General features: G+C 60.2%; 107 protein-coding genes and 1 riboswitch (1 of these 108 cut by a window edge). Of the genes, 59 read left to right on the forward strand and 48 right to left on the reverse strand.

Annotation, left to right across the window (positions count from 1 at the left end):
* From FHT85_RS09410 to FHT85_RS09425, 4 genes are all read left to right on the forward strand, one after another.
* A protein-coding gene (locus FHT85_RS09410) for a DUF2207 domain-containing protein (protein ID WP_183774065.1) crosses the window boundary here: on the forward strand, nucleotides 1-1,579 show its 3' portion. 359 nt of this gene lie to the left of the window's left edge; only the last 1,579 of its 1,938 coding nucleotides appear in the window; the start codon falls outside the window, past its left edge; its stop codon occupies nucleotides 1,577-1,579.
* Between the two features lie 80 nt (nucleotides 1,580-1,659).
* Entirely contained in the window at nucleotides 1,660-2,208 is a 549-nt protein-coding gene (locus tag FHT85_RS09415; protein ID WP_246779937.1) for an endonuclease domain-containing protein, read from the forward strand.
* A 1-nt stretch (nucleotide 2,209) separates the two neighbouring features.
* Nucleotides 2,210-4,324 carry a glycine--tRNA ligase subunit beta gene (gene glyS / locus FHT85_RS09420; RefSeq protein ID WP_112412471.1) on the forward strand — a complete coding sequence of 705 codons (2,115 nt, stop codon included), beginning with the start codon at nucleotides 2,210-2,212 and terminating at the stop codon, nucleotides 4,322-4,324.
* A gap of 14 nt (nucleotides 4,325-4,338) precedes the next feature.
* Nucleotides 4,339-4,851 (forward strand): DUF523 domain-containing protein, encoded by a 513-nt coding sequence (locus FHT85_RS09425; protein ID WP_112412470.1) that lies wholly within the window; start codon nucleotides 4,339-4,341, stop codon nucleotides 4,849-4,851.
* A 51-nt stretch (nucleotides 4,852-4,902) separates the two neighbouring features.
* On the opposite strand, the gene FHT85_RS09430 is transcribed toward FHT85_RS09425, so the two are convergent.
* The 3 genes from FHT85_RS09430 to purD all read right to left on the reverse strand — a co-directional run bounded on the left by FHT85_RS09430 (nucleotide 4,903) and on the right by purD (nucleotide 8,894).
* Nucleotides 4,903-6,720, reverse strand: a complete 1,818-nt coding sequence (locus FHT85_RS09430; RefSeq protein ID WP_112335450.1) for a methyl-accepting chemotaxis protein — start codon at nucleotides 6,718-6,720, stop codon at nucleotides 4,903-4,905.
* Nucleotides 6,721-7,084: 364 nt separating this feature from the next.
* Complete coding sequence (locus tag FHT85_RS09435) at nucleotides 7,085-7,513, reverse strand: plant virulence effector HPE1-like domain-containing protein (RefSeq protein ID WP_112412469.1); 429 nt, start codon at nucleotides 7,511-7,513, stop codon at nucleotides 7,085-7,087.
* Between the two features lie 112 nt (nucleotides 7,514-7,625).
* Nucleotides 7,626-8,894: a phosphoribosylamine--glycine ligase gene (gene purD / locus FHT85_RS09440; protein ID WP_112412468.1), complete on the reverse strand. Its 1,269-nt coding sequence runs from the start codon at nucleotides 8,892-8,894 to the stop codon at nucleotides 7,626-7,628.
* A gap of 244 nt (nucleotides 8,895-9,138) precedes the next feature.
* On the opposite strand from purD, the gene FHT85_RS09445 reads away from it, so the two are divergent.
* Nucleotides 9,139-11,448 (forward strand): Tex family protein, encoded by a 2,310-nt coding sequence (locus FHT85_RS09445; RefSeq protein ID WP_112412467.1) that lies wholly within the window; start codon nucleotides 9,139-9,141, stop codon nucleotides 11,446-11,448.
* A gap of 144 nt (nucleotides 11,449-11,592) precedes the next feature.
* Nucleotides 11,593-12,852, forward strand: a complete 1,260-nt coding sequence (locus FHT85_RS09450) for an SAM-dependent methyltransferase (protein WP_112412466.1) — start codon at nucleotides 11,593-11,595, stop codon at nucleotides 12,850-12,852.
* Between the two features lie 89 nt (nucleotides 12,853-12,941).
* Here FHT85_RS09450 and FHT85_RS09455 read toward each other — a convergent pair whose 3' ends face one another.
* Nucleotides 12,942-13,376: a hypothetical protein gene (locus FHT85_RS09455; protein ID WP_112412465.1), complete on the reverse strand. Its 435-nt coding sequence runs from the start codon at nucleotides 13,374-13,376 to the stop codon at nucleotides 12,942-12,944.
* A gap of 295 nt (nucleotides 13,377-13,671) precedes the next feature.
* Here FHT85_RS09455 and FHT85_RS09460 point away from each other — a divergent pair, with 295 nt between their 5' ends.
* On the forward strand, nucleotides 13,672-14,457 hold the full coding sequence (locus FHT85_RS09460) for a MipA/OmpV family protein (protein WP_310229886.1): 786 nt from the start codon (nucleotides 13,672-13,674) through the stop codon (nucleotides 14,455-14,457).
* A 74-nt stretch (nucleotides 14,458-14,531) separates the two neighbouring features.
* Nucleotides 14,532-15,494: a 4-hydroxybenzoate octaprenyltransferase gene (gene ubiA, locus FHT85_RS09465; protein ID WP_112335457.1), complete on the forward strand. Its 963-nt coding sequence runs from the start codon at nucleotides 14,532-14,534 to the stop codon at nucleotides 15,492-15,494.
* Between the two features lie 78 nt (nucleotides 15,495-15,572).
* Here ubiA and FHT85_RS09470 read toward each other — a convergent pair whose 3' ends face one another.
* On the reverse strand, nucleotides 15,573-16,139 hold the full coding sequence (locus tag FHT85_RS09470) for a DUF6101 family protein (protein WP_015339003.1): 567 nt from the start codon (nucleotides 16,137-16,139) through the stop codon (nucleotides 15,573-15,575).
* A gap of 318 nt (nucleotides 16,140-16,457) precedes the next feature.
* Between FHT85_RS09470 and FHT85_RS09475 the strand changes: the two genes are divergently transcribed.
* Nucleotides 16,458-18,974, forward strand: a complete 2,517-nt coding sequence (locus FHT85_RS09475; RefSeq protein WP_112412464.1) for a DUF1217 domain-containing protein — start codon at nucleotides 16,458-16,460, stop codon at nucleotides 18,972-18,974.
* Between the two features lie 218 nt (nucleotides 18,975-19,192).
* Nucleotides 19,193-22,150, forward strand: a complete 2,958-nt coding sequence (locus tag FHT85_RS09480; RefSeq protein ID WP_112412463.1) for a DNA translocase FtsK — start codon at nucleotides 19,193-19,195, stop codon at nucleotides 22,148-22,150.
* 78 nt (nucleotides 22,151-22,228) lie between these two features.
* Here FHT85_RS09480 and FHT85_RS09485 read toward each other — a convergent pair whose 3' ends face one another.
* Nucleotides 22,229-22,780 (reverse strand): MOSC domain-containing protein, encoded by a 552-nt coding sequence (locus FHT85_RS09485; RefSeq protein ID WP_112412462.1) that lies wholly within the window; start codon nucleotides 22,778-22,780, stop codon nucleotides 22,229-22,231.
* A 72-nt stretch (nucleotides 22,781-22,852) separates the two neighbouring features.
* On the opposite strand from FHT85_RS09485, the gene phnF reads away from it, so the two are divergent.
* A complete protein-coding gene (gene phnF, locus FHT85_RS09490) occupies nucleotides 22,853-23,587 on the forward strand; it encodes a phosphonate metabolism transcriptional regulator PhnF (RefSeq protein WP_112412461.1) in 735 nt (244 codons plus the stop codon).
* Nucleotides 23,588-23,590: 3 nt separating this feature from the next.
* Here phnF and FHT85_RS09495 read toward each other — a convergent pair whose 3' ends face one another.
* From FHT85_RS09495 to FHT85_RS09505, 3 genes are read right to left on the reverse strand one after another with little or no spacing between them, the layout of a single operon-like run.
* Entirely contained in the window at nucleotides 23,591-25,021 is a 1,431-nt protein-coding gene (locus FHT85_RS09495; protein ID WP_112412460.1) for an FAD-binding oxidoreductase, read from the reverse strand.
* Nucleotides 25,022-25,054: 33 nt separating this feature from the next.
* Entirely contained in the window at nucleotides 25,055-26,029 is a 975-nt protein-coding gene (locus tag FHT85_RS09500; protein WP_112412459.1) for an L-threonylcarbamoyladenylate synthase, read from the reverse strand.
* 59 nt (nucleotides 26,030-26,088) lie between these two features.
* Nucleotides 26,089-26,706 (reverse strand): DUF6656 family protein, encoded by a 618-nt coding sequence (locus tag FHT85_RS09505; protein ID WP_112412458.1) that lies wholly within the window; start codon nucleotides 26,704-26,706, stop codon nucleotides 26,089-26,091.
* Between the two features lie 349 nt (nucleotides 26,707-27,055).
* Nucleotides 27,056-27,260: riboswitch (cobalamin riboswitch) on the forward strand.
* Between the two features lie 96 nt (nucleotides 27,261-27,356).
* Between FHT85_RS09505 and FHT85_RS09510 the strand changes: the two genes are divergently transcribed.
* Together FHT85_RS09510 and FHT85_RS09515 are read left to right on the forward strand one after the other, a co-directional pair.
* Nucleotides 27,357-28,601 carry an aromatic ring-hydroxylating oxygenase subunit alpha gene (locus FHT85_RS09510; RefSeq protein WP_112335465.1) on the forward strand — a complete coding sequence of 415 codons (1,245 nt, stop codon included), beginning with the start codon at nucleotides 27,357-27,359 and terminating at the stop codon, nucleotides 28,599-28,601.
* 2 nt (nucleotides 28,602-28,603) lie between these two features.
* Nucleotides 28,604-29,692: a hybrid-cluster NAD(P)-dependent oxidoreductase gene (locus tag FHT85_RS09515; protein WP_112606009.1), complete on the forward strand. Its 1,089-nt coding sequence runs from the start codon at nucleotides 28,604-28,606 to the stop codon at nucleotides 29,690-29,692.
* Between the two features lie 109 nt (nucleotides 29,693-29,801).
* Here the strand turns inward: FHT85_RS09515 and FHT85_RS09520 are convergent, their stop codons facing one another.
* A complete protein-coding gene (locus FHT85_RS09520; protein ID WP_112412456.1) occupies nucleotides 29,802-30,812 on the reverse strand; it encodes a GH25 family lysozyme in 1,011 nt (336 codons plus the stop codon).
* Nucleotides 30,813-31,059: 247 nt separating this feature from the next.
* Between FHT85_RS09520 and FHT85_RS09525 the strand changes: the two genes are divergently transcribed.
* Nucleotides 31,060-31,530, forward strand: a complete 471-nt coding sequence (locus FHT85_RS09525; protein WP_112412455.1) for a BA14K family protein — start codon at nucleotides 31,060-31,062, stop codon at nucleotides 31,528-31,530.
* A gap of 69 nt (nucleotides 31,531-31,599) precedes the next feature.
* On the opposite strand, the gene FHT85_RS09530 is transcribed toward FHT85_RS09525, so the two are convergent.
* On the reverse strand, nucleotides 31,600-32,601 hold the full coding sequence (locus tag FHT85_RS09530; protein ID WP_112412454.1) for a transporter: 1,002 nt from the start codon (nucleotides 32,599-32,601) through the stop codon (nucleotides 31,600-31,602).
* 286 nt (nucleotides 32,602-32,887) lie between these two features.
* On the opposite strand from FHT85_RS09530, the gene FHT85_RS09535 reads away from it, so the two are divergent.
* Nucleotides 32,888-34,699, forward strand: a complete 1,812-nt coding sequence (locus FHT85_RS09535) for an acyl-CoA dehydrogenase (RefSeq protein ID WP_112412453.1) — start codon at nucleotides 32,888-32,890, stop codon at nucleotides 34,697-34,699.
* Nucleotides 34,700-34,788: 89 nt separating this feature from the next.
* Nucleotides 34,789-35,541, forward strand: coding sequence for a crotonase/enoyl-CoA hydratase family protein (locus FHT85_RS09540; RefSeq protein WP_112335470.1), 753 nt, complete (start codon nucleotides 34,789-34,791; stop codon nucleotides 35,539-35,541).
* Nucleotides 35,542-35,545: 4 nt separating this feature from the next.
* Here the strand turns inward: FHT85_RS09540 and FHT85_RS09545 are convergent, their stop codons facing one another.
* On the reverse strand, nucleotides 35,546-36,796 hold the full coding sequence (locus tag FHT85_RS09545; protein ID WP_112412452.1) for a class I SAM-dependent RNA methyltransferase: 1,251 nt from the start codon (nucleotides 36,794-36,796) through the stop codon (nucleotides 35,546-35,548).
* Nucleotides 36,793-37,533, reverse strand: a complete 741-nt coding sequence (locus tag FHT85_RS09550) for a TlyA family RNA methyltransferase (protein WP_112412451.1) — start codon at nucleotides 37,531-37,533, stop codon at nucleotides 36,793-36,795. Before FHT85_RS09550 ends, FHT85_RS09545 begins: the two co-directional genes overlap by 4 nt.
* Before the next feature lie 111 nt (nucleotides 37,534-37,644).
* Here FHT85_RS09550 and FHT85_RS09555 point away from each other — a divergent pair, with 111 nt between their 5' ends.
* The 3 genes from FHT85_RS09555 (at nucleotide 37,645) to FHT85_RS09565 (ending at nucleotide 42,183) form a co-directional block, all read left to right on the forward strand.
* Entirely contained in the window at nucleotides 37,645-38,652 is a 1,008-nt protein-coding gene (locus tag FHT85_RS09555; RefSeq protein ID WP_112412450.1) for a DUF4424 domain-containing protein, read from the forward strand.
* Nucleotides 38,653-38,876: 224 nt separating this feature from the next.
* The gene (locus tag FHT85_RS09560) at nucleotides 38,877-40,820 is read left to right on the forward strand and encodes a methyl-accepting chemotaxis protein (RefSeq protein ID WP_112412449.1); all 1,944 of its coding nucleotides are present in this window, start codon (nucleotides 38,877-38,879) and stop codon (nucleotides 40,818-40,820) included.
* A gap of 325 nt (nucleotides 40,821-41,145) precedes the next feature.
* Nucleotides 41,146-42,183, forward strand: coding sequence for a sensor domain-containing diguanylate cyclase (locus tag FHT85_RS09565; RefSeq protein WP_112397997.1), 1,038 nt, complete (start codon nucleotides 41,146-41,148; stop codon nucleotides 42,181-42,183).
* Nucleotides 42,184-42,238: 55 nt separating this feature from the next.
* Here the strand turns inward: FHT85_RS09565 and dxs are convergent, their stop codons facing one another.
* The 4 genes from dxs to FHT85_RS09585 form a co-directional block, all read right to left on the reverse strand.
* Nucleotides 42,239-44,155, reverse strand: a complete 1,917-nt coding sequence (dxs, locus tag FHT85_RS09570) for a 1-deoxy-D-xylulose-5-phosphate synthase (RefSeq protein WP_112412448.1) — start codon at nucleotides 44,153-44,155, stop codon at nucleotides 42,239-42,241.
* Nucleotides 44,156-44,280: 125 nt separating this feature from the next.
* Nucleotides 44,281-45,204, reverse strand: a complete 924-nt coding sequence (locus FHT85_RS09575; RefSeq protein WP_112335477.1) for a pirin family protein — start codon at nucleotides 45,202-45,204, stop codon at nucleotides 44,281-44,283.
* 84 nt (nucleotides 45,205-45,288) lie between these two features.
* Nucleotides 45,289-45,540 carry an exodeoxyribonuclease VII small subunit gene (locus tag FHT85_RS09580; protein ID WP_015339025.1) on the reverse strand — a complete coding sequence of 84 codons (252 nt, stop codon included), beginning with the start codon at nucleotides 45,538-45,540 and terminating at the stop codon, nucleotides 45,289-45,291.
* A gap of 2 nt (nucleotides 45,541-45,542) precedes the next feature.
* Nucleotides 45,543-46,484, reverse strand: a complete 942-nt coding sequence (locus FHT85_RS09585) for a histone deacetylase family protein (protein WP_112412447.1) — start codon at nucleotides 46,482-46,484, stop codon at nucleotides 45,543-45,545.
* A 168-nt stretch (nucleotides 46,485-46,652) separates the two neighbouring features.
* Here FHT85_RS09585 and FHT85_RS09590 point away from each other — a divergent pair, with 168 nt between their 5' ends.
* A complete protein-coding gene (locus FHT85_RS09590) occupies nucleotides 46,653-47,054 on the forward strand; it encodes an acyl-CoA thioesterase (RefSeq protein ID WP_112397994.1) in 402 nt (133 codons plus the stop codon).
* Nucleotides 47,055-47,062: 8 nt separating this feature from the next.
* On the opposite strand, the gene FHT85_RS09595 is transcribed toward FHT85_RS09590, so the two are convergent.
* The 3 genes from FHT85_RS09595 to FHT85_RS09605 are packed head-to-tail and all read right to left on the reverse strand — an operon-like array spanning nucleotide 47,063 to nucleotide 48,928.
* Nucleotides 47,063-47,620, reverse strand: a complete 558-nt coding sequence (locus FHT85_RS09595) for a biotin transporter BioY (protein WP_112412446.1) — start codon at nucleotides 47,618-47,620, stop codon at nucleotides 47,063-47,065.
* A 28-nt stretch (nucleotides 47,621-47,648) separates the two neighbouring features.
* Nucleotides 47,649-48,251, reverse strand: coding sequence for an energy-coupling factor transporter transmembrane component T family protein (locus FHT85_RS09600; RefSeq protein ID WP_112412445.1), 603 nt, complete (start codon nucleotides 48,249-48,251; stop codon nucleotides 47,649-47,651).
* Nucleotides 48,251-48,928 (reverse strand): energy-coupling factor ABC transporter ATP-binding protein, encoded by a 678-nt coding sequence (locus FHT85_RS09605; protein ID WP_112412444.1) that lies wholly within the window; start codon nucleotides 48,926-48,928, stop codon nucleotides 48,251-48,253. Before FHT85_RS09605 ends, FHT85_RS09600 begins: the two co-directional genes overlap by 1 nt.
* Before the next feature lie 208 nt (nucleotides 48,929-49,136).
* On the opposite strand from FHT85_RS09605, the gene FHT85_RS09610 reads away from it, so the two are divergent.
* The 3 genes from FHT85_RS09610 (at nucleotide 49,137) to FHT85_RS09620 (ending at nucleotide 52,082) form a co-directional block, all read left to right on the forward strand.
* The gene (locus FHT85_RS09610; RefSeq protein ID WP_112412487.1) at nucleotides 49,137-50,327 is read left to right on the forward strand and encodes a winged helix-turn-helix domain-containing protein; all 1,191 of its coding nucleotides are present in this window, start codon (nucleotides 49,137-49,139) and stop codon (nucleotides 50,325-50,327) included.
* A gap of 73 nt (nucleotides 50,328-50,400) precedes the next feature.
* Nucleotides 50,401-51,459, forward strand: a complete 1,059-nt coding sequence (locus FHT85_RS09615; RefSeq protein ID WP_112412443.1) for a dipeptidase — start codon at nucleotides 50,401-50,403, stop codon at nucleotides 51,457-51,459.
* A gap of 77 nt (nucleotides 51,460-51,536) precedes the next feature.
* The gene (locus tag FHT85_RS09620; RefSeq protein ID WP_112412442.1) at nucleotides 51,537-52,082 is read left to right on the forward strand and encodes a GNAT family N-acetyltransferase; all 546 of its coding nucleotides are present in this window, start codon (nucleotides 51,537-51,539) and stop codon (nucleotides 52,080-52,082) included.
* A 109-nt stretch (nucleotides 52,083-52,191) separates the two neighbouring features.
* On the opposite strand, the gene ribB is transcribed toward FHT85_RS09620, so the two are convergent.
* Together ribB and aroC are read right to left on the reverse strand one after the other, a co-directional pair.
* Nucleotides 52,192-53,295, reverse strand: a complete 1,104-nt coding sequence (gene ribB / locus FHT85_RS09625) for a 3,4-dihydroxy-2-butanone-4-phosphate synthase (protein ID WP_112412441.1) — start codon at nucleotides 53,293-53,295, stop codon at nucleotides 52,192-52,194.
* Between the two features lie 10 nt (nucleotides 53,296-53,305).
* Nucleotides 53,306-54,403 carry a chorismate synthase gene (gene aroC / locus FHT85_RS09630; RefSeq protein WP_112412440.1) on the reverse strand — a complete coding sequence of 366 codons (1,098 nt, stop codon included), beginning with the start codon at nucleotides 54,401-54,403 and terminating at the stop codon, nucleotides 53,306-53,308.
* Nucleotides 54,404-54,710: 307 nt separating this feature from the next.
* Between aroC and FHT85_RS09635 the strand changes: the two genes are divergently transcribed.
* Complete coding sequence (locus tag FHT85_RS09635; protein ID WP_015339036.1) at nucleotides 54,711-54,971, forward strand: DUF1344 domain-containing protein; 261 nt, start codon at nucleotides 54,711-54,713, stop codon at nucleotides 54,969-54,971.
* A 110-nt stretch (nucleotides 54,972-55,081) separates the two neighbouring features.
* On the opposite strand, the gene FHT85_RS09640 is transcribed toward FHT85_RS09635, so the two are convergent.
* The 4 genes from FHT85_RS09640 to FHT85_RS09655 form a co-directional block, all read right to left on the reverse strand.
* Entirely contained in the window at nucleotides 55,082-55,678 is a 597-nt protein-coding gene (locus tag FHT85_RS09640; protein WP_112412439.1) for a histidine phosphatase family protein, read from the reverse strand.
* A gap of 17 nt (nucleotides 55,679-55,695) precedes the next feature.
* Nucleotides 55,696-56,514, reverse strand: coding sequence for an enoyl-ACP reductase FabI (gene fabI, locus FHT85_RS09645; RefSeq protein WP_015339039.1), 819 nt, complete (start codon nucleotides 56,512-56,514; stop codon nucleotides 55,696-55,698).
* A 121-nt stretch (nucleotides 56,515-56,635) separates the two neighbouring features.
* The gene (locus FHT85_RS09650) at nucleotides 56,636-57,799 is read right to left on the reverse strand and encodes a DnaJ domain-containing protein (RefSeq protein WP_112412486.1); all 1,164 of its coding nucleotides are present in this window, start codon (nucleotides 57,797-57,799) and stop codon (nucleotides 56,636-56,638) included.
* A 313-nt stretch (nucleotides 57,800-58,112) separates the two neighbouring features.
* Nucleotides 58,113-58,571 (reverse strand): RT0821/Lpp0805 family surface protein, encoded by a 459-nt coding sequence (locus tag FHT85_RS09655; protein WP_015339041.1) that lies wholly within the window; start codon nucleotides 58,569-58,571, stop codon nucleotides 58,113-58,115.
* Nucleotides 58,572-58,635: 64 nt separating this feature from the next.
* Between FHT85_RS09655 and pdxH the strand changes: the two genes are divergently transcribed.
* Nucleotides 58,636-59,256 (forward strand): pyridoxamine 5'-phosphate oxidase, encoded by a 621-nt coding sequence (gene pdxH / locus FHT85_RS09660; RefSeq protein WP_015339042.1) that lies wholly within the window; start codon nucleotides 58,636-58,638, stop codon nucleotides 59,254-59,256.
* Between the two features lie 2 nt (nucleotides 59,257-59,258).
* Here pdxH and FHT85_RS09665 read toward each other — a convergent pair whose 3' ends face one another.
* Entirely contained in the window at nucleotides 59,259-60,317 is a 1,059-nt protein-coding gene (locus FHT85_RS09665; protein ID WP_112412438.1) for a polysaccharide deacetylase family protein, read from the reverse strand.
* Nucleotides 60,318-60,544: 227 nt separating this feature from the next.
* Between FHT85_RS09665 and FHT85_RS09670 the strand changes: the two genes are divergently transcribed.
* Together FHT85_RS09670 and FHT85_RS09675 are read left to right on the forward strand one after the other, a co-directional pair.
* Nucleotides 60,545-61,864 carry a D-alanyl-D-alanine carboxypeptidase family protein gene (locus FHT85_RS09670; RefSeq protein WP_112412437.1) on the forward strand — a complete coding sequence of 440 codons (1,320 nt, stop codon included), beginning with the start codon at nucleotides 60,545-60,547 and terminating at the stop codon, nucleotides 61,862-61,864.
* A 108-nt stretch (nucleotides 61,865-61,972) separates the two neighbouring features.
* Nucleotides 61,973-62,281: a pyrophosphatase gene (locus FHT85_RS09675; RefSeq protein WP_112412436.1), complete on the forward strand. Its 309-nt coding sequence runs from the start codon at nucleotides 61,973-61,975 to the stop codon at nucleotides 62,279-62,281.
* A gap of 15 nt (nucleotides 62,282-62,296) precedes the next feature.
* Here the strand turns inward: FHT85_RS09675 and tldD are convergent, their stop codons facing one another.
* A complete protein-coding gene (gene tldD, locus FHT85_RS09680) occupies nucleotides 62,297-63,712 on the reverse strand; it encodes a metalloprotease TldD (RefSeq protein ID WP_112335493.1) in 1,416 nt (471 codons plus the stop codon).
* Nucleotides 63,713-63,775: 63 nt separating this feature from the next.
* Nucleotides 63,776-64,399 (reverse strand): invasion associated locus B family protein, encoded by a 624-nt coding sequence (locus tag FHT85_RS09685; RefSeq protein WP_112412485.1) that lies wholly within the window; start codon nucleotides 64,397-64,399, stop codon nucleotides 63,776-63,778.
* 337 nt (nucleotides 64,400-64,736) lie between these two features.
* On the opposite strand from FHT85_RS09685, the gene coxB reads away from it, so the two are divergent.
* The 6 genes from coxB (at nucleotide 64,737) to FHT85_RS09715 (ending at nucleotide 70,053) form a co-directional block, all read left to right on the forward strand.
* A complete protein-coding gene (gene coxB / locus FHT85_RS09690) occupies nucleotides 64,737-65,627 on the forward strand; it encodes a cytochrome c oxidase subunit II (protein WP_112397980.1) in 891 nt (296 codons plus the stop codon).
* A 13-nt stretch (nucleotides 65,628-65,640) separates the two neighbouring features.
* Nucleotides 65,641-67,335 carry a cytochrome c oxidase subunit I gene (gene ctaD / locus FHT85_RS09695; RefSeq protein ID WP_112397979.1) on the forward strand — a complete coding sequence of 565 codons (1,695 nt, stop codon included), beginning with the start codon at nucleotides 65,641-65,643 and terminating at the stop codon, nucleotides 67,333-67,335.
* Between the two features lie 58 nt (nucleotides 67,336-67,393).
* On the forward strand, nucleotides 67,394-68,353 hold the full coding sequence (locus FHT85_RS09700) for a heme o synthase (protein WP_112412435.1): 960 nt from the start codon (nucleotides 67,394-67,396) through the stop codon (nucleotides 68,351-68,353).
* Entirely contained in the window at nucleotides 68,350-68,490 is a 141-nt protein-coding gene (locus tag FHT85_RS09705; protein WP_015339051.1) for a hypothetical protein, read from the forward strand. The genes FHT85_RS09700 and FHT85_RS09705 overlap by 4 nt, the downstream gene beginning before the upstream one ends.
* Nucleotides 68,491-68,499: 9 nt before the next feature.
* On the forward strand, nucleotides 68,500-69,111 hold the full coding sequence (locus FHT85_RS09710; RefSeq protein WP_112335497.1) for a cytochrome c oxidase assembly protein: 612 nt from the start codon (nucleotides 68,500-68,502) through the stop codon (nucleotides 69,109-69,111).
* 63 nt (nucleotides 69,112-69,174) lie between these two features.
* Nucleotides 69,175-70,053, forward strand: a complete 879-nt coding sequence (locus FHT85_RS09715) for a cytochrome c oxidase subunit 3 (RefSeq protein WP_112335712.1) — start codon at nucleotides 69,175-69,177, stop codon at nucleotides 70,051-70,053.
* A gap of 62 nt (nucleotides 70,054-70,115) precedes the next feature.
* Here the strand turns inward: FHT85_RS09715 and FHT85_RS09720 are convergent, their stop codons facing one another.
* Nucleotides 70,116-70,766 carry a chloramphenicol phosphotransferase CPT family protein gene (locus tag FHT85_RS09720; RefSeq protein ID WP_112412434.1) on the reverse strand — a complete coding sequence of 217 codons (651 nt, stop codon included), beginning with the start codon at nucleotides 70,764-70,766 and terminating at the stop codon, nucleotides 70,116-70,118.
* 173 nt (nucleotides 70,767-70,939) lie between these two features.
* On the opposite strand from FHT85_RS09720, the gene FHT85_RS09725 reads away from it, so the two are divergent.
* The 6 genes from FHT85_RS09725 to FHT85_RS09750 all read left to right on the forward strand — a co-directional run bounded on the left by FHT85_RS09725 (nucleotide 70,940) and on the right by FHT85_RS09750 (nucleotide 75,287).
* Nucleotides 70,940-71,338: a DUF983 domain-containing protein gene (locus FHT85_RS09725; RefSeq protein ID WP_112412433.1), complete on the forward strand. Its 399-nt coding sequence runs from the start codon at nucleotides 70,940-70,942 to the stop codon at nucleotides 71,336-71,338.
* 7 nt (nucleotides 71,339-71,345) lie between these two features.
* Nucleotides 71,346-72,092 (forward strand): SURF1 family protein, encoded by a 747-nt coding sequence (locus FHT85_RS09730; protein WP_112412484.1) that lies wholly within the window; start codon nucleotides 71,346-71,348, stop codon nucleotides 72,090-72,092.
* Nucleotides 72,093-72,254: 162 nt separating this feature from the next.
* Nucleotides 72,255-73,262: a 4-hydroxy-3-methylbut-2-enyl diphosphate reductase gene (gene ispH, locus FHT85_RS09735; RefSeq protein WP_112412432.1), complete on the forward strand. Its 1,008-nt coding sequence runs from the start codon at nucleotides 72,255-72,257 to the stop codon at nucleotides 73,260-73,262.
* A gap of 33 nt (nucleotides 73,263-73,295) precedes the next feature.
* Complete coding sequence (locus FHT85_RS09740) at nucleotides 73,296-74,261, forward strand: homoserine kinase (RefSeq protein ID WP_112412431.1); 966 nt, start codon at nucleotides 73,296-73,298, stop codon at nucleotides 74,259-74,261.
* A complete protein-coding gene (gene rnhA / locus FHT85_RS09745; RefSeq protein WP_112412430.1) occupies nucleotides 74,258-74,698 on the forward strand; it encodes a ribonuclease HI in 441 nt (146 codons plus the stop codon). Before FHT85_RS09740 ends, rnhA begins: the two co-directional genes overlap by 4 nt.
* Nucleotides 74,699-74,786: 88 nt before the next feature.
* On the forward strand, nucleotides 74,787-75,287 hold the full coding sequence (locus FHT85_RS09750) for a GNAT family N-acetyltransferase (RefSeq protein WP_183774068.1): 501 nt from the start codon (nucleotides 74,787-74,789) through the stop codon (nucleotides 75,285-75,287).
* Between the two features lie 49 nt (nucleotides 75,288-75,336).
* Here the strand turns inward: FHT85_RS09750 and FHT85_RS09755 are convergent, their stop codons facing one another.
* From FHT85_RS09755 to FHT85_RS09765, 3 genes are all read right to left on the reverse strand, one after another.
* Nucleotides 75,337-76,002 (reverse strand): YiiX/YebB-like N1pC/P60 family cysteine hydrolase, encoded by a 666-nt coding sequence (locus FHT85_RS09755; RefSeq protein ID WP_112397971.1) that lies wholly within the window; start codon nucleotides 76,000-76,002, stop codon nucleotides 75,337-75,339.
* Between the two features lie 195 nt (nucleotides 76,003-76,197).
* Nucleotides 76,198-77,088: a dihydrodipicolinate synthase family protein gene (locus tag FHT85_RS09760; protein WP_112412428.1), complete on the reverse strand. Its 891-nt coding sequence runs from the start codon at nucleotides 77,086-77,088 to the stop codon at nucleotides 76,198-76,200.
* A 110-nt stretch (nucleotides 77,089-77,198) separates the two neighbouring features.
* Nucleotides 77,199-77,807, reverse strand: coding sequence for a LysE/ArgO family amino acid transporter (locus FHT85_RS09765; protein ID WP_112412427.1), 609 nt, complete (start codon nucleotides 77,805-77,807; stop codon nucleotides 77,199-77,201).
* Nucleotides 77,808-77,972: 165 nt separating this feature from the next.
* Here FHT85_RS09765 and FHT85_RS09770 point away from each other — a divergent pair, with 165 nt between their 5' ends.
* Both FHT85_RS09770 and FHT85_RS09775 read left to right on the forward strand, forming a co-directional pair.
* Complete coding sequence (locus FHT85_RS09770; protein WP_112412426.1) at nucleotides 77,973-78,872, forward strand: LysR family transcriptional regulator ArgP; 900 nt, start codon at nucleotides 77,973-77,975, stop codon at nucleotides 78,870-78,872.
* Nucleotides 78,873-78,996: 124 nt separating this feature from the next.
* Entirely contained in the window at nucleotides 78,997-79,305 is a 309-nt protein-coding gene (locus tag FHT85_RS09775) for a Dabb family protein (RefSeq protein WP_112412425.1), read from the forward strand.
* A 48-nt stretch (nucleotides 79,306-79,353) separates the two neighbouring features.
* On the opposite strand, the gene FHT85_RS09780 is transcribed toward FHT85_RS09775, so the two are convergent.
* From FHT85_RS09780 to FHT85_RS30810, 4 genes are read right to left on the reverse strand one after another with little or no spacing between them, the layout of a single operon-like run.
* Entirely contained in the window at nucleotides 79,354-80,256 is a 903-nt protein-coding gene (locus FHT85_RS09780) for a metal ABC transporter solute-binding protein, Zn/Mn family (protein WP_112335506.1), read from the reverse strand.
* 19 nt (nucleotides 80,257-80,275) lie between these two features.
* Nucleotides 80,276-81,148 carry a metal ABC transporter permease gene (locus FHT85_RS09785; protein ID WP_112335507.1) on the reverse strand — a complete coding sequence of 291 codons (873 nt, stop codon included), beginning with the start codon at nucleotides 81,146-81,148 and terminating at the stop codon, nucleotides 80,276-80,278.
* Nucleotides 81,145-81,927 (reverse strand): metal ABC transporter ATP-binding protein, encoded by a 783-nt coding sequence (locus FHT85_RS09790; protein WP_112412424.1) that lies wholly within the window; start codon nucleotides 81,925-81,927, stop codon nucleotides 81,145-81,147. Before FHT85_RS09790 ends, FHT85_RS09785 begins: the two co-directional genes overlap by 4 nt.
* Nucleotides 81,924-82,052 carry a hypothetical protein gene (locus FHT85_RS30810; protein WP_280949796.1) on the reverse strand — a complete coding sequence of 43 codons (129 nt, stop codon included), beginning with the start codon at nucleotides 82,050-82,052 and terminating at the stop codon, nucleotides 81,924-81,926. The genes FHT85_RS09790 and FHT85_RS30810 overlap by 4 nt, the downstream gene beginning before the upstream one ends.
* Nucleotides 82,053-82,150: 98 nt before the next feature.
* On the opposite strand from FHT85_RS30810, the gene FHT85_RS09795 reads away from it, so the two are divergent.
* The gene (locus tag FHT85_RS09795; RefSeq protein WP_112412423.1) at nucleotides 82,151-82,354 is read left to right on the forward strand and encodes a type II toxin-antitoxin system RelE/ParE family toxin; all 204 of its coding nucleotides are present in this window, start codon (nucleotides 82,151-82,153) and stop codon (nucleotides 82,352-82,354) included.
* Between the two features lie 47 nt (nucleotides 82,355-82,401).
* On the opposite strand, the gene FHT85_RS09800 is transcribed toward FHT85_RS09795, so the two are convergent.
* Together FHT85_RS09800 and FHT85_RS09805 are read right to left on the reverse strand one after the other, a co-directional pair.
* Nucleotides 82,402-82,887 carry a peroxiredoxin gene (locus FHT85_RS09800; RefSeq protein ID WP_112335510.1) on the reverse strand — a complete coding sequence of 162 codons (486 nt, stop codon included), beginning with the start codon at nucleotides 82,885-82,887 and terminating at the stop codon, nucleotides 82,402-82,404.
* Between the two features lie 81 nt (nucleotides 82,888-82,968).
* Nucleotides 82,969-83,796 carry a protein-disulfide reductase DsbD domain-containing protein gene (locus tag FHT85_RS09805; RefSeq protein ID WP_112412483.1) on the reverse strand — a complete coding sequence of 276 codons (828 nt, stop codon included), beginning with the start codon at nucleotides 83,794-83,796 and terminating at the stop codon, nucleotides 82,969-82,971.
* Nucleotides 83,797-83,936: 140 nt separating this feature from the next.
* Here FHT85_RS09805 and FHT85_RS09810 point away from each other — a divergent pair, with 140 nt between their 5' ends.
* The 3 genes from FHT85_RS09810 to FHT85_RS09820 all read left to right on the forward strand — a co-directional run bounded on the left by FHT85_RS09810 (nucleotide 83,937) and on the right by FHT85_RS09820 (nucleotide 86,018).
* Nucleotides 83,937-84,542 carry a YqgE/AlgH family protein gene (locus FHT85_RS09810; protein WP_112335511.1) on the forward strand — a complete coding sequence of 202 codons (606 nt, stop codon included), beginning with the start codon at nucleotides 83,937-83,939 and terminating at the stop codon, nucleotides 84,540-84,542.
* Between the two features lie 95 nt (nucleotides 84,543-84,637).
* Nucleotides 84,638-84,829, forward strand: coding sequence for a CsbD family protein (locus tag FHT85_RS09815; RefSeq protein WP_112397964.1), 192 nt, complete (start codon nucleotides 84,638-84,640; stop codon nucleotides 84,827-84,829).
* 133 nt (nucleotides 84,830-84,962) lie between these two features.
* The gene (locus FHT85_RS09820; RefSeq protein ID WP_112335513.1) at nucleotides 84,963-86,018 is read left to right on the forward strand and encodes a putative zinc-binding metallopeptidase; all 1,056 of its coding nucleotides are present in this window, start codon (nucleotides 84,963-84,965) and stop codon (nucleotides 86,016-86,018) included.
* 8 nt (nucleotides 86,019-86,026) lie between these two features.
* Here FHT85_RS09820 and FHT85_RS09825 read toward each other — a convergent pair whose 3' ends face one another.
* Genes FHT85_RS09825 through thrC form a run of 4 tightly spaced genes read right to left on the reverse strand, consistent with a single transcriptional unit; the run spans nucleotide 86,027 to nucleotide 92,317 of the window.
* Nucleotides 86,027-88,939 (reverse strand): EAL domain-containing protein, encoded by a 2,913-nt coding sequence (locus FHT85_RS09825; RefSeq protein WP_405047958.1) that lies wholly within the window; start codon nucleotides 88,937-88,939, stop codon nucleotides 86,027-86,029.
* Nucleotides 88,936-89,550, reverse strand: a complete 615-nt coding sequence (locus FHT85_RS09830; RefSeq protein ID WP_015339080.1) for a GNAT family N-acetyltransferase — start codon at nucleotides 89,548-89,550, stop codon at nucleotides 88,936-88,938. Before FHT85_RS09830 ends, FHT85_RS09825 begins: the two co-directional genes overlap by 4 nt.
* Before the next feature lie 50 nt (nucleotides 89,551-89,600).
* Nucleotides 89,601-90,899 (reverse strand): M16 family metallopeptidase, encoded by a 1,299-nt coding sequence (locus FHT85_RS09835; RefSeq protein WP_112412422.1) that lies wholly within the window; start codon nucleotides 90,897-90,899, stop codon nucleotides 89,601-89,603.
* 20 nt (nucleotides 90,900-90,919) lie between these two features.
* A complete protein-coding gene (gene thrC, locus FHT85_RS09840; RefSeq protein ID WP_112412421.1) occupies nucleotides 90,920-92,317 on the reverse strand; it encodes a threonine synthase in 1,398 nt (465 codons plus the stop codon).
* 313 nt (nucleotides 92,318-92,630) lie between these two features.
* Between thrC and FHT85_RS09845 the strand changes: the two genes are divergently transcribed.
* On the forward strand, nucleotides 92,631-93,251 hold the full coding sequence (locus FHT85_RS09845) for a hypothetical protein (RefSeq protein WP_112335515.1): 621 nt from the start codon (nucleotides 92,631-92,633) through the stop codon (nucleotides 93,249-93,251).
* A gap of 109 nt (nucleotides 93,252-93,360) precedes the next feature.
* Here FHT85_RS09845 and FHT85_RS09850 read toward each other — a convergent pair whose 3' ends face one another.
* Nucleotides 93,361-94,053 (reverse strand): HAD family hydrolase, encoded by a 693-nt coding sequence (locus tag FHT85_RS09850; protein ID WP_112335516.1) that lies wholly within the window; start codon nucleotides 94,051-94,053, stop codon nucleotides 93,361-93,363.
* Nucleotides 94,054-94,296: 243 nt separating this feature from the next.
* On the opposite strand from FHT85_RS09850, the gene FHT85_RS09855 reads away from it, so the two are divergent.
* From FHT85_RS09855 to FHT85_RS09865, 3 genes are all read left to right on the forward strand, one after another.
* Complete coding sequence (locus FHT85_RS09855; protein WP_112335517.1) at nucleotides 94,297-94,965, forward strand: GntR family transcriptional regulator; 669 nt, start codon at nucleotides 94,297-94,299, stop codon at nucleotides 94,963-94,965.
* Nucleotides 94,966-95,229: 264 nt separating this feature from the next.
* Nucleotides 95,230-95,820, forward strand: a complete 591-nt coding sequence (locus FHT85_RS09860; RefSeq protein WP_112397962.1) for a biotin transporter BioY — start codon at nucleotides 95,230-95,232, stop codon at nucleotides 95,818-95,820.
* Nucleotides 95,817-96,242, forward strand: coding sequence for a DUF1284 domain-containing protein (locus FHT85_RS09865; RefSeq protein WP_112335519.1), 426 nt, complete (start codon nucleotides 95,817-95,819; stop codon nucleotides 96,240-96,242). The genes FHT85_RS09860 and FHT85_RS09865 overlap by 4 nt, the downstream gene beginning before the upstream one ends.
* Here the strand turns inward: FHT85_RS09865 and FHT85_RS09870 are convergent.
* The gene (locus FHT85_RS09870; RefSeq protein WP_112412420.1) at nucleotides 96,239-96,964 is read right to left on the reverse strand and encodes an ArsR/SmtB family transcription factor; all 726 of its coding nucleotides are present in this window, start codon (nucleotides 96,962-96,964) and stop codon (nucleotides 96,239-96,241) included. The genes FHT85_RS09865 and FHT85_RS09870 overlap by 4 nt on opposite strands.
* Before the next feature lie 72 nt (nucleotides 96,965-97,036).
* On the opposite strand from FHT85_RS09870, the gene FHT85_RS09875 reads away from it, so the two are divergent.
* From FHT85_RS09875 to FHT85_RS09885, 3 genes are all read left to right on the forward strand, one after another.
* On the forward strand, nucleotides 97,037-97,366 hold the full coding sequence (locus FHT85_RS09875; protein WP_112412419.1) for an NIPSNAP family protein: 330 nt from the start codon (nucleotides 97,037-97,039) through the stop codon (nucleotides 97,364-97,366).
* Entirely contained in the window at nucleotides 97,363-97,710 is a 348-nt protein-coding gene (locus FHT85_RS09880) for an antibiotic biosynthesis monooxygenase family protein (RefSeq protein WP_112412418.1), read from the forward strand. Before FHT85_RS09875 ends, FHT85_RS09880 begins: the two co-directional genes overlap by 4 nt.
* A gap of 157 nt (nucleotides 97,711-97,867) precedes the next feature.
* Nucleotides 97,868-98,998: a site-specific DNA-methyltransferase gene (locus FHT85_RS09885; protein WP_112412417.1), complete on the forward strand. Its 1,131-nt coding sequence runs from the start codon at nucleotides 97,868-97,870 to the stop codon at nucleotides 98,996-98,998.
* Between the two features lie 174 nt (nucleotides 98,999-99,172).
* Here the strand turns inward: FHT85_RS09885 and FHT85_RS09890 are convergent, their stop codons facing one another.
* Genes FHT85_RS09890 through mutY form a run of 3 tightly spaced genes read right to left on the reverse strand, consistent with a single transcriptional unit; the run spans nucleotide 99,173 to nucleotide 101,266 of the window.
* A complete protein-coding gene (locus FHT85_RS09890; RefSeq protein WP_112335524.1) occupies nucleotides 99,173-99,538 on the reverse strand; it encodes a nuclear transport factor 2 family protein in 366 nt (121 codons plus the stop codon).
* Nucleotides 99,539-99,542: 4 nt separating this feature from the next.
* Nucleotides 99,543-100,157 (reverse strand): HAD family hydrolase, encoded by a 615-nt coding sequence (locus tag FHT85_RS09895; RefSeq protein ID WP_112335525.1) that lies wholly within the window; start codon nucleotides 100,155-100,157, stop codon nucleotides 99,543-99,545.
* Between the two features lie 17 nt (nucleotides 100,158-100,174).
* Complete coding sequence (mutY, locus tag FHT85_RS09900; protein WP_112412416.1) at nucleotides 100,175-101,266, reverse strand: A/G-specific adenine glycosylase; 1,092 nt, start codon at nucleotides 101,264-101,266, stop codon at nucleotides 100,175-100,177.
* Nucleotides 101,267-101,364: 98 nt separating this feature from the next.
* Between mutY and FHT85_RS09905 the strand changes: the two genes are divergently transcribed.
* The 7 genes from FHT85_RS09905 (at nucleotide 101,365) to ppdK (ending at nucleotide 111,299) form a co-directional block, all read left to right on the forward strand.
* Nucleotides 101,365-101,865, forward strand: a complete 501-nt coding sequence (locus tag FHT85_RS09905) for a DUF721 domain-containing protein (RefSeq protein WP_112412482.1) — start codon at nucleotides 101,365-101,367, stop codon at nucleotides 101,863-101,865.
* Nucleotides 101,866-101,929: 64 nt separating this feature from the next.
* Nucleotides 101,930-102,205, forward strand: coding sequence for a type II toxin-antitoxin system ParD family antitoxin (locus FHT85_RS09910; protein ID WP_041677268.1), 276 nt, complete (start codon nucleotides 101,930-101,932; stop codon nucleotides 102,203-102,205).
* The gene (locus tag FHT85_RS09915; RefSeq protein ID WP_112397957.1) at nucleotides 102,195-102,500 is read left to right on the forward strand and encodes a type II toxin-antitoxin system RelE/ParE family toxin; all 306 of its coding nucleotides are present in this window, start codon (nucleotides 102,195-102,197) and stop codon (nucleotides 102,498-102,500) included. The genes FHT85_RS09910 and FHT85_RS09915 overlap by 11 nt, the downstream gene beginning before the upstream one ends.
* 161 nt (nucleotides 102,501-102,661) lie before the next feature.
* The gene (locus FHT85_RS09920) at nucleotides 102,662-103,351 is read left to right on the forward strand and encodes a DsbA family protein (RefSeq protein WP_112397956.1); all 690 of its coding nucleotides are present in this window, start codon (nucleotides 102,662-102,664) and stop codon (nucleotides 103,349-103,351) included.
* Nucleotides 103,352-103,537: 186 nt separating this feature from the next.
* Nucleotides 103,538-106,999 (forward strand): chromosome segregation protein SMC, encoded by a 3,462-nt coding sequence (gene smc, locus FHT85_RS09925; protein ID WP_112412415.1) that lies wholly within the window; start codon nucleotides 103,538-103,540, stop codon nucleotides 106,997-106,999.
* 139 nt (nucleotides 107,000-107,138) lie between these two features.
* The gene (locus FHT85_RS09930; protein WP_112335528.1) at nucleotides 107,139-108,464 is read left to right on the forward strand and encodes a hemolysin family protein; all 1,326 of its coding nucleotides are present in this window, start codon (nucleotides 107,139-107,141) and stop codon (nucleotides 108,462-108,464) included.
* Between the two features lie 168 nt (nucleotides 108,465-108,632).
* Complete coding sequence (ppdK, locus tag FHT85_RS09935) at nucleotides 108,633-111,299, forward strand: pyruvate, phosphate dikinase (protein ID WP_112397953.1); 2,667 nt, start codon at nucleotides 108,633-108,635, stop codon at nucleotides 111,297-111,299.
* Nucleotides 111,300-111,312 lie beyond the last annotated feature (13 nt).

Consider the following 111,312-nt stretch of genomic DNA (forward strand, 5'->3'; position numbering starts at 1 on the left):
ATTCCGCCTCACCTACGACACCAATCGTCAAATGCGCTATTTCGGCGATCATGACGAACTTTATTGGAACGTGACGGGCAACGGCTGGCTGTTCCCAATCATCAATGCTAAGGCGGCCGTCACCCTGCCGGAGGGCGTACAGCCGCAGCAGCTTGCCTTCTTTACGGGGCCGCTCGGCGCTACCGGCAAGAACGCAAGCGCAAGCCAACAGGGCAATATCGTTACTTTTGCGACGACAAGGCCGCTCGCAGCCGGCGAAGGTCTGACGGTTGCCATCAAGCTCGCGAAGGGCGCAATTACACCGCCGAGCGACAGCCAGCAATGGGGCTGGTTCCTTCGGGATCATCTCGATACGATCATTGCCGTCGGCGGGTTGATCCTGTTGTTCGCATATTACCTGCGAAGCTGGATCGCCGTCGGCCGCGATCCTCCGCCGGGTGTCATGGTTCCGCGCTGGGACCCACCCGAAGGCATCTCTCCCGCGCTCGTCAATTATATCGACAATAGGGGCTTTGCCAGCTCCGGCTGGACGGCATTCTCAGCGACGGCGATCGATCTCGCCGTGCGCGGATATGTCATCTTGGACGACCTGAAGGAAAAGGTCGTCATGCGCCCCTCGGGCAAGGCAGGCAGCGATCTCGGTGGCGGCGACAAGGTGATCATGCAAGCCGTCGGGCCATTTTCTCCACTTGTCATCGACAAGGAAAATGGCGAGGCGGTGCAGCGACTCGGTGCGAAATTCCGCAGCGCGATCGAGCGCAATCATCGCGACGAATATTACAAGGCCAATGCGCTCTATGTTATTGCTGGTATCGCACTGTCGATCCTCATCCTGGCTTCCATTGTCATCTTCGGCCGCCTGCATGAAAATGCCCTGCCGCTCATTATCGTGCCGGGCTTCCTGTCGATTTTCGTAACGCTTTTCGCCAGCTCGATCGGCCGCAGGTTTCGCAGGCATAGTGCCAGCCTCGCCCAGCGCATCATTTCGGTGCTGATTTTCGCCTTCTTCGGCTTCGTCTTCGTCTCGATTGCCGTTAGCGGCTTTGCCGCCGCGGTCGTGCCGTTGTGGGAAGCGGGCCTGTTGCCGCTGGTCGCCGCTATCGTCGGCATTTTCGCGCTCAACGTTGTCTTCTATTTTCTGATGGGTGCGCCGACGCCGCTCGGGCGCAAGATGATGGATGGCATCGCCGGCCTCAGGCAATATCTGACGCTCGCCGAGCGCGACCGAATGAACATGCAGGGCGCGCCGCAGATGTCGCCGCAGCATTTCGAAAAGCTGCTGCCCTATGCAGTCGCACTCGGTGTCGAAAAGCCGTGGTCCAGCGCCTTTGAAACCTGGCTCGCCACCGCTGCGGGTGGCGCGGCGGCCGCCTACGCACCGCTCTGGTATTCCGGCAATTTCAACCCCGGCAATATCGGCGGAACGATCGGCGACTTCTCGTCCTCCATGGCGTCCACCATCGCTTCAACCATCCCCGCACCCGTCTCCAGCTCGTCCTCCGCTTTCGGCGGTGGGGGAGGCGGCGGTGGCGGCTTCTCCGGTGGGGGTGGAGGCGGTGGAGGCGGCGGCGGATGGTAGTTAACCACCTCCCCCTTGAGGGGGGAGGTCGCCGCGCAGCGGCGGGTGGAGGTGATAATTGTTTGGCTGCGGAGTTTGCCATGATCACCCCACCCCGGCACTTTGTGCCGACCCTCCCCCTCAAGGGAGGGTGTGAACAGCGACTTTGCAAACCCAAGAGATATGGATCTTTAGTGCCCCAAAAGCCCTCCAAGCTCGACCGCTTCAAAATCGCCAACAGCCGGCGTCTGCGCGCGGATGCGACCGATGCGGAAACCAAGCTCTGGAAACACTTGTGGCGCATCCCGATCGAAGGCACGCATTTTCGCCGCCAGGTTCCGATCGGGCGCTATTTCGCTGATTTCGCCTGTCATCAGATCGGTCTGATTATCGAGCTTAATGGCAGCCAGCATGCGGAGGGTGCGGCAAGGCGCTACGATGCCGAGCGGACGGCCTTTCTTGAAGGCCAAGGCTACCATGTCGTCCGATTCTGGAATGCCGAGGTCATAGATGAGGTCGAGGCTGTCCTGGATATGATATTTGCCATTGTGCAGCAGCGGCAAATTTTGCTAGCAGAGGCCGACCGTTTTCACCCCACTCCGGCACGCCGTGCCGACCCTCTCTCTCAAGGGGAGGGTGAGGAACCTTGACATGCCCGATCTCCTTCTCGAACTCCGCTCCGAGGAAATTCCCGCCCGTATGCAGCGCAAGGCTGCCGGCGACCTGAAGAAGCTGGTGACCGATGCCTTGGTCGAAGCGGGTCTTTCCTATGAGGGGGCCAGGGAATATTGGACGCCGCGTCGCCTCACGCTCGATATTCGCGGTCTGACGGCGCGCTCGGCTGACGTGCGTGAAGAGCGCAAGGGTCCGCGTACCGATGCCAACGAGAAGGCGATCGAAGGTTTTCTGCGCGGCGCCGGTCTTTCCTCCATTGCCGAAGCCCAGGTGCAGAGCGACCCGAAGAAGGGCGATTTCTACGTTGCGATCATTTCCAAGCCCGGCCGTGCCGCGGAGGAAATCGTCGCTGCGGTGATGCCCGATATTATCCGGAACTTTCCCTGGCCGAAATCCATGCGCTGGGGCAAGGCCTCGGTGAGGCCCGGCTCGCTGCGCTGGGTGCGTCCGCTGCAGTCGATCGTCTGCACCTTCGGCACCGAGCATGAAGAGACTGTCGTCATCCCCTTCGAGATCGACGGGATTGTCGCCTCGAACGTGACCTATGGTCATCGCTTCCACGCGCCCGGCCCGATCACGGTCAAGCGTTTCGAGGATTATGCCTCGAGCCTGGAAAAGGCCTATGTCGTTCTCGATGCCGAACGCCGCAAGGACATCATCCTGCATGATGCCCGCGATGTCGCTTTCGCCAATGGCCTCGAGCTAGTCGAAGATGATGGTCTGCTGGAGGAAGTCTCCGGCCTTGTCGAGTGGCCGCAGGTACTGATGGGCTCCTTCGAGGAGGATTATCTCTCGATCCCGTCGGAGATCATTCGCCTGACCATCAAGACCAACCAGAAGTGTTTCGTCACGCGGCCATCGGCCGGTGAGACGCTGTCCAACCGCTTCATTCTCGTTGCCAATATCCAGGCGACGGATGGCGGCAAGGAAATCATCCACGGCAACGGCAAGGTCGTGCGTGCCCGTCTGTCCGACGCGCTGCACTTCTGGAAGCGTGACCAGGGCGATCTGCCCGATCTCGAAACGCTGGAAGCCTCCGCTAAAAAGTTCGGCCTCGATCTGAAGAAGCCGCTCGATCAGCGCATGGCGAAGCTCGACGCTCTGAACGTCACCTTCCATGCAAAACTCGGCAGCCAGGGCGAGCGCGTCGCCCGCATCCGCGCGCTGGCCGCTGACCTCGCCAAGATCACCGGCGCCGATGCCGCCCTGGTCGACCGTGCCGTCGTGCTTGCCAAGGCCGACCTGCGCACCGAAGCCGTCGGCGAATTCCCCGAGCTGCAGGGCGTCATGGGCCGCAAATACGCATCGCTGCAGGGCGAGAACGTCTCGGTCGCGACGGCGATCGAAGATCACTACAAGCCGCAAGGCCCGTCCGACCGCGTCCCCGAGGACAAGGTTGCGATCACCGTCGCGCTTGCCGACAAGCTGGATACGCTCGTCGGCTTCTGGGCGATCGACGAGAAGCCCACAGGCTCGAAGGACCCTTACGCGCTGCGCCGTGCCGCCCTCGGTGTCGTCCGCATCCTCCTAGAGCGCGGCGTACGCCTGCCGTTGCTTGCGACCACCAAGGATGCCGATCTGCTCGCCTTCTTCCATGACCGCCTCAAGGTCTATCTGCGCGATCTCGGCGCCCGCCATGACCTGATCGACGCGGTGCTGACGCCGGAGGCTGACGATCTGCTGATGGTCGCCCGCCGTGTCGAGGCGCTGACCGCCTTCATCACCTCCGAAGATGGCAAGAACCTGCTGGCAGGCACCAAGCGCGCCACACAGCTCCTGGCCGCCGAGGAGAAGAAGGGCACCGTCGTTGCCGATAGCGTTTCGGAAGCCCTGCTGAAGCTCGATGCGGAAAAGGATCTCTTCGCTGCCGTCAAGGCTGCCTCGGCTGAGGCTTCCGATGCGATCGCCAAGGAAGACTTCCGCTCGGCCATGTCAGCCCTTTCCAAGCTGCGCGCCCCCGTCGACCGCTTCTTCGAGGACGTGCTCGTCAATGACGAAGACGCCGCTATCCGCGCCAATCGTCTGGCGCTGCTGCGCCTGATCCGCGAAGCAACAGGCACAGTCGCCGACTTCTCGAAGATTGCGGGATAACACATGGGGGCGCGATGACCGGAAAGATCCTCGTCAGCGCCTGCCTCATGGGCCATGCCGTCCGCTATGACGGCCGCTCCAAGCCACTCGTGCATTCGGCGATCGATCGCTGGCGCGAGGAGGGGCTGTTGGTGACGATCTGCCCGGAAATGTCCGCCGGCATGGCGGTTCCAAGACCGCCGGCCGAGATTGCTGGCGGCGCCACCGGCGAGGACGTGCTTGCCGGCACCGCAAGGGTGATGGAGATCACCGGCGGTGATGTCACGGCGGAATTTCGTCAGGCGGCGGAAAACGCGCTGGCGCTCGCAACGGAAACCGGCTGCCGCTATGCCCTCCTGATCGACGGCAGCCCGTCCTGCGGCTCCGGCCTCATCTATGACGGCACGTTTTCCGGTGGTCGGCAGAGTGGCCGGGGCGTCACGGCGGCGCTGCTGCAGCAGGCCGGTATCGAGGTCTATTCCGATCGCGAGATCGACAGGTTGGTCGAACGGCTGGCGGCGACTGACACAACCATCATAGCCAAATAAAAAACCGCCGGACGCATACCCGGCGGTTTTGTGTTTTCTGCCTTATGTGGCTCAGGCGGCCCGGCGACGATGATCCGCAGCCGGGTGGCCGTCGTTGACACGGAAGCCGCGGATGAGGGCGAGGAGATCTTCCGTGTCGGCCGCGAGCGTCTCGGCCGATGCCGTCGTCTCTTCGGCCATGGCGGCGTTCTGCTGCGTGGCGGCATCGAGCTGGTTCATCGAAGAGGAGATCGAGCGCAACGTCGTATCCTGCTCGGAGGCGCTGTGAGCGATCTTCGAGACGATTTCGTTGGCAGCCTTGATCTGACCGGAAATGCGCTTCAGCGCTTCGCCGGCCTCACCGACGAGGCGGACGCCCTGGTCGACTTGACCGGAGGAGCGGGCGATCTGGTCCTTGATCTCCTTAGCGGCTGCGGCGGAGCGCTGGGCGAGTTCACGCACTTCCTGGGCGACGACGGCAAAACCCTTGCCGGATTCGCCTGCTCGCGCTGCTTCGACGCCGGCATTGAGCGCCAGAAGGTTGGTCTGGAAGGCGATCTCGTCGATGACGCCGATAATCTTGCTGATCTCCGCCGAGGACTTCTCGATGCCGCTCATGGCTTCGATCGCCTGGGCAACCACGGCATCGCTGCGCGATGCTTCGGCGCTGACGGCATGAACGCGCTTGCTGGCCTCGCCGGCGCCTTCCGCAGTCTGGCGGACAGCGACGGTAAGTTCATCGAGCGCTGCCGAGGTTTCTTCCAGGCTGGCGGCCTGGCGCTCGGTGCGCTGCGACAGTTCGTTGGAGGCGCGACGGATCTCCTCCTTGCTGAGTCCGATGTCATTGCCCTTGGCGTTGACGCGGCCCATCGCGGCTTCGAGGTGCGACAGCGCCTCGTTGAAGTTGTTGCGAAGGCCGGCATAGCTGGCGCCGAGATCGCCGCACCGTATCGTCAGGTTCCCCTGGGCGAGGTCTTCAAGCGCCCGGCCGATGACCGAGACGACGCGCGCCTGTTCGTGGGCCTCGTCCTGCTGCTGGCGCAGGTTCTGTTCGCGCTCATTGCTGATTTCGAGTTCCTGTGCAGCCTGGCGGTCGGCCAGCACGTGGCGCTCGCGGATCTTTTCCTGCAGGGCCTGGGTCGCTTTCGCCATCAGGCCGATTTCGTTGCGCATCTCGGCATGCGGAATGGCCATCTTCACATCTTCGTCGGCCACGGCCTTCAGGGCTGCATGGACGTCGGTCAGCGGCTTCGTGATGCCGCGGATGAAGTAGAAGGCGGCGCCAATGCCGATCAGGAAGACGATGCCGCAGATCATAAGCGCACGCCACATGGTGGCGTTGATCTGCGCCTCGAGGTCATCCATGTAGACGCCGCACCCCAGGACGATCTGCCAAGGTGCGAAGGCGGCCGAATAGCTGCCCTTGAGGAAGAACTCGCTTTCGGAGCGACCCGGCTTGTTCCAGTAATAGATGGTGCGTCCGCCGCCCTTGATGCCTTTCTCGACCATTTCCTTGCTGAAATGGGTGCCGTTCTTGTCGACCTGCGAAGACATGTCCTTGCCGATATTGACCGGGCTCGGATGAATGCGCTGGATCACATTATAATCGAAACCGAAGAGATAGCCTGCCGGCGCGAAGCTCACATGCGACAGGACCTTGAAAGCTTCGGCCTGGGCTGCCTCATGGGTCATCTCCCCGGATTTTTCGCGCTGATAATACTGGTTCAGAACCGAGATGCCGGATTCGACCTGCGTGCGAAGCATGTCGAAACGGTCGCTATAGATAGAATCGGCCTGCGACCGGATCTGGAAATAGGTTGCCACGGCGAAGGCGGCCATCAGGACGCCAAGCAGGGCAAATAATTGATGCGCAATCTTGAGATTCTTCATAACGTCTCCCACAGGTAGCTGAATACCGGTGCGGTATCCTACCGCCTGTGCGATCGCCTGAGAGATACTCAATACGTTTGCCGCCGCTTAAATGACATGCTGCTGTCCGGTGGCAGTAAAATCGCTGTTTATGTCTAAGAAAGCTTTAATTGTAGGGATTTGGTTGTATTTAATTTGGAATTAAACCGGAGATGTGTGCGGGAATTGTAAGTAATACGAAATTTTACTTGGTTATGCCGTCGAGGAGACTTCGAGATTTCCGGCAATTATTTAGATTTATCGAATATTATGAGGATATATTCATAAGTTTGAATATAGTCGGCATTCCGCAAGCGGCCAAGCGTTACCAAGACGGCGGCGGGGCTTATTGGCGAAGCTGGAAGCCGGAGGTATCGAGCGGCGCAGGTTCGCGAGCTGCGGCGGAATTGGGCAAGGCTGCCGTCTGAGCCGTGATGTCGATGCCGTCGACGGGCTCACCGGCGGCGGCAAGCGCTTCGGGCGTGGGCTTGCTGACGAAGTTAACGGGGGAGCCACCCATCCACGCTTCGGTGCGGACGACCTTTTTCTGTCCGTCGATATTGCGCACGACGACGGATTGCGTGCCGGGCTCCAGCGTCGGCACGGTGTATTCTCTTTCTGTGGCGGGAGGCTTCAGCGGAGGGCATTCGGCGCAGCTTTTGTTGATAATGCTGCCCCTGCCGCCGATCATCGTGCCGTCGATCGGCTGGATCGACGAGGCCATGGCGGAACCGCCGGCCAGTACGCACGCCAAGGTCACAAAGATGGAACGCATAACCAAGAACTCCGCCTATAGTGACGAAGACATTAGTGCGGCTTTATTTCCATCCCGTCAGGAGATTAGGTAAAAATTTAATGGACTTGCGATTGCAGAGCCGAAGTGATGTTTACTTTTCGCGCTCCACTGCACGCCAGCCGATATCATTGCGATAGAAGCCGTTGTCCCATTTCACTTCGCCGGCAAGGGCATAGGCCCGTTCTTTTGCTTCGCCTACAGTCTTGCCTGTTGCAGTGATGTTGAGGACTCGCCCACCCGTCGCAACGAGTGCGCCGTCCTTCAAGGCTGTGCCGGCATGAAACACTTTCTCGCCTTCGTCGTCGGCGGGCAGCGCCGCGATTGGTGTGTTCTTGGCGTAGGAGCCGGGATAGCCCTTCGAGGCCATGACGACGGTTAGCGCCGGATCCTCACTCCATTCGGCCGTCACCTGATCCAGCGTGCCGTTGGCGCAGGCATGGAGCATTGGCAGCAGGTCGCTCTTCAGCCGCATCATCAGCACCTGGCATTCCGGATCGCCGAAGCGGACATTGTATTCGATGAGTTCGGGACCCTTGGCGGTGATCATCAGCCCAGCGAAGAAGACGCCGCTGAAAGGATGTCCGCTTTCGGCCATGCCGCGCATCGTCGGCTCGATGATTTCCTTCATGGTGCGCTCGACCAATTCGGGCGTCATCACGGGGGCAGGGGAATAGGCGCCCATGCCGCCGGTGTTCGGGCCGGTATCGCCGTCGCCGACGCGTTTGTGGTCCTGTGCGGTCGCAAGTGCCAGCGCATGCTTACCGTCGCAAAGGCAGAAGAAGCTTGCCTCTTCGCCATCGAGATAGGCTTCGATTACCACTTCCGCGCCGGCCTCGCCGAATGCACCCTCGAAGCAATCGTCGATCGCGGCCAGCGCTTCGTCGATCGTCATCGCGACGGTGACGCCCTTACCCGCCGCAAGGCCGTCCGCCTTGACGACGATCGGCGCGCCTTGAGCGCGGACATAGGCTTTCGCCTTCGGTGCATTGTTGAAGCGCTGATAGGCGCCTGTGGGAATATTGTAACGGGCGCAGATATCCTTGGTGAAACCCTTGGACCCTTCGAGCTGGGCGGCGGCTGCAGAAGGGCCAAAAACAGCAATATCGGCGGCGCGTAGCGCATCGGCAATGCCGGCGACCAAGGGCGCTTCCGGGCCGACGACGACGAAGTCGATGGCCTTGTCCTTGCAGAAGGCGACAACAGCGTCATGGTTGTCGATATCGATCGGCGCAAGCGTCGCATGCTCAGCAATGCCGGGATTGCCGGGTGCGGCGTAGAATTCCGTCATGAGAGGCGATTGCGCCAGTTTCCAGGCCAGTGCGTGCTCGCGTCCGCCCGATCCGATCAACAGAACTCTCATGGCTTGCCCTTTCGTTGCGTCCTTTTGCGCGGTTAAGCGGGGATGAGCCAAAGGTCAAGCGGCAAATCCTGTGGAGCCCGGGCCGCTAACATTGCCATGCCTTTTTATCCCGTTAAAGCGGAGGCGGCTTCTGCCTCACGCCATCTCCCCGCCCGGATTGGCGTGTTCCGTGCCGAAACCGCTTCTTATGTCCGCGGGATCATGCTTATGGTCCCCTTTACGATTGTCCAGTTCAGAGAGACACATGTCCGCCGATATCCGTTCCCTTGCTGCTACCATCGCCGCCGAGATCAATGCCCGCCCGGATCAGGCCAAGGCCGCCATCGAGCTCTTGGACGAAGGTGCAACGGTGCCCTTCATCGCCCGCTACCGCAAGGAAGTGACCGGCGGCCTCGACGATACGCAGCTTCGTACTCTGTCGGAACGTCTGGTCTATCTGCGTGAGCTGGAAGCGCGCCGCGCCGCTATCATCGAATCCATCACCAGCCAGGGCAAGATGACCGACGAGCTGATGAGCAAGGTTGCAACCGTCGGCACCAAGGCTGAGCTGGAAGACCTTTATCTGCCCTACAAGCCGAAGCGCCGCACGCGCGCCGAAATTGCGAGGGAACGCGGCCTCGGCCCATTGGCCGACACGATCCTTGCGGATCGCTCCAAAGAGCCCGCGGTTCTCGCCGAAGGCTTTATCACGGCCGATGTGCCCGACGTGAAAACGGCACTGGAGGGCGCGCGCGATATCATCGCCGAAGGCATTGCCGAAAATGCCGACCTGCTCGGCAAGCTGCGCAATTACATGAAGACCAACGCGACACTGAAGGCCGCCGTCGTCGACGGCAAGCAGGAGGCAGGCGCCAAATTCTCTGATTATTTCGCCCATCAGGAGCGCTGGGCGACGGCTCCCGGTCATCGCGCGCTTGCCATGCTGCGCGGCTGGAACGAGGAAGTCCTGACACTGAATATCGAAATCGATACCGACGCCGTCTCACCCAACAAGCCGGTCGAACGCATGATCACCGCGGCCTATGATATCGGCACCAGCCGACCCGGCGACCGCTGGCTGACGGAGGTCGCAAGCTGGACCTGGCGTGTGAAGCTTTCGATGTCGCTGTCGCTCGACTTGATGCGGGAACTGCGCGAACGTGCCGAAGAAGAAGCGATCCATGTTTTCGCCCGCAATCTGAAGGATCTGCTGCTGGCAGCGCCTGCGGGTTCGCGCGCCACCATGGGCCTCGATCCGGGCATCCGCACTGGCGTCAAGGTCGCGGTGGTGGACGGCACGGGCAAGCTGCTGGAAACGACGACCGTCTATCCCTTTCCGCCGAAGAACGATGTGCGTGGCACGCAGGCGACGCTGGCCGCACTTATCCGCAAGCACAAGGTCGAACTGATCGCGATCGGCAACGGCACAGGCAGCCGCGAAACCGAAAAGCTGGTGGCCGACATGCTAGCCGAACTGCCGGCGCCGAAGCCGACCAAGGTCATTGTTTCCGAAGCCGGCGCATCGGTCTATTCCGCCTCGGAAACGGCGGCGCTGGAATTCCCCGGGCTCGACGTCTCGTTGCGCGGCGCCGTCTCCATCGCCCGCCGCCTGCAGGATCCGCTGGCCGAATTGGTGAAAATCGAGCCGAAGTCAATCGGCGTCGGCCAGTACCAGCACGATGTCGACCAGCAGAAGCTGTCGCGCTCGCTGGATGCCGTGGTCGAAGACGCGGTGAACGCCGTTGGCGTCGATCTGAACACGGCGTCTGTGCCGCTGCTTGCCCGCGTCTCCGGTCTCGGGCCTTCTATTGCTGAGGCGATCGTTCGGCATCGTGATGGCGAAGGGGCCTTCGAGACGCGGCGCGATCTCCTGAAGGTCGCCCGTCTCGGCCAGCGCACCTTCGAGCAATGCGCCGGCTTCCTGCGAATTCCGAACGGCAAGGAGCCGCTCGACGCTTCCTCGGTACACCCGGAAGCCTATGGCGTCGCCAAGAAGATCGTAGCCGCCTGTGGCCGTGACCTGCGCACGCTGATGGGCGACACCGCGACGCTGAAGGCGGTCGACCCCCGTCAGTTCATCGACGACAAATTCGGCCTGCCGACCGTGCGCGACATCATCGCCGAACTGGAAAAGCCGGGCCGAGATCCGCGCCCGAGCTTCAAGACCGCGACCTTTGCGGAGGGGGTCAACGAGATCGGTGACCTCAAGCCGGGAATGCTGCTGGAGGGAACCGTAACCAACGTCGCCGCCTTTGGCGCCTTCGTCGATATAGGCGTCCACCAGGACGGTTTGGTGCATGTCTCACAGCTGGCGGATCGCTTTATCAAGGATCCCCATGAGGTTGTGAAGGCTGGCGACGTCGTCAAGGTCAGGGTCGTGGAAGTCGATGCGAAGCGTAAGCGAATCGGCCTCTCCATGCGCAAAGATGGCAGCACTGTGGCGGCCCCGTCCGGGCGGGACACACGCGAACAGGGTGGTCCGCGCAGCGCTGGCGTTAAGGGAAATACCCCTCCGAAGGCCGAACAACAGGGTAGTTTTGGGGCAGCGTTGGCGGACGCACTCAAACGAAAATAAGGACTTAGCGGAACTTCGTGCAAGAATGTCACACTCTGGCAGCGTTGTTGTCAGAGTGCCAATGACTGTGGAAAGGTGCGCTTGCCACAATGCTGTGAGGCGTTAAAGTTGCCTTAATGTCATGTCATAACATTCGGGGCGTCCATGGCGTCGACACTCTTTTCTCTCGTCAAGAAAATCATCCGTAAAGGTTCACTCAGGCTTACGCTCGCATCCGGCGAGACCCATATGGTCGGCGACGGAACCGGAGAGACGGTGGCCGTCCGTTTTGCCGATCAGCAGGCGGAAGATGCGGTTGCCCGCGATCCGACGCTCAAGCTCGGCGAAATGTATATGGAGGGCCGCTTCATCCTCGAGCAGGGGGACATCTACGAGTTCCTGTCGCTGGTGAAGCAGAATACCACCAATGAGATCTTCGATTTCCGCATGGCGGCGCTGCTGCTCGGCCGCATCGCCTGGCAGCAGATCAAGAGCCGCTCGCCAATCAATCGCAACAAATACAATGTTGCGCATCACTACGATCTGTCGGCGAAGCTCTTCGATCTCTTCCTCGATGAGGACTGGCAATATTCCTGCGCCTATTTCAATCCGCCGGGCATCAGCCTCTTCGAAGCGCAGGTCGCCAAGAAGCGCCATATCGCCGCCAAGCTGCTGGTCGAGCCTGGCCAGAAGGTATTGGAGATCGGCTCGGGCTGGGGCGGCATGGCCATGTATCTTGCCGAAGCCTATCCAGGCCTCGACGTGACAGGCATCACCCTCAGTGAAGAACAGCTGAAGGTATCGCGCGAACGGGCAGCCAAGCGCGGCCTCTCCGATCGCGTGCGCTTCGAGCTGCAGGACTATCGCTACCTGACGGGCAAGACGTTCGACCGCATCGTCTCGGTCGGCATGTTCGAACATGTTGGCATCGGCGACTACGGCAAGTTCTTCCGCAAGGTTTCGGAGCTGTTGGATGACAACGGCGTCATGCTGCTGCATTCGATTGCACGTCCGAAGCCGAGCTTTGCCACCAACGCCTTCATCGAAAAGTATATTTTCCCCGGCGGCTACATCCCCTCGATCGGCGAGACCACGCCGCCACTGGAAAAGGCAGGTTTGCTCACCAGGGACGTCGAAACTCTGCCAATGCACTACGCCTATACGCTGAGGCATTGGCGCAACCGCTTCGTGGCGCGCAAGGCCGACGCCGTCGCTCTCTACGACGAGAAGTTCTTCCGCATGTGGGAGTTCTATCTGGCCGGTTCCGAAATGGGCTTCCGCTGGGACGAGCTGTTCATTATGCAGCTCCAGATCACCAAGAACCAGTTCGCCGTACCGGACAACCGCAATTACATCGCGGAACGCGAGGCGAAACTGAAGGAATTCGAGGCAGGGCGCGCGCCTTTGGAGAAGGTGACGTTCTGAGCCTCCGTCATCGCGCCGTTTGACGGGGCCGGACCGTGGAAAACTACGGTCCGGCCTTTTTTATTCACGCCTGCACGTCGTCAAACTTGCTATCCGCCGACATGGACGGTGAAGGTGCCGTCTTGCACCGTACCATCCGTATTCAGTCCCGTAAGGCGCAGGGTGAACTGATCGGTGCCCGCAAAACCAGGGTTCGGCGTGTAGTAGACGATGTTGCCTTGAACCGTCTTGCCCGAGCATAGGTAGGCAGTGCTGTCTTTCGAAAACTTCGCTGTGACCGGCCCGTGCTCGACGTCAACCTTGCCGTGGGCAGGCTGCTTGATGACGCCCGTATAGGGAAATCCTGCAAAGGTGCAGTCTTGTTTCACAAGCGAAGCAGTGGTCACCTTCGTCTTTTTGCCAGGCGCCGCTCTTCCCGAAAACTGGCTTTGCTTTGCTCCGCCGATCGGAGTGCCGACGCAGCCGGAAAGCGCCATGCTGGCGGTTAGGATCAGACCTAGGGAGATCAGGGATATGCTCTTCATTCGTTTCTCATCTTTTGAAATGGGGGGCTATGAGATGGCGGGCATTTGGTCATTGCGACCATTACCCACGATTGAGTATCTATACAGAAATTAAATCAACGCGATAGGCTGCCACATGTCGAGCGGGGGCCGGATTGGAGCAACCTGAATTTGATGTTCCGATCGAATTCGCCGTCTTGTGGTTAAGGGAGCGGTAACGCGATCAGCATAATTTGCAGCAACTCTTGGGTCGGACGGCCCTTTGTATTGCGTATCATGGAGTTTCGTTGTGTTTGCAAAGTTAAGGTTCCTTTTCATTGGTGGCCTCTCCGCCGTCGCTTATGCCGGCGCTGCCGAGGCGGGAGATGGCCAGCATTTGTGGTCGGGTGACTGGTACTTAAGCGTCGGTGCGGCCGGTTTCTCGGCACCGAAATTCGAAGGCGGCAAGCACAACAAGCTGCAATGGTCGCCGCTTGTGTCCATCGGCCGGCAAGGCCCAGGCCCGCGCTTTTCCTCGCGTAACGACAATCCCTCCTTTGCCCTGATCGAAAGCGATGCATTTCGCATCGGCATCGTCGGCAAGTTCGTGCCGAGCCGCGACAGCAGCGATGGCCGCGAGCTGAGGGGATTGAAGAAGGTCAAGTGGGGTGTGGAAGCCGGCGGTTTTGCCGAAGCCTATCCCACGGATTGGCTGCGCGCTCGCGTCGAAGTTCGCCAGGGTATTCGTGCCCATAGCGGCATCGTCGCCGATGCCGCGGTCGATGCCTTTACCGACATCACGCCGGAGCTTCGCGCCTCCGCAGGTCCACGCGTGACACTCGCCAGCAGCGATTATTTCGACACCTATTACGGCGTCAATGCACGCCAATCGGCTGCCTCCGGCCTCAGCGGCTACAAGCCGGGCGGCGGCGTCAAATCCGTCGGCTTCGGCGGCGCACTGACCTGGAAGGCCTCGCAGAACTGGACGACCAGCACCTTCCTCGAATATACCCGGCTCACTGGTCCCGCCGCCGACAGCAGCCTAGTGCGCGAGCGCGGCGACCGCAACCAGCTGCTGATCGGCGTTTCCGCCAGCTACAAGTTCAATTTCACCATGAACTGAGCAACGGGCGAGGTCATGTTTCGTTATGGCCTCGCCGCTTGACCTCCGGTGCCGGATGTCACTACTACTCGCCTATGCAAAAGACAGGCGACATCAACGGGCGCGTCGCTGACGCGCCATCCGGCAACTGGGTCTACCGCGTTCTGCCCCCGACGCTATGGCCTTATGCTCAGCTTGCACGCTGGGACAGGCCGATCGGCTGGCAGCTGCTGATGTGGCCATGCTTCTGGTCCGTGGCGCTTGCGGCCAATGCCTCCGTCGCCTCGGGGCAGGGCTCTCCCGGATTCGTGGTGATCTATCACCTCTTCCTCTATTTCGTCGGCGCCGTCGCAATGCGTGGCGCCGGCTGTGCCTATAATGACCTCGTCGACCACGAGATCGACATGTCCGTGGCGCGCACGCGCTCGCGCCCGCTGCCATCGGGCCGCGTAACGCGCCTGCAGGCCAAGGTATTCATCGCATTGCAGGCTCTGGTAGGCCTGCTGGTGCTGCTGCAGTTCAACTGGTTTGCCGTCGTGCTCGGTGTTCTGTCGCTCGGCATCGTCGCGCTCTATCCCTTTGCCAAGCGCTTCACGGACTGGCCGCAATTCTTCCTCGGCCTTGCCTTTTCCTGGGGCGCCCTGATGGGCTGGGCAGGTCTCTTCGGCAGCCTGTCGCTTGCCCCGATCGTGCTCTATCTCGCCGCCATCCTCTGGACCATCGGTTACGATACGATCTACGCGCATCAGGACAAGGAGGATGACGAGCTGATCGGTGTGCGCTCGACCGCCCGGCTTTTCGGCGATCAGACGCGCCTCTGGCTGGTCGGGCTCTATGGGGTGACGTTGCTCCTGATGCTGCTGTCCTTTGCGCTCGTGGGTACAAGCTGGCTGGCCTATCTCGGCCTGATCGTCGCCGGCGGCATGTTCGCCTATCAGATCGCCGTGCTCGACATCAACGACGGTGCCCAATGCCTTGCGCTATTCAAATCTAATAACCGCGTCGGCTTGATCATTTTTGCCGGGCTCTTCCTGTCGTTCCTGCTTCTTACTCCCTGAAAACGCAAAGATTTCGGCCGCGGGATTGGTTTCCCACGGCCGGTTTTTGGTGATATTCGGTTTTCGAGCCCTATCGGCTTAATGTCTGGCGATGATCTCGCGGCCCTGGATCTTCATCTTGATGCCAAGCTTGCCCGTCGTGCGGCGCACGAGGAAGCGGGGACGGCGGTTTGCGAAGTAGGAATGGCGACGACGCGGCTGGCTATCCTGCGAGCGGACGCCGCCGAGATGTTCTTCCAGCGGACGGGCCACGCCGTCGGCTTCGATCATCAGCATTGGAATACGGAAGGCTTCCGACCAGGAGCGCCAGTCGGCGGCGATATCGCTCAAGTCATGAGCAACGAGAAGGGGGATGCAGAGATCCGGATCGGAGTGATGCAGTTCCAGCGTAACGGTGACTTCGCCATCGCCATGGTCGATGGCGCGGGCTGCAACACCCTTGAATGCACGCTTGGGCAAGGCGACGGACAGCGGCAGACCGCTGGACGGCAGGATCTTGCGCAGCACGGCGCCGCGCTCATCGATCGTAATGGTGACGTCACCCTCGGCACCTCGCATGGCATAGCTGACCTGTTGCGGGAAGCGCGCCGGATCAAGCCGCAGTGTGGTTCCAGCCCAGTCGGGCTTCAGGACGGTATTAGTCATCGATTTCTCTACCCTTGCTTTACCTGAGAGCCGGTTATTCCGGTCTTCTCTCGGAGAACTTTTGTCCTCTCGTTGTTGGGCAGATTAGGCGCCGTCCCTTCCAGACAGCTTAAAAATCGAGGTTAAGAAAACTTTGCGTCCTCAAATGGTTAGCAAAGTTGAATGCATCAGGGTTTCCATAAGGTGAATACAGGGCAGGGTGGTGCATCAATATAGTGCACGCATTGGATGAGTGCCTGTAAGTCTCAGGTAAGGTTTATATGAAATAATGTCAGCCAGATTCGCCGCTTTTATTAGAGATCTATTGGGATTCTGCTGATGATTTCCACTTATCTTGGTTATACGATCGCAACCAGAGATATGACGACGTCGCTCAATCAGGTGGCGCAGCAGTCGCAAAACAAGCGTTCGATCGACTATTACAATGCCAATATCGGCAAAGTAAAAGACGTCGACAGCTTCCTGAATGACTATCAATTATACAGTTATGCGATGGAAGCCTACGGGCTTTCCGACATGACCTATGCCAAGGCCTTTATGAAACAGGTCTTGACCAGCGACCTCAGCGACTCCAGCAGTTTCGCCAATAAGCTCACCGATCCGCGCTATAAGGAATTCGCTGCGGCGTTCAATTTCGGCACGAGCGCGACGGGCTCGACGAATACCGCGCAAACCAGCACGCAGGAAGACGACCTCATCGGGCTTTACCAACAGTCGTTTACGAATGAGGAGACGTCGGCGGCGACCGAAACGAGCTATTACAGCCAGAACATCGCCTCGGTTAAGACGGTTGATGACCTGCTCGGCAATACCCGCCTACGCAATTACGTGCTGCAGGCCTACGGCATCGATCCGACTTATGTATCGAATTCGGCTCTGAAGCAGATGCTGACGAGCGATCCCAGCGATCCGAACAGCTACGTCAATCAGAACGGGAGCGCCGCCGACAAGGCTCTGGTGGCGGAATTCAATTTCAATGCCGACGGCACGGTCAAGACATCGACGCCGGACGGCGACACGGCCTATTACCAGGCCAATATTGGCAGCATCACGTCGGTCGATCAGCTGACGTCCAATCCGCAACTGTTTCAATACGTCAAGACGGCTTTCAATATCCCGTCCTACATCACCGCGGATCAGTTCAATGCATCGGCCAAGGATGCCGCTACCGCGAGTTCGAACGGACTGACCGCCGTCATGGCCGAGTTCAATTTCCAGAGCGATGGCACCGTCGCATCCGGCTCGCAGGTGCAGACGTCCGGCCAGATAAGCGCCACCACGGCCGGCTATACCGCGAACTACCCGGGTGGGCCGCAGACGCTCAGCCAGCAGGCCGATGTGATGAGCGCCTATAATTTCACCGTGCCCTCGTTCGTTACGAGCGTCGGCGCGGCCGATAACGATCTCTATTACAAGAATCATATCGGCTCCATTACGTCGGTCGACCAGCTGACATCGGACACGCGTCTCTTCGATTACGTCAAGACGGCTTACGGCATCGATCCGACGACGCCCGCCGCCGTCTTCAAGAATGCCTTCGCCGATCCGACGACCGCCGCCATTTTCGGTCTGACCGACGCTGTCTCCCAGTTCAATTTCCAGTCGGACGGGACGCTAGCTTCCGGCCAGACGGCGCAGTCCCAAAGCGAGATCGACGCGGCCTCCAAGGCCTATATGAGCAACTACCAGTCGTCGCAGTCGAACCTGAATACGGATGCGGTCAACAACTATAAAAACCGCATCGCTGACGTGAAGACCATCAAGGATTTCTTTGCGAGCAACACCTCCGACAGCAGCGCCGCCAATGACAGCGCGCCGGAGCTCTATCAAATGGCGCTGCGCGCCTACGGTATCGGCGAGAACGAAGTCACAAAGTCACAGCTGACCAGGATCCTCGAAAGCGATCCCTATGATCCGAAGAGCTACGTCAACTCGCTGAAGGATTCCCGGTTCACGGCCCTTGCCAAGGCCTTCAATTTCGACAGCAAGGGCAATCTGAAAGCGCCGGTGCAGGCTCTGTCGCAGACGCAGATCAACAGCTATATCTCGCAATATTCCCGCCACAGCACGGCGGGGCTGTCGGGTGCCGAACTGACTAAGGCCAACAACGACGCCAAGACAGCCGCTACTTATTTCGCCACCAACATCGTCAAGGTGACCAGCGTCACGGATCTGCTCGCCGACAGCAAACTTACGAATTTCATCTTGACGGCTAACGGTATCGATCCGAAGACGGTCGATACGGCGACGCTGAAGAAAGCTTTTGCCTCCGATCCGTCCGATGCGAAGAGTTTCATCAACACGGCTGACGGCGCCAAGTTCAAGAGTATCGTCGAGGCGTTCAATTTCGGCACTGACGGAAACCTGACCGACAGCAAGCTCGGCACGGCGCAAAACCAGGGCGCGCTTTCAGCGACCAATGATCTCTTCCTGCATCAGACGCTGGAAGATCAGCAAGGTGACAGCAATCCCGGCGTGCGCCTGGCGCTTTATTTCCAGCGCAAGGCGCCTGATATCAACTCGATCTACGACATCATGGGTGATGCCGCCCTTTATGAGGTCGTTACGACCACCTTCAATCTGCCGAGCTCGATCTCCAACATGGACGTCGATACCCAGGCCAAGATGCTCGGCAATTTCATCAATGTGAGCGACCTGCACGATCCCGACAAGCTCAATCGGCTGCTGCAGCGATTCTCGGCCATGTACGACCTGCAGAACAATACGACCTCCTCGACATCCCCTGCGCTTTCGATTCTGACGAGTTCCTCCCCGGGCGTGGGTATCAGTGCCGACACGCTGCTTTCCATCGCGCAGCTGTCCTCATCGCGCTAACGGGTCCGACAAAAAATTTAACCTGTCTCATTGCCGCACTTCCGTGCGCTGAGCTGCGTCATGCCCTTGTTTCCACAGAGATTTCGAGAATATTCGGACATGTTTTCCGGGTGCGGAATGGCTGCTTTCCACAAGCGCAGGAAGGAACTTATTAACCATCCTTGCCCTATTCGATTTGAGAAGCCAACGGCAATATCAATGACTGGGTTGCAGGTCTCATGCGTCTTTCCCGAACGACACTTTCCAATGCCTCGCAAGGCGTCCAGCCGGAGGGCGATCTCGACCCGGAGCAGGCGGCCGAAGAGGCGCGCCGCGCCGAGCAGATCGCGGCTCGCCGCGCGTTTCTGGAAGAGAAGATCCGCAACGCTCGCGAAGCCAAGCGCAAGGCTGAAGAGCAGCGTCACGCCGAGGAAAAGCGCCTTGCCGAAGAGGTGAGGAAGCGCACCGCCGCGGCCCCGCCGCCTGTTGTGGAGGCGCTTCAGGCTGCCGCCGTTACGAGCGAACAGGAAATGCCGATTCTGCCGCAGGGAATCTCCGCGGAAGATCTCGCATCGCCCGGCTGGCAGAATGCCTTCCTGATGGGGCCGAACGTGCGCTTCACCCGCACCCGTGAAAATGAAATTATCAGCCGCCGTCCGCCTGTCGAGCCGAAGGCTGAGACCCGGCCGCAGGCTTCCGCGCACGCCGCGATGCGGGTCATGGAGCCGCCCGCCGTCGAGGCTCCGATCGCCGCCGTCATTCAGCAGCCGATGCAATCATCAGAGTTCCATCTGCCAGCGCTCGAAGACATGCCGCTGGTGGTGGAAGGCTATATTCCGACAGTAATTCAGAATTCCCCGGCAACCGAGCCGGACGCATTGGAGATGACCGTTATCGCTACCGCATTCTCGAAAGCTCCTGCGATCGCGCTGGATGCTTCCCCTGTTCAGTCAAGTGTTCCCGAGTCCCTAGCCGCGCCTGTGGTCGAGTCGCGTCTTGCCCATCTTTCCGATTTCGCTTTCTGGGATGCGATGCCGTTCGACGGCGAGTTCGTCTCTGCCCTCAAGCGTGAGCCGAAGCAGCCGGCGGTACCCAAGCCGGAAGTCGACGCCGAATCGATCATCGCCAAGTTCCGCGTCGTCGAGTGCCGCCGCCCGGCTGCCACCGTCGAGCCGCAGCCCGTTGTCGTGCAGCCTCCGGCAGTCGAGATCGCAGCTCACGTCGAAACCGTTTGCAGACCGTCAATGGTAGATATCAGCACGCCGGCCATGGACGAGCTTGCCGCGCTTGAGGCTGCCGTTCTGGCCCCTGTCGTCGAGGCAGGCCCTGTCATCGTCGAAGCACCTGCTGCCGAGCCGCAGACTGTGGTGGCGCCAGCCGAAACATTCGTGCCGCCGGCTTTCGTAACCGCCGTCTATGGTGCCGACGCCGAAATCCGGCCCGCACCTGTCATGGTCGTGGCGCCGATGCCGACGAAGGCCACCGCGCCGGCTGCTGCCCAACCGGTCGCCAAGGCTGTGCCGACGATCCCCGCGGTCGAAGCCGCGGCACAGCGCCTGATCGACGCGCCGCCATCGCGGATCTCGCCGCGCCGGCCCGCATCGCTGACGCCGCCCGAATGGCGGCCGATCGCCCGCTCCGCTGACGGCGAATACGAGCTGCCGCCGCGCGAACTGCTACAGGAACCTGCCATTCGTTCTGGCGTGATCATGACGCAGGAAACGCTGGAGCAGAATGCCGGCCTTCTGGAAAGCGTGCTGGAGGATTTCGGCGTCAAGGGCGAGATCATCCATGTCCGTCCCGGCCCGGTCGTCACCCTTTATGAGTTTGAGCCGGCGCCAGGCGTCAAATCCTCGCGCGTCATCAACCTCGCGGACGATATTGCCCGTTCGATGTCGGCCCTCTCGGCGCGCGTCGCCGTCGTACCCGGGCGCAACGTCATCGGCATCGAACTGCCGAACGTCAACCGCGAGACCGTCTATTTCCGCGAGATGATCGATTCGCCCGATTTCGAGAAGAGTGGCTATAAGCTGGCGCTCGGTCTCGGCAAGACGATCGGCGGCGAACCCGTTATCGCCGAGCTCGCCAAGATGCCGCATCTGCTCGTCGCTGGTACGACCGGTTCGGGCAAGTCGGTCGCGATCAACACCATGATCCTGTCGTTGCTCTATCGCATGACCCCGGAACAGTGCCGCCTGATCATGGTCGATCCCAAGATGCTGGAACTCTCTGTCTATGACGGTATCCCGCACCTGCTGACCCCTGTCGTCACCGATCCGAAGAAGGCCGTTATGGCGCTGAAATGGGCGGTGCGCGAAATGGAGGATCGCTACAAGAAGATGTCGCGCCTCGGCGTTCGCAACATCGACGGCTATAACAGCCGCGTTGCCTCCGCCAAGGAAAAGGGCGAGACGATCCATGTCATGGTCCAGACCGGCTTCGACAAGGGCACGGGTGCCCCGATCGAAGAGCAACAGGAAATGGATCTGACGCCGATGCCCTATATCGTCGTCATCGTCGACGAGATGGCCGATCTGATGATGGTCGCCGGCAAGGAGATCGAAGGTGCGATCCAGCGTCTGGCGCAGATGGCGCGTGCCGCTGGTATCCACCTGATCATGGCGACGCAGCGTCCGTCCGTCGATGTCATCACCGGGACGATCAAGGCAAACTTCCCGACGCGCATTTCCTTCCAGGTGACCTCGAAGATCGACAGCCGCACCATCCTCGGTGAACAGGGTGCCGAACAGCTCCTCGGCCAGGGCGACATGCTGCATATGGCCGGCGGCGGCCGCATCTCCCGCGTCCATGGCCCCTTCGTGTCCGACGAGGAAGTCGAAAAGGTCGTGGCGCACCTGAAGCTGCAGGGCCGTCCGGAATATCTCGATACGGTCACCGCCGACGAGGACGAAGAAGACGAGGAAGAGGATACGGCCGTTTTCGACAAGGGCGCGATTGCCTCGGAAGACGGCGACGATCTCTACGAACAGGCGATCAAGGTGGTCATGCGCGACAAGAAGTGCTCGACCTCCTATATCCAGCGCCGCCTCGGCATCGGCTACAACCGCGCTGCCTCGCTCGTCGAGCGCATGGAAAAGGACGGCCTGGTCGGCCCCGCCAACCATGTCGGCAAGCGCGAGATCATCTCCGGTAACCGCAATGGCGGTGGCAATTCGGGTCAGGACGATTTCGATTGATCGGGCACGCCGCAAAGCCGGCGCGACATGGGAACCAGGGTATGAGGCGGCTTTCCAACGGAGGCCGCTTCTTTTTTATCAAACACGCTCAAGCTTGACATGCGGCAGCGGCGGCAACTCGACGTGAATGGCGTCATCTCGCTGTACGCGGCCGCCCTGCACGACAATGCTCATGATGCCCGCCTTGCGGACCAACCCGCCATCGGCATCCTTGTCGAGCACTGCATGCAGCAGGCCCTTCTGAAAATTGTCGATCTGCTTGCAGGGATTGCGCAAGCCCGTCACCTCGATGATCGCTTCCGCGCCGATATGCAGGCGTGTGCCTTGCGGCAGCGAAAGCAGGTCTATCCCTCGGGTCGCGATATTCTCGCCCATATCGCCCGGAGAAACGGAAAATCCTTTTTCGGTGAGCTCGTCGAAGAGCTCTTCATGGATGATGTGCACCTGACGCAGATTGGGCTGGGTCGGGTCGACCGCGACGCGCGAGCGATGTTTCACCGTCACTCCCATATGTGCGTCGCCTTCCACCCCAAGCCCTGTCAGCAGTTGAATATGATCTTTCGTCTGCTTGCTGAACTCATGCACGCCGCTGCTGCTGACTGCCGTCACATATATGCGCTTGCCGCCCATGCCGAACCCTTTCATAAACGATCGAGATCTTTATAAATTGGTATATACCAATTTCAAGGCGACAGATTTGTGATGGAAGAGAAAAACCCAGAGGGCGAAGGCGTAAAAGCTACGGGAAGCTGGGCGACCATTGCCGCGGAGTTGCGAAATGCCATCGATGCGGGCAGACATGCGCCTGGCAGCCGCCTGCCGAGCGAGCGGGCCTTATCCGAACAATTCGGCGTTTCCAGGGTGACGATGCGGCGCGCGATTGCGCAGCTTGAAGGGGAGGGCTTGCTACGGATTGCGCGCGGAAGCGGCGCCTATGTCCGCGCCGACATGCCCGTTCGCTTCAAACTCGGCAATAAGGTGCGGTTCAGCAAGAGTTTGACCGCAACGGACGCAAACCTCACGCGCAAGATTTTCTCGGCGAAGGAGGTTCCGGCAGCCGCCGATATCGCCGCGAGGCTGAATTTGCAGCCGGGCGAGACGGTGCTGGAAATGTGTGTGGTCGCCTATGCCGATGCGCTTCCCGTCTCGGTCGTCATGCGCAGCTGCTCGGCTGAGCGTTTTCCCGGCCTGACGGAGAAGTTCGCCGCAACGAGCTCATTCACAGCGGCGTTGAAGGAGTATGGCGTGGCCGACTATTGGCGCCGCTCCACTGACATCACGGCGCGCATGCCGACGGAGACCGAAGCGCGCCTGCTACAGCAATCGCGGCTGACGCCGGTACTTGCCTATGCTGGCGAGGACATCGATGCCGATGACACGGTCATTTCCTGCCAGATCGGCTGCTTCGCTTCCGAGCGGGTCGTCGTCACGGTCTAAACCTCAGACCTTGAGGACCTTCCCCGGATTCATGATGCCTGCCGGGTCGAAGGCCGTCTTGATCCGGCGCATCAGGTCGATCTCGATCTCCGAGCGGATGGAGGCCAGTTCATCGCGCTTCAGCTGACCGATGCCATGCTCGGCGGAGATCGAGCCGCCATGCTGCAGCACAAGCCCATGCACGATCTTGTTGATCTCGCGCCAGCGTCCGATGAACTCGGCCTTGTCGGCGCCGACGGGCTGCGAGATGTTGTAGTGGATATTGCCGTCGCCCATGTGGCCGAAGGCGCAGACGCGGGCGCCAGGCATGGCGGCGACAACGGCTTTCTCGGCTTCGGCCATGAATTGGGGGATTTGCGCGACCGGCACGGAAACATCGTGCTTGATGGAGCCGCCTTCCGGCTTTTGCGCGTCGGACATGCTCTCGCGCATATGCCAGATGGCCTTCTGCTGCGTCTCTGAGCTGGCGATGGTGGCGTTCTGGATCAGCCCTGCCTCATAGCCTTGTTCGAGCAGCGCCGTCATCATCCGCTCGGCCGTCTCAGCCGAATCGGAGGTGGAGATGTCGATCAGCACATACCAGGGATGCACCGTCTCCAGCGGATCGCGCACGCCCGGAATATGCCGCGTGGTGAATTCGACGCCGATGCGCGGCATCAGCTCGAAACCGGTCAGCGCCGTGCCGCAGAGGCTGGAGGCATTCTTGAATAGCGTCAGCGCGTCATCGACCGATTGTAGGCCGGCAAAGGCGACCTGATGGCCAAGCGGCTGCGGAAAGAGTTTTAGCACCGCACCGGTAATGACCCCAAGCGTGCCTTCCGCGCCGATGAAGAGATCGCGCAGGTCATAGCCGGTATTGTCCTTCTTCAGGCGGCGCAATCCGTTCCAGATCTCGCCCGTGGGCAGCACGACTTCAAGGCCGAGGCAGAGCTGGCGCATATTGCCATAGGCGAGAACGGCCGTGCCGCCGGCATTGGTGGAAAGATTGCCGGCGATGCGGCAAGAGCCTTCCGAGCCGAGCGAGAGTGGAAACATGCGGCCATGCTCGGCTGCCGCCTTGTGGACATCAGCCAGAATGCAGCCGCCATCGACGATCATCGTATTGCCGACGGGATCGATATCACGGATGCGGTTCATGCGCTCCAGCGAGAGGATGATGTCGGAGCCGCCCTCGCGCGGTGTCTGTCCGCCGACAAGACCGGTATTGCCGGTCTGGGGTACGATGGCCGTGCCGGTTTCGCTGGCAAGCTTGAGGATGGCCGAAACTTCTTCCACCGAGCCAGGCTTCAGTAGCATGGGCGAGGCGCCGTGATAGAGCCCGCGGTTTTCCACCAGATGCGGCGCAATTTCCGCCGGGTCCCGCAAGGCATGTTTTTCGCCGACGATGGCGGCGAAGCGATCGAGGAGGTCGGAAGAGGAGGCGGAGCTGCTCATGGCGTTTCCTTTGCCTGATGGTGTCGGGCCGGTTTAGTCTCTGGGCGCGGCCGCGCGGCGCAGCCGGTCGTTGATAGCCTCGCCGAGGCCCTCGTCGGGAATATGCGAAAAGGCAATTGTCGTTGCACCGGTGGCATCGGCGCGCTTCATGAAGTCGAAAAGGTTTGCGGCAGCTTCCGAAAGATCGCCGCTGGCGCTCAGATCCAGCACGGCAACGGCGTTCTCACTGCCGGGAATGTTTGGCGTGCCGAAGCGAATCAGGGCCTCGCTTGCGGAAACCTCGGTGGCGTCGAGCCGCACCGCCGCTCCCGGCGCATAATGCGAAGCAAGCATGCCTGGCGCCTCGATGGCAGCGGAAGCCTTCTTCTTGCGCTTCAGTGCCTTGCCGGCCACCCGCTCGATCTCGCTTGCCGCCAGCCCGCCGGGCCGCAGCAGGCGCATCTCGCCATCCTCAACCTTGACGATGGTCGACTCCACGCCGACGACCGAAGCCCCGGCGTCGAGGATGAGCGTGATCCGCTCTCCGAGATCGTCGTCCACATGATCGGCGCTGGTGGCGCTGATCTTGCCCGAGGTATTGGCGCTCGGTGCTGCAAGCGGCCGATCAAAGGCGCGGATCAGCTCGCCGGCAAAGCCCTGGGGCACGCGGATGCCGACCGTGTCGAGGCCGGCGGTTGCCAGCGGATGAATGCCGCTATCGGGCTGGAGCGGCAGCACCAGCGTCAGCGGCCCGGGCCAGAAGGCTTCCGCGAGCTTGCGCGAGATGGGGTCGAAGATCGCATAGCGCTCGGCCATGGCGAGATCGCTCATATGGCAAATCAACGGATTGAAGCGCGGCCGGCCCTTCGTCTCGTAGATCCGGGTAATGGCGGCGGGATTAGTGGCATCGGCGGCAAGCCCGTAGACCGTCTCCGTCGGCAGCCCGATCGGCAGACCCTCGGCAAGGGTCGCCGTCGCCACTTCTATTGCCATTTGCGGATGTTCGAGAATGTCTATGTGTCGTGCCATGGCCTGCCTGCTTGCAGTTCAGGCCGTTTCTTATGCTCTTCGAGTTTTCGGATCAATCGTCAAAGCTGGCGAATGATGTCGCGGAGCTGCTCGTTGCGGGCGCCGAGGAGAAGAACATTGCGGATGGCGATCTGCGGATCGTGGGTGTGGAACAGCACGCCGTTGCCTCTGACGTCGCGATTGATCGTCAGCTTCTTGTCTTCCGTGTCCTTGTCCGGATGGATCGCGACGGCGAAATACATCCGCGAATATTTGAGGCTGATGTCTTCGAAGAAGTTCTCTTCCTGGCCGATCCGGGCGAAGAAGTTGGCGATATAGAAAGCCCAGTTCACGTCCTCATAATGCGCGAACTGCGTCCGCGCCGCGGTCACGTGGCAATAGCCGAGATGCGGCGTGTCCTTCAGCGTGTGATGAAAGATGAGCTTCGGGAAGCGGATGGACCTATGGAAATTGTTGAGCCGGTCGTGGGTCTTCTCGCCGGCGTCCCTGAGCTTCAGCGCCGTATGTTCGGCCACCTGTTCGTGGGTGAGGTATTCCCGCTCTTCCGCCAGCCAATGCGGCCTGTTGCGGTTGATACGGCCGGTGCGCAGGAATTCGGTGTACCCCGTCGTCGATACCGGCTGCGCCGGTTCGGGCTCGGCGGGCTTCCCAGCGTCGAAATATCTGAGTTTGGCCATGCCGGATCTCGCTATAAAACTCTTTGGCGATATGATGAACCACGGAGCTTGAGCCGAGCTTGATCGTGCCGGATTGAAGGCGCCCCGATAGCGGCTCCGTTGGCGCTTTCTGCCGCCCAATTGTTCCCCTGATTGCCGGCCATTCGCTGACCTGTCGCAATCAGGATAAAGCGTCATTGGCGGAATGGATATGCGATGCTTTGACCATCTCCGATGCAAGCGCCCAAGTAATTGAATTGCCTGTCAATATTCTCACGCTATGCAACCGTCCTATCGTCCGGTTTCACCTGTCGTCAAATTCGAAGCCGATGTCGCATTGCAGCGCAGCGGCAGACGCGGCCGAGAGCTATGATGATATCAATCTCAAGGTGCCGTCTGCTAGGGAGACGGAGAATTGGGAAGCCGGTCAAAATCCGGCGCTGCCCCCGCAACGGTGGTGGAGTGAGGCATGGCGGATAAAGCCACTGGGCCGATTGGTCTGGGAAGGTGCCATGGGGTCCTGGCAACAGGGCCGCTCCAGAGCCCGGAAACCAGCCTTGGGCACATATGGTTTACTGACCGCGGCGGGCGGTCGGGGGATTGCTTTCGGCCGTTCCCAACGGCCTTGCATGTCCTCTGCTCGTCTTCCGGTATTGCGCAAGGATAGGCAAATGGATATCGGCAGCAAAGTTCTGCGGCAACTGAAGAACCACCGGACGGGTTTCAGCCTGGAGCAACCCTTCTACACTGATCCGGAATACTTCAAGCTCGACATGGAGACGATCTACTATCGCGACTGGCTGTTCATCGGCCATGATTGCGAAGTGCCGCGTGCGGGCAATTACTTCACCGTCCAGATCGGTGATTATCCCGTCGTCATCGTCCGTGGCCGCGATCAGGTCATCCGCGCCTTCCACAATAGCTGCCGTCACCGCGGCTCGCGCGTCTGCACGACCGAGCGCGGATCGTCGGCAAAGCTCGTCTGCCCGTATCACCAATGGACCTACGAACTCGACGGCTCGCTACTCTTTGCCCGACAGATGGCCGAGGATTTCGACAAGAGCCAGTATTCGCTGAAGCCGGTTCACTGCGAAAGTGTCGGCGGCTACATCTTCATCTGCCTCGCGCAGAACGCTCCCGATTTCGCGCCGGTTCGCGCCACGGTCGAGCCCTACATGGCCCCGCATCGCATCAGCGAAGCCAAGGTCGCCTTCCAGAGCACGATCATCGAAAAGGGCAACTGGAAGCTCGTCTGGGAAAACAACCGCGAGTGCTATCACTGTGCGGCCAATCACCCCGAACTCTGCCGCACCTTCCCGGAAGCTCCGACGGTTACCGGCGTGCAGGGCGCGATGAGCGATCCCGTCATCACCGAGCACTGGGCGCGCTGCGAAGCCGCAGGCCTGCCGAGCGAATTCAAGATCTCTCCTGACGGACAGTTCCGCACCGCCCGCATGCCGCTGATCGAAGGCGCCGAAAGCTACACCATGTCCGGCCAGAATGCCGTCAGGCGGCCGCTCTCGCCCGACGTGACGATCAACGGCATCGGCACCATGCTGCTCTTCCACTATCCGACGACATGGAACCACATGCTCGGCGACCACGCGATTTCCTTCCGTGTCCTGCCGATCAGCGCCGAGGAAACCGCCGTCACCACGAAGTGGCTCGTTCACAAGGATGCGGTCGAAGGCGTCGACTACAATCTCGAGGAACTGACGCACGTCTGGACCGAAACCAACGATCAGGACCGCCGGATCGTCGAGGAAAATGCCTTCGGCATCCGCTCGCCTGCCTATGAGCCCGGTCCCTATTCGGAAATCCATGAAGGCGGCGTCATGCAGTTCGTCGAATGGTACACGACTTTCATGATCAACCGGCTGCAAGGCGACCAGGCCAAGCTGTCGGCGGTTGCCTGAGCATGAACATGGCCGTCTCCCTTCCGCATCGCCATCTCGACCAAATGCAGCCTTGGAGCGACAGGCAGCATCTGCTCGAATGTCTCTCAGTCACGCCCGAAGCGCCCGATGTGATGACCTTCACCTTCGGGTCCGATAAGGACAACTGGTTCCGCTATCTGCCGGGCCAGTTCGTGACGCTGGAGCTGCCGGCGGCTCCGGAGCCGGTCATGCGCACCTATACGCTGTCGTCCACGCCGTCGCGGCCCTTCTCGGTCGCCGTGACGGTGAAGGCGCAGAAAGATAGCATCGGCACGCGCTGGATGTTCGAGAACCTGAAGCCGGGTATGCGCATCAAGGCTTTCGGCCCGCTCGGCGATTTCAGCCACATCCGTCATCCGGGCGAGAAATATCTCTTCGTCTCGGCCGGCTCCGGCATCACGCCGATGATGTCGATGACGCGGTATATGTCGGACATAGCACCATTGTCTGACATTACTTTCGTCAATTGCTCGCGCAGCCCGACGGACATCATCTTCCGCTCCGAGCTCGAATATCTCGCCCGCTTCATGCCGAACCTCGATCTCGGCTTCATCGTCGAAGGCTGCGGCCGCACCGATCTCTGGTCGGGGCTGAAGGGCCGCATCGACAAGGCGAAGATCGGCCTGCTGGCGCCTGATTTCATGGATCGCACCATTTTCTGCTGCGGCCCGGAAGTCTTCATGGATGCCGTGCGCTCCATGCTGGAAGCGCATGGCTTCGACATGTCACGCTACCATCAGGAAAGCTTCCAGCCAGCGAATGCGGCGACACCGCTTGCGGAAGTCTCCGACGATGCTTCCGGCGAGGCGGCGACCACGATCCGCTTCACGATGGCGGGCAAGGATGTGGCCTGTGCGGCGGGCCAGACCGTGCTTCAGGCGGCGCGGGGCGCCGGCGTGCGCATCGGTGCAGCCTGCGAATCCGGCCTCTGCGGCACATGCCGGGTCATGAAGCTTTCGGGCGAAGTCGAGATGAGCCACAATGGCGGCATCCTCGATGATGAGATCGACGAGGGTTACATCCTCGCCTGCTGCTCGCGCCCGAAGACGGATGTGCAGATCGAGGCCTAGAGCCGGATGATTTTAGGTCTATTCGACCTAAAATCTGAATCCGCTCTAGCGCCAAAGAAGTAGAGCATGATGTCGTTCGAAAACCGCCCACACTTTTCGGCATCACGCTTTAGAAATCCTGGTAGTTTAGCTCGTTGATCTCGACCGGCTTGGTTTGCGGGGTCGAGGCCGTGACGACGGGGTCGATCTCGAGCATGAGGGAAACGAGCATCTGCCGCGGCCCGCTGCACATTTGTGCGAGCGCGATCGTCAAGTCCGGTGCGGGCAGCGGTTTCGCCGGCAGGAGATCGCCCTGCGGCCAGATCCTAGCGAGCTGAACCTTCGTCATCGGCACGACGTTGACGTCGATATCGGTAAGCGTGCCCGGGACCCGATAGGGGCAGCTTTTCGCCGAACAATTGTCCGACGAAGCAAACTGCCACATGGCATAGTTGTCCCAATTGCCGAGCGGGAAAGTGCCTTTGACATCAGGCTTGTAGCGCGCATACCACAAGGGCAGTCGCGACAGCAGCGGATAGGTGCCCCGGTGGTCGGCTATGTATCGCGCCGTGTTGTGATTGACGTAAAGGATGGGGTAGCGGCCGGTTCTGACCTTGATGTGGGCGACATAGATCTGCGCATCGTCGAGCGACATGAATTGCGTCGCATCCATGCCGTCGATGTCGAGCACCATCAGCTCATCGGGTTGCGGATCGGCATAATCGAGAAAATGATTGGCCTGGTCGATCGGATTGCCGGGCCGCCCCAGATGATAGGCGCCCCATAACAGGCCATTCGATTTTGCCAGCATGCGGCGCGTTTGAAACAGTTCGCGGCTGACGGCGTATTTGCGCCACATCGTCCTGCAATGGGCCACGGTATCGCCGCCATGGTCGCCGGTGCAACTGAAGCTTTCAGGAAGTCCGTCGGACGCCTTTGAGATGAAACCGGCAATCCGCTTGTCCTGCAGGAATGCGGCCCAGTCGATGGTGTTCAGCTCGTAAGCATCGACAATCAGGGCGTTTTTCGGGTCGCCCCAGGGCTGGCTCTCACCGGCCGAAGGCTTGGAGACCGGCCCCATCAGGGCCAGGATCGTCAGCAAGCTGTAAATGAGGAGGTTACTCTTTCGGTATCCTTTCATGAAATAATAGTAAGGATTGCTGGTTAATCTTGGGTTAAGAAAGCAATCACTATAAATTCGTCGTGGAGCCCCTCGTAACTCCTTAAATCGGTAGGGATTTGAGGAACTAAACAACGCGCTGCCGCGTTTCTTGTCGTCTATTCGGATATGCGACGAAGCAGGCAGCGAAACCTTGCTCGGGAAGCATTCCCGACATGAAACGCCTACAGGCTTGAGTATCAAGCCGAACCAGGGAATGGAGATGAAAATGCTTGGTTTCCGTGCAAAAATCGCGACAGTCGCCTTAACGGCTGCAGTCGCCCTGACGAGCTTCACACCGTCTTTCGCTATGCAGATGCCTGCCGCACCGGTCGTAAAACAGTCCGCGCCCACCCAGGCCGCGCCTGATAATGTCGAACAGGTGCAGTGGCGTCATGGTGGTTACTATCGCCGCGGCTGGTATGGCGGCTACCGCGGTTATCGCGGTGGCTATCGTCATGGTTATCGCTATCATGACGGCTATTGGTTTCCGCTGGCAGCCTTCGGCGCAGGCGCGCTGATCGGCGGTGCGATTGCCAGCCAGCCGCGCTATTACGAACCGGCTCCGGCCCCGAGCGCCGGCATCAATCCGCGTCATGTCGAATGGTGCGAGGGACGCTATCGTTCCTACCGCGCTTACGACAATACGTTCCAGCCGAACTCCGGCCCGCGCCGTCAGTGCTACTCGCCGTATTTCTAAGCGGCGCTTTCAGAACTGCCAATGCCAGCCGTCCGGTTTCCCGCCGGGCGGCTTTTTCATGCTTTGACGTCAGAGAATATTGACCCGTTTGAGCAGCCACCATGCCAGCAGCATGGAGGCGATGATGAACCCAACCGCATATCCGGTGCCGCTTGCGCCGCCCGCCAGCGGCAGGCCCGATGTATTCATGCCGAAGAAGCCGGTCACCAGCGTCGGCGGCAGCAGAAATGCTGTCATGATCGACAGGATATAGAGATGCCGATTGATCTCGGAGGCGAGCTTGGAATCGATTTCTTCGTGCAACAGCCTCGCCCGGTCCTGCAGCGCATAGACGTCGTGTTCGACCGCTTCCAGCCGCCCGGTCAGCCGGCCCGCGACATCCTCGAAGCCGAGCGGCATTTCCTCATCGTCCGAGGCGGCGGCATGGCGCATCAGCGAGAGGACGGTGCGCAGATGGCGATGCAGACGCACGATGGTCCGGCGGATGGGCGGAAGCTTGGCGCGCTCGTCGTGTGTCGTATTGCCATGCACGAAATCCTCGATGGCATTCAACTCTTCGCTGATCTCGATGACGACGGAGATCAGGGTTCGTTGGAACTCGACGACGATCAGCTCGAAGATATCGATCGGGCCTGAAAATCGCGCAGCATTCTTCTCGATCAGCACACGGGTCCGGTCGAGGCTGCGCAGCGGCTGCAGCCGGGTAGTGATCAGCATGCGATCGGTGAGGGCGAAATGCAGCCAGCCGATATCGTGCGTATTGTGGGCGAAGTCTCGCTGGAAATCGACCAACGTGCCGAAAAGCATCTGCTCGTCGACCGTAATGGTCGCATGGGTCTCATGCGTGGTCAGAGCGATGCGGGCGGCTTCGTTCAATCCGGGTGCATCCTCGAGAAAGGCGGGCACGCGCGCATCGACGAGATTGAGATGCAGCCAGAGAAAACCGTCATCGCTGAAGAGAGTCGAGCGATGGGTATCGTCGGGCAGACGCTCCGGCTTTGCTGCACCGGAACGGAGACGGTATGCCCAGATAAAACCGGGTATGATATTGACTGACGTGAGCGTGTTCATGGGGCATCGTTCGCTTTGTCTGAACAGTTGCCATAGTCTTCATTCATGACGGTTGTTTATGCAAGTCCGAGCTCCGATGGAATAATCGCGGACATTGGCGGCAATGTCACAGTGATGCGGCGCGCGTAAGACCTATCTGAGAGTGGGGTTCGCGGGGGATGGAAATCAACACTTCGCCGGTTTGAGAAAATTGACGTTTACGTAAAAATAAACTAGCTGTAACCAGAATATCATCGATGATCCGGGTGAGGCGGCTCATTGTCAGCACAAGTGCGGAGGAAGCAGCATGTACAAGGCGCCAGTCGAAGAAATCGCATTCACGCTGAAGCATGTCGCGGGCATGGAACGCGCAATGGAAGAGGGCATTCTCGGCGATCTCGGCACCGATCTTGTCGACGCTATCCTGTCGGAAGCGGGGCGTTTCGCCGGTGAGGCGGTGGAGCCGCTCGCAGAGAACGGTGACAAGCAAGGCGCAAGGCTGGTGGATGGCAAGGTGGTCCTTCCCGATGGCTGGGAAAAGCTCTATCGCGATTGGATCGCCGGGGGGTGGAATGGCCTTACCGCACCGGAGGAGTTCGGCGGTCAAGGCCTGCCGCACATGCTGAACATAGCGACCCTGGAAATGTGGAATTCCGCCTCCATGGCCTTCGGTCTTGCCCCGACGTTGACCATGGGAGCGATCGAGGCCTTGCACGCCCACGGCAGCGACGATCTCAAGAAGACATATCTCGCAAAGCTCGTTTCCGGTGAATGGTCCGGTACGATGAACCTGACCGAGCCGCAGGCCGGTTCCGACGTCGGCGCTTTGCGCACCCGCGCCGAACGTCGCGATGATGGCACCTATCGTCTCTTCGGTCAGAAGATCTTCATCACGTGGGGCGATCACGAGGCAGCCGACAATATCATCCATTTCGTCCTCGCCCGCCTTCCGGATGCGCCTGCCGGCACGCGTGGCATTTCGCTCTTTCTCGTGCCGAAATTCCTTGTGAATGAGGACGGCTCGCTTGGTGCCCGCAACGATCTTTTCGTGCATTCGCTGGAACATAAGCTCGGCATCCATGGTTCACCGACTTGCACGATGATTTATGGCGATGGCAAACATGGTGCGGAAAAGGGCGCCGTCGGCTGGCTGGTGGGCGAGGAAAACAAAGGCCTCGCCTGCATGTTCACGATGATGAACAATGCCAGGTTGGCTGTCGGCATCCAGGGTGTCGCGATTGCTGAAGCCGCGACCCAGAAGGCCATCGCCTATGCCCAGGAGCGGACCCAGGGCCGCGCGCCGGGTACGACATCCTCGGGCATGAGCCCGATCATCGAGCATCCCGATGTCGCCCGTATGCTGCTGACAATGAAGGCTTTGACGCAGGGCTCGCGTGCGATCTGCTACGCCTGTGCGCAGGCGATCGACATGTCGCATCGCGATCCCGAGAGAGCAAAATATTGGCAGGAGCGCGCCGCATTGCTGACGCCGATTGCCAAGTCCTTCTCCACCGATGCCGGCGTCGATGTCGCCTCGCTTGGCATCCAGGTCCACGGCGGCATGGGCTTTATCGAGGAGACAGGCGCCGCGCGCCTGCTGCGGGACGCGCGCATCGCACCGATCTACGAGGGCACGAACGGTATCCAGGCCATCGATCTGGTGACGCGAAAGCTGACGATCGCCAACGGCGACCACATGCGCGGCTTCATTACCGAACTGCGCGAGATCGCCGATTCCGTCGCCAAGTCCAATCTTGATGGTTTCGGCGAAACGGCGCCGCGGCTACAGGCGGCCATTGCCGATCTGGAAAAGACGAGCGAATGGCTCCTGTCGAAACAGGCAGAAGGCGCCGTTGCCGAAGCTCTGGCGGGCGCCACGCCTTACCAGCGGCTTTTCGGCCTCGTGCTAACAGGCTCTTATCTGGCCAAAGGTGGCCTTGCCGATGCAGGCGACGGCGAGGGGGCCAAGCGCATCGCACTCTGCCGTTTCGTTGCCGAAAATCTTCTGGCCGAGACTGCCGCTCTCTCCGATCGGGTCATCGCCGGCGCATCCAGCCTCGAAGCCGCCCGCGCCGCACTAGAGTCGGATGATTTTAGGTCTATTCGACCTAAAATCTGAATCCGCTCTAGAATCAAAGAAGTAGAGCATGATGTCGTCCGAAAACCGCTCACACTTTTCGGCATCATGCTCTAGCCTAAGGGAAAGCCATGACTGACCACATCCTCATCGAACGCCCCGAGTCCGCGCCGCATATCCAGATCATCCGGTTCAACCGGCCGGAAAAGAAGAACGCCATCACCCGCGCCATGTATCAGACGATGACCGATGCGCTGAAGGCGGCGGAAGCTGCGCCGGATATCCGCGTCCATGCCTTCCTGGGCACGGAAGGCTGCTTCTCTGCCGGCAATGATCTCGCCGATTTCCTCGCTTTCGCCATGAGCGGCAATATGGGGCGCGAAGTCATTGATTTTCTCGTCGCGCTGGCGAGCACGAGGAAGCCCGTCGTCTCCGGCGTCGATGGCCTGGCGATCGGCATCGGCACAACGATCCATCTGCATTGCGATCTGACTGTTGCCTCCGACCGCAGTCTGTTCAAGACACCCTTCGTTGATCTTGCGCTGGTTCCCGAAGCGGCCTCGAGCCTGCTTGCACCGCGCGCCATGGGCCATCAACGCGCCTTCGCACTGCTTGCGCTCGGCGAAGGCCTTTCCGCTGCTGACGCCAAGGAAGCCGGCCTGATCTGGAAGGTGACGTCACCCGACGCGGTGGAGGCTGAAACGCTGTCTCTGGCCGCAAAACTCGCCGCCAAGCCGCCAGAGGCCCTTCGGATCGCACGCGACCTGATGCGGGGACCTCCGGATGCCGTCCTCGAACACATCCAGAAAGAGGCCGAGCATTTCGCCGCCCAACTGAAAAGCGCCGAAGCCCGCGCGGCTTTCGAGGCCTTCATGAAGCGGTGAAGGCTTACTTCTCTAGCGCCGCAACCACCTCGACATGCGAGGTCCACAGGAACTGGTCGATCGGCGTTACCCGGGTAATGCGGTAGCCGCCCTCGACGAGGATAGCGAGGTCACGGGCGAGGGTCAGCGGGTTGCAGGAGACGGCGACGATCTTCTTGACCTGCGATCGAGCCAGTTCCTTGCTCTGGAATTCCGCGCCGGCGCGCGGCGGGTCGAACACGACGGCGTCGTAGACCTTCAATTCCTGCGTCATCAGCGGTCGGCGAAAGAGATCGCGGCGTTCGATGGAGACGGGCTTCAGCCCCTGTGTCGTGCGCGCTGCTTGGTCCAGTGCCGCGAGCGGCTTTTCCTCGCTTTCCACCGCCTGCACGCGTCCGATCCGCGCCAGACGAAGCGAGAAGGTGCCGCTGCCCGCGAAGAGATCGGCAATGCGCTTTGCCTTGCCGACATGACCTGCAACCAGCTCGGCCATGGTATCTTCGGCCTGCTTGGTCGCCTGCGTGAAGGCCCCAGGTGGCGGCGCAACCCGAACGCCACCGAAATCGATCATCGGCTTTACCGGTTCGACCAGGATTTCGCCGTTCAGTGAAACACGGGCGATGCCGCGAAGCGACAGAACCGTTTCGATGGTGCTGCGGCGCTGCTTGTCCGAAAGCGACTTAATGCCGTCGACGGCGAGATCGAGGCCGGTCTGCGTCTCCAATACGGAGATGCGGAAGGCCTCGGCATTGATAGCGATTGCCGCCGCAATCGTCTTGATGGCAGGCAGGCGGGCCATGATGCCGGCCGAGGCGATGGGACATTCCTCGATGGCAACGATATGGTGGCTTTCGGCTTGATTGAAGCCGATCAGCATATCCTTTTCAGTCTTGCGCGCGGCGAAGACGACCCTGCGCCGCTCGCCCGGATGCGCGGCGACAATATCGTCCACTTCGGGCGTCAGGCCCTTGGAGCGAAGCGCGTCGACGACGAGCTGGCGCTTGAAGGCGCGATAGGGCGCATCGGCATAATGCTGCAGGGTGCAGCCGCCGCAGGCGCCGTTGACGCCATGCGGGCCGAAGTGCCGACAGTGTGGCTCCTGGCGATCCGGCGAGGCGGACGCGATCGACATCAGCGCGCCCTGGCTCTTCACCCGCGCGATGGCGACGTTTTCGCCCGGCAGCGTGAAGGGTACATAGATCGGGCCATCGGCGCCCTGCGCGATGCCGTCGCCTTGGGCGCCGAGCTTCTGGATGGTGACGGTTTCAGTGCTCATGGCTTGATCCCTGCGAGAAGAAATTCCTGGTTACCGTCGCCGCCTGTAATCGGCGAGGCGATGAGGCCGAGGCTTTGCCAGCCCATGTCTTCGGTGAACCAGCGCTCGAGTTCCGACGCCACCGCCGGAGCGGAGGAGGGGTCCTTCAGGAGACCCGCCTTGCCGATCGCATCGCGGCCCGCCTCGAATTGCGGTTTCACGAGCAGTGCCGCCCGCGCGCTCGGTTCGGCAAGCGCAAGCGCCGGCGCGAGAGCCAGCTTGAGCGAAATGAACGAGACATCGGAAACGATGAAGGAGAAGGGCTCGCCTATATCCCCGGCGGTCAGATTGCGCGCATTCAGCCCTTCGATATTGGTCACGCGCGGATCGGCTTCTACGCGCGGATGCATCTGGTCGTGACCGACGTCGATCGCCGTGACATGGGCAGCGCCTCGCTCAAGCAGCACCTCGGTGAAACCGCCGGTCGATGCGCCGACATCGAGACAATGCTGTCCGCGCGGATCGAGGTCGAAATGATCAAGCGCCGCCACCAGCTTCAGCGCCGCGCGGGAAACATAATCCTGCGCCGGATCGTCGATGCTGATCTGCGCGTCTTCGGTGAAGAGCGCCCCGGGCTTCGTCACGATCTTGCCGTTCACGGTGACCGTGCCGCGCTGGATCGCATCGCGAGCGCGCGAGCGGCTGGCGAAGAGCGAAAGGGCGACGAGAAGCTGGTCGAGGCGTTGTGGTTCTGACATGGGCTGTCCATGCCGGGCAATCGGCTGTGTTGCAAGCCTTTTATGCTGATATCGGCGTTGACGCAGGATTGCGACAGGCGATAATCGCCGACATCAACGGTGAGGGGCACCATGCGAACGATCTGTGGCTATGCAGCGCTGATGGCGACGATCGCCGTTCCGGCTATGGCAAATGATACGATGGCCGAGCTGAAGACGGGTGGTCTTGCCTATGTTCGCACCGGCGATATCAGCATGGATCAGGAAAAACTGTTCATTTCGCAGACCGAAGTGCGCGTCGATTATGTGTTCGAAAACACCTCCGACAAGGATGTCGAAAGCGTCGTCGCCTTCCCGATGCCCGATATCAAGGGTGACATAGACAGCATGGTCGATACGGGAAATGTTGATTCCGACAATTTCCTCGGCTTCACTGTGACCCAGGATGGTAAGGCCATTACGCCGACCCTGCAGCAGCGCGTATCGGTGGCCGGCGTCGACATGACGGATGAATTGAAGGCTCATGGCGTGCCGCTGCTGCCGCTCAGCAAGGCGGCCATGGATGCCGTCGCCAAGCTGCCTGTCGATCTACTCGAGGACTGGACTGCCCGCGGTTTGGTTGCCGACGACGAATACGACAATGACGGCCAGGGCATGAAGCATCATCCGACGCCGATGTGGACGCTGCATACCACCTATTGGTGGCGTACGAAATTTCCGGCCAAGGCGAAGATTGCGGTCGAGCATCGCTACAAGCCAAGTGTCGGCGGCACGGTCGCCATCACCTTCGCCGGCGACGAAGATTACCAGAAGCAGCAGCTCCAGGCCTATCGTGGCAAATATTGTCTCGACGAGACTTTTCTGAAGACGGCGGTGAAACTTGCCGCGGTGGCCGACAAGGGTGGCCGCGGCTATACGGAGAGCTGGATCTCCTATGTGCTGACGACCGGAGCCAACTGGTCCGGTCCGATCAAGCATTTCGAGTTGACGGTCGATAAGGGCAGTCCTGAAAACTACATCAGCTTTTGCGGTACGAATGTAAAGAAGATCGGCGCGACGACATTCCAGATGACGGCGCAGAATTTTTACCCGGAGCACGACCTGGATATCCTGATCCTAGCTGCAGCTGCCGTGAACTAGCGGCGCACTCACTGTCTCTCAAATTAAATAAATTTAAAGCCGAAGCCTCTATTGATGCCCGTGATTGCGGCGATCCGTTTCAAGATCGCCGCCTGCCATGAAGGCTTCGCGCGTCAGCGTCCCAATCATGCCCCCTCCCTGAATTCTTCGAGCATAGCCGCGCCTCTTCCTCGCGCGGTCCTTAAACATGCTCGCCAGGACCTGCGCTCCGGAGGCGCCCGCTTATGTCCGCGAAAAAGCTCTCTTTGAATGGCAAGCTTGCCATCACATTTACGGCCCTGATTGCCATTTTCGCCTGCGTTTCCGCATTCGTCTATTCCAAGCAAGAGGTTTCCGCCGGTGCTGCCGTCGAGCAGGAAAGGTCGCAGCAGCTCGTCAGCCTGATCGATGATTCGCTGCAGGCCATGCTGGAACAGGCCGTCAATCTGCGGGGCTTTCTGCTTCTGCGCAGCAACAGCACCTATGACGATATCTTCAACAATCGCGAGCGGATGCTGAAGAGTATCGCTGCTGCAAAGCAGGCGGCTGCCGATTCGCCGGATCTGCTGCAGGCGATCGACAATATGCAGAAGGCGGCCGATCTCTATTTCCACCAGCTTGCGGAGCCGCAGGCCAAGGCGCGTAAGGAAACCGAGATGCCGCTCGACCAGATCGTCAAGATCGGTCAGAACGAAACCAAGGGCCAGCTTGACGGCTTTCGCGATGCCGCCGCCAAGATCAAGCAGGCTGCCCGCGCCAAGGCAAGCAGTCTCGCAGCCATGCAGGACGATGCCAACGGCGATCTGCGCTTGACCCTCATCATCGGCGGCGTCTTCGCCTCGCTTGCCGCCGCTGTACTTGCCTGGCTGCTTTCGCGCATTATTGTCCGTCCAATCGTCGGCATGACGGCGGCCATGGGCCGTCTGGCAAACGGCGAGCATGACGTTGAAGTCCCGGCTGTTGGCCGCGGCGATGAAATCGGCCGCATGGCGGATGCCGTCCTCGTCTTCAAGCAGGCTGGCATCGAGAAGCTGCGTCTTGCCGGCGAGACCGAGCGTATGCGTGGCGACGCCGAACGTCAGCGCCTGATGAACGACGAGCAGAAGGCGCGTGAAGAGGGCGAAATCCGTTTCGCCATGGAAGCGCTCGCCAGCGGCCTCGCGGCTCTGTCGTCGGGAAATGTCGCAACCCGTCTTAATGATAGCCTCGCGCCGCAGTTCGACAGCGTCCGCGCCGATTTCAACAATGCGGTCGAAAAGCTCGAAGCGGCCTTGCGGTCCGTTGGCCAAAATGCCTCCGCCATCAATGCCGGTGCTGACGAAATCCGTTCGGCCGCCGACGATCTGGCGCACCGCACCGAGCAGCAGGCCGCCGCCGTCGAGGAGACTGCCGCAGCACTGGAAGAGGTCACGATCACGGTTCGCGACTCCGCCAAGCGCGCCGAGGATGTCGGCCATCTTGTCGAACGCGCCCGCCTCGGCGCGGAACGATCGGGCGAAGTGGTTCGCAAAGCCGTTTCGGCCATGCAGCAGATCGAAAAATCCTCGGGCGAGATCAGCAACATCATCAGCGTCATCGACGACATCGCGTTCCAGACCAATCTTCTGGCGCTGAATGCCGGCGTCGAGGCCGCCCGTGCCGGGGATGCAGGCAAGGGCTTTGCGGTCGTTGCCCAGGAAGTACGCGAGCTTGCGCAGCGCTCGGCCAATGCCGCCAAGGAAATCAAGTCGCTGATCACGACGTCGAGCGATCAGGTCAATACCGGTGTGTCGCTGGTCGGCGAGACCGGCAAGGCGCTGGAACTGATCGTATCCGAGGTGCAGGAGATCAACCGCCATGTCGGCGCAATCGTGACTGCGACCCGCGAACAGTCGACTGGCTTGCAGGAGATCAACACCGCCGTCAACAACATGGATCAAGGCACGCAGAAGAATGCCGCCATGGTTGAGGAGCAGACGGCGGCCAGCCATGCGCTCGCCCGCGAAGCTGCAGCACTCAACGAGCTGCTTCAGCAGTTCCGTCTCGGCAATACCGCCAAGGCTGCACCCGCCAGGCCCATTGCTGCGACGGTGCGTTCTAAACCCGCAGCCTCTCCGGCTCGTGCCCTGGGTCGCACCATTGCCCAGGCTTTTGCCGGAAAGACAAGTGCTAACGCTGCCGCCGCACGGGATGATTGGGAAGAATTCTGATCGCTCCACGGCGGCTTCGTGGCGCCCCCCGGAGGCTTTCACGGCGAATTACCCTCGTAGACCTATCGGCGGCCCGTCCCTTTGCGGCGGGCCGCTTTTTTCACAGCTTTCAGAAGAGCATCATTTTCGGCGACCTGTCCGACTTTGCGACAGCGCGCTGTCGCTAGAGCGCTCTTTTCTTGAGGAAAAGGCTCCTGGCTATCGTCTGCTTCTCGGCGGACCATCCTTTGGTCAAGATTTATTAAATATTTGATCGGCGGCAGGGTTGCCGTGGGCGGCGAACCTCCTTGTTATAGAACGCATGGTGATGCTGAGGGAGATCTGAATGGGGCAGCTCGTCCGAGTTCCGGCCAATGAGACACAGAGACTTTTGGCCGTGCGCTCCCTGAATGGAGTTCATAGCAGTCCGACGCCGGAGCTTGCGACCCTCGCCGAATTGGCAAGAGGCGTGTTCGAGACACCCTATGCGGCAATCAACATTATCGACGAGGACTGGCAACGCATAGCAGGCCAGGCGGGGCTGAAGATCGCCGAATGTTCGCGCGATATGTCGATCTGCACGCGGGTGGTTTTCGATGACGAACTGCTGGTCCTTCCGGACCTTATGGAAGAACCGGAGCTGAAGGCTGCCCCCTTTGTTCTCGATGATCCCTATTTCCGCTTTTATGCAGGCGCTCCAGTGCGACTGGAGAACGGTTTGCCGGTAGGAGCCTTCTGCATCCTCGATCAGAGGCCGAGGCAGTTTTCCTCGAGTGAGGAGCAAAGTCTGAGGCGCTTTGCCCAGATCGCAAGCGCGCTTCTGCGCCTGCAGAAAACGAACTTGCTGATGGGAATAGCCGAGAATGATCTGCGCGCGGCGGCTATGACCGATCCGCTGACCCGTTTCTTCAATCGGTCGGCGCTGGAATCTATCGTTGACGGTGCATTGAGCACTGCCATCACGAAAGGCGGCAATTTCGGCGTCCTCTATCTCGACATGGACGGCTTCAAATCGATCAACGATCGCTTCGGTCACAATGTCGGCGACGAAGTTCTGTGCGAGGCATCGCTGCGTATCCGTTCGGTCCTCCGCGCGGACGACATCGTCGTGCGCATGGGCGGCGACGAGTTTGCGATATTCGTCCCGGATTCGCCTGACAAGCATGCGCTTGTGTCCCTGTCCGAGCGGCTGCTCGCCGCTTTCAGAACGCCCTTCGCAGTCGATGGAGTATCCGTTTTTGCGAGGCTCAGCATCGGCGCGGCCCTCGCGCCGCATGATGGCGCAACGCGCGTGACGCTGCTGAAGAATGTTGATTCTGCCCTCTATCGGGCGAAGGCAGAAGGTCGAGACCGCGTAGCGGTCTTCAATGCACTCAATGCCTGATATGCGAAGATACTTGGGATCAGGCAGGCTTAGGCGCGCTGTCTAATTTCGCGTCTTATCCCGCTGCTCCAACGATGCGGCCGCGGCCGAGCGCACGGAATACCGTTTGCACGATGCCGGCACGATCGAGGCCTGCCATGGCATTCATGGCCTCGGGCTTGGCCTGTTCCATCCAGATATCGGGCATGACCAGCGAGCGGATTTTCAGGCCGCTGTCGAGCAGACCTTCATTGGCAAGGAACTGCATGACCTGACTGCCGAAACCGCCGACCGAGCCTTCCTCGATGGTGATCAGGATCTCGTGATGGGCGGCAAGCTGGCGGATGAGATCGTGGTCGAGCGGCTTGGCGAAGCGTGCGTCCGCAACCGTCGTCGAAAGCCCGGCAGCGTCCAGATCTTCGGCGGCGGCAAGGCTATCGGCCAGGCGCGTACCGAAGGAGAGCAGGGCGACCTTCGTGCCCTGCTTGATGACGCGACCCTTGCCGATTTCGAGAATCTGACCGCGCTCCGGCAGATCGACGCCGACGCCTTCACCGCGTGGATAGCGGAAGGAAATGGGGCCGAGATCATAGGCGGCGGCTGTGCGCACCATATGCTTAAGTTCCGCCTCATCGGCCGCGGCCATGACGACGAAACCGGGCAGGGTGGCCAGGAAAGCGGTGTCGAACGAGCCGGCATGCGTGGGGCCATCGGCGCCGACGAAGCCGGCGCGGTCGATCGGGAAGCGCACCGGCAGGCCCTGAATAGCCACATCATGCACCACCTGGTCATAGGCGCGTTGCAGGAAGGTGGAGTAAAGGGCGGCAAAGGGCTTGTAACCTTCGGCGGCGAGGCCGGCAGCGAAGGTCACGGCATGCTGCTCGGCGATACCGACGTCGAAACAGCGCTTCGGAAAGAATTCCTGCAGCTTGTCGAGGCCGGTGCCGTTCGGCATGGCAGCGGTAATGCCGACGATCTTGTCATCGAGGGTCGCCTCCTGCACCAAAGCGTCCGCAAAGACGCTTGTGTAGCTTGGCGCATTCGGCTTCACTTTCGTCTGTGCACCCGTGATGACGTCGAACTTGTTGACGCCATGATATTTGTCTGCGGCCGCCTCGGCGGGTGCATAGCCCTTGCCCTTCTGCGTCACGACATGGATCAGCACCGGGCCCTGTGCATTGTCGCGCACATTGCGCAGCACCGGAAGCAGATGCTCGAAGGAATGGCCGTCGATCGGGCCGATATGGTAGAAGCCCATTTCCTCGAACATGGTGCCACCGGTCACATAGCCCCGTGCGTGCTCGACCGCCCGGGTGATGGCGCGGTCAACCTTCTTGCCGAGATAGGCGGTCAGTTTCTTTCCAAAGTCCCGGAAGCCCATATAGGTGCGGCCGGAGGCGAGGCGCGCGAGATAGGCGCTCATCGCTCCCGTCGGCGGGGCAATCGACATGTCGTTGTCGTTGAGGATGACGATCAGCCGCGCATCGAGCGCGCCGGCATTGTTCAGAGCTTCATAGGCCATGCCGGCCGACATCGCGCCGTCGCCGATGACGGCGATCACGCGGCGGTCGGTATTATCGAGCTCGGCGGCAACCGCCATGCCCAGACCGGCCGAAATGGATGTCGAGGAATGCGCGGCGCCGAAGGGATCATATTCGCTCTCGGCCCGTCGCGTGAAGCCGGAAAGACCGCCTTCCTGGCGCAGCGTGCGAATGCGGTCGCGGCGCCCGGTCAGGATCTTGTGCGGATAACACTGGTGCCCGACATCGAAGATGAGGCGGTCGTTCGGCGTATTGAAGACGCTGTGGATTGCAATGGTCAGCTCGACCACGCCGAGGCCGGCGCCAAGATGTCCGCCGGTGCGCGATACCGCATCGATCATCTCATCGCGGACTTCGCGGGCGAGCTGCGGCAATTCCCGGTCCTCCAGCTTTCGTAGGTCGGAAGGATATTGGACCCGGTCCAGCAGCGGCGTCTGTGGCATGTGTGTCAAGGCTGAAGCCTCTTTCTTGCTATTCTTGGGCGGTTGTCCGCCTTTACGTCAAAACAGATTGCGACAAAAGGCGCCGAATTCAAGGTACTCCCGAACAAGAAACATGTGGGAATGTTATGAACCCGTTAGCCCTCCGGCAGGGGAATGAACTCTTCCTCGTCGCCCGGCACGATATCGAAGTGGCCTGTACGCCATTCTTCCTTGGCCTTTTCGATACGCTCCTTTGAGGACGAGACGAAATTCCACCAGATATAGCGCTTCGAATTGAGCGCTGCACCGCCAAAAAGCATGAGATGACAGCCTTTTTCGGCGGCCTCCAGCGTTATCGCATCGCCGGGTCGGAAGACGAGGAGCTGATCCTGTTCGAAACGGTCGCCGGCGACGACAAGCGAACCGGAGAGAATATAGACGGCACGCTCCTCATGCGCTGCCCCAAAAGGAAACGTCGTGTTCGGCTGGAGCTGAAGATCGACATAGAGCGTATCGGTAAATGATTTCACCGGCGATTTCAGGCCTTCGAAATCGCCGATGACAACGCGCCCGCTCACGCCGCCATCGGCGATCGTTGGTAAGTCATCCTTTTCCGTATGGGCGAAGGAGGGATCGATCTCCTCCTTGTCGTCGGGCAGCGCCAGCCACGTCTGCAAGCCGGACATGGAAAACGGATGGTCGCGCAGGTTCTCCGGCGTGCGCTCGGAATGCACGATGCCGCGCCCGGCCGTCATCAGGTTGATGTCGCCGGGGCGGATCACCTTCGCGGTGCCGAGGCTATCCATATGGCGGATTTCGCCGTCGAACAGATAGGTGACGGTGGAAAGGCCGATATGCGGATGCGGGCGCACGTCGAGCGCCTGACCCGGCCGTAAAATGGCGGGCCCCATGCGATCGAAGAAAATGAACGGCCCCACCAGCCGCCGCCGGCTGCTCGGAAGTGCGCGCCGCACAGAGAAGCCGCCGAGGTCGCTGGTGCGCGGTATAATCAGATTTTCGATCGCGTCGCAGGCGAAGGCATCACCGGCCTGCGGATCGTTGCCTGGGAAGAAGGACATAACGGCTCTCCTTTCGGTCGGAACGCAACCTACCGGGCCAACCTACCGGCAATGTCACCCAAACTCAAATTTTCCTGTCGGGTCTCAGGCGCCATCAAGAGCTTCCGTGCCCTGCGGCTTGCCGGCGCGGTCGAGCCTGATCTTCTCGATGCGGTTTTCCGCGGCCGAAAGCAGCGCCTCGCAATGCTTCTTCAGCGCTTCGCCGCGCTCATAGATCGAAATGGATTCATCGAGCGCCACGTCGCCGCGCTCAAGCCGTGCAACGATGCTTTCAAGCTCCGCCACGGCCTTCTCGAAGGAATAGCCCGAAACATCTGCCTTGGCGTTCTCGCTCATCGTCAACCTCTCATCATGCGTAGAATATGCATCCCCGCCGACTCGGCGAGGCCTTCCAGATCATAGCCGCCTTCGAGCAGGCTGACGACCCGGTTCTTGGCGCTGCGGTCAGCGATCTCGAGCAGCCGTCCCGTCGCCCAGTCGAAATCCTCGCCCGTCAGATTCAGTTGTGCCAGGGGATCGCGGTGGTGGGCATCGAAGCCGGCCGAGATGATGATGAGATCGGGGCTGAAGTCGGTGAGCGCCGCCAGGATGCGCGACTTGAAGGCCTCGCGGAAATGATCGCCGCCGGTATTGGGCGACAGCGGCGCATTGACGATGGTGTTGTGCGCGCCACGCTCCTCCTTCTTGCCCGTGCCCGGATAGAGCGGCATCTGATGGGTAGAGCAGAAGAGCACGGACGGATCGTCCCAGAAGATGTCCTGCGTGCCGTTGCCGTGGTGCACGTCCCAATCGACGATGGCGACGCGCTCGGCGCCGTGGGCCTTTTGCGCATGGCGGGCGGCAATCGCGGCATTGTTGAAGAAACAGAAGCCCATGGCCTTGGTCTTCTCGGCATGGTGGCCGGGCGGGCGGGCCGCGACGAAGACATTGTCGGCCGCACCGGAGAAGACGTCGTCGACCGCCGCCATGGCGCCGCCGACGCCGTGCATGATCGCCTGCAGCGTCTTCGGGCTGGCATAGGTATCGGCTTCCAGCTGGTTGATCTCGCCGTCGTCACCTCTGTCCGGCATCGAGCGCAGCACGAACTCCAGATGCTCCTCGGGGTGGGCAAGCAGGACTGCATCCTCATGCGCGGCAGGCGCTTTTCGCCGATCCAGCCGCTCGAAATTTGGATGCTCCAGCGCGATGTTCAGCGATCGCAGCCGATCCGGCCGTTCGGGGTGACCTGCCGGAACGATGTGTTCAAGGAAGATCGGATGTTCGTAAAGACGTGTGCTCATGGGGCCAATCTATAAATGAGGTGTGACGCCTATTACAGGACATGGACCATGTCACTACAATGTCAACAATCCATCTTAACCACTTTGGAATGGCGCCCGTTTACTTATCGAAGCGTGGTGTTAAGCTTTCATTAAGGTCAGTATGGCGTCGGCCAGGGTTATTGCGTCATGGCAAGAGTAGAACGATCCGATGTCATCGAGGTAAGGGTGCCGCCGCGCGATGTCGACCGGCACGGCCAGATGTTTATCGCATCCTATATCTCACAGGCAGAGACCGCACTCTCGAACTTCTGGCGCACGAGGCCGCTTGTCGACGACGAGCCCGTCTACATCGCCAAGAAGGTATCCTGTTCGCTGCACCGTGCCTTGCACTATGATGAACTCGCCCGCTACTCGATCAGTGTCAACAAGATCGGCGGCAAGTCGGTCGGTTTCGTCGTGGCGGTCGAAACCGGCAACGAACTGGCGGCGGAGGTGGAAATCCTCTGGCTTGCGGTGCGCGGCGACGAGCATGATCCCGTGCCGCTGCCGGAAGACACGCGCGACTGGCTCTATAAATATCTGGCCTGAGCCGAGTTTTAGCTGCGCTGCGGCAGAAGCGGATAGCCGACCATGACGGCGCGGCCGACCAGGGCCGCGACCACGGCCTTGACGATATCGCCCGGCACGAAGCCCAGAGACCCGATAAACGCCTTGCCGAAGCCGATATTGATGGCGAGCCAGGCAATGCCCAATGCATAGAGCACCACGACACCGCCAATGACGGCAGCGATGAAGAAGCCGATTCCCTGAGATAGGCCGCTCTGCTCCGGCTTCACCAATCTCTCGGAGAGATAGCCGGTGACGAAGGCTGCGAAGATCCAGCCGACGAAGAAGCCGGCCGTCGGGCCGGCAAAGACCGCAAGGCCGCCGCGTCCGCCCGACAGCACCGGTAGGCCGATGCTGACAAGAACGACCACGAGCAATACCGCGATCGCGCCACGCGTTGCGCCTAGCACGACGCCGGCAAGCATGACGCCGAGCGATTGCGCCGTGATCGGAACCGGAATGATGCCGATCGGGATCGGCGGCAAGAGGCCGAGCGCCACGATGATGGCGGCAAACAGCGCTGAAAGCACGAGATCGCGGGTGTTCATGGCGGTTCCTTCCAACAAAGTCCCATGTTCATTGACGCCGAATGCCGCGCGCGTCAATCGCAGCAGCAATATTGTCCGCATCGCGCAGTGTCAGAATGATCAGCGGCGCGAGCGTGGTTGCGAGGCGAATCTTGATCCCACGGGCCTGATGCGCTTCGCGGATTGAGCGGTAGCGATCGAGAATTTCAGGCACAAAACGGATGACGAGGCCGATCGCAAGGCCGATATCAGCGGCTTTCAGCAGGCCTAGCCTTTCGAGCGGCGTGGCAAGGGCGGTGATCTCATCAATGAAAGCAGCCATCGATGTTGTCGCGGTCACCGTGGCGGCAAATAGCGCCAGCGCGGTCAATCGCAGCGCCGTAACGATGGCTGCGTGCAGCGGGCCGACGATTGCCGCGAATATGGCCAGGACGGCAATCGAAACGAGGATAGGTCGCAGCCGCTTGAGCGCCTCTGCAACTGGCAGGCCGCACCGAAGATAAAGGGCGGCGCCGACAAGGTTTGCGCAGGCGAGCAGCACGATGGACTGCGTCAGAAACAGCAATACGCCGAATGCGGTCAGCGCAAGCAGCTTCACGCGCGGCGAGAGCCGATGCATCCATGTATCCGCATCCACATGCAGCGTCTGCATCAGCCGGCAATCTCCCTGTAGCGAGCGATCGCTTCCTCTGCCGGAGCATCGGCAACAAGCCGGCCCTGGTCGAACAGCAGTACACGGTCGAAATCCTCAAGTAGCGGCAGGTCGTGGCTGATGACGATGACATTCTCTGGAAGCGTTGCCATGGTCTTCTGAACGAGCGCCCGATTCTTCAGATCGAGTTGGTTTGTCGGTTCGTCCAGAATGAGGATATCCGGGCCGGTGACCAGTACCGAGCAGAGTGCGGCCATCTGCAACTCACCGCCGGAAAGCTCATGTGCCCGCCGCGCGCCGAGATGGCTAACGCCAAAACGGTCAAGAATGCCCTCGACCGCGGTTTCGATCTGCGCCTTGTCATATCCGCGCGCCTTGAGCCCAAAGGCAATGTCGTCGCGCACGACGGGCAGGATGATCTGGTTCTGCGGCGACTGGAAGATATAGCCGACCTTGCCGAGCACTTTGGCAGCGTCACCGACCGTATCGAGCCCGTCGACCACGACCCGCCCGCTCGTCGGCTTGACAAGCCCGTTGATCAGCCGCGCAAAGGTTGTCTTTCCGGAGCCGTTGAGGCCGATGATGGCAATACGACGCTCTTGAAGCGTCAGGCTCAGCGGGAACAGCGCAGTGCGCTTGCCGTAATCGACGCCGGCATTTTCGAAGCGGATGTCCAAGCGGCTTCCTTGTTCGGTAAGCTGGAGCGGTTCAGCGTTTCACGGAACCTCAGAGCCGCTCCAGCCTTTTATTGTCTCGCAATCCCGGACGGAAAACCGCTACGCACTTTTCCTGGAGTTGCTCTATCGCGGAGCTATAGCGCATCACTTCGATTTATCAAATCAGGGCCTCTTTGAAAGCATGGGAATTTATGCCTATGATCCGCCCATGACGAATCTGCTCTCGAATCGTGACGCCCGCCGCGTGTTCCTTGCCAAACAGGGGCTTGCCAATCCGCCGAACCGCGCCTTGACCAAGGCGGGGCTGTTGCAGCTCATCCATGACATCGGCTTCGTGCAGGTCGATAGCATAGGCACCGTCGAGCGTGCCCATCACCAGATCCTGTTTTCGCGCAACCAGACCTATCGGCGCGAGCACCTGACGGAACTTCTGGAAAAGGACGGCGCGCTCTTCGAGAACTGGACGCACGACGCCTCCATTCTACCGAGCGCATTCTTCGTCTATTGGAAGCACCGTTTTCGCCGCGAGGAAGCGGCGATCATCGAACGCTGGCGGAAATGGCGCGGCGAGGGGTTCGAGGCGGCTTTCGAGGAAACCTACGAGCGCGTGCTGAAGAACGGCGCGATCACCGCCCGCGAGGTCAAGGCGGAAGATCATGTCTCCGGTGGCTGGTGGAACTGGCACCCCAACAAGACGGCGCTCGAATATTTCTGGCGCACCGGCAAGTTCGCGATCGCCGGCCGCACCAATTTCCAGAAGGTCTATGACCTCGTGGAGCGTGTGCTGCCGGCCCATTTCCATGAGCCGGAAGTCGAGCATGACGAATTTGTCGATTGGGCCTGCCGCAGCGCGCTGCAGCGTCTCGGCTTTGCGACCTCAGGCGAGATCGCCGCCTTCTGGGATCTCGTGACACCGCAGGAGGCCAAGAGCTGGGTCGAGACGCATCGCGACGAGCTGACCGAAGCGCTGATCGAGCCTGCCGCTGGCGGCAAGCCTCGCCCTTCGCTTGCTTTCCTCGACTTTCATGACACGCTCGATAGTCACGCCGAAGCGCCGGCGCGTATCCGGGTGCTTAGCCCCTTCGATCCCACGCTGCGCGATCGCAATCGCACCGAACGCCTGTTCGGCTTCTTCTACCGCATCGAGATCTTCGTGCCCGAACCGAAGCGCGAATACGGCTATTACGTTTTTCCACTCCTCGAAGGAGACCGTCTGATCGGACGGATCGATATGAAGGCCGACCGCAAGGCGGGAACGCTTGACGTCAAGCGCCTGTGGCTTGAACCGGGCGTCAAGGCATCGGCCGGCCGGCTGGAGAAGCTGGAGGCAGAACTGGAGCGTATCGCCCGTTTCACCGGCGTCGAGAAGGTCGTGTTTCTCGAAGGCTGGCGGGGATGACCCTTGCTTTTCGAGAGATCGGTGGTGAGCGGCATCCGGGGAACGGCCGCTGATTTTTGGGGACAGCGATCGCATGGATAATGTTCGGATCTTCGACGGGCACAATGATGCGGTCCAATTCATGCTGGATTATAGACCCGACGGCCGTGATTTTCTGGTTCGGTCCGAGACAGGGCATCTCGATCTTCCGCGGGCGCTCGAAGGTGGCTTGGCTGGCGGATTGTTTGCGATGTACGCCGCGCCGGGCCAAGAGCCGGTGGATGACCTGACGATCACCCATGATGGCTACGAAGTTCGCTATGCTGAAGCTTTGCATCCGGACCATGCCCGCCGGCAAATCGACGGACAGCTTTCGGCCATAAAGAAGCTGATTGGACGTTCGGGCGATAAAATCCGTCTGGCAACGAGCGTTAGCGAGATCGAGGCGGCACGACATGCCGGCGTCTTTGCCGTCGTGCTTCATATGGAAGGCGCCGACGCCATCGGCCCCGATCTCGGCTATTTGGATAGCATGCACAGTGCCGGCCTTCGATCTCTGGGCATCGTCTGGAGCCGCCCGAATATCTTTGGTTACGGCGTTCCGTTCGCCTATCCGAGATCGCCCGACACGGGACCCGGCCTCACGGATTTGGGAAAGGATCTGGTCAGAAGGTGCAACGAGCTGGGGATCATGATCGATGTTTCCCATCTGAACGAGCGCGGATTTTGGGACGTGGCCGCATTGAGTACCGCTCCGCTCGTCGCCACCCACGCCTGCGCCCATGCCATATGTCCGTCGACGCGAAATCTCACCGACCGGCAATTGGATGCTATCCGCGATACAGGTGGCGTCATCGGGTTGAATCTTGCCGTCAACGATATCCGCGCGGATGCCAATCTTGACGAGCACACCCCGCTCGACGCCGTTATTCGCCAGATCGATTACCTCATCGCTCGCGTTGGACCCGAGGGAGTCGCTCTGGGATCGGATTTCGATGGTGCCGTCATGCCCCGCGAGATCAAGGACGCAGGCGGCTTGCCGCGTCTCCTCGACGCCATGCGCAAAAGTGGTTTCGACGAGCTGACCTTGCGAAAATTCGCGTATGACAATTGGCTTCGCGTGTTCAACCTCACATGGCCGGATCGATCATGAGCTTTGTCACCTCCTCCTTGAGAGGACATGGCTAACTAAGTCCAATATGCAGAAGAGCACCCGAGGAGAAGAGTTCATTGTCGTCGCTGATTCTAAAAGGCCGCAATGTCAGGCTCCGCCCGCCATGTGCTGAGGACGCCGATGAGCGCCTCCTCTTGGGCACCAATGCCGAGATCGCGGAAATGTATGGCGTCAACAAGGAGGATATCAAGCCCATCACTCGGGAGGCTGCGGTCAGATGGGTTCAGGGTATTGCCGATCACCCTCACGCATGGGTTATCGAGATCAATGGCGTCTTTGCCGGCGAAATCAGATTGGACAACATCAATCTTCAGGACAAGCGCGCGACGATGGCGATCGGTATCAGTAATCCCGCTTTGCTTGGCAAAGGGTTTGGCACGGAAGCGATCACTCTCCTGTTACGCCATGCCTTCAGTGATATGGAGCTGCACCGCATCGGAATACGCGTGCTCGCCTACAACCGGCGTGCCATCCGCGCCTATGAGAAATGCGGCTTCGTTGTCGAGGGAAGGGAGCGGGAGACGGCCTATGTCAACGGCAGCTGGCACGATGACATCATGATGGGGCTGCTCGATCGCGAGTTTTTGGCACCTCCCCCGTAAGGGAGGTCGCCGCATAGTGAGGGGCACGAAATGATCCTGAGTTCGAAGAGACATCACGCTGCCCCTCGGAGCTTCGCTCCGACCGTTCGACTCAAGAGTAGATCGAAGATCAGCAGATCTCCGTCTTGGCGATCTTGATCCCGAAACCTTCCAGGCCGACATAGTGCCGCTCGCGGCTGGTGAGCAGCTTGATCGAGCTGACGCCGAGATCCTTCAGGATCTGAGCACCGAGGCCGATTTCCAGCCATTCGCTATCCCGCGTCTGCGCTTCGGCATGCGCCTCGCGGCCGGCCTGGCGCGATTTGCGGCCGTTGTCGAAATGGCCGACGCCGACAGAGCCCTCGCGCAGATAGACGATGATGCCGCGGCCCTCTTCGGCGATCTTTTTCATGTAGAAATCGACCGGGCTATTCTTGCCGAAAATATCCTCGGCAACGTTCTCCGGATGCAGGCGGACCGGAATGTCGATACCGTCGCGGATGTCGCCGAAGACAACGGCAAGGTGCTGCATTGGATCCCAGGGTAGCGAATAGGTATGGGCGCGCGCCTTGCCGAACGGAGTCTCGACATCAAAGCTGGCGCCGAGTTCGATCAGCGTTTCCTTGCGCTGGCGATAGGCGATGAGATCGGCGACCGAAACAAGCTTCAGCCCGTGCTGCTCGGCGAAGCTCACCACCTGCTGACCACGGGTGACGGTGCCATCGTCATTGACGAGCTCGCAGATGACGCCGGTCGGCGGCAGGCCGGCAAGCTTGCAAAGATCGACCGCAGCTTCCGTATGGCCCGAACGCATCAGCACGCCGCCTTCGCGGGCAACGAGCGGGAAAATATGGCCGGGGCGGACGAAATCGGTGGGGCCGACATTCGGATTGGCGAGGTTGCGCACCGTCAGTGTCCGGTCGTCGGCGGAAATACCGGTCGTGGTCCCATGCTTGAAGTCGACGGAAACGGTGAAGGCCGTTGTATGTGCTGAGTCGTTTTCTGCGACCATGGCATTGAGGTTGAGCCGCTTGGCTTCTTCGCGCGGCATCGGCGTGCAGACGATACCGGAGGTGTGGCGAACGATGAAGGCCATCTTGTCGGGCGTGCAGTGTACGGCGGCAACGATCAGGTCGCCTTCGTTTTCGCGGTCGTTATCGTCCATGACGACGACGATCTCGCCGGCTTCGAAAGCCCGGATGGCATCGACAACGCGCTTCTGGTCATACGGCATCTCGAAATTCCTATCTCTGCTGGCCCGTCTGGCCACGATCTCTCAGATAATGGTCGGCAACCGCGCAGGCAACCATGGCTTCGCCGATCGGCACCGCACGAATGCCGACGCATGGATCGTGGCGGCCCTTGGTGCGCACATCGACGTTGTTGCCATCGGCATCGATCGACTGGCGTTCCGTCAGGATCGACGAAGTCGGCTTGATGGCAAAGCGCGCGACGATGGGCTCGCCTGTGGAAATGCCACCCAGGATGCCGCCGGCATGATTGGATAGGAAAATGCGCTTGCCGTCATTGCCCATCCGCATGGCATCGGCATTTTCCTCGCCTGTGAGTTCGGCGGATGCAAAGCCTTCCCCGATTTCGACGCCCTTGACGGCGTTGATCGACATCAGCAGCGAGGCGATATCCTGATCGAGCTTGCCGTAGATCGGAGCGCCAAGCCCAGCCGGCACGCCTTCAGCCACGACTTCGACAACTGCGCCGATCGAGGAGCCAGCCTTGCGGATGCCGTCGAGATACTCTTCCCACACTGGCACGATGTCCGGATCCGGCGCAAAGAAAGGATTTTGGTCGACCTGAGCCCAGTCCCAATTGGCACGGTTGATCTTATGTTTGCCGATCTGCACCAGCGCGCCGCGGATGGTCACGCCGGGCACGACGAGACGGGCGATGCCGCCGGCGGCGACACGCGCTGCTGTCTCGCGGGCCGAGGAGCGCCCGCCGCCACGATAATCGCGAATGCCGTATTTGACGTCATAGGTATAGTCGGCATGGCCGGGACGATAGCGTCGGGCGATTTCGCCATAATCCTTCGAACGCTGGTCGGTATTCTCGATCAGCATCGAGATCGGCGTTCCGGTCGAGATCATCGTCTCGCCGTCCTCATCGAGCATGATGCCCGACAGAACCTTCACGAGATCGTCCTCGCGCCGCTGCGTGACGAAGCGCGATTGCCCCGGCTTGCGCTTGTCGAGCCAGGTCTGAATGTCCTGCAGTTTGAAACGGAGGCCCGGAGGGCAGCCGTCGACGACGCAGCCGAGCGCCGGGCCGTGGCTTTCGCCCCAGGTGGTGACGCGGAAGAGGTGACCGAATGTGTTATGCGACATGTAAAACGACCGGATTAGCGCAGCCTGACGGCAGGCCGCGTCTTGTCACTTGCAATTGCGGCCCACTCATAGGCCAAAATGCCGACAAGACAAAATCTTTCTTTCAGTTGCCTCGGAAACGGCGCTCAGCCATTTTCTTCCTCAGGCATCGGCATGGTAAACAAAGATTAATCCGAATTGTGGATTGTGACGATGCATTCACCAATTGGGCGGGCGAAGTCATTATTGGGGGCAACTTCCGCCATATTCGACGTGTTTTCTAGGCCGCATAAGAAATCATAATCAATTTACCTGAAGGGTGACGACGATGCGCTTCTTTGTAGCGACGCTTTTGGCCACGGCAAGCCTGCTTGCTCCTGTCGCTGGTTTTGCTGAGAGCGCGGATGTCGAGGCCGTCATCAAGAAGGTTGATGCGAAGAACTTCAATATCACGCTGGATGATGGCAAGAGCTATCAGGTGCCGGAGGATTTCGATTTCAGCGGCCTCCAGGCCGGTGTGAAGGTCGTGGTCTTCTATACGGAAGTCGACGGCAAGCGCGTCGTCAACGATCTTGATATCGTCCAATAAATCCCGGCTTGGCCAGGCACTCACCCGGTGCGGGTGAAATCCAGAGTTTTCGATCGAGCGATTTCAGGCGTTCTCCGAAATAACGGTCCCCGGCCTAATCCCAAACCGCGTTACATCCAGCCAATAATCTTCATTTCCGGATCGACTTTCAGGATCTGGTCCTGATGGATGGGGATTTCGGCCGCCTCTTCCTTTTCGACATCCCCGATCAGGCGAAACAGCGTGCGTATAACGCCGCCATGCGTGACGCAGACCGTCGGGCGGTCGACGGACGTCAGCCAGGCGCCAACGCGCCAGGAGAGAATTTCGTAGCTTTCGGCATCATCGCCGGGCGGGATGAAATCCCATTTGTTGGCCTTGCGCTCGGCAAGGCGGTCAGGCTCGGTCGCCTTCAATTCCTTGAGAGTAAAGCCTTCCCAGGCCCCGAAGGACACTTCGACCAACCTGTCGTCAGTGCTGTAGTCCTTGGGCGGCAGCCCCATGGCCTGCCGAACAATTTCCATGGTTTCTCGGGTGCGCCGCAACGGACTGGCGACGAAATCGAAGGGGATGTTTTCGAAGGCAAGGATTTCCGCAAGATCGACGCCGTTTTGCCGCGCCTGTTCGCGGCCGATGGCGTTCAGATCGATATCCTTCTGCCCCTGCAGCCGGCGCTCGGCATTCCAGTCGGTCTGACCGTGGCGTATCACATAGAGGATGGGCGACACGGTCAGATTCCTGTTAGTCAGTCCTTCGCGACGGAAATGTCGGGCGCGTCCACGGCCTTCATACCGACCGTGTGATAGCCGGAATCGACGTGGTGGATTTCGCCGGTCACGGCCGTCGACAGGTCCGACAGCAGGTAGAGGGCGGAATTGCCGACTTCGTCGATCGTGACAGTCCGCTTCAGCGGCGCGTTGTACTCGTTCCACTTCAGGATGTAGCGGAAGTCGCCGATGCCGGACGCTGCGAGCGTCTTGATCGGGCCTGCCGAGATCGCGTTGACGCGGATGCCGCGGCTGCCGAGATCGACTGCGAGGTAGCGTACGCTTGCTTCGAGAGCGGCCTTGGCGACGCCCATGACGTTGTAATGCGGCATGACCTTCTCCGCACCGTAATAGGTGAGGGTAATCATGGAGCCACCGTCATTCATGATTCGCTCGGCACGCTGTGCAACCGCCGTGAAGGAATAGACGGAGATGTCCATCGTCTTCGTGAAATTGTCACGGCTGGTATCGAGATAACGGCCGGTCAGCTCGTCCTTGTCGGAAAACGCAATGGCATGCACGACGAAATCGATCTTGCCCCATTTCGCCTCGAGCGTGTCCATGACGGCATCGATCGTTGCCGGCTCGGTCACGTCGCAATGGCCGGCCATGAAGGCGCCGAGTTCCTGAGCGAGCGGCTCGACGCGCTTCTTCAGGGCATCGCCCTGCCATGTCAATGCGATTTCGGCTCCGGCATCCGAGCAGGCCTTGGCAATACCCCACGCTATCGAACGGTTGTTTGCTACGCCGAGGATGACGCCGCGTTTGCCTGCCATGAGGCCAGTGGCTTGAGCCATATTATGCTCCCTTGAACTTTAGATGAACCTGCCTATGGCATAGGCCGACCCCCGGTTCAAGCATCGTAAAGATCATCAACTGTTAGGGATCGTAACAAAGGGTGCTGTTGTCACCAAAATTTCACAGGAAAAACCCTTCGCGCATACTCCGCATGAGATCCGTGACCTTGTCGTCGGGTTTTTCCCAGAGCATCAGCCGCAATTCGACAATGAGATCGCCTTTTGCGCCATTGCCGTTGGGCAATCCCTCACCGGAAATGCGAATGATCTGATCCGAACCGGACCATGCCGGCACCGTGATCCTGACCGGCCCGTTCAATCCCTCGACGGTTGTCTCGCAGCCAAGGACCGCATTTTCGATGCTGACAGGCAATATGGTGCGCACATCGCTGCCTTCGAGCGTGAAGCGCCCGTCGGTCGACAGATGCACAGTGACGGCGACATCGCCGCGCAGCATGCCCTGCAGTTTCAGCCCCTGGCCCTTGAGGTGCAGCACCTGACCGTTGGAGATATCCGTCGTTGCCTGAAAGCGCGCCTCGCGGCCATCGGGCAGCGGCACGATGATCCAACGGCTCTTCAGCATGTCGTCGAGCGTCACCGTGGCTTCGGCAGCGACCTCCGGGGTTTTTTCCGGTGGCTTTTCGGGCACAGTGCCGCCCGTGATGCGCCGCACCAGAGAGCCGAGGATGCCGAAGGCCGAGCGCGAGCCGGCCGACGCGGAGACCGCTGCGTACTGCTCTTCTTCCATCTGCAGCTCTTCCGATGCTGCGGTAGTGGGCTGTTCCCGCGGCTTTTCCGCCTGTTGTGTGCCGACATCAGCCGTGGCTTGTGCTTGCTGCGCCTGGCCGGTCTTCACTCCGAAAATACGCTCGACCATATCTTCCGGCGATTCGGCGGCATTACCATGTTGGCCGGATGCCGCCGAGGCTGCTGCCTTACGGGCATTGGCCCGGGCGAGCTCTTCCATGATCTTGTCGGCATTGGCACGCGCGGCCTTGGCTCGTTCGGCGGCCTCCCGTGCCGCCTGCCGCTGCTGTATGATTGTCTGTTCCTGGCTCTGGCCCTTCGCCTCGGCCATACGCGCGATCTGATCGTAGCGGCTGCGCTTCTGGGGATCCTTCAACGTCTCGTAAGCACGGCCGATTTCGGCAAATCGCTCCGAGGCCGTTGGATCGCCCGGATTGTGATCGGGATGAGCAGTTTTTGCCAGATTGCGCCAGGCGGATTTGATTTCGTCCGCCCCCGCATCCTTCCTAACGCCCAGCACCTTATACGGATCCCGCATCTTTCCCGCCATCATTCGTGGGTGTGCCCTGCCCCATCGCAGCACCCCAAGCAAAGAACCAATTGATAGCGCTTCGCCGTCCTGCTTCCTGTCATGGGAGGCAAGGGTGATGCGCCGATGAGCCGATCCTGCGGGAAGAGTTGCTAATCAGGCGTTACGGCGGAGAGGGGCAGCAGATCCCCATTTCGGGGCATGGTTAGCCAATCGCTAACAAGCGGTGCCAAAATCGCAGTCGGACGGAGAGCGTAGATGTCAACATCACGCGTACGGAAGCAAAAATGTTTTGGAGGCGATGGAAACAGGAGAAAGGCGATCAGCCCGCCTGCTGGAAGCTCAGCAACTGCCATTCGCCGAGGCCGACAAGGCAAGTCCTGCCAGAGAAGTTGGCAACGCCCTGATAGGAATGCCGGCTCGTGCGGAATTGGCGGCAGACCACGCCGGATGCATTGCTTTCGACAATCGTGTCGATGACGCCGGCGCTGCCGGTCGAGGTGTTTGCCCAGGGTATGGGCTGTCCGTTGAGCTTATTGAGATCCGCCGAGGTGACGGCATTGCGCACTGTGGTCTCGTCGGAGATGCTGTCCGCTGTCACCGGTGCCGTCGGCACAGTGCCCGTCGATACGCTGCGATCCACTTTGGCCGAGCTCAGGTAGTCCATGCCGCCGCCGACGCAGCCGCCAAGGGTGAAAAGGGAGATGAGGGCGACAGCCATCGTCACGCCTTTTGCAAGCTTGCGCTTTGTATGAACGATCGACTTTGCTATGACTTCCACCCGAACTTCTTGGCCAGCCAGAGGGGCCGGCGGTTATTAGGAATTGCGGAGCTTTTGAATTAATATGTCGGAAAACGAGTTAACAAGCGGTGACTTCACCGAGCAGAACGAACCTTTCAGTCTCTTTGCGTCCTGGCTGCGTGAGGCGGAGACCACCGAACCGAACGATCCGAATGCGGTAGCGCTGGCAACGGTGGATAAGGATGGTTTGCCAAATGTCCGCATGGTTCTTCTGAAAGGTTTCGATAGCGACGGATTCGTATTCTATACAAATTTCGAGAGCCAGAAAGGCCAAGAAATTCTTTCCCAGAAGAAAGCCGCCATGTGCTTCCACTGGAAGTCGCTGCGTCGCCAGGTGCGTTTGCGTGGCCTGGTTGAAGTGGTGAGCGATAAGGAAGCCGACGAGTATTATAAGACAAGGCCTCGCGGCAGCCGCATCGGGGCTTGGGCGTCAAAGCAGTCGCGCCCTCTGGAAGGCCGCTTCGCGCTGGAAAAGGCCGTCGCCGAATATACCGCCCGTTACGCGATCGGCGATATTCCGCGCCCGCCTTACTGGTCCGGCTTCCGCATCCGGCCGCTGTCGATCGAATTTTGGCACGATCGCCAGTTCCGACTGCACGATCGTATCGAATTTCGTCGCGATATGCCTGAAGGCGCCTGGCAAAAGGTGCGGATGTATCCGTAACCTTATGCCGTTTCCCGGCGCCCCATCAGCCGCATGGGGATGCCGGATGCAAGCGCCGACGCATAGCGAGGCTTCTGATAATGGCCGTTCAGCGATAGCCGCGGCAGCAGCAGCGGTGCATTGTTGTTTGTCGTCGTGATCGTGCCGGGGCGCGTGGTGACGCCGACGGAAAAGCCGAGCTCTGCCGCAAGCCGGCCCTCGCGCGGCGAGGCGGCTTCGTTCGTGCCATAGGGGTAGGCGATTGTGGTGGGCCGCTTTCCGGTGATGTCGGCGACATAATCGGCCGAGAGTGCTATTTCCGCGGCCGCCTCCGCCTCGGGGAGCCTTGCCAACGCTCGATGGCTCACCGTATGAGCGCCGAGCGAGGCAAGGGGATGGCGTGCGAGCTGCCGCAATTCGTTCCTGTCCATGATCGATGCGCGGACGATGTCGAGTGGTTCCAGGCCATGACGCCGGGCAAGCTCATCGATCCGGCCGACAGCTTCGCTTTCTTCGTCGCTGTGGACGAAAGCGGCGAAGCGGGCGAATGCGGCATGCTTCTGGCTGTCCTTGCCGAGTGGCAGAAACTCGTCTCCCGACCCGAAATCGAATGTCACCCGATCCAGCCGGCCAAGCAGCTCGGCTAGCGTCTCCCACCATATGCTATGGGTCCGCTCCGAAAGCCCCTGGGCGACGAAGACGGTGAAGGGCACATTGTGGCGCGCAAAGATCGGCAGGGCATAATCGAGATTGTCCCGGTTGCCGTCATCGAGCGTGAAGGCGACGAAGGGTGGTCTGCCGGAAGCCTCTTTTGCCCGTGACGGAAGAGCGTCGAGTGCGATGAACTCATAACCGTCTTGTTTCAACCGTGCGATCGCCTGATCGAGAAAGTCGGGCGAGACCTCCAGATGCGCATTGGGCGCAAAACGGCGGGGGAGGGCAGGGCGGACGTGATGAAGGGTGAAGATAGTGCCGAGGCCGGCAACGTCGCGCATTAGCCCCGCACCCTTCAAGATTGCGGCGGCTTCCAGTCCGCTTGAGATCATCGTGCGCTTGAGGCGGACCTTGATGCCCTGTTCCATGCGGCTCGACCCGGTTGATCAATGTCAACGCTGTAGCGCATCCCCGTTAATCCTTACTGAATCTTTGTCATAATTTCCAATGCGTTAATGCTTATTTTACCAGGAAAGGCAAAATTGAAGAACTATCGAGGCTGTTGCCTCAATATCGCACCGGTATCAGGCTTTTTGTCGCAAAATCGTACAGGGATTGATGCGGTGTGTTGGCATTCTTTCGGTTGGGGACAATTATGAAACGACTTCTGATGGCTTTGTCTGCGGCCGTCTTGCTGTTGAGCGCTCCCGTGGCGAGCTTCGCTGGCAGCGCCTATTTCATCATGGATGCAAAGACCGGCAACGTGCTCGCATCCAGCAATGCGGATGACCTCAACCATCCGGCATCGCTGACCAAGATGATGACACTATACATGACCTTCGAAGCGATCCACCGCGGCAAGCTGAGCTGGAATACCCGGATCCCGGTTTCGCGCTTCGCCTCTGCCAAGCCGCCCACCAAGCTGGGCCTCAAGCCCGGCGGCACGGTGACCGTCCGCGAAGCCGTCGATGGCATGATCATCAAGTCCGCCAACGACGCCGCCACCGCCATGGCGGAAGCGCTTGGCGGCAGCGAAAGCGGCTTTGCGCGGATGATGACGCAGAAGGCGCGCGAACTCGGCATGCGCCGCACCACCTTCCTGAACGCCTCGGGCCTGCCGAACATGCAGCAGTGGACGACGGCGCGGGATATGTCGACGCTCGCCGTGGCGCTCATCAACAACTATCCCCAAGAGTACCGGCTCTTCTCGCAGACGAGCTTCAACTATCGCGGCCATAACGTGCGTGGCCATAACAACCTGATGTATCGCTATGAAGGCATGGACGGCATCAAAACCGGCTATACGAATGCCTCCGGCTTCAACCTCGTCAGCGCCGTGCGCCAGGGCAATCGCCGGGTGATCGGCGTCGTCATGGGCGGCGCCACCGCGCGCGGCCGCGATGCGATGATGGCGTCGCTGCTGGATCGCTATGTGCCCAAGGCAGCCCCCGTCGCGACATCGCGTCTGATGGCGAGCGTCGGCGGCGGCAAGATGGGCAAGCAGGTTGAAGTGGCGTCTGCATCGGACGATGTTGCTGTCGATGTTGATGCCCAGACCACTGCCACGACGACACCTGCGCCGGCGCGCAAGCGTACCGAGGTTGTTCCGATGGCATTTGCGGCAGCGTCGAACGTTACCGTACCGATGGATCGCCCGGCCGCGATGGACGAGATCCTCGTCGACAACAAGCAGACGGCAGCCGTCAGCAAGCCGGTGGTATCCGGAAGCTGGCAGGTGCAGATCGCGGCGACGCCGACCGCCCAGGCTGCCAAGGATATTCTCTCGGAAGCGAAGTCCAAGGCCGGCAATGCGCTCGCCAATGCCTCGCCCTATACCGAGGCCGTCGGCAAGGGTGCCAGCACGGTCTATCGCGCCCGCTTCACCGGCTTTGCAAGCCGCGACGATGCGAATTCCGCCTGCTCTGCTTTGAAGCGTAAGGACTTCGATTGCATGCTGCTGCCCAGCAAGGGTTGAGCATAATCTCGATCGGGATAACGGTGAGCCGGCGGAGCCATCTCCGCCGGCTCGACTTTTTTGCGGGAATCGTTCATTGATGTCTGGAACATAAAGGGAACGATCGCAATGTTGAAAGATCTGATGGAGCAATTCGAAATGGCTTCGGCGCGCTATGCTGCCGATAACGGCATGGAGCGTGACGACGATTGGTTCGTGCTGAAACTCCAGGAGGAGATGGGCGAGCTGATCCAGATCTGGAACAAGGTCACCGGCCGTGGACGGCGCAAGGGCATGAGCGATGCGGAACTGGCGACCGCACTTGCCGACGAAACGGCCGATGTGCTCGGCCACATTCTTTTATTCGCGCATCGCAACGGCCTGGATTTGACCGCTGCGGTGGAGCGCAAATGGCGTTTTCGTCCCGAGGTGTGCTAAGCGCCTCAAGAACGATTAGGTCTTGGTGCCGCCCACCGTGATCTGATCCATCCTGAGATGCGGCTGGCCGACGCCGACAGGAACCCATTGGCCGGCCTTGCCGCAATTGCCGATCCCGGTATCGAGCTTCATGTCGTTGCCGATCATCGAAACGCGCTTCATCGCATCCGGCCCGTTACCGATCAGCATGGCGCCCTTGATCGGAGCGCCGACCTTGCCATCCTCGATGAGATAGGCTTCCGTGCAGCCGAAGACGAACTTGCCCGAGGTGATATCCACCTGGCCACCGCCGAAGGAAACGGCATAGATGCCCTTCTTCACCGAGGCGATGATTTCCTCCGGCGTCTTGTCGCCGCCGAGCATATAGGTGTTGGTCATGCGCGGCATCGGCGTATGGGCATAGCCCTGGCGGCGGCCGTTGCCGGTCGCCTTCATGCCCATCAGCCGCGCATTCTGCCGGTCCTGCATGTAGCCGACCAGCTTGCCATTCTCGATCAGCACGTTGTAGGCCGATGGCGTGCCTTCGTCGTCCACGGTGATCGAGCCGCGGCGGTTCTCGATCGTGCCGTCATCGACGACGGTGACGCCGGGAGCGGCCACCATCTGGCCCAACAGGCCGGCGAAGGCCGACGTCTTCTTGCGGTTGAAGTCGCCTTCGAGCCCATGCCCGACGGCCTCGTGCAGCATGACGCCCGGCCAGCCGGAACCGAGCACGACATCCATCGTACCGGCAGGCGCCTCGATCGCCTCCAGATTGACAAGCGCCTGACGCAGGGCCTCGTCGGCGCCGTAGTGCCAATTGTCCGCTGTGACGAAATCACCGAAGCCGATCCGGCCGCCGGTGCCGAAGGAGCCGGATTCCTGCCGGTCGCCGTCACCCACGATGACGGAGATATTGACACGCGTCATCGGCCTCACATCGCGAACGCGATGGCCATCGGCGCGCAGGATGTCGACCATCTGCCAGCTTGCGGCGATGGATACCGTCACCTGGCGCACCTTGTCGTTCTTGTCGCGCAGATAGTTGTCGATCCGCTGCAGGAGCTTTGCTTTCTCCTCGAAACTCGGCGTGCCGATCGGGTTCTCGTCGCCATAGAGCACCTTGTTGGTGCGCTGGGGCGCGGCCGCGTAGGAGCCGGCATAGCCCGATGTCACCGCGCGCACCGCGTCGGCGGCGCGCTTCAATGCGGCCTCGGAAAGATCCCCCGCATGGGCATAGCCCACCGCTTCGCCGGCGACGGCACGAAGGCCGAAGCCCTGCTCGGTGTTGAAGCTGCCGCCCTTCATCCGGCCGTTGTCGAATGTCAGCGATTCCGCCTGGACATGCTCGACGAAGAGTTCGCCGTCATCGGCGCCGGACAGCGCCTCGGCAACGATGCCGCGCAGCTTGGCTTCATCGGCATCAAAAAGGGTAAGGAGATCGGTATTCATGGATCAGGTGCTCCGTTCAGAGCCGATGTAGGCTTCGCACCGCGCAAGAGCAAGCCCATCCGGTCAGGGAAGGGCGTCGTAGCCGTCCGCAAAGCCCTTCAAATCTACAGGGATGCCGATGCCTTCTTCCGGCGACTGGAAGACGATGAAGGTTGCTGTGGCGCCGCTGCGCAGCGTCTTCAGCAACTGGTCCTCCAGCACAACTTCGGCATAGCAGCCATCGGAGAAGCAGCGCACGAAATAGGCGCGGCCGATATCCTTGCCGTCGATATTGAGGCCGAGACCGTTTGGCAGCAGCACGCCGAGCGGCGCCAGCACGCGCAGGATCTTGGACTTGCGGTCAGCCGTCTTCAGCACGACGACGGACAGACCGATTTCCGGACGATCCTCGGCGATCACGTTCTGCATCAGCGCGCACTGCTCAGTCGCCGCGCCTGCCGGCTTGTCGCACACGACGGACCATGCACCGTGGCTGGACCGGACCGTACCCGGCGGTTGCGGAACCTGGCTTGTAGGCACCTGCTGCGTATGCGGCTGCTGCTGGCCCGGCTGGTCCGGCTGCAACTGTTGGGTCTGCTGCGCCGGCGGCTGAGTCTGCTGGCCCTGCTGCGCCCATGCGGGTGCGGCAACTGCGGCAGCGACGCCGCCGGTAACGAGCAAAAGCCGGGCGAGGGAACGAAAACCCATGGAAACCTCTAGATTCGAATCAGTGCCGCTATTGTTGAAGCCCAGGCCGGCAAATGAAAAGCCCCGGCTGCTGGATTCCAACCGACTACGGCGGAAATACGACCTCTACTCCATTTTGTCCCGGCGGCGCCATGGACCGCGATGCAATTTTTCGTATGATGATGAAATGCTTGCCATGTCCGCGACAAGCTTGGGGGGATATTCGCGCAAAAATGCCGCACTAACAAATGTCGTGAGTTGTTGCGGAGCACCCCAAACTGTGGTTTGAAGCGCAATGGATTGTAGGGATACTGCGTTTGAGGAAGATCTGGGATCAAACGCTGGAGGGAGAGACATCGTGATTAAGAGAGCTTACGCGGCTCTGGCGGCTATGATCTGTCTGCTTTTTGCGACAGGTAGCTACGCCGATCAGCCGAGACCTTGGGAAACCGGTATGCAGCAGGCGGCAACCGGCAACATGCATCAAATCCGCTGGTTTGAGGCATACACGCTTTGGTTTATCATTCCGATCACGCTGCTTGTTCTGGTCCTGCTGGTGGTGGTCATGGTCAAGTTCCGGGCGTCCAAGAACCCGGTTCCGTCCAAGACGAGCCACAACACGCTGATCGAAGTCGTCTGGACGATCGGACCGGTCCTCATTCTTCTCTTCCTGGCTATTCCCTCCTTCAATCTTCTGACCGATCAGCTGACGTTCCCGGAAAAGACGGATGTCACCGTCAAGGCGACGGCGACGCAATGGCAGTGGAATTATGAATATGAGGGCAGTGGCGCGACGCCGGTCGCCTTCGACTCCTTCATGCTGAAGGAGCAGGACCGCGCCGCCGCCGGCAAGGACGATAAGTCGAAATATCCGCGGCTGCTCGCCGTCGATAACGAAATGGTCGTTCCCGTCGGCAAGAACGTGCGCCTTCTCATCACCGCCGCACCGACCGACGTCATCCATTCCTTCGCCTTGCCTGCATTTGGTGTCAGGATTGACGCCATTCCGGGCCGTCTGAACGAAACCTGGTTCAATGCCGACCGCGAAGGCCTGTACTATGGACAGTGTTCCGAGCTCTGCGGCAAGGATCACTCCTTCATGCCGATCGCCATCCGTGTCGTCTCCGACGATCAGTACAAGCAGTGGCTTGCCGCTGCTGCAACCGATGTCGGCAAGGCGAACAAGGCTCTAATGGCCGCCGTCGATCAACCGACGACCGTCAAGGTCGCGGAAAACACGGCGAAGTAAGAGGGTAAGAACAATGGCTGGATCCAAGGCACACGACGATCACTCGCATGATCTTCACGACGCCCACGCGCACGACGATCATCACGCACACAAGCAATCTTTCGCTGATCGTTGGCTGTTTTCGACGAATCACAAAGACATCGGCACGCTTTATCTGATCTTCGCGATCTTTGCGGGCGTGATCGGCTTCCTCCTTTCCGTTGCTATCCGCATGGAATTGCAGGAGCCCGGCATCCAGATCTTCAGCGGTCTGGCATCGATGGTCTATGGCTTTTCGGGTGATGCCGCCATCGATGGCGGCAAGCAGATGTACAACGTCTTCGTCACCGCCCACGCGCTGATCATGATCTTCTTCATGGTCATGCCGGCGATGATCGGCGGCTTTGCCAACTGGATGGTGCCGATCATGATCGGCGCGCCGGATATGGCTTTCCCGCGCCTCAACAATATCTCCTTCTGGCTGCTCGTTCCGGCCTTCCTGCTGCTCATCCTCTCGATGTTCGTCGAAGGCCCGGCAGGCGCTTACGGCGCGGGCGGCGGCTGGACGATGTATGTGCCACTGTCAGGTACGGTCGGCCATCCCGGCCCGGCGATTGATCTGGTTATCTTCGCGCTGCATATCGCCGGTGCCTCCTCGATCCTCGGTGCGATCAACTTCATCACCACGATCCTGAACATGCGCGCTCCCGGCATGACGCTGCACAAGATGCCGCTGTTTGCCTGGTCGGTTCTGATCACCGCCTTCCTGCTGCTTCTGTCGCTCCCGGTTCTTGCCGGCGCCATCACCATGCTGTTGACCGACCGCAATTTCGGCACGACCTTCTTTGCGCCGGAAGGCGGCGGTGACCCGCTGCTCTACCAGCACCTCTTCTGGTTCTTCGGCCATCCGGAAGTCTACATTCTGATCCTGCCCGGTTTCGGCATGATCAGCCACATCATCTCGACCTTCTCGCGCAAGCCGATCTTCGGCTATCTCGGCATGGCCTATGCCATGGTCGCGATCGGCGCCGTCGGCTTCGTCGTCTGGGCCCACCACATGTATGTGACCGGCCTGTCGCTCGACACGCAGCGTTACTTCGTCTTCGCGACAATGGTCATCGCCGTTCCGACAGGCGTCAAAGTCTTCTCATGGATTGCGACGATGTGGGGCGGTTCGATCCAGTTCCGCACGCCGATGATCTGGGCGCTCGGCTTCATCTTCCTGTTCACGCTCGGCGGCGTCACCGGCGTCCAGCTCGCCAATGCCGGCCTCGACCGCGAACTGCATGCGACTTACTTCGTCGTGGCACATTTCCACTATGTTCTGTCGCTTGGCGCCGTCTTCGCCATCTTCGCCGCCTGGTACTACTGGTTCCCGAAGATGACCGGCTACATGTACAATGAACGGATCGGCAACTGGCACTTCTGGATCACCTTCGTCGGTGTGAACATGGTGTTCTTCCCGCAGCACTTCCTGGGTCGTGCGGGCATGCCGCGCCGCTACATCGACTATCCGGATGCCTATGCCGGCTGGAACTTCGTCTCCTCCATCGGCTCCTATGTCGCAGCCGTTGGCCTTTGCTTCTTCTTCTGGGGCGTTATAGATGCCTTCGCAAAGAAGCGCGTCGCAGGCGATAATCCCTGGGGTGAGGGCGCAACCACGCTCGAGTGGCAGCTGTCGTCGCCGCCGCCGCACCATCAGTGGGAAGAGCTGCCGCGCATCAAGTAGCTCATTTCCGGACGCCGTGATAAGCGGCGTCCGGTTCAACGGATAATTGGAAGAAAGAATGACGGTCATCGACAATCACGAAGCGCTCGCAAAGCAAGGCGAAACCGGCCTGTCAGAAGCGGGTGCGCGCGATTATTTCGAGCTTCTGAAGCCGCGCGTGATGTCGCTGGTCGTCTTCACGGCCTTTACCGGCCTCGTATTGGCTCCCGGCCATATCAACCCCGTTCTCGGCTTCATCGCGATCCTCTGCATTGCGGTCGGTGCCGGCGCATCCGGTGCCTTGAACATGTGGTACGACGCCGATATCGATGCCGTCATGACCCGCACCAAGAGCCGGCCGATACCTTCGGGCCGTATCAATCCCTCGGAAGCCCTGGCCTTCGGCTTGGTGCTGTCGGGCTTTTCGGTGACGATCCTCGGTCTTGCGATCAACTGGCTTTCCGCCGGCATTCTCGCCTTCACCATTTTCTTCTATGCCGTCGTCTACACGATGTGGCTGAAGCGCTCGACGCCGCAGAACATCGTCATCGGCGGTGCTGCCGGCGCTTTCCCGCCCGTCATTGGCTGGGCCTGCGTCACCGGCAGCGTGCCAGTCGAGAGCATCGTGCTCTTCCTCATTATCTTCCTCTGGACGCCGGCCCATTTCTGGGCACTGGCACTCTTCAAGATGGGGGATTACGAGGCCGTCGGCGTACCGATGCTGCCGAATGTCTCCGGCATCCCAACAACGAAGAATCAGATCGTCGTCTATGCGGTGCTGACCGCCATCTTCGGCGTCGTGCCGGCTTTCATGGGCTTTGCGAGCTTCGGCTATGGCGTCGTTGCAGCGGTGCTCGGCGCGATCTTCGTGCACTGTTCCATCGCCGTCTGGCGCATGGCCGATGGCGACGTGAAGATGGTGCCGGCAAAGAAGCTCTTCGGCTTTTCCATTTTCTATCTCTTTGCGATCTTTTCCGCGCTGCTGATCGACCGGCTCGTTGCCGTGCTGATTTCGGGTGGTGCCGGAGGCTGGCTATGATAGAGCTCGTCAAGCTGACCGAGGCGCAGAAGAAGTCGCGGCGAGGGCGCAACATCGCGCTCGGCCTCGTACTTGCCGGTCTGGTGGTGCTGTTCTACGCGATCACCATCATCAAGGTCGGTTCCGGACACGTTTGAGGAGGCGTCATGGAGGGGGAGGTCACAAAAAGCACGAGGAACGGCACCCGTAGCAACGGTATGATCGTTGCCATGTGCCTGAGCTTCGTCGTCGGCATGAGCGCCATGTGCGCCGCCGCCGTGCCGCTCTATCGCATGTTCTGTCAGGTGACGGGCTATAACGGCACGACGCAGCGCGTCGAGCAGGTGTCGAACCTCATCCTCGACAAGCAGATCCAGGTTTCCTTCGATGCCAACGTCGCGCCCGGCCTGCCATGGGATTTCAAGCCGTTGCAAAAATCTGTAAGCCCGAAGATCGGCGAGACGGTCGAGGTCAAGTTCCAGATCGAGAACAAGTCGGACAAGATGGAGCGCGGCCAGGCGATCTTCAACGTCACGCCGCTCGAAGCCGGGGTCTATTTCAACAAGGTCCAGTGCTTCTGCTTCAACGAGACGGATCTCGCGCCCGGCGAAAAGCGCGAAATGTCAGTGGTTTTCTATGTCGATCCCGAGATCGCCAAGGCTCCGGAAACCAAGACGATCAACGCGCTGACACTGTCCTATACCTATTATCCACGGGAAGGCGCAAAGCCCGTGGCATCCAATGACGGCGTTACGAAGCCGGTGGAAAAAAAGCTTTGATGGAGAGTGCTTTTCGGTCTGACCGGAAGCAATATGGGAAAAAGTTATTCGGGGATTGCTGATATGGCCGAAGTGCATCAGAGAAAACACGATTATCACATTATCGATCCCAGCCCGTGGCCGATCATTGCGGCCTTTGGGGCCTTCGTGATCACCTTCGGCGGTGTCTGCTTCATGCGTTACCTGAACGGTGGCGCGCTGCATCTGTTCGGAATCAATTTCGCCCAGCCCTGGCTGTTCTTCATCGGTCTCGCCGTGGTCCTCTATGTCATGTATGGCTGGTGGGCCGATACGATCAAGGAAGCACATGAGGGCGCGCATACCCGCGTCGTCTCGCTGCATCTGCGCTACGGCATGATCATGTTCATCGCTTCCGAAGTGATGTTCTTCGTTGCCTGGTTCTGGGCCTATTTCGATGTCAGCCTGTTCCCGAACGAGGCGATCCAGGCATCACGCACGGCCTTCCTTGGCGGCCAGTTCCCGCCGAAGGGCGTTGAGGTTCTCGACCCTTGGCACCTGCCGATCTACAACACCATCATCCTGCTGCTGTCGGGCACCACGGTCACCTGGGCACACCATGCGCTGCTGCACGGCGACCGCAAGGGGCTGATCCAGGGTCTGACGCTGACCGTGCTGCTTGGCGCGTTGTTCTCCTGCGTCCAGGCTTATGAATATGCCCACGCTCCATTCGCTTTCAAAAACTCGATCTATGGTGCGACCTTCTTCATGGCGACCGGCTTCCACGGTTTCCACGTTCTGATCGGGACGATCTTCCTGCTGGTTTGCTTGGTCCGCGCCATCCGGGGTGATTTCACGCCGAAGCAGCATTTCGGCTTCGAGGCGGCCGCCTGGTACTGGCACTTCGTCGACGTGGTCTGGCTGTTCCTGTTCTTCTGCATCTACATCTGGGGCAGCTGGGGCGCACCGCTTGCGGCGGGCTGATCGGTATCGATCTTTCGAAAACAAAAGGCGGGCGCTCAGCGTCCGCCTTTTGTTTTGTACCCTCAATACATTGAGGCAATTCTTTCAAATGCAGTGGGATGGGGCGGGCCCTTGGCGAGCAATTGCTGGATCTCCTCGGCACAGGCCTTAGAGCTCTTTACTGATGTATCGATCTCCAGATCGTAGATCCCCGGTCGGTGGACCTCTTCCTGCCATGCAATGACCGGCGCGGGGATGGGCTTATCCGCTCCGACAGCAACGTAAGTGCCCTGTCTTTCTGGTCCTTCCACCAGCCGCCGCTGCAGCACAACATCGAGGGGGCAGCGTACGCCGACGAACAGGACGGGCAGACCTGCCAGAAGCCGGGCGCAGTCGGGGAGAATGCCGAGCGGTTGCGAATAGCTGTCGTGATGACCGAACTCGGCGATGACATTGAGCCCCATGCGGCTATGCGCGGCGATCGACGCATAGAGTGCGGCATAAAAGCACGCAACCAGCGGCTCGAGATCAGGCCGCTCGCCGCCGGGACGCAAGCCGATACCAGGACGGTAGCGTGGAGGCGTGACATGCCGCACATAGGTGTCGACGCCGAGATTGAGCCAAACGCCCTCGAAATCAGCCTGTATCACCTCAACAATGCTGCTTTTTCCGGATCGCGGCGCGCCATTGAGAATGATTATCTGACCAAGAGGCGAGCCTTCGCTGGTTGCCATGAATCCAATCCTTTCTGCATGCTTTTCCCGGGCTGCTGGCGCGGCGTATCTGCGCTTTTCGATTGGACGGACGCGCACATCGCGGTTACTGATAGTGACAGGGGCGAGATCGATAGGTTCGCCCGCAATGGCAGACCGATCGAGACAGAACTTTGACCTCAGAGCAAGACAAGATGCCGGACGAGGCATCCCATAGCGACAGCGCTCTCTTTGCGCCCGTCGATCCATTCAAGGTCGGCATACAGGGATGTTGTCCGCGTTGCGGTCAAGGCAAGCTTTTCGATGGATTATTGTCGCTGAAGCCGCGCTGCGCAGCCTGTGATCTCGACTATGCCTTCGCCGATGCCGGTGATGGGCCAGCCGTCTTCGTCATCCTGATCGTCGGCTTCATCGTCATCGGTTCGGTCTTGTGGATGCAAATCAATTATGCGCCGCCGATCTGGGTCTACATAGTGCTGTTCGCCCCGCTGACGATCATTCTTTCGCTATTGTCCCTGCGCTGGTGCAAGGGCATCCTGATCGCCCTGCAATATCGCAATAATGCAGCCGAAGGGCGCGTCCACCGTGATTGAGTCGGCAATGCCTGTGCGCCGCGCCAATCCCCTGTGGCAGATCGCCAAGGCACTGCTTCTGCTCGTCGCCTTCGTCATCCTGATCGGGCTCGGCACCTGGCAGGTGGAGCGACTGCAGTGGAAGGAAGGCCTGCTGGCCGATATCGCCGCGCGCAAGGATGCACCCGCCATACCTTTGTCGGCGATCGAGGCCATGGCGGCATCCGGCGGCGACATTGAGTATCGCGTCGTCACGGCGACTGGTCATTACCTCAACGATAAGGAGCGGCATTTCCTCGCCACCCATGATGGCGATCCCGGCTATCACATCTACACACCTTTGCAGCTCAACGACGGCCGCTTTATTTTCGTCAATCGAGGCTTCGTTCCCACCGAGGCCAAGGACCCTGAAAAGCGCAAGCAGGGTGAATTGATGGGTGAACAGACCGTTATCGGCCTCGCTCGGGCAAAACTCGTCGACCGGCCCGACGGCATGCCGGACAATGATCTCGGCAAGAACATCTTCTTCTGGAAGGATCTGGAAGCCATGGCCTCCAGCGTCGGCCTGCCGAAGGACAAGGTGCTGCCCTTCTTCATCGACGCCGACAGGACGCCCAATCCGGTAGGTCTGCCGATCGGCGGTGTCACCATCATCGATCTGCCGAACAATCACCTGCAATATGCGGTGACCTGGTATGGGCTGGCAGCGGCGCTGGCAGCGATCGTCGCCATATCCTGGTGGCGCAAACATCATCCGGACGCGCCCCGACAATAGAGGCATGCAATAGAATAGCTTCATTTCGATGAAATATTCGGCTAGAGCATGATCCCAAAAAGTGCGCAGCGGTTTTTGGATAAGACCATGCGGACTGAATGGAGCAGGCGGCAGGGCAGCCCTATCTATGGCTCAGCCATTGTCGCGCATTTCGGAAGAGATATGAACATAGCTGTTTCCAAACCTGACCTGACTATCCGGCTTTGCGGGCCGCGCGGCTTCTGCGCCGGCGTCGACCGCGCCATTCAGATCGTCGTTCTGGCACTGAAGGCCTATGGCGCGCCGGTTTATGTCCGCCACGAGATCGTCCATAACCGCTATGTCGTCGAGGGGCTGGAGGCCAAGGGCGCCATCTTCGTCGAGGAACTGGATGAAATCCCGGCCGAACATCGCGCCCAGCCCGTCGTCTTCTCGGCGCATGGCGTACCGAAATCCGTGCCGGCCGATGCCGATGCGCGCAATCTCTTCTATCTTGATGCCACCTGTCCGCTGGTCTCGAAGGTGCACAAGCAGGCCATGCGCCACAATCGTCTCGGCCGCCACGTCGTCCTGATCGGCCACGCCGGCCATCCGGAAGTGATCGGCACCATGGGCCAGCTGCCAGAGGGTGCCGTGTCATTGATCGAGACGGTCGAGGATGCCGATGTCTACGAGCCTGCCGATCCCGACAACCTCGGCTTCGTGACGCAGACGACGCTCTCGGTCGATGATACCGCCGGCGTCATCGCGCGGCTGCAGGAGCGCTTCCCCAATCTCACGGCACCGGCTGCCGATTCGATCTGCTACGCCACAACCAATCGCCAGGAAGTGGTGAAGGAGGCGGCACCCGGCTGCGATCTTTTCATCGTCGTCGGCGCGCCGAATTCCTCCAATTCCAAGCGCCTCGTCGAAGTAGCGCTCCGGGCAGGGGCGAAGAAATCGGTGCTTGTCCAGCGCGCCTCGGAGATCGACTGGGACAATATCGGCGATATCAAGACGGTCGGCCTCTCGGCTGGTGCATCTGCGCCAGAAGTCATCGTCAACGAGATCATCGAAGCTTTCCGCGCCCGCTATAATGCCGTGGTGGAACTCGCTGAAACTGTGAAGGAAACGGAGAATTTCCTCGTCAATCGCGAGCTTCGCAGTATAGAGCTGACGACAGCAGACATGGCTTTCGTCAACGGCGAATAGCCGACCCAAGGCGCTCAAGTTCAGGACTGTTTCGTGGCCGTTTATACCGATATTACCGAAGACGATTTGAAGTGGTTCCTGACCGAATATGATGTCGGCGAGTTGCTCTCTTACAAGGGCATTGCCGAAGGCGTCGAGAATTCGAACTTCCTGCTGCACACGAGCCGCGATCCGCTGATCCTGACGCTTTACGAGAAGCGCGTCGATAAGGGCGATCTGCCGTTCTTCCTGGGGTTGATGCAGCACATGGCGAGCCGTGGCCTGTCGTGCCCGCTGCCTCTGCCGCGCCGCGACGGCGAGTTGCTCGGCCATCTCTCCGGTCGTCCTGCTGCGCTGATTTCCTTCCTCGAAGGCATGTGGCTGCGCAAGCCTGAGGCACATCATTGCCGCGAAGTCGGCAAGGCGCTGGCCGCCATGCATATCGCTGGCGAAGGTTTCGACATCCGCCGCCCGAACGCACTATCGCTCGACGGCTGGCAGGCGCTCTGGGAAAAATCCGAGGCACGCGCCGACGAAGTCGAAGCCGGTCTGCAGAACGAAATCCGCAGCGAACTCGATTTCCTTGGAAAGCACTGGCCGAAGAACCTGCCCGAAGGTGTCATCCATGCCGATCTCTTTCCGGACAATGTCTTCTTCCTCGGCGACACCCTGTCCGGTCTGATCGACTTCTATTTCGCCTGCAACGACCAGCTCGCCTACGATGTCTCGATCTGCCTGAACGCCTGGTGCTTCGAGAAGGATCACGCCTACAACATCACCAAGGGAATGGCGCTGCTGGAAGGCTATCAGAGCGTGCGGCCGCTGAGCACTGCCGAAATCGCTGCATTGCCGACGCTTGCCCGCGGCTCGGCCCTGCGCTTCTTCCTGACCCGACTTTACGATTGGCTGACGACCCCGGCCGGCGCAATGGTCACGAAGAAAGACCCGATCGAATATCTGCGCAAGCTGCGCTTCCACCGCCAGATTGCTTCAGCCGCGGAATATGGGCTGAAGGCATGAAGCACGTCGATATTTTTACCGATGGCGCCTGCTCCGGCAATCCCGGACCTGGCGGCTGGGGGGCGGTGCTTCGCTATGGCGAGGTAGAGAAGGAGCTTTCCGGCGGCGAGGCGGAGACGACCAACAACCGCATGGAGCTGATGGCGGCGATCTCGGCACTCGGTGCCCTGAAGAGCCCATGCGAGGTCGATCTCTATACCGACAGCGTCTACGTCAAGGACGGCATCACCAAATGGATTTTCGGCTGGAAGAAGAACGGCTGGAAGACCGCGGACAAGAAACCGGTGAAGAATGCCGAGCTCTGGCAGGCGCTGGACGAGGCTTATAACAGGCACAAGGTGACGCTTCATTGGGTCAAGGGCCATGCGGGACACCCGGAGAACGAGCGGGCCGACGAGCTGGCGCGCAAGGGCATGGCGCCGTTTAAGCGGAAATAGGTCTCTTGTATCCTCCGTTCCCGCTCGCAAGTGCACAGCCGCCTACGCGTCTGCAAGTACGGAATTGCCAACCGACGGGAGATGAAAAATGGAAATCCGCTCAGAGCAGCCGAAAGACGCGGAAGCGATCCGCCGTATAACGAAGATGGCCTTCGCCTCGATCGAGCACAGCAGTCAAACCGAAGCGCAAATCGTCGACGCTATTCGCAACGCCGGGGCGCTGACGATTTCCCTCGTAGCGATCGAGGATGGAGAAGTCCTCGGACATATCGCTTTCTCGTCTGTTACGATCGATGGAAAAGATTGCGGCTGGTACGGGCTTGGCCCGCTCTCGGTGACGCCTAGTCGCCAGAAACACGGCATTGGCGGTGCGCTTGTTCGCGAAGGTCTTTCGCGTCTGACGAAGATAGATGCCAGAGGCTGCGTCGTTCTTGGTGATCCGGATTACTACAAGCGTTTCGGTTTCGACAATGATCCCGGCCTGGTACTCAATGGAGTACCTGCCGAATATTTCATGGGGCTGGTCCTGAATGGGCGCGCCGCGCTCTCGGGACGCGTCGACTATCATGAGGGCTTCAGCGCGACTTGATGCTGGCTGTGACCAGAGCGGACGGCACGACTTTCCACGCTCATAGCCATCAAAGCGGATAGTTCGAATAGATCATCTTGAGACTTGGATCATTGGCGATGCTGACCGGAGTGACCAGGCTCTGGTTGAGAATATATCGGTAGCACTGATCGAAATCAAAATCGCGCTCCGTGCATTCGCTGTCACGCTTCCATCGTGACTGGACCAGCTTTCTGACAAGCATATTGTTGATGTTCAGCTCCGATATTTTCTGCACCTTGCCGATCTCCATACCTACGGCCTTGTAAGCGAGATAGGGCAATTCGCTGCAGTAGATCGCGTCGTTGTTGAAGGAGAAGAAAAGGTCGTAGGGTTTGCCGTAAAGCGTGCTGGAATAGGATAGGAGTTGCCGAGCTATTTCAGGCGTGAGGCGTTGATCACGATAGATCGCAACCCGCTTCAGCAGACCGCGATTTACCCAAGCGTGTAGGGGCGTTTCCCTGACCTTTGCTGCGGCCTCGATGACCGTGATAACGCCATGCTCATTCTTTATGATGCCCATATGCGAAAAGGCTGAACCGGTCGCGAATATGATGGCGCTTGATTGGTCGCTGGTCGATGTCTGAAAAATCAGATCACCATCCTTGAGCGGTGGATAGTTGCCACCAGCAGTGGCATAGAGTGTTCCTGCGACAAGGCAGACGCACAGGATCGCGGCGGCTATCAGTTTCTTCATGCCATCCCCGGAACCGATTGAAAGTTTTTGATCAATTTGCCTTCGTGAAAGAACCCTTCGCGCTGAAAAATGGCATCTGGAAGGCCGGCAACAAAGCAGATGACGATTCCGCTGCAATCCCGGCGAGAGTCATCGAGTGGATACCCCTAGAGGCGCGGATATAAGGCAGAGATTGCCGCGTCGCACAGGACTCGATCACATCAGAATGTGATCGAGCGCGCTTCTTACTTTCAGCTTTTCGGCGGCGGGTAAAGGCAGGATTGGGCGGGGTGGATCGATCCTGCAAAGATCGAGCGCTTCCGCAATCGCATACATAACGCGGAAGCTGCCGAACTCTTTGAACAGGCTCCATAGCGGCTGGAATTTCTGATCGAGCCGTTCGGCTTCGGCGGTGTTGCCTGCTTGGGCCGCCCTTGTGAGCGCCAGCGCTTCGACGGGCAGAAGGCCAGCGACCACGCTGTACCAGGCATCGGCACCGGCTAGCAGTCCGGCCGCCGCTCCCCAGTCGCCGCTATAGCCGATGGCGAAACCCTTTGGCGTTTCCTGACGCAGAAGTACCATCTCTCCCTTGAAATCGTTCTCCGGCGGCAACGGCATCTTCACCGCTGTGATATTCGCCACTTTTGCTAGCCGCGTAATCAGCGCATGACTGAATGTGAATTTCGTCGTGCCGGGATTGTTGTAGATGCAGAGCGGTAGATCGCCCGCATCCGCGACTGAGACGAAGTGCTGGTAGACCTCTTCCTCCGTGAGTGGAGTATAGGACATGGGGGCCAGCAGCAGCCCATCTGCGCCAGCCGTCTTGGCATCACGCGCCAATGCCTGCGCTTCGTCGGTTCGCAGCGCTCCAACCCCAACGATGACAGGGATCTTGCCGCCGACACTTGTCATTGCCGCCTGTACGGCCCGCCGACGCTCGTCGCGTGACAGGAAGGCGTAACCGCCCGTACTGCCAAGCAACCCGATGGAATCAACGCCCGCCAGTTGGATGCGTTCGAGCAGGCGGGCGAGCACTACAATATCAACGTGTCCGGAAGCATCGGTGGGGGTAATCGGAAAGGCCGAAAGGCCAGTAAAGAGTGTCACGATTGTTTCCTTCTCTGTCAGGCTTCGACCAGCGATAGCGCTCGAAAAGCAGAAGCTGAAATCGTCCTACGCTGAGGGCCGTGTGACTGTCCATGAATATGCCGCAGAAATCATACTCCGCGCAGCAGCTTGGTGGCGATCATCCACATCGTAAGAGCAATGAGCGTTTCCAGAATGCGCCAGGATGCGGGTTTCGCGAAGATCGGCCTCAGCCACCTCGCGCCAAAGCCGAGCGAAAAGAAGAACAGAAAGGAGCCCGTCATGGCACCCGCCGCAAATGAAACTTCGTTTCCTGGAAATCGGGTCGAGATCGTGCCAAGCAATACGACAGTATCGAGATAGACATGCGGGTTGAGCCAGGTGAGCGCGAGGCACATGGCGAGCGTCTGCCGGAAGCTTGATGATTTCGCCTCTCCGGCGGCCAGCACCGCAGACGAACGAAAGGCGGAGTAGAGGCTCCTGGCTCCGTACAAGATCAGGAAGGCCGCTCCTGCATAGCGCATGACTGGATCGAGCCAGGGCAGCAGCGCGGAGATCTGGCGGAAGCTCGTCACCCCGAGGATGATGAGTGTTGCATCGGAGAGCGCGCATGCGAGGCACACAGCGACTACATACTCGTTGCGAAGGCCCTGACGCAGGACGAAGGCGTTTTGCGCGCCGATCGCGACAATCAGGCTGAGCCCCATCATCAGGCCGGTTATATAGATCGAAAAATTCATGCTCAGAGCAATTCCAGGAAAAGTGCGAAGCGGTTTTCCGTCCGGAATTGCGCAAGAACGAAAGGCTCTAGCGAAATGCTCCAAAACGAATGAGCATCTCCGGTATCCGCATGTGAAGATTTAGGCTACTTAATGTTGCTAATCCAGATTAAGAAAAACTAATCTATGCTCGACTATTCCGCTCTCCGTGCCGTTTCCATGGTCGTCCAGACCGGCAGCTTCGAAAAGGCGGCAGCCATTCTCAACGTCACGCCTTCGGCCGTCTCGCAGCGGGTGAAGCAGCTTGAAGAACGCCTGGGCATCGTCCTGATCGTCAGGGGCAATCCCTGCACCGCGACGGAAAAGGGCGAATGGCTCTGCCGCCATATGGAGAATGTCGGCATGCTGGAAGACGAGCTGTTCGGACGTTTGCCGGCGCTCGTCGATCCCGGCGAGCCCAAACAAAGGGTCACACTTCACATTGCCACGAATGCCGATAGCCTCGGGACGTGGTTCGTGGATGCCATATCCAGTTTTGCCAAACGCTCTTCCTATCTGCTGAATATCGCCATCGACGACCAGGATCATACGGCCGAATGGCTGCAGCGGGGGCGGGTGATCGCGGCCGTCACCGGCCTGGAAAAGCCAATTCAAGGCTGCCGGCGTATGTCCCTCGGCGCGCTTCGCTACCATGCGACGGCAAGCCCCGCTTTCATTGCCCGGCATTTTTCAAAAGGTGTTACCCCGGAAGCGATCCAGAACGCGCCAGCCCTGACCTTCAACCAGAAGGACAGGCTTCAAAGCCGCTGGATACGCCAGACATTCGGAGAGGATTTTGCCTATCCGAGCCATTGGCTGCCTTCGACACAAGGCTTCGTCGATGCCAGCCTTGCGGGCATGGGATGGGGCATGAATCCCATCCAGCTTGTGCGGGAGCATCTGAAGGCCGGGCGCTTGGTCGAGCTGATCCCCGACACGCCACTGGACATTCCATTATATTGGCAGGTGAATCGTCTCGCAGCCGACCGGCTTGCGGAATTGACACGCGAAATCACTGCCACAGCCAAAGCCCATTTGTCAGCGTGAGCTGTGATTCGAGCTGAACGCGTTGCCATTCGCTTGGCTGCCGGAACGCAATGTTCGCGAATTGATGCCTTGCCCGGTTGCCCTTTCCCTCTATGCTGCCGCCGACTTCCAGGGAGATTGCCTTATGATCCTGCATTGCGTTTTTCTTAGACTCAAGTCCGCCCTGACACAGGACGAGAAGGTGGCGCTCTTCGACTCCGTCGTCGCCTTGCAGAAGGTCATTCCGGGTATTGTTGACGTGAAATATGGGCCGAACGTCTCGCCTGAGGGTCTGCATGGTGGCTTCGCCGATGGATTTGTCGTCACCTTCGAGAGTGTCGAAGCGCGCGATGCCTATCTGGTGCATCCCGATCATGTCGCCGTCGGCGAGCGGATCGTTTCGTCCACGGACGGCGGTCTGGCCGGCCTGATGGTCTTCGATTTCAACATTTAAGTGAGTGGTCGCAGGCAGTGTACGCCTGCGACCTTGATCATTGAATGGTCAGCTCGACTTGGCCATGGCTGTGGCGAGTTGATCAACGTTATAACGGAACATTTTTTCGTAAGTCGAAGCCGGTCCGTTGGCCTTTGACAGCGATTCGACATAGAGCTCACCGCCAGGCTCGGCGCCGGTTGCCTTGGCGACCTGCTTGACGAGGCGCGGATCGTTCGAGTTTTCGAAGAAATAGGTCTTCACATGCTCGGTCTTGATCTGCTCGATCAGCTTGGCGACGTCGGCAGCTGAGGCTTCCGTCTCAGTTGAAACGCCAAGCGGCGAGAGGAAGCTAACCTTGTATTCGCGGCCGAAGTAGCCGAAGGCGTCATGGCTCGTCAGCACTTTGCGGCGATCGTCGGCGATCTTGTCGAACTTGCTGTGGGCATAGGCATCAAGCTCGGTCAGCACCTTGGTATAGCGCTCGGCATTGGCCTTGAAGTCAGCCGCATCGGCCGGATCCGCCGCAGAAAGCGCCTTCTCGATATTCGCGACCCAGACCTTCACATTGACCGGGCTGTTCCACACATGCGGATCGGTGACCGTCTTGCCGTCGTCGACCATGGTGCGCGTGTTGATGCCGTCTGAGGCGACAACAGGCGTTCCCTTGTAGCCGGATGCGCTGATCAGCCGGTCCATCCAGCCTTCCAGCCCTTCGCCGCTGACGAAGACGACCTTGGCGGCGTTCAGCGTCTTGGCATCGGCCGGCGAGGGCTCGAATTCATGGGGATCGCCGTTCGGGCCGACGAGGCTCGAGACCTTCACATGGTCGCCACCGACATGCTTGACCACGTCGGCAAGCACGGTGAAGGACGCGACCACATTGAGGGTTTCGGCGGAAGCCGGTGCGGCGACGCCGAAGGCGACGAAGGCTGCTGATGCCGCCGAGAGAAGCAGTCTCTGTTTGTTCATGCGAGTCTCCTTGTTCGGATTAGCCCCGGAGATGGGGACGGGGGAAGAACCGCCGGGCAAGGCCCGAGGGCGCGAAGAGAATGGAGAAGCCGTAGATCAGGCTGGCGGTGATGATGATGGTCGGGCCGGAGGCAAATTCGAGGTGATAAGAGGCGATGAGGCCGATATAGCCCGACGCCATCGCAGTACCCGTCGCGATTATCATCATGGCAGGCAGGCTGCGCGACCATAGCTGCGCCACGGCAGCCGGCAGCATCATCAGCCCGACGGCCATCAGCGTACCGAGCGCCTGGAAGCTGGCGACGAGATTGAGCACGACCAGCAGCAGGAACAGGAAGTGATAGAGCGGCCCGCGCCCGCCGACGGCGCGCAGGAAGCCCGGATCGAAGCATTCCATGACCAGCGGCCGGTAGATGACAGCGAGAGCCAGCAGCGTGACCGTCGTAATCGCACCGATCTGGTAGAGAGCCGGCGCATCGATTGCGAGAATGGTGCCGAAGAGCACATGCAGCAGATCGATATTGGAGCCACGCAACGACACGATAAGAACGCCAAGCGCCAGCGATGTCAGGTAGAAGCTGGCAAAGCTCGCATCCTCCTGCAGCACAGTCGCGCGGCTGACGAGGCCGGACAGCAGCGCCACCGAAAGGCCGGCGACAAGACCGCCAAGCCCCATGGCGGTCAGCGAAAGAGAGCCGGCAATGAGATAGCCGATAGCGGCACCAGGCAGGACGGCATGGCTCATGGCATCGCCCATCAGGCTCATGCGCCGGAGCATCAGAAAGACGCCGATCGGGCCGGAGCCAAGGCCGAGGCAGACGCAGGCAATCAGCGCTCGGCGCATGAAGCCGTAGTCCGCAAAGGGCGCGAGGAAGATGTCGTAGACGGTCATTCGGCCGGCTCCCGCTTCACGAGGCCGCCTTCGTTATGCTCTTCTTCGGGCAGACATGTCGCGGCCTCCTCATCCCAGCGCTCGGCCATGGCGCGCGCCTTGATGAGGTTCTTTGGGCTCATGACATCCTCCGTCCTGCCCCATCCCACGAGTTCGCGGGCGATCAGCAGTGTCTCGGGAAAATAGCTTCGCACCTGCTCGAAATCGTGCAGGACGGCGATGACCGTGCGTCCCTCCCGGTTCCATCGCAGCACGAGTTCGAGAAGATCGCGCGTTGTCCGCTGGTCGATCGCGGTGAAGGGTTCGTCCAGGAGAATCACGCGGGCATCCTGCAGCAGTAGCCGCGCGAACAGCACGCGCTGGAACTGGCCCGCTGAAAGCGAGCCGATATGCCTTTTTTCGAAGCCCGAAAGTCCGACGATGCCGAGCGCCTCTTGCGCCCGCTCGGCATCCTTGCGCGAGAACCGGCCAAAGGCGCCAGCATTCTTCCAGGCGCCGAGCATGACGGTATCGGCCACCGAAATTGGAAAGCGTCTGACGATATCAGCCGCTTGCGGCAGATAGCCGAAATCGTTGCGCGTTAGCGCCCCGCGATCGATCGAGCCTTCCGCCGGCCGCAATTCGCCGACGATCGCCTTGAGCAAGGTCGACTTGCCGGCACCGTTCGGCCCGGCAATCGCCGTCAGGCTGCCGGCGGCAAAGCCGCCCGAGATGTGATGAACGGCCGGATGGCGTTCATAGGTAACGGTGAGATTGTTGAGGCGGATCAGATCGTTCATGCCAGAGCCACCGCCCAGCCGATAGCCGCCCAAAGCACTGCAATGCCAACCGCCACATAGGCAAGGCGCATCAAGGCCGAGCGCCCCATGAGGGACGACGCGAAGGGATCACGATCAAAAGGCATTTCGGGGCTTTCAATTATGTAATAACATAACACGTTGTAACCGATGAAATGGGGCGAAAAAGAGGCGGGCGGTGAATTGAGGGTTTTGACCACCGGTAATTGGCGCTCTCCGCAAATGCGCAAGTCTTGCGGCCTTACCCGGTCAAATGGGTCGCCTGCGCCCAGAGCTGAGAGACGATACGCGAAGCGTCGCATTTCGCGGGTACGTGATCTTTTTCCGCTATGTCGACGACGTCTTCGAAATTTTGAATGTGCCCGAAGGACATCGAGATTTCGACACTCATTTCAATGAGGAAGAATAAAACTAAGGGCGCTTTTGAGGCGCCCTGTTTTTCCGTCCTTCAAAATCCTAAAGCTGCTCGATCATCGCAGCGGCGCCTGAAACCGTTGCTTGGCCGGGACTTTCCTCGATGTTCAGCGTCTTCACCACGCCGTCTTCCACCAGCATGGAATAACGCTTGGAACGAATGCCAAGGCCGCCGGCGGAAAGGTCGGCTTCAAGACCGAGCGCCTTGGTGAAGGAGCCGTCCCAATCGGCGAGGAAGTGGATCTTGCCGAGGCCACCGGACGATTGCGCCCAGGCGCCCATGACGTGCCAGTCATTGATGGAAACGACGGCGATGTCATCGATGCCCTTGGCAAGAATGGCGTCGCGGTTTTCGAGAAAACCCGGCAGGTGATTGAGTGAGCAGGTGGGCGTAAACGCACCGGGAACGGCGAAGAGAACGACACGCTTGCCGGCAAAGAGCTGCTCGGTGCTGATCTCGACCGGGCCGTCGGCGGTCTTTTCCTTGAAGGTGGCGGCAGGCAGTGTGTCGCCGATCGCGATGGTCATGGCTCTCTCCTTGGGTCGTGTTTCGGGGCGCTCGAATGGCCGCCGATGGCTTGAAGACGGTCAGGGAACTATAGGCCGCGCCTATTCAAGTGCAAGGGTGGTTTCCATCGCCCGATCGCCATCGATGACGAGGATGCCCCAGCTCTTGCCCTTCAGATCATAATCCTTCGGCAGCTTTCCGATCTCGATATCGGCCGAGAAGGCAGTTCCCTCCCGCTTTGCATTCGCTTGCTGAAAGAACACATAGCCTGACGGCCCCGTGACGTAGATTTCAGGTGCCTTTCCACTCGCCTCCGGCAGTGTCAGCTGCAGCGAAAGGCTCTTGGCGTCGGCGGAGATCTGATAGCTCTGGATGGCGAAATCCGCAGAAGGAGCTTGGGGCAGCACCGCCTTTGCCGCATCGAGCAAGGCCAGCTCACGCGAGGTCGGCTGTGCATTGATCGGCAAGGGCAGGGAGTATTCGGCCTGGAAAGGGATGCAGATATCCTTGCACAGGCCGATGAAAGCTGTCAGCTCAAGCTTTTCCGGCGCCTTGCCGGCGACGCGAAGATCGAGCGGAAACGTCACCGGCGCGTCGTAGCCGATTTCCTGGATAGGGCCGACGCTGATCGGTTTTGGTGCCGGGTAGGCCGCCCTTTCCAATGTCACGCCACTGCCAGGTGCCGGCGTAATTTGCGGCGGAATTCCACCCTGACCTGGCTCGCGCCAATAGGTGATCCAGCCCGGCTCCGGTTCGATCTGCAAGGCGGCGCGGATATGCCCTTCGGCGTCCGGCGCCAGCGCGATCAGACGCATCCTACCGCCCTCATTGTCTACCCAGTCGCTCGTCGCGGCATGGACTGCCGCGGCGCTGAAAAACAAAGTAGCGAGAAGGGCCGACAGCCGGCCAACGGTACTGAATTCGATCATGCGACAAGGATTTAGCCGATTGAGCTGCCTGGAGCCAGCACGGCCGAAGAAGCAAATGATCATTTTCAGTTGATTGATTTATGACATTGCCCCATCTTGATTACAGGCGGTGCAGTTGCGGACTGCGGTCAGGAGGCACGATGTCCCTATCGACGCTGAAGAATAGACGCGAAAGAGGTTTTCTCGACGGTCAGTTCCTGATCGCCATGCCGGGCATGGAGGATCGGAACTTCCATCGAACGGTGATTTATATCTGCGCCCATTCCGATGCCGGTGCCATGGGCTTCGTCATCAATCGGTCTCAGAAGCTGACATTCACCGATGTTCTGCTGCATCTCGAAATGATCAAGGACGACGATGCCATCGTGTTGCCGCAAAGGGCGCGCGATTTCCCCATCCAGACCGGCGGCCCCGTCGAAAGCGGCCGCGGCTTCGTTCTGCATTCGGACGATTACATCAGCGACAGCAGCATTCCGGTCAGTGATGACATCAGCCTGACGGCGACGCTCGACATCGTGCGGGCGATTTCCAAAGGGAGCGGCCCGAAACGCGCCACCATGTTGCTCGGCTATGCCGGCTGGGGGGCCGGCCAGCTCGAAGCCGAGATCGGCAATAATGGCTGGCTGAACTGCCCGGCAAACGAAGAAATGATTTTCGATCGCAGCCTCGACAATAAATATGATCGCGCGCTGGCTCTGATGGGCATCAATCCTGCGATGCTGTCGCTGCAGGCGGGCCATAGCTAAGCCGATTTGCGTTACTTTGGAACGAAATAGCTGTGGTGACGTTTTCCTGACAGAGCATCGGCAATTCCGCCGAGCCAGACCAGGAGGCGCCAGATATGAGCAGCACGACCGACAAGGTATCCGGTAAGGTGAATGAAATCGCCGGCAAGGCAAAGCAGGCAGCCGGCAAGGCAACCAATGACAGGGAAATGCGCGCGAAGGGCGCTGCCCAGGAAGCTAAGGGCAAGGTGCAGACCGCCGTTGGCAAGGCCAAGGATAAGGTCAAGGGCGCAGTCGACCGGATGTGACTGCTGAATTTTTCAAATCCATGGTCGCCGCTCCATCGGAATTGATGTTGTAGCGGCGATGTTGGGAGGAAGGGCCTGTTACGGAAACGTGGCAGGCTCTTTACTATCGGCCAATGATTTTTCGAGGGGAGACATGCGGCTTTTCACTTGTGACCATTGCGGCCAGCCCGTCCACTTCGATAACAGGCAGTGCGTGCGTTGCGGCCATCAGCTTGGTTTTATCCCCGACCGCTTGGCGATATACGCCTTGGAAGCTGAAAATGCTGTCAGCTGGCATCCGGTGTCCGAGCCGGCACAACACGTTCGGTTTTGCGCGAATGCCGAACTCGATATATGCAATTGGCTGATCGATGCGGACGACCCGCAACCCTATTGCGTCGCCTGCCGGCACAATCGTCTCGTGCCGAACACCGGCACGGAACAGGGCATAGACCGCTGGCGGCGCATCAGTCAGGCGCAGCGGCATTTGTTTTATTCGCTTTTGCGCTGGAACCTGCCGCATCCCGACCGTCAGCAGGACCCCGAAGGTGGGCTCGTCTTCGACTTCCTCGAGGACGAGGTGCAGGGCGGTACCGTGGTCCCGGCGATGACGGGTCATGAGGAGGGACTGATCGCCATCCGTGCCGCCGAGGCGGACGATGTCACGCGCGAACAGGCGCGCACCTCAATGAACGAGCCTTATCGCACTTTGCTCGGCCACTTCCGCCATGAGACAGGCCATTTCATCTGGAATAAGCTTGTCCGTGATCGCGGGCAATTCGACGCCTTTCGTGCTGTCTTCGGCGACGAGCGCGCCGATTATGGCGCAGCGCTTCAGGCTCACTACGAGAACGGGCCACCGGCGAATTGGCAGGAAAGCTTCATCAGCGCCTATGCCAGCTCCCATCCCTGGGAGGATTTTGCCGAATGCTTCGCGCATTATCTGCACATCGTCGATACGCTAGAAACGGCGCGCTCCTTCGGCGTGGTGATCGATCCCCATCGCTATCACGACATGGCGGCCGAGGTAGATTTCAATCCTTACAGGGCGGAAAGCGCCGAGCAGCTCGTCAGCGCCTGGATCCCTTTGAGCGTGGCGATCAATTCCATCCAGCGCAGCATGGGGCAGCCGGATTCCTATCCCTTCATCCTCTCGCCGCCGGTGGTCGCTAAGCTCGACTATATCAGGGAATTGATCGACAGCGCGTGATCGACTACTCAGGCGCGCTTCGTCAGCGGAAAGCGTTCCTTCAGCAGGCGTATCACCGAATCCGAACCCATCGGCGGGCCGAAGATGAAACTTTGGCCGTAGCTGCAGCCGATCTTGGCGAGCTCCAGCGCATCCTCTTCCGATTCGATGCCTTCGGCGACCACGCGCATGTTGAGTTCACGCGCCATGGAGATGACCGAACGCAACAGAACCGCCTTCTTGTCGCTATCGTCGCGGACCATCGCCTTGTCGAGCTTGATCGTATCGAAGGGGAAACGGGTGAGGTAGGCAAGAGAGGAATAGCCGGTGCCGAAGTCGTCGAGCGCCAGGCCGATGCCGGCATCTCGCAGCTTGTCGAGCACGAGCCGTGCCTGTTCCGGATTTTCCATCACCTGCGATTCCGTCAGCTCCAGCTTGATCCGGTGCGGATCGCAATGGGTTTTGGCGAGCAGGGCGCGGATATCGTCGTAAAGCTCGTTGTTGAGCAGCTGGACGCTGGAAAGGTTGATGGAGACGAACAGCGGCAGGTCGCCGGTCTGTCGCTGCCATGCCATCAGATCATTCGTTGCCTGCTCGAGCGCAAACATGCCAAGCGGGCCAATGATATCGGAAGCCTCGGCGATCGGGATGAATTCCGATGGCGGAATATTGCCGCGCTTTGGATGCTCCCAGCGCATCAGCGCCTCGAAGCCGGCAACCTCCGCATCTTCGAGCCGAACGATCGGCTGATAGACGAGCGAGAGTTCCTTGCGTTCGACGGCCCGGCGCAAGTCGGTTTCCAGCTGCAGCCGGTCCGTACCGAAGCTGCGGAAGGCCGGCTGGAAGGGTTCGACACGATTGCCGCCGGCGCGCTTGGCGCGGTACATGGCGAGCTCCGCATCGCTCAGCATACCAGTCGCATTCTCCTGCTGATCGACCCAGGACGTCAGTCCGACCGAAGCCGTCAGGATGATCTCGCGGTTGGCGAAATTGATCGGCACCATGATCGCCTTGCTGATTGCATCGGCGAAGTCGGCGACCTTGGCTGGATCGCGTTCGGAAACGAGGATGAGGCCGAACTGGTCGCCCGAAAGGCGAGCGAGCGTATCCTGCGGCTTCATCAGCCGGCGAAGACGCCGCGTCAGCGCGATCAGAATATTGTCACCAGCGGCAAAGCCAAGGGTATCGTTGACGAGCTTATACCGGTCGATATCGATAACGATGACCGTCGGCCTGAGCTGATTGCCATCCGAGGCAAGTGTTAAAACCGCTTGCAGGCGATCGAGGAAGACCTGGCGGTTCGGCAGTCCCGTGAGATTGTCGTGCACTGCATCGTGCAGCAGCCGCTCGATCGAATTCTTCTGCTCGGTGATGTCGACGATCGTACCGACGCAGCGAATAATCTCGCCGTTGGAACCAAGGACCGGCCGTGCGCGGATCGACAGCCAGTGGAAATGCCCGTCTTCGGCGCGAATGCGGAATTCATGGTTCAGCCGGCCGCGTCGATGTTCCAGAAGCACGTCGAGCGTCGCGCGGAAACGGTCGCGATCGTCGGGATGCAGCCGCGGCAGCCAGTTGCGCGCAGCGCCGTGCATGGTGCCGGGAGAAAGGCCGAGCTTCATCGAGATATCGGGCGTCGTCACCACGCGGTCGCGCGCCACGTCCCAATCCCAAACGGTATCGCCGGAGCCGGTGAGCGCCAGGGATTGCCGTTCCAGATCCGAGAACAGGCCCTGCTGAAATGCGCCGCCGGCAAAGGCGTGCTGCATGACGGTGAAGCCGATCAGCAGGACGATGAGAACAAGGCCGCCGCCGAGTGCCGGCTGGATGATGTCGTTGTCGAGCTTGCCCATGACGGTCATCCAGGCCCCGAACAGCCAGACGAGGATCAACGCCCAGGCGGGCACGAGCAGGATGGCCCGATCATAACGGCTGAAGCCGAGATAGATGATGAGCAGCAGGCCTGCCGTCGCGGTCAGCGCCAGCGACAGCCGCGCGATGCCGGCCGCAATCGACGGATCGTAGATCGCCACACCGAAGAGCAGCGCGAGACCGAGTACCCAGGCAAGCGTCACATAGCCGAGATGGGCGTGCCAGCGATTGAGATTGAGATAGGTGAACAGGAAGATCACCAGGCTCGACGCGAGCGCCACCTCCGCACAGGCGCGCCATACTCGTTGGTCGCTTGATGTGATGCTGATGAGCTTGCCGAGGAAGCCGAAGTCGACGCAGATATAGCCGAGCACCGCCCAGGCAAGCGCCGCCGTCGCCGGCAGCATCGAGGTTCCCTTGACCACGAAAAGAATGGTCAGGAACACCGCCAGCAAGCCGGCAATGCCGAGCACGATGCCGCGATAGAGCGTGAAGGCGTTGACCGTATCCTTGTAGGCGTTCGGTTCCCAAAGATAGAGCTGCGGCAGGTTTGGTGACGAAAGTTCGGCAACGAAGGTGACGACCGCGCCGGGGTTCAGCGTGATGCGGAAGACATCGGCTTCGTCGCTCGGCTGACGATCGAGCGCGAACCCTTCGCTCGGCGTGATCGCGACGATGCGCTGCGAGCCGAGATCCGGCCAGAAGACTTTCGAATTCACCAGGCGGAAATGCGGGGCGACGATGACACGCTCCAGCTGCTCTTCGGACACATTAGCCAGTGCAAAGACGGCCCAGTCACCCTGATGGTTCGGCGAAGAGGATCGTACCTCAATGCGGCGTCGGATGCCGTCGGCGCCTGCGGCTGTGGAGACCTGAAAGGCTTCACCCTGATTGGTATAGATCTCCGTCGTCGCCGTCAGGTCGAGAGCGGTATCGTCGCGCGAGATCTTCACAGGCTCGGCTGCGTCAGCCACTCCGGTGAGCAGCAGCAACATCACGGCTGCGAGGGTTGCGATCAGCGCGCATAGCCGCCGGGCCATCGGCCACGTCTGCATCATTCCGGCGATCATCGCTGGTCGAAGCTTCGGTTCGGGTTGGTGTCGGATGCCAACCTTGAAAACATCACATGGTCGCGCCACTGACCGTTGATTTTAAGATAACCGCGCAAATGACCTTCCCGTTGGAAACCGGCTTTTTGCAAAAGCCGCATGCTACGCTCGTTATCCGGAATACAGGCTGCTTCAATTCGGTGCAACTCAAGTCCGGAAAAGATATAGGGTATAACCAACTGAAGTGCGGCGAACATATGGCCCTGACCGGAGTAGCGCTCGCCCATCCAATACCCGATCATGCAGCTCTGCGCGGCACCTCGGCGAATATAGCCGATCGTGATGCCGCCAACCAGCGTCGTGTTTTCCCTGAGAAAAATGAAGAGCGGTATGGCCTGGCCGGAGCTGTATTCCTGCTTGCCCCGAATGATGCGCGCCCGATAGGCGGCTTCGGTCAGCTCGTCATGTCGCCAGGTAGGCTCCCAAGGTTCCAGAAAACGGCGGCTTTCAGCCCGAAGCCTGTGCCATTGGTTGAAATCGGAGTAGCGCGGCAGCCGCAGCAAATAATTGTCGTTTTCGAGTTCAACCGCGTCCGAATGACGTGAGAGAAACCGAAAGACAGATTTTTGCATGCCGCCAAGCACTCCCCCGAGAATTGCACCCATAGGCCTGCGGCGTGCCCTTAGCCGCTTGCGCTTCTGGAAGCAGGGACCGGCGACGACAGCGAAGTGACGATGTCCTCCATCGGCGCGAGCTGCTCCAGCGGCCCGATCGCAGAAAGCGTCGGTACTGTATCGAAGAACAGGCGGCCGGCAAGATCCGTCAGACGCTCGATCGTAATACCTTCCAGGCGCTCCAGCATCTCCTGGTTCGGGATGGGGCGGCCATAAAGCATCATCTGCCGGGCGACCTGGCCAGCGCGAGCGGCCGGGCTTTCCTGGCCCATCAGCAGCTGCGCACGGATCTGGGCGCGGGCGCGCTCGATTTCCTGCTGCTGAATGTCATGGGAGGATTTGTGCAGCTCGTCGACGATGACGGGCAGCAGTTCCGGCAGGTTCTCGCCACCGGTCGCGGCATGGATGCCGAAAATGCCGGTATCGGAGAAGCCCCAATGGAAGGCATAGACCGAATAACAGAGGCCGCGGAATTCGCGCACTTCCTGGAAAAGGCGCGAGGACATGCCGCCGCCGAGGATGTTAGCGAGAATCTGCGAACAGTAGAAATCGCGGGTGTGATAGGCGCGGCCTTCAAAGCCGAGCAGGATCTGCGCATCCATCAGGTCGCGCGTTTCGCGAATGTTGCCGCCGATATAACGCGCCGATTCGATAACGGGCGGAGCGGACGGTTTGGTCGGAAGGCTGGAGAAGCGCTCCTCGACCTGACGCACGAAGCTTTCATGGTCGACAGCACCCGCCGCCACCACGAACATGCGATCGGTCGTATAGTTGCGGCCGAGATAATGGCGGATCTGTTCCGGCGAGAAGGAGACAACGGTTTCCGGCGTGCCGAGAATGGCGCGTCCCAGCGTCTGACCGCGATAGGCGACCTCGGAAAACTTGTCGAAGACGACATCGTCGGGCGTGTCGTTGGCGGCATTGATTTCCTGCAGGATGACCTGCTTTTCGCGCGCCAGTTCTTCCTCGTCGAAGGCTGACTCCGTCAGGATATCGGCAAGGATATCGACGGCGAGCGGCACATGGTCCTTCAGCACGCGGGCATAATAGGAGGTGGTTTCCGTCGAGGTGGCGGCGTTGACTTCGCCGCCGACATTCTCGATTTCCTCGGCGATCTGCCGGGCCGTGCGCCGCGCCGTACCCTTGAACGCCATATGCTCGAGCAAATGCGCGATACCGTGTTCTGCTTCGGTCTCGTTACGCGAACCCGACTTGATCCAAACTCCGAGAGCCACGCTTTCGAGGTGTGGCATCGATTGGGTCGCTACTGTCAGCCCGGACGCTAGCCGGGTGCACTCCACTGTCATCGCCTGTCTTTCCGCGTCTGCTATTCGCCGGTCCGGATATGCTTGCCGATAAAGCTTTCGACGGCTTTAAGTTCCGGATCGAGAATGTCGAAACGCTCCTCCCTGGTCATCAGACCAGCAAGCCACGTCGGAAGCGCCGGGTCAATACCGGATGCGGATTTTACTGCGGCAGGGAATTTTGCCGGGTGGGCGGTCGCCAGTGTCACCATCGGGCTGCTGGGACGCTCGTTCTTGTTCGCAATGAAGACGCCGATCGCCGTATGCGGATCGAGCAGATACCCCGTATCGGCAAGGGTTTTGCGGATCGTCTCGGCCACCTGCTTCTCGCTGGCACGGCCGGCGCGGAAGTCCTTCTTGATGAACTTCAGAGCCTCTTCGCTGACCGAGAATCCGTTCGACTGCTTCAGGCTTTCCATGGCGGCGCGCACCTTGGAGGCGTCCCGACCGTTCGCTTCGAACAGGAGCCGCTCGAAGTTGGAGGAAATCTGGATATCCATCGACGGCGAGGTCGTTGCCTTGACCGAGCGCATCTCATAGCGGCCGGTCTTCAGCATGCGTGCCAGGATATCGTTCTCGTTGGTGGCGATGACCAGCTTTTCGATCGGCAGGCCCATGCGCTTGGCGACGTAACCGGCGAAAATATCTCCGAAATTGCCTGTTGGCACAGTGAACGAGATTTTCCGGTCAGGACCGCCAATGGCGACAGCTGTCGTGAAGTAGTAAACCACCTGCGCCATGATTCGCGCCCAGTTGATGGAATTGACGCCGGAAAGCTTGACCGTGTCGCGGAAGGCTGCATCGTTGAACATGGCTTTGACGAGGTTCTGGCAATCGTCGAAATTGCCCTTGATCGCCAGAGCATGCACATTTGCTGCCGTCGAGGTAGTCATCTGCCGCTGCTGTACCGGCGAGACTTTTCCATGCGGGAAGAGAATGAAGATATCGGTGCGCTCGCGTCCGGCAAAGGCGTCGATTGCAGCGCCGCCGGTATCGCCCGAGGTTGCGCCGACAATGGTGGCTCGCTGGCCGCGCTTCTCCAGCGCATAGTCCATCAACCGCGCCAGCAGCTGCATGGCGACATCCTTGAAGGCGAGCGTCGTGCCATGGAAAAGCTCCATGACAAAGCTGTTCGCTCCCGTCTGGACGAGCGGCGCCACGGCCGGATGCCGGAAGGTGGCATAGGCATCATCGATCATGCCGCGAAAGACATCGGCCGGGATTTCGCCGTTGGTGAAGGGCGAAAGGACGGCGAAAGCGACATCCTGATAGCTCTTGCCGCGGAACGCGCGGATTTCCTTCTTCGTCAGGACAGGCCATTCACGGGGAACATAAAGCCCGCCATCACGAGCAAGGCCGGCCAGGAGGGCGTCGCAGAAGCCAAGGGCAGGGGCTTCTCCCCGCGTTGAAATGTAGTCCACGGTCTAGAATTCCTTTGGTCGCAAAATTGCCTGAGTGATCGATTGAGAGGGTAGAGGAACGAAGCGACGGCGGCCGGTCTTTTTGCGTCGGATCAGCCGCGTGGTTTTCGCGTTTGCGCAAGGCGCGTGGGATCTGCGCCGGGCGGAGGCCGTTTGTGGCAATCTGTCGATCTCGAAAAGTGAGCCAAAACGGTGTCTACCCAATCGATTTTTCGCTGCGTCGCTGGTATAGACCATCGCCAAGTGTCATAAAAGGCCCGTTTGACAGGCTGCTGGCCGATAATGTGAAATATATGGAGAGGGTGGAATTATAGTGTTTGGCAAGGTTTCGCGTCGTCTTTTCTCCGCTTCGCTTCTGGCATTGCTGACGGGCTGCAGCACTCTCGGCATCGGCGGCAACAGTGAAAAACAGCCGGCAACGGATGTAACGGTGGCGCCGCAAACGGGAGCCGCAACCGCCGCTCCGACCGGCGGCCAGTCTTACGTCGCGGGCAAGTGCCCGCAGGCCGTTATCCGCGACGAGGATTCCGTCTATCGCACCTACGCCAAAGGCGCCAAGGACGACCCGAACCAGCTGATCTACCAAGCTTCGCTGGCTCAGGCGACCCGCCAGTGCACCACGGACGGCACCAGCCTCGGCATTCACGTCGTGGCGCAGGGACGCCTGGTTGCTGGCCCCATGGGCAGCTCCGGCAAGGTAACCTTGCCTATCCATGTTGCTGTCATGGATAACGACAACGCGCTCTATAGCAAGACCGTTATGTATACGGCGGAAATCCCGCCGGGCGAGACGACGGCGCAGTTCCTCTTTACCGATAATGATATCCAGGTGGCCGGGGGCTCCGGCGGCTTCACTATTGTGCAGATCGGTTTCGATCAAGGCCCGCAGAAGCCCGTGAAGGGCGCAAAGCCGGTGCGCAAGAAGCGTCACTAAGCTTTTGATTGCGACCCTTGCGCCGCGATGCGAGGGTGAGCGACGGTTGAAAAGAAAAGGCCCTGCCGATTGGCAGGGCCTTTTCTTTTGGTCTGTATTTCAATCCGTCCTAGAGGACGCCGTCCCATTCGGCGAGCGCCATGACGACGCCCGGCAAGTCGGCCATACGGCTGACAACGGTCTCGGCACCAGCGTCGGTCAGGCGATCGGCATGCGACGGATAGGTATGCGATGCCCCGGTAAAGCCGATGACGCGCATGCCGGCGGCGCGCGCGGCCTGAACGCCGTGGACGGAATCTTCGACGACGATCGTATTGGCCGGGCTGACATTCATCTGCTTGGCGCCATGCAGGAAGATGTCCGGTTTCGGCTTCACGCGGTCGGCACCGAGGTCCTTGGCGGAAAAGATGTTCGGAGCAAACAGCTTGATGTAGCCGACCTTCGTCAGCATCATCTCGAGGCGGGCGGAGCTGGAATTTGAGCAGATGCAGCGCGGCATCGGCAGCCGCGACAACGCCTGCGGCACGCCCGGGATAGCCTGGACATCACTGGCAAGCTTCAGGTCGAGCAGCTTCTCGGATTTGTCGAGCAGCGATGCAGAGAGCGGAATGCTGGCTTCGCGCTCGACTTCGAACAAGATGTTGCGCCAGGTCATTCCGGCGAAGCGCTCGCCCATCTCCTCGGTGCTGATCGGATAGCCGACATCGGTCAGCAGCTTCGATTCGACCTCGGCCGCGATGATTTCCGAATCGACCAGAACGCCGTCGCAGTCGAAAATGATGAGGTCGAAACCATTGCTCATGAAATTACTGCCTTTGATCTGGCTGGGATCGGCACGCTCCAGGAAACCATCAGTGTTTCGGGAGGTGCTCTGAAAAACGACCGCCGGGCTTTACACGATATGTCGGCAAAGCTCAACCAATTGGCGGGCATGGCTGCGCTGCAGTGAGCGAAAGGGTCGAAATGCACAAAAGAGGTGACGAGGGTTTCTTGTCGCTCGACATCGGCCCTCGACATCGGATGGGGCCGCCTTTAAGGATCGGCCATGGCCAAGGAGCGCGACGACACTATTGCCAGCCGCATCAGCCGGGTGCTTGCCGACCGCATCATCCGCGGCGAGATCGCGCCCGATGCCCGCCTGCGGCAGGATCACATCGCCGAAGAGTTCGGCACGAGCCACGTGCCCGTGCGCGAGGCGTTCCGCCGGCTGGAGGCGCAGGGGCTGGCAATCAGCCTGCCGCGTCGTGGCGTCCGTGTCGCCTCTTTCGATCTCAAGGAAGTCCGCGAGGTTGCGGAAATGCGCGCAGCCCTCGAAGGTCTTGCACTCAAGCATGCAGCCCCGCATCTGACTTCAGCTATTCTGGATGAGGCGGAACAGGCGACGCGCGATGGCGATGCCGCCGGTGACGTCCACGCCTGGGAGGAGGCCAATCGGCGCTTCCATCGCCTGATCCTGGCGCCCTGCGGCATGGCACGTCTGCTCGCGGCGATCGACGATCTGCATGCCGTGAGCGCCCGCTTTCTCTTCTCCGCCTGGCAATCCGGCTGGGAGAAGCGCACGGATCACGACCACCGCGCCATTCTGGCCGCGCTCCGTCAGGGGCGGGCCGAAGAGGCTGCCGCGATCCTGCAGAAGCATGTGCAATGGATCGGCCGTGCGCCAGTGCGCACGCCTTCGGGATCGACACGCGACGCCTTCGCAATCGTCGGCTAAAAATTATAGATAATTTTAAGGTGAGTAGCCGGAAGTGCTCTGGAAGCGGTGCTCCAAGGGAATGTTTGCTGCGTCAATGTCCCGGTATTTTGTTCGATGCTCGGTTGTCGTTCGCTGCCTCTCCCGAATTTAATTAGCCTTATTTTTCAACGAAATCCCGAACTTTATCGGGATTTTGTACTGCTGCTACTTGCCTGATTTCGCGATCTCTCTCATAAAATAGATGAGACTCAAAAATTATCTATAATTTTAAAAGGAGAGCCCATGTCCCTGTTGCAGCATCATGATGAAGTCGCTTTCGATCCGCTCCGTCTCGGCCAGCGTTCGCTTGTTGCCAAGACCGTGTTCGTTCTCGCCGGAACGCTGATCCTGGCGCTCGCATCGCGAATCTCTGTGCCGATGGTGCCGGTGCCGATCACCATGCAGACATTCGCAATCACCATGATCGGCGCGCTCTATGGCTGGCGTCTTGGTGCGGTCACGGTTCTTGCCTGGCTGGGCGAAGCCGCTATCGGCTTTCCGGTGCTTGCCGGCGGGGCAGGCGGCGTTGCGCCCTTCATGGGTCCAACGGCGGGTTATCTGGTCTCCTTCCCGATTATCGCAGCCCTTGTCGGCTGGCTTGCGGAGCGCGGCTGGAGCGGCAACCGCATCGTGCGCAGCTTCATCGCCCATCTCTCGGCCAACATTCTTTGCCTTGCCATCGGCGGTGCATGGCTTGCAGCGCTGATCGGCGCGGAAAAGGGCTGGCTGCTTGGCGTAGCGCCCTTCATCCTCGGCGCCGTGCTCAAGTCGGCGCTTGCAGCTGCCGTGCTGAAGACCATCCAGGTCTATAGCGGCAAGGCGCGTCTGAATTGACCGTCAGGCTTCGCGCCCATCATCTGCTCTGCATGCTGACCTTCGTCGGTGAAGGCTATACCTCGGCCTTCACCGACAATTATCGCCGCATCGCCGAGCGGCTGTCGGAAGGGGAGGAGATCAAACTGGTCTCCGGCCCCGATGACATCTGCGCGCCGCTGCTCGGCGAGGAAGAGCCGCACTGCCTCAAGGCTTCGGTCATCGAGCGGGATGCGGTAGCTCTCGCCGATATCTCGACATTGCTGGGCGAGGAGATCGGCATAGGTGCGGTGCTGGTGCCTGATGCCGGCTTGCTTGCAAAACTCCGTCGCAATTTCGCCGGCGGTGAAATCCGTCACGCCTGCCTCGGCTGCGAATGGGGTGAGCTCTGCAGCCGCATTGCTGCAACCAATTTCAGCGGTGTCCTGATCAAAGCAGCCTAGGGCTTATCATCCGGCTCAGGCTGCGGGGCGCCATCGCTTAGCTCAAGCGGAAAGAGCGCCAGAAACCGGCGATCGCCCTCAGGCGTGAAGAAGATCGAGCGGCTGTTTTCCGTTCGTCGTGCCCAACCCTTGTCTAAGAAATTCGAAAGCAGCGCCTTGCCGAGGCTGCCGGCGAGATGCGCGCGCCGCTCGCTCCAGTCCAGGCAGGATCGGCAAAGCGGGCGGCGGCTCGAGCGCAACCCGGAGAGGTCGATGCCGATCGATCCCAGATGCTTTTCGCCGTTCGCCGTCAGGCTCAGACCTTCGCCCACGGCGGAGATCGACCCGGCCTCGATCAAGCTATCGAGCATGCGCACACCATAGTCGCCGGCCAGATGATCGTAGCAGATGCGCGCCTTTCGCAGCGCCGGTTCCTTTGGGCCGGGACGATGGCGCAGATGGCCGCGGCTTGCGGCAAAGCCCATGATGCTCTCGAGCAGCTTGCCGACCCGATCGTCGGCCAGCGTGAAATAGCGATGCCGGCCCTGCTTGCGCTGTGCCAGCAGACCGCCAGCTTCAAGCTTGGAAAGATGCGCGCTCGCAGTCTGCAGCGTCACGCCGGCAGCCGCCGCCAGTTCCGTCGCCGTCAGCGCACGACCGCCCATCAGCGCCGTCAGAATATTCGCTCGCGCCGGATCGCCGATCAGCGAGCCGATCTGTGCTATGTCTGGACCTTCTTTCATACTTCGATCGTAACCGAACCATCTCCGTCCTGCAATGTGCGAAAACCTCTGCATCAGCAAAGGAGAAAGCCAATGATCACCTGTTTCATCCGCTACCAGATCGACCCGTTCAAGCAGGACGCCTTCGCGGAATACGGCAAGGCCTGGGGTCAGGTCATCCCGCGCAACGGCGCCGACCTGATCGGCTATTTCGGCCCGCACGAGGGATCGCTGACGACAGCCTACAGCATCTACAATATCGAGAATCTCGCCGCCTATGAGGCCTATCGCAAGAGCCTCGCTGCTGATCCGCTGGCGCGGGCCAATCTCGATTTTGCCCGCCGCGAGCGTTTCATCTTGCAGGAGGATCGCATCTTCCTGAAAAATATCTCCCTGCCGCACGCTCCAAGGATATCGCCATGATCGCAGTCATTTTCGAAGTCGTTCCCCATTCCGACGAACGTCAGCGCTATCTTGACATTGCCGCAAGGCTGCGTTCGGAACTGGAGGCCATCGACGGTTTCGTCTCCATCGAACGCTTCGAGAGCCTCACTCAGCCGGGCAAGATCCTGTCGCTGTCCTTCTGGCGCGACGAGAGAGCCGTTCGCGAATGGCGAAACCGCGAGGCGCATCGCGCCGCCCAGAAAGCGGGGCGCAAGACGGTGTTTGTCGACTATCGTTTGCGTGTCGCGCAGGTGCTTCGCGATTATGGGATGAGCGAACGCGCAGAAGCGCCCGACGACAGCCACGCAGTGCACGATATCTAGGGCTTTCAACGCGATAGCGCCTTTTTACGAGGCCTGCATTCTCGGCGGCTTCGTCGGGAATGCAGAAAATATGACGCCGCTTTAGTCTTTGGTAACCAAGTTAGGTAACCATAACACTCAATTAAGAGCACCGAGTAAGTGTAACAGCGAGTATCACATGGCGTCAGTTTTCCCGCTTGCCGACCTCAGGACTTCAGCCGTTCCGGGGTCCTGGATCGACACGATCATCAAGGGCGATTGCGTGGCCGCTCTTGAGGCACTGCCCAATCAATCCGTCGACGTCATCTTCGCCGACCCACCGTACAATCTCCAGCTTGGCGGCACGCTGCACCGTCCGGATCAGTCGCTGGTCGATGCCGTCGACGACGAGTGGGACCAGTTTGCCTCCTTCGAAGCTTATGATGCCTTCACGCGCGCCTGGCTGCTCGCCTGCCGTCGCGTGCTGAAGCCGACGGGCACGATCTGGGTCATCGGCTCCTATCACAATATCTTCCGCGTCGGCGCGACGCTGCAGGATCTGAACTTCTGGATCTTGAACGACATCGTCTGGCGCAAGACCAACCCGATGCCGAATTTCAAGGGCCGCCGCTTCCAGAACGCGCATGAGACGATGATCTGGGCGAGTCCGAACGCCAAGGCGAAGGGCTATACCTTCAACTACGATGCCATGAAGGCCGCCAATGACGACGTGCAGATGCGTTCCGACTGGCTGTTTCCGATCTGCAATGGCAATGAGCGCCTGAAGGGCGACGACGGCAAGAAGGTGCATCCGACGCAGAAGCCGGAAGCGCTGCTGGCCCGTGTCATCATGGCTTCGTCCAAGCCCGGCGACATCATTCTCGATCCCTTCTTCGGATCGGGCACGACCGGTGCCGTTGCCAAACGCCTCGGCCGCCACTTCGTCGGCATCGAGCGCGAGCAGGATTATATCGACGCGGCAAGCGCCCGCATCGCCGCCGTAGAACCGCTCGGCAAGGCGGAACTGACCGTGATGACCGGCAAGAAGGCCGAAGTCCGCGTGGCGTTCAATGTGCTCATCGAAAGCGGCCTCATCAAGCCCGGCCAGGTGCTGACGGATGCCAAGCGCCGCCATAGCGCCATCGTCCGCGCCGACGGAACGGTTGCCTCTGGTGGCGAGGCCGGCTCCATTCATCGCCTTGGCGCGAAAGTCCAGGGCCTTGATGCATGCAATGGGTGGATGTTCTGGCATTTCGACGACGGCCGTTCCCTGCGTCCGATCGACGAACTCAGAGCCATCATCCGCAGCGATCTGGCCAAGGTTGAATAGTCTCAACCGCTAGACGGTTCCGGTTTCAAAGCCGCCTCGCGGCTGCCGGATGCCTTTCGGATCGACATATCCGTCTTCTTCCGTCGTGTACCTCCAGTTGGGAAGAAGACGAAACACCCAGGGCCTTATCGGATATATTGTACGGCAAGGCCCTGGGTTTTTCAGCTTCGGATCTCAGAACTCCTGATAATCCGTGACGTCGACCCGCACGACGCGGCCGTCCTCGTTAAAGGTAATCGTTTCCTCGCCTTCGCGAATCAGCGGCTTGCCCGTTTTGCTGTTGGTGGCCCGGACAGACCAGACGGCGCGGCCCGACAGGGGCGTCAGCGTTTCCACGAGGGAATTCGATGCCGTCTGGTCCGGATAGGTGTCGAAATAGCCGCGGAAGGCTTCCATGATTGCCGCACGGCCGGCAAGGCTGCCGACGCCGTTGGAGACATAGGTGGCATCCTCGGCGAAGAAGTTCTCGATCGCCACATAGTCGAGGCGATTGATTGCGTCATGGAACAGATCGATGCGTTGTGCGGGATCGAAGGTCATTGGCTCAAACCTTTATGCCATGGGCGGCGAGATCGCTGCGCAGCTTCTCGGCGCCGGTGAAGTGAACTGCATGCCAGCCGGCAGCCCGCGCGCCTTCGACGTTCGGATAGGAATCGTCGATGAAAATCGTCGAGGCCGGATCGAGACCGAAGCTCTTGGCGTGGGTATCATAAATCTCGACATTCGGCTTGATCAGCCCGATATCACCGGAAACCGTCACGCCGCGTGGCTTCTTGAGGAAGGGATAACGCTCCTGCGCCTCGCGAAAGGTGTCCGAGGCGAAATTGGTGAGCAAGGTGACGTCGCGTCCCTCAGCGATAAGCTGTTCTAGAATGGCGACGCTGTCGTCATAGGCATGCGGAACCATCTCGTGCCAGTATTTGCGGAAGCTGCGGATCTGTTCCTCGCGCTCCGGATGATCGGCGATCAGCAATGCCTCGGCATCGCTCCAGGTGCGGCCGCGATCCTGCTCGAGGTTCCATTCATGAGTGCAGACATTGGCGAAGAACCATTCGCGCTCGGCATGGTCCGGAATGATCCGGCTGTAGGGAAGGTTTGGATCATAGTGGATGAGAACCTTGCCAATATCGAAAACGATATGCCGTATTTCCGTCGTCATGAATGAATTCCTAATTTTTAGCCCAAACGCATTTTTGCGAACGCATTGGGAATAGCCTGCGCGATCGCTTTTTTCATGATTGTAGGCAGTGCTTGGTCTTCAAGATTTGTAACCGGCGCCCACCATCCGTCATGGTTGTCATTCTGAGAGACCGACTTCGCGCGCCAGATCGACAGCCGCAGTTCGAAATGCGTGAAGACATGCGTCACCGTGCCCGCCGGCTGCCAATTGGCCGGGAAGGGGGCTGCCTCGATGCCGGTCTCGCCATCGATGCGTGCCGTCCAGCCGGTGGTCGGAACCTCGGTCATGCCGCCCAGCAACCCGCTTTCGACACGCCGCCGCAGGAAGATCTCGCCCTCGTCATTGACGGCAACGAAAGCCGCACCCTGGCGCACCGGCTTTTCCTTCTTTGCCGCCTTGACCGGGAATTGCTCCGGATCATGCGTGGCGAGAGCCTGACACGCGCCGTTGAAGGGACAGAGCGAGCAGACCGGGCGCTTCGGCGTACAGATCGTCGCGCCAAGATCCATCATTGCCTGAGCAAAATCGCCCGGCCGGCCGGCAGGTGTCAGCAGGGCGACCTTCTGTTTCATCAGCGGCTTGGCGCCGGGCAAAGGCGCCGAAATCGCATAGAGGCGGGAAATGACGCGCTCGACATTGCCGTCCATCACGGCTGCCTGGCGATTGAACGCGATCGCGGCAACGGCAGCAGCCGTGTAGTCGCCGATGCCGGGCAGCGCGCGCAGGCCTTCCTCAGTATCTGGAAAACGGCCGCCATGATCGGCTGCCACCGCCTCGGCGCATTTCTTCAGATTGCGCGCGCGCGCGTAGTAGCCGAGCCCCGCCCAAGCCGCCATGACGTCTTCGTTCGCGGCGGCGGCGAGATCATCGACCGTCGGCCAGCGCTCCAGGAATTTGGCGAAATAGGATTTGACCGCCGGCACGGTCGTTTGCTGCAGCATCACTTCCGACAGCCACACGCGATAGGGATCGGGCTTGATGCCACGCGCGGCCATCGGCGGCGAGACCCGCCAGGGCAGGTCGCGATGGTGGCGGTCGTACCAGGCAAGCAGGCGTGCGGCCGTGGGGGATTCTAAAGTCGTGGTCATGATTTGCCGCGTCGAGGGGAAGTGCTCTATACTTGGCCAAGATGCGTCGGGCGATCAAGGTCCGCGATGTACAAAGCATGCACTGGAAGCCGATTGAGATGAGTTATCCCCGAAAAGGCGAGAAGCAGATTTCCGAGCTGACCAACGGCATCGTCGATCCGGTGCTGGCAAAGCGTGCCGGCATCAACACGACGCTGCTCGGCTGCTGGGACGAAATCGCCGGCGAGGACTTTGCCGACTGCACGCGGCCGGAAAAGATCGCATGGGCGAAGCGAACCGGCCCCGGCGTGGACGACCGCTATCAGCCCGGTGTGCTGACGATCGCCTGCGAGGGCGCGCGGGCACTCTTCCTGACCCATGCGCAAGGCGAACTCATCCAGCGCATCAACAGCTTCTTCGGCTTCTATGCCGTCAATCAGATCCGCATCGTGCAGAAGCCGGTATCGGTCGCCTCCAAGCGTTCCCGCACACCGCCGCCCTTGAAAGGCGAAGCGGCGCGGAAGCTGGCCGACATGATGGACGGCATCGAGGATGAGAAGATCAGGGCCGCCGTTCAGCGTTTGGGCACGGCCATGGTGTGGAAGCGGGGTAAGGCCTGATCCAGACTTGCTTTTGTTAATGACACTGTCATACTCAGGCGGAGTATTTGCAAGGGAACTGGATATGCGAAGCAGTAGGCCGATAACGGTTACACTGGGTAATCAGCAGCGCGGCGTCGATGCGAGACTGGAATCCGGAGCATACGATTCTGCCAGCGAAGTTCTGCGTGCTGCTTTGAGAGCATTGGACCGCGAAGAAGAAGTCATAAATCAAATCATGCGCGCAAAGATCCAGGAAGCGCTTGATGACCCACGGCCCGGCAGAGATGCCGACGAGGTTTTCGATAGAATTAAAAGAATACATGCTGAACGAATGAAAGCAGCTGGACGTGAATTATAGGATTGTTTTCAGCGCTCTTGCCGAAGACGATCTCGTAGGTATCTATGAATTCATAGCGAAAGATAACCCGAGCCGCGCATTGTCGTTTATCCAACGGCTCCAGCAGCAGTGCAAAACACTTGAGACGATGGCCGATCGAGGTCCTCAACGTGAGAATTTAGGGCCGGGTGTTCGGATATTGGTGTTTGAGCGGCGGGTTACCGCCGCTTACCATATCAAGAACGAGCAAGTCGTTATTCTGCGTCTCTTTTATGCTGGTCAGAATATCCCATCGACCTTGCTCGACGAGCACTGAACTCGCGTGCGTCTCTATCAATTCCGATGACAATTTTAGCTTTTTGTCTTTCCCAGGTCACAATTCTTTGAAGAAAGTTAGCCAACCGTGCCTTGTTAGCGGCAAGCTGCCGTTATATCGCATGAAACATTCGAAGACCTCTTTCAACGACGGGTGACTCTATGCCGATGTCCGACATGCTCTTGACCAAACGCCACCTGCTGGGCGGCTCTGCCGTTGCCGCCCTCTCCGTGGCGTTCTCCGCCTTTGCCGGCACCGCATCCGCCGCGACTGCCGAAGATGAAGTGCCGCCGTCCGACGGCAATGTCGACATGAACGAAGTGCTGAAGCCCGGCCCGCTGCCGGAGATTGCGCTCGGCAAGGAAGATGCGCCCGTCAAGATCGTCGAATACATGTCGCTGACCTGCCCGCACTGCGCGCATTTTGCCGTCACGACTTTCGACACGATCAAGCAGAAATACATCGATACCGGCAAGGTTCGCTTCATCATCCGCGAATTCCCGTTCGATCCGCGCGCTGCCGCCGCCTTCATGCTGGCGCGTTGCGCCCCGCAGGAACAATACATGCCGATGGTCGAAATGCTGTTCAAGCAGCAGATCGCCTGGGCCTCGCCCGACGTCGACGGCCGCGCCGCATTGCTCCAGATGTCGAAACTCGCTGGTTTTACTGAGGATAGCTTCACGAAATGCTTGACGAACCAGAAGCTTCTGGATGATGTCAACTCTGTACGGGAACGCGCAGCCAAGGATTTCGGCGTCAACGCCACGCCGACCTTCCTGATCAATGGCAAGCGCTATGCAGGGGACATGTCTATTGCTGCCATGTCGAAGCTTATCGACAGCCTGCTCTGATCCGCGCCTTTTTACATCACAGGCGGGCGGCTGGGGCCGCACGCCTGTTTTTTATGACCTCCCCCTCTGCGGAGGAGGTTGCGCGGACCGCGCGAATGAGGATGATTTCCGGGGTGAACGCTTGATCGTTCCACCTCCCACCTCCAGTCCGACCCGCCCTCTCAAGGGAAGGGTGGAGATCAGCCTATGAAATTCAACAGGCTGAGACTCGTCGGCTTCAAATCCTTCGTCGAACCGGCGGAATTCGTCATCGAGCGCGGCCTGACCGGCGTCGTCGGCCCGAACGGTTGCGGCAAGTCCAATCTTGTCGAAGCACTGCGCTGGGTGATGGGCGAGAATTCCTACAAGAACATGCGCGCCTCCGGCATGGACGACGTGATCTTCTCCGGATCCGGCAACCGTCCGGCCCGCAACACCGCCGAAGTCGGCCTCTATCTCGACAATAGCGACCGCACCGCGCCAGCCGCCTTCAACGATAGCGACGAAATTCAGGTCACGCGCCGCATCGAGCGCGAGCAGGGCTCCGTCTATCGCATCAACGGTAAGGAAGCGCGCGCCAAGGATGTGCAGCTGCTGTTTGCCGATGCTTCCACCGGCGCCCGCTCGCCTTCCATGGTCGGGCAGGGACGCATCGGCGAACTGATCCAGGCCAAGCCTCAGGCGAGACGCCAGCTTTTGGAAGAGGCCGCGGGCATTTCCGGCCTGCATTCGCGCCGGCATGAAGCCGAGCTGCGCCTGCGTGCCGCCGAAGGCAACCTCGAGCGGCTTGACGATGTGACGTCGCAGCTGGAAAGCCAGATCGAAAGCCTGAAGCGCCAGGCGCGCCAGGCCAACCGTTTCAAGATGCTCTCGGCCGATATCCGCGCTCGCGAGGCCATGTTACTGCATATCCGCTGGGTGCAGGCCAAGGAGGCCGAGGCCGAGGCTGATAGCGCGCTGAACCAGGCAACCGTGCTGGTCGCCGAAAAGGCGCAGATCCAGATGGAAGCGGCAAAGGCGCAGGGCATCGCCAGCTTCAAACTGCCGGAACTGCGCGACGAAGAGGCGAAGGCTGCGGCCGCTTTGCAGCGTCTGCAGATCGCCCGCTCGCAACTGGAGGAGGATGTCAACCGCATCCTGCGGCGGCGGGATGAATTGACCCGTCGCTTGGCACAGTTGGCGGAGGACATCAGCCGCGAACAGCGCCTTGTCGCCGATAACGCGTCCATCCTTGCCAAGCTGGACGCCGAAGAGGCTGATCTTGCTGACATCCTCGCCGATTCCGGCCGGCTCGCGGAAGAGACGCGTATCGCCTTCGAGGGAGCCGCTGCCAAGCTCGCCGACAGCGAGCGGGTTTTTACTGTTCTGACCGCAGAACGCGCCGAAGCCGCTGCCGCCCGCAATCAGCTTGAGCGCGCCATCCGCGATCTCGCCGATCGCAAGATGCGGCTCGAGCGGCAGGTCGACGAAGCAAACAACGAGCTTGCCGCCATCGACGAAAAGATGGCGGATCTGCCCGACCCAAGCGAAAAGCGCGACATGGTCGAGGCGGCTGAGAATGTCGTCGCCGATGCGGAGGGCGAAATCCAGCGTATCGAAGCGGTTCTCGCCAGGGCGCGCGAAACCGAGGCGCTGTCCCGCGGTCCGGTCGAGCAGGCGCGGGCGCGCCTGAATGCGCTGGAAACCGAAGCGCGCACCATTTCCAGGATGCTGGCGGCGGGTGATACCTCCGGTGCTTTTTCATCCGTGGCTGAAGAGCTGCGCGTTGACCGCGGCTTTGAGACAGCACTTGGCGCAGCGCTCGGGGATGATCTGGAGTCCTCGCTCGATTCCAAGGCGCCGGTCTATTGGTCCGACAATGGCAGCGGTGCCAACGACCCGGCCCTGCCGGAAGGTGCCGCGCCGCTGATTACCCATGTCGGCGCGCCGGCGGCATTGACGCGGCGCCTGCGTCAGATCGGCATTGTTTCGGTGGAAGATGCGCTGCGACTGATGCCCGAGCTGAAGCCGGGGCAGCGGCTGGTGACCAGGGACGGCGCCGTGTTCCGCTGGGATGGTCATGTAACCGGCGCCGATGCGCCGAGTGCGGCTGCCCTGCGGCTCGCCCAGAAGAACCGTCTTTCCGAGTTAGAGGCCGAAGCCGAGCTTGCGCGTGATGTGCTAGCCGAGGCCGAGGAGCGCCTTGCGGCAGCCGCCGATGCGATCCGGGCCGAAGAGGGCCGTCTCGCGACCGCCCGCGACGCCAGCCGCCTTGCCGCCCGGCATCTGGCCGAGGCGCGCGAAGCGCTTGCTGCAGCGGAGCGCGCGTCCGGCGATCTTATCCGCCGCCGCGATGTGATTGTCGAGGCCGTCAGCCGGCTGCGGGAGCAGCTGGAAGATGTGGCCGTGCAGGATGAGAATGCCCGCATCGAACTGGAAGATGCGCCGAATCTCGACGCTATCGATCTGAAGCTGCGCGACCAGCAGGCTGAAGTCGCGACGGATCGCGGCGTCCTGGCCGAAGCTCGGGCGCGCCACGAAGGCCTGAACCGCGAAAACGAGGCGCGGCAGCGCCGTCTTCTGGCGATCCGGCAGGAGCGCGATACCTGGCGCCAGCGCGCTGCCAGCGCCGAGGAGCACATTCAGACGCTGCGCGACCGTGAGGAGGAAGCGCGCGAGGAAGCGGCCGAACTCGATTTGGCACCCGATGAATTCGATGACAGGCGTCGCGCCTTGATGAATGAGCTTCAGAAGGCGGAGGAGGCTCGACGCCATGCTGCCGATCGTCTTGCCGAAGCGGAGGTCGTTCAGCGCGAGGCCGATCGTCATGCGACCACGGCCCTCTCCGAACTGGCGGAAAGCCGTGAGAAGCGCGGTCGTGTCGAGGAGCGGCTTGTGTCGGCGCGCGAGCGGCGGCAGGAAAGCGAATTGCGCATCCGCCAGTCCCTCAACGTCGAGCCGCATGAGGCCATGCGTCTGACCGGTCTCGCGGCATCGCAGAGCGTGCCTGACCTCCGCGAGGTGGAGCGCGAGCTGGAGCGCCTAAAGATCGAGCGCGAGCGTCTCGGTGCCGTCAATCTGCGCGCCGAGGAGGAGAGCAAGGAGCTGACGGAGCGGCTGCAGGCGCTGATCAAGGAGCGCGATGACGTCATCGACGCCATCCGGAAGCTGCGCGGCGCGATCCAGAGCCTCAATCGCGAGGGCCGCGAACGTCTGATCGCTGCCTTCGACGTCGTCAATGCGCAGTTCCAGCGCCTGTTCACCCATCTTTTCGGCGGCGGCACGGCGGAACTGCAGCTCATCGAGTCGGATGATCCGCTAGAGGCAGGCCTCGAAATCCTCGCCCGCCCGCCGGGCAAGAAGCCGCAGACCATGACGCTGCTTTCTGGCGGCGAGCAGGCACTGACGGCCATGGCGCTGATCTTTGCGGTGTTCCTTACCAATCCCGCGCCGATCTGCGTTCTGGACGAAGTCGATGCGCCGCTCGACGACCACAATGTCGAGCGTTACTGCAATCTGATGGACGAGATGGCTGCCTCCACAGAGACGCGCTTCGTGGTCATTACCCACAATCCGATCACCATGGCCCGCATGAACCGGCTCTTCGGTGTCACCATGGCGGAGCAGGGCGTCTCGCAGCTCGTCTCCGTGGATCTGCAGACCGCCGAACGGCTGCGCGAAATCGCTTGAGCGTCGTTCCACGTCTGGATTGCGAAAACTGTTCCCGTTTCGACAAGAAATTGCTGCGTCGGCTGCCGCGGTTCATGAAAGCGTGCTAGTTTCGTTTTTCGATCAACAACATGGGCGCTGATCCGCCCGGAAGGGAAGTATGTCTGGTTCGACTGGCGGTATTTTCGATTTCCTCGGAATACTTGCCGTATTACTGCTCGTCGCCGCCAACGGCTTTTTCGTTGCGGCGGAGTTTTCTCTGGTGTCCGTCCGCCGCAGTCGCGTGACGGAGCTTGTTGCCGAAGGGCGGATGAACGCCAAGGCGCTGCAAAAGGCGGTCGACAATCTCGATGCCAATCTCGCGGCCACGCAGCTCGGCATCACCATTTCGTCGCTGGCGCTTGGCTGGGTCGGTGAACCCGCTCTTGCTCATCTGCTCGAACCCCTGCTCGATTTTCTGCCTGGAACATGGGCCGCGGCCGGATCGCATGCGATCGCCGTCGCCATTTCCTTCATCATCATCACGGCGCTTCATATCGTGCTTGGTGAACTCGCGCCGAAGAGCCTGGCATTGCAGCGCAGCGAAGGCACGGCGCTTGGTGTCGTGCGCCCGCTCGGCCTGTTCCTCTTCCTGCTACGGCCGGCCATCAGCGTGCTGAATGGGCTCGGCAATCTCGTGCTTCGCCTCTTCGGGCTGCGTCCCGGCGCGGGCGAGGGTTCGCTGCATTCGCCGGCCGAAATCAAGCTTCTGATTGCCGAAAGCCAGGAAGCTGGCTTACTGGAGCAGGCTCAGCAGGATCTGGTCGAGCGCGTCTTCAATATCGGCGACCGCGACGTCTCCGATATCATGACGCCGCGGCTTGAGGTCGAGTGGATCGATGCCGAGGACCCGCCGGAGGAAATGCAGAAGACTATCCGCGAAAGCCGCTTCGAGCAGCTTCTCGTCGGCCGCGGCTCGATCGACGAGCCGATTGGCATGATCCTGAAGAAGGATTTGCTCGACCAGCTTCTGAACGGGGAACCGCTGAACCCCATGGCCGTCATCCGCCAGCCGCTGGTCGTTCATGAATCCACGGCCGTCTTTAAGGTGCTTGAAAACTTCAAGCGCGCGCCAGTCCGCCTCGCCATGGTGATCGACGAATATGGCAGCCTCGAAGGCATCGTCACACAGACGGACCTGCTGGAAGCGATTGCCGGCGACCTGCCCGATATGGACAACGACACGCCCGATGTCGTCGAGCGGGCCGACGGATCGCTGCTGATGGAAGGCATGATGCCCGTCTATGACGCCTTTGCACGGCTGGGGCTTCGCTTCAGCGAGGAGGAGGTCAATTTCCATACGCTCGCGGGCTTTGCACTCTATCAGCTCGGCCATCTGCCCGAGGTGGGCGAAAGCTTCTCCTTCGGCGACTGGCATTTCGAGATCGTCGATCTCGACGGCATGCGCATCGACAAGATTCTGGCCCGGCGCGAACCGCAAGCTTAGCCATCAAGTCGCTCTGGATGGACCCGGAGGCTCTCGATTTCGATCAATCGATTGAAATCGGGAGCATTCAGGTCATATTTATTGTGCAGTGCAACATTTTGCCGTATTTGTCGATTTTCATTTGTGTTGCAGTGAATTAAGTTCAACCGGAGGAGTTGGACGGAGACGATGACGAATTGGGTCTATACATTCGGCGACGGCAAGGCCGAGGGGGGCGCCGGCGATTTTGAACGGCTCGGCGGCAAGGGCGCGAATCTTGCGGAAATGTGCAATCTCGGCCTGCCGGTCCCGCCGGGCCTGACGATCGTCAGCGACGTCTGCACCTTCTATTACAAGAACGGCCGCAAGATTCCCGAAGAGCTGAAGCCGCAGGTCATGCGGGGTTTGCAGCGGATGCAGGCCATTACCGGACGCAGGTTCGGCGATACAGCGCGGCCGCTGCTGGTTTCCGTGCGTTCCGGCGGCCGTGCCTCGATGCCGGGCATGATGGATACCGTCCTCAATCTCGGCCTCAACGACGCCACGGTGCAAGCCCTCGGCCACGATGCCGGCGACGCTCGTTTTGCCTGGGACAGCTACCGCCGCTTCATCCAGATGTATGCCGATGTCGTCATGGGTCTCGACAACGAGGTTTTCGAAGAGATTCTGGAGGATGAAAAGGCGCGGTTCGGCCATGAGTTCGATACAGATCTCACCGCCGTCGAATGGCAGCACGTCGTCTCGATCTACAAGAGCGTCATCGAAGAAGAGTTGGGCGAAGCCTTTCCGCAGGAGCCGGAGGTTCAGCTCTGGGGCGCTGTCGGTGCAGTTTTTGCCAGCTGGATGAATGCGCGCGCCGTCACCTATCGCCAATTGCACAATATTCCCGAGGCATGGGGAACCGCCGTCAACATTCAGGCGATGGTGTTCGGCAATCTCGGCAATTCGTCCGCGACAGGCGTTGCTTTTACGCGCAATCCATCGACGGGGGAGAAGGAGCTTTACGGCGAATTCCTCGTCAATGCGCAGGGCGAAGATGTCGTTGCCGGCATCCGCACGCCGCAAAGCATCACGGAAGTCGCCCGCATCGCCTCCGGCTATGAAAAGCCGTCGATGGAAAAGCTGATGCCGGAAGCCTTTGCCGAGTTCCGCAGCATCTGCGCGCAGCTGGAGGCGCATTACCGCGACGTGCAGGATCTGGAGTTCACCATCGAGCGCGGCAAGCTCTGGATGCTGCAGACCCGCAATGCCAAGCGTACCACCAAGGCGGCGATGAAGATCGCCGTCGACATGGTCGACGAGGGGCTGATTACCGAGGATGAGGCGGTTTCCCGCATCGATCCGACGTCGCTGGATCAGCTTCTGCATCCGACGATCGATCCGCGCGTCCCTCGCGAGGTCATCGGCTCCGGTCTCCCAGCATCGCCGGGTGCGGCGACGGGCGAAATCGTGTTCACCGCGGAAGAGGCGATCGTTGCCGAGGAAGAAGGCCGCAAGGCTATTCTCGTACGGATCGAGACGAGCCCTGAAGATATTCATGGCATGCATGCCGCCGAGGCGATCCTGACCACCCGCGGCGGCATGACGAGCCACGCGGCCGTCGTTGCCCGCGGCATGGGCATTCCCTGCGTCGTCGGCGCCGGCACCATGCGCATCGACATTCGCAATGAAAAGCTGATCGGCATCGGCGTCACCTTGAAGAAGGGCGACATCGTCACGATAGACGGATCTACCGGCCAGGTGCTGAAGGGCGAAGTGCCCATGATCCAGCCGGAGCTTTCGGGCGATTTCGGGCGCATCATGGCCTGGGCAGACCGCTCGCGCCGCATGACGGTGCGCACCAATGCCGACACGCCTGCCGATGCGCGGGCTGCTCGCTCTTTCGGCGCCGAGGGCATCGGCCTTTGCCGCACCGAGCACATGTTCTTCGAAGGCGACCGTATCCATGTGATGCGCGAGATGATCCTTGCGGAGGACGAAGCGGGGCGCCGTGCCGCCCTTGCCAAACTCATGCCAATGCAGCGGCTCGATTTCACCGGCCTGTTCACCATCATGCATGGCCTGCCGGTGACGATCCGCCTGCTCGATCCGCCGCTGCACGAATTCCTGCCGAAGACGGATGAGGAGATTGCCGAAGTGGCCGGGATCATGGGCATGGAGCCGGCTGCGCTGCGCCAGCGGGTCGATGCGCTGCACGAGTTCAATCCCATGCTCGGCCATCGCGGCTGTCGCCTGGCGATTTCCTATCCGGAGATCGTCGAAATGCAGGCACGCGCGATTTTCGAGGCCGCGGTTCTCGCTGCGCGCGAAACAGGCGCGGCGGTCGTGCCGGAAATCATGGTGCCGCTGGTCGGCCTGCGCTCGGAGCTGGATTACGTCAAGGCCCGCATCGACGAGGTGGCGCGCGCCGTGATGACCGAAGCGAAGATGAAGATCGACTATCTCGTCGGCACGATGATCGAGCTGCCGCGCGCGGCCTTGCGCGCCCACATCATCGCTGAGGCTGCTGAGTTTTTCTCCTTCGGCACGAACGACCTGACCCAGACGACATTCGGCATGTCACGCGACGATGCCGCCGCCTTCATTCCGACCTATCAGCGCAAGGGCATCATCGAGCATGACCCCTTTATTTCGCTCGATTTCGATGGGGTCGGTGAACTCATCCGTATCGCGTCGGAGCGTGGCCGCCGCACGCGCAACGACATGAAGCTCGGCATCTGCGGCGAGCATGGCGGCGACCCCGCCTCGATTCACTTTTGCGAGGATATCGGGCTGGACTACGTGTCCTGTTCGCCGTTCCGTGTGCCGATAGCGCGGCTTGCGGCGGCGCAGGCGGCGATCAAAGGGCGGGCTTGATTTTCCAAATCTG

The organism is Rhizobium sp. BK312, from assembly GCF_014193605.1.
GTDB lineage: Bacteria > Pseudomonadota > Alphaproteobacteria > Rhizobiales > Rhizobiaceae > Rhizobium.

What these genes read in the sequence shown, in the direction of transcription:
- FHT85_RS09535 (WP_112412453.1), top strand. Translation starts at nt 32,888, where the DNA reads ATGTACAAGGCGCCAGTCGAAGAAATCGCATTCACGCTGAAGCATGTC.
- FHT85_RS09495 (WP_112412460.1), bottom strand. Translation starts at nt 25,021, where the DNA reads ATGAGCAGCTCCGCCTCCTCTTCCGACCTCCTCGATCGCTTCGCCGCC.
- FHT85_RS09755 (WP_112397971.1), bottom strand. Translation starts at nt 76,002, where the DNA reads ATGAAGAAACTGATAGCCGCCGCGATCCTGTGCGTCTGCCTTGTCGCA.
- FHT85_RS09485 (WP_112412462.1), bottom strand. Translation starts at nt 22,780, where the DNA reads ATGGGCGGCAAGCGCATATATGTGACGGCAGTCAGCAGCAGCGGCGTG.
- FHT85_RS09890 (WP_112335524.1), bottom strand. Translation starts at nt 99,538, where the DNA reads ATGACCTTCGATCCCGCACAACGCATCGATCTGTTCCATGACGCAATC.
- phnF (WP_112412461.1), top strand. Translation starts at nt 22,853, where the DNA reads ATGGAAGAGAAAAACCCAGAGGGCGAAGGCGTAAAAGCTACGGGAAGC.
- FHT85_RS09920 (WP_112397956.1), top strand. Translation starts at nt 102,662, where the DNA reads ATGCCGATGTCCGACATGCTCTTGACCAAACGCCACCTGCTGGGCGGC.
- FHT85_RS09615 (WP_112412443.1), top strand. Translation starts at nt 50,401, where the DNA reads ATGGATAATGTTCGGATCTTCGACGGGCACAATGATGCGGTCCAATTC.
- FHT85_RS09770 (WP_112412426.1), top strand. Translation starts at nt 77,973, where the DNA reads ATGCTCGACTATTCCGCTCTCCGTGCCGTTTCCATGGTCGTCCAGACC.
- FHT85_RS09880 (WP_112412418.1), top strand. Translation starts at nt 97,363, where the DNA reads ATGATCGCAGTCATTTTCGAAGTCGTTCCCCATTCCGACGAACGTCAG.
- FHT85_RS09515 (WP_112606009.1), top strand. Translation starts at nt 28,604, where the DNA reads ATGAACATGGCCGTCTCCCTTCCGCATCGCCATCTCGACCAAATGCAG.
- FHT85_RS09870 (WP_112412420.1), bottom strand. Translation starts at nt 96,964, where the DNA reads ATGAAAGAAGGTCCAGACATAGCACAGATCGGCTCGCTGATCGGCGAT.
- FHT85_RS09820 (WP_112335513.1), top strand. Translation starts at nt 84,963, where the DNA reads ATGCGGCTTTTCACTTGTGACCATTGCGGCCAGCCCGTCCACTTCGAT.
- FHT85_RS09565 (WP_112397997.1), top strand. Translation starts at nt 41,146, where the DNA reads ATGGGGCAGCTCGTCCGAGTTCCGGCCAATGAGACACAGAGACTTTTG.
- FHT85_RS09550 (WP_112412451.1), bottom strand. Translation starts at nt 37,533, where the DNA reads ATGTCAGAACCACAACGCCTCGACCAGCTTCTCGTCGCCCTTTCGCTC.
- FHT85_RS09600 (WP_112412445.1), bottom strand. Translation starts at nt 48,251, where the DNA reads ATGCAGACGCTGCATGTGGATGCGGATACATGGATGCATCGGCTCTCG.
- FHT85_RS09595 (WP_112412446.1), bottom strand. Translation starts at nt 47,620, where the DNA reads ATGAACACCCGCGATCTCGTGCTTTCAGCGCTGTTTGCCGCCATCATC.
- FHT85_RS09555 (WP_112412450.1), top strand. Translation starts at nt 37,645, where the DNA reads ATGCGAACGATCTGTGGCTATGCAGCGCTGATGGCGACGATCGCCGTT.
- FHT85_RS09750 (WP_183774068.1), top strand. Translation starts at nt 74,787, where the DNA reads ATGGAAATCCGCTCAGAGCAGCCGAAAGACGCGGAAGCGATCCGCCGT.
- mutY (WP_112412416.1), bottom strand. Translation starts at nt 101,266, where the DNA reads ATGACCACGACTTTAGAATCCCCCACGGCCGCACGCCTGCTTGCCTGG.
- purD (WP_112412468.1), bottom strand. Translation starts at nt 8,894, where the DNA reads ATGAGAGTTCTGTTGATCGGATCGGGCGGACGCGAGCACGCACTGGCC.
- FHT85_RS09415 (WP_246779937.1), top strand. Translation starts at nt 1,660, where the DNA reads ATGATCACCCCACCCCGGCACTTTGTGCCGACCCTCCCCCTCAAGGGA.
- FHT85_RS09800 (WP_112335510.1), bottom strand. Translation starts at nt 82,887, where the DNA reads ATGACCATCGCGATCGGCGACACACTGCCTGCCGCCACCTTCAAGGAA.
- FHT85_RS09435 (WP_112412469.1), bottom strand. Translation starts at nt 7,513, where the DNA reads ATGCGTTCCATCTTTGTGACCTTGGCGTGCGTACTGGCCGGCGGTTCC.
- FHT85_RS09445 (WP_112412467.1), top strand. Translation starts at nt 9,139, where the DNA reads ATGTCCGCCGATATCCGTTCCCTTGCTGCTACCATCGCCGCCGAGATC.
- FHT85_RS09825 (WP_405047958.1), bottom strand. Translation starts at nt 88,939, where the DNA reads ATGATCGCCGGAATGATGCAGACGTGGCCGATGGCCCGGCGGCTATGC.
- FHT85_RS09560 (WP_112412449.1), top strand. Translation starts at nt 38,877, where the DNA reads ATGTCCGCGAAAAAGCTCTCTTTGAATGGCAAGCTTGCCATCACATTT.
- FHT85_RS09705 (WP_015339051.1), top strand. Translation starts at nt 68,350, where the DNA reads ATGATAGAGCTCGTCAAGCTGACCGAGGCGCAGAAGAAGTCGCGGCGA.
- FHT85_RS09895 (WP_112335525.1), bottom strand. Translation starts at nt 100,157, where the DNA reads ATGACGACGGAAATACGGCATATCGTTTTCGATATTGGCAAGGTTCTC.
- FHT85_RS09730 (WP_112412484.1), top strand. Translation starts at nt 71,346, where the DNA reads ATGCCTGTGCGCCGCGCCAATCCCCTGTGGCAGATCGCCAAGGCACTG.
- FHT85_RS09775 (WP_112412425.1), top strand. Translation starts at nt 78,997, where the DNA reads ATGATCCTGCATTGCGTTTTTCTTAGACTCAAGTCCGCCCTGACACAG.
- FHT85_RS30810 (WP_280949796.1), bottom strand. Translation starts at nt 82,052, where the DNA reads ATGCCTTTTGATCGTGATCCCTTCGCGTCGTCCCTCATGGGGCGCTCG.
- tldD (WP_112335493.1), bottom strand. Translation starts at nt 63,712, where the DNA reads ATGAATACCGATCTCCTTACCCTTTTTGATGCCGATGAAGCCAAGCTG.
- FHT85_RS09500 (WP_112412459.1), bottom strand. Translation starts at nt 26,029, where the DNA reads ATGGCACGACACATAGACATTCTCGAACATCCGCAAATGGCAATAGAA.
- pdxH (WP_015339042.1), top strand. Translation starts at nt 58,636, where the DNA reads ATGTCGGAAAACGAGTTAACAAGCGGTGACTTCACCGAGCAGAACGAA.
- FHT85_RS09580 (WP_015339025.1), bottom strand. Translation starts at nt 45,540, where the DNA reads ATGAGCGAGAACGCCAAGGCAGATGTTTCGGGCTATTCCTTCGAGAAG.
- FHT85_RS09860 (WP_112397962.1), top strand. Translation starts at nt 95,230, where the DNA reads ATGTCCCTGTTGCAGCATCATGATGAAGTCGCTTTCGATCCGCTCCGT.
- FHT85_RS09450 (WP_112412466.1), top strand. Translation starts at nt 11,593, where the DNA reads ATGGCGTCGACACTCTTTTCTCTCGTCAAGAAAATCATCCGTAAAGGT.
- FHT85_RS09790 (WP_112412424.1), bottom strand. Translation starts at nt 81,927, where the DNA reads ATGAACGATCTGATCCGCCTCAACAATCTCACCGTTACCTATGAACGC.
- FHT85_RS09610 (WP_112412487.1), top strand. Translation starts at nt 49,137, where the DNA reads ATGACGAATCTGCTCTCGAATCGTGACGCCCGCCGCGTGTTCCTTGCC.
- ribB (WP_112412441.1), bottom strand. Translation starts at nt 53,295, where the DNA reads ATGCCGTATGACCAGAAGCGCGTTGTCGATGCCATCCGGGCTTTCGAA.
- FHT85_RS09710 (WP_112335497.1), top strand. Translation starts at nt 68,500, where the DNA reads ATGGAGGGGGAGGTCACAAAAAGCACGAGGAACGGCACCCGTAGCAAC.
- rnhA (WP_112412430.1), top strand. Translation starts at nt 74,258, where the DNA reads ATGAAGCACGTCGATATTTTTACCGATGGCGCCTGCTCCGGCAATCCC.
- FHT85_RS09675 (WP_112412436.1), top strand. Translation starts at nt 61,973, where the DNA reads ATGTTGAAAGATCTGATGGAGCAATTCGAAATGGCTTCGGCGCGCTAT.
- FHT85_RS09505 (WP_112412458.1), bottom strand. Translation starts at nt 26,706, where the DNA reads ATGGCCAAACTCAGATATTTCGACGCTGGGAAGCCCGCCGAGCCCGAA.
- FHT85_RS09575 (WP_112335477.1), bottom strand. Translation starts at nt 45,204, where the DNA reads ATGTCCTTCTTCCCAGGCAACGATCCGCAGGCCGGTGATGCCTTCGCC.
- aroC (WP_112412440.1), bottom strand. Translation starts at nt 54,403, where the DNA reads ATGTCGCATAACACATTCGGTCACCTCTTCCGCGTCACCACCTGGGGC.
- FHT85_RS09930 (WP_112335528.1), top strand. Translation starts at nt 107,139, where the DNA reads ATGTCTGGTTCGACTGGCGGTATTTTCGATTTCCTCGGAATACTTGCC.
- FHT85_RS09805 (WP_112412483.1), bottom strand. Translation starts at nt 83,796, where the DNA reads ATGATCGAATTCAGTACCGTTGGCCGGCTGTCGGCCCTTCTCGCTACT.
- FHT85_RS09765 (WP_112412427.1), bottom strand. Translation starts at nt 77,807, where the DNA reads ATGAATTTTTCGATCTATATAACCGGCCTGATGATGGGGCTCAGCCTG.
- FHT85_RS09875 (WP_112412419.1), top strand. Translation starts at nt 97,037, where the DNA reads ATGATCACCTGTTTCATCCGCTACCAGATCGACCCGTTCAAGCAGGAC.
- FHT85_RS09855 (WP_112335517.1), top strand. Translation starts at nt 94,297, where the DNA reads ATGGCCAAGGAGCGCGACGACACTATTGCCAGCCGCATCAGCCGGGTG.
- FHT85_RS09835 (WP_112412422.1), bottom strand. Translation starts at nt 90,899, where the DNA reads ATGACAGTGGAGTGCACCCGGCTAGCGTCCGGGCTGACAGTAGCGACC.
- FHT85_RS09455 (WP_112412465.1), bottom strand. Translation starts at nt 13,376, where the DNA reads ATGAAGAGCATATCCCTGATCTCCCTAGGTCTGATCCTAACCGCCAGC.
- FHT85_RS09780 (WP_112335506.1), bottom strand. Translation starts at nt 80,256, where the DNA reads ATGAACAAACAGAGACTGCTTCTCTCGGCGGCATCAGCAGCCTTCGTC.
- FHT85_RS09585 (WP_112412447.1), bottom strand. Translation starts at nt 46,484, where the DNA reads ATGAGCACACGTCTTTACGAACATCCGATCTTCCTTGAACACATCGTT.
- FHT85_RS09530 (WP_112412454.1), bottom strand. Translation starts at nt 32,601, where the DNA reads ATGAACACGCTCACGTCAGTCAATATCATACCCGGTTTTATCTGGGCA.
- FHT85_RS09725 (WP_112412433.1), top strand. Translation starts at nt 70,940, where the DNA reads ATGCCGGACGAGGCATCCCATAGCGACAGCGCTCTCTTTGCGCCCGTC.
- FHT85_RS09685 (WP_112412485.1), bottom strand. Translation starts at nt 64,399, where the DNA reads ATGGGTTTTCGTTCCCTCGCCCGGCTTTTGCTCGTTACCGGCGGCGTC.
- FHT85_RS09850 (WP_112335516.1), bottom strand. Translation starts at nt 94,053, where the DNA reads ATGAGCAATGGTTTCGACCTCATCATTTTCGACTGCGACGGCGTTCTG.
- FHT85_RS09425 (WP_112412470.1), top strand. Translation starts at nt 4,339, where the DNA reads ATGACCGGAAAGATCCTCGTCAGCGCCTGCCTCATGGGCCATGCCGTC.
- FHT85_RS09665 (WP_112412438.1), bottom strand. Translation starts at nt 60,317, where the DNA reads ATGGAACAGGGCATCAAGGTCCGCCTCAAGCGCACGATGATCTCAAGC.
- FHT85_RS09545 (WP_112412452.1), bottom strand. Translation starts at nt 36,796, where the DNA reads ATGAGCACTGAAACCGTCACCATCCAGAAGCTCGGCGCCCAAGGCGAC.
- FHT85_RS09830 (WP_015339080.1), bottom strand. Translation starts at nt 89,550, where the DNA reads ATGCAAAAATCTGTCTTTCGGTTTCTCTCACGTCATTCGGACGCGGTT.
- FHT85_RS09470 (WP_015339003.1), bottom strand. Translation starts at nt 16,139, where the DNA reads ATGACTAATACCGTCCTGAAGCCCGACTGGGCTGGAACCACACTGCGG.
- FHT85_RS09905 (WP_112412482.1), top strand. Translation starts at nt 101,365, where the DNA reads ATGAGTTATCCCCGAAAAGGCGAGAAGCAGATTTCCGAGCTGACCAAC.
- FHT85_RS09885 (WP_112412417.1), top strand. Translation starts at nt 97,868, where the DNA reads ATGGCGTCAGTTTTCCCGCTTGCCGACCTCAGGACTTCAGCCGTTCCG.
- ctaD (WP_112397979.1), top strand. Translation starts at nt 65,641, where the DNA reads ATGGCTGGATCCAAGGCACACGACGATCACTCGCATGATCTTCACGAC.
- glyS (WP_112412471.1), top strand. Translation starts at nt 2,210, where the DNA reads ATGCCCGATCTCCTTCTCGAACTCCGCTCCGAGGAAATTCCCGCCCGT.
- FHT85_RS09715 (WP_112335712.1), top strand. Translation starts at nt 69,175, where the DNA reads ATGGCCGAAGTGCATCAGAGAAAACACGATTATCACATTATCGATCCC.
- FHT85_RS09635 (WP_015339036.1), top strand. Translation starts at nt 54,711, where the DNA reads ATGCGCTTCTTTGTAGCGACGCTTTTGGCCACGGCAAGCCTGCTTGCT.
- FHT85_RS09540 (WP_112335470.1), top strand. Translation starts at nt 34,789, where the DNA reads ATGACTGACCACATCCTCATCGAACGCCCCGAGTCCGCGCCGCATATC.
- FHT85_RS09650 (WP_112412486.1), bottom strand. Translation starts at nt 57,799, where the DNA reads ATGCGGGATCCGTATAAGGTGCTGGGCGTTAGGAAGGATGCGGGGGCG.
- smc (WP_112412415.1), top strand. Translation starts at nt 103,538, where the DNA reads ATGAAATTCAACAGGCTGAGACTCGTCGGCTTCAAATCCTTCGTCGAA.
- FHT85_RS09520 (WP_112412456.1), bottom strand. Translation starts at nt 30,812, where the DNA reads ATGAAAGGATACCGAAAGAGTAACCTCCTCATTTACAGCTTGCTGACG.
- FHT85_RS09510 (WP_112335465.1), top strand. Translation starts at nt 27,357, where the DNA reads ATGGATATCGGCAGCAAAGTTCTGCGGCAACTGAAGAACCACCGGACG.
- fabI (WP_015339039.1), bottom strand. Translation starts at nt 56,514, where the DNA reads ATGGCTCAAGCCACTGGCCTCATGGCAGGCAAACGCGGCGTCATCCTC.
- FHT85_RS09785 (WP_112335507.1), bottom strand. Translation starts at nt 81,148, where the DNA reads ATGACCGTCTACGACATCTTCCTCGCGCCCTTTGCGGACTACGGCTTC.
- FHT85_RS09815 (WP_112397964.1), top strand. Translation starts at nt 84,638, where the DNA reads ATGAGCAGCACGACCGACAAGGTATCCGGTAAGGTGAATGAAATCGCC.
- ppdK (WP_112397953.1), top strand. Translation starts at nt 108,633, where the DNA reads ATGACGAATTGGGTCTATACATTCGGCGACGGCAAGGCCGAGGGGGGC.
- FHT85_RS09525 (WP_112412455.1), top strand. Translation starts at nt 31,060, where the DNA reads ATGCTTGGTTTCCGTGCAAAAATCGCGACAGTCGCCTTAACGGCTGCA.
- FHT85_RS09720 (WP_112412434.1), bottom strand. Translation starts at nt 70,766, where the DNA reads ATGGCAACCAGCGAAGGCTCGCCTCTTGGTCAGATAATCATTCTCAAT.
- FHT85_RS09480 (WP_112412463.1), top strand. Translation starts at nt 19,193, where the DNA reads ATGCGTCTTTCCCGAACGACACTTTCCAATGCCTCGCAAGGCGTCCAG.
- FHT85_RS09700 (WP_112412435.1), top strand. Translation starts at nt 67,394, where the DNA reads ATGACGGTCATCGACAATCACGAAGCGCTCGCAAAGCAAGGCGAAACC.
- ubiA (WP_112335457.1), top strand. Translation starts at nt 14,532, where the DNA reads ATGCAAAAGACAGGCGACATCAACGGGCGCGTCGCTGACGCGCCATCC.
- FHT85_RS09670 (WP_112412437.1), top strand. Translation starts at nt 60,545, where the DNA reads ATGAAACGACTTCTGATGGCTTTGTCTGCGGCCGTCTTGCTGTTGAGC.
- FHT85_RS09810 (WP_112335511.1), top strand. Translation starts at nt 83,937, where the DNA reads ATGTCCCTATCGACGCTGAAGAATAGACGCGAAAGAGGTTTTCTCGAC.
- FHT85_RS09910 (WP_041677268.1), top strand. Translation starts at nt 101,930, where the DNA reads ATGCGAAGCAGTAGGCCGATAACGGTTACACTGGGTAATCAGCAGCGC.
- ispH (WP_112412432.1), top strand. Translation starts at nt 72,255, where the DNA reads ATGAACATAGCTGTTTCCAAACCTGACCTGACTATCCGGCTTTGCGGG.
- FHT85_RS09590 (WP_112397994.1), top strand. Translation starts at nt 46,653, where the DNA reads ATGGCAAGAGTAGAACGATCCGATGTCATCGAGGTAAGGGTGCCGCCG.
- FHT85_RS09475 (WP_112412464.1), top strand. Translation starts at nt 16,458, where the DNA reads ATGATTTCCACTTATCTTGGTTATACGATCGCAACCAGAGATATGACG.
- FHT85_RS09430 (WP_112335450.1), bottom strand. Translation starts at nt 6,720, where the DNA reads ATGAAGAATCTCAAGATTGCGCATCAATTATTTGCCCTGCTTGGCGTC.